Raw genomic sequence first — 115343 nt, forward strand, 5'->3', positions numbered from 1 at the left:
ACAAACCATCCAACGCTGTCAATACTCCCACTTTTACATGCGAGTAGGTCAGTCCACCCTGTACAAAGCCCATATACGGCGGACGGATCGGACCGTCAGCAGACAGCTCCATCGTTGCACCCTGCACAAAGCTTCCCGCTGCCATGATAACTGGGTCAGCATAGCCAGGCATTTCGCTCGGATACGGAGTGACATGGGCATCGACAGGAGACGCCTTCTGAATGCCTTGACAAAACGCGATGAGGCGCTCGGCCGTGCCGAACTCGATCGATTGGATCAAATCCGTGCGCGGTTGATGCCACAGAGGGTTAGTCTTAAAGCCGAGGCGCTCGAGCATGCCGGACGAGAACACCGCTCCCTTGATCGCTTCGCCGACGACGTGCGGCGCAAGGAAATAGCCTTGATACATCTCATGCAGCGAATAGAGAGTCGCTCCACCTTCCGCACCGATCCCCGGCGCTGCCATGCGGTAGGAAGCGAGACGTACGAGGTCAGCGCGGCCACAAATGTATCCACCGGTTTTCGCCAGGCCGCCGCCCGGATTTTTGATTAGGGAGCCAGCTATAATGTCGGCTCCTACTTGCAACGGTTCTTTGTCTTCCGTGAATTCGCCGTAGCAGTTATCGACGAACACGATCAGATTCGGGTTGATTTCTTTAATGAACGAAACCATTTCCTTGATCTTGGCAATCGTGAACGATGGACGATCCGCATAACCGCGGGAGCGCTGGATGCCGATTACTTTCGTTTTCGGGGAGATCGCTTTCGCGACACTATCAAAGTCGACATCACCGTTTGCCAAGAGCGGCACCGCTTGATAATCAATGCCGAACTCTTTCAAGGAGCCTTGGTTTTCTCCACGAACGCCAACCACTTCTTCAAGTGTATCGTACGGTTTTCCCGTCATATAGATCAGTTCATCGCCAGGGCGCAGCATGCCAAAAAGCGTGATTGCGATTGCATGTGTGCCGGACACGATTTGCGGGCGGACGAGCGCTGCCTCTCCGCCGAAAACATCCGCATAGATCGATTCCAGCGTCGAACGGCCTGTATCGTCATAGCCGTATCCGGTTGATGGTGCGAAATGAAATTCGTTAACGGCATGCTTTTGGTACGAGCGCAGAACCTTTAGCTGGTTGAAGTCGACCATTTGATTGATTTCCTGATGACGCTTGGCGATCATCGCCTCGACTTCCTCCACGATCGGCTTCAGTTGCGCCCCGTGCGTAAATAATTCATACATTGTAACTGACTCACCTTTCTCCTAATTCTGCGGTTGCCATCTGTTGTCCAGTTGGTTCGTTCACGAATGCAGCGATTTTGCCGTAGATCGGGTTATCCCGGTTCATGCGTACCTGGATGCGATATGCATCCCCTGCCTCGTCAAAAGATTGCTCCATATCGACGCCCGCCCGATGCAAGAGGGAGAGAATGTCTCCGCGATCCGCAGGCACGTTGAGCGTTAGCGACTGGTACGATGCAAGCACCTGATCTTCAATCTGTTTGCGCAGCTTCGCCAAATCGTTTTCGTCGTTCGCCGTGATTAATAGAGAGCGTTCCACTTTCGGCAAATAGTGATCCGGTCCGATCAGGTCGCGCTTATTGAATACGACAAGCTGCGGGATGTCTTCCGCATCCAGCTCACGCATTACTCTTTCGACCACTTCCATATGGATGGCGAGGTCGGGATGATGGCTATCCACTACATGCAAAATGAAGTCCGCTTCCTTCAAGCCTTCCAATGTCGAACGGAAGGCGGCCACCAGTGCCGTTGGCAAGTCTTGAATAAAACCAACGGTATCGGTCAATAACACTTCCAGACCGTTCGGCAGCTGAAGCTGACGGGTGGTCGGATCAAGCGTAGCGAATAGCTTGTCCTCCTCCAGCGTACCGGCGTTTGTCAGGCGGTTCAATAGCGTAGACTTGCCTGCATTGGTATAGCCGACCAACGCAATTTGGTACACCTGGTTTTTTTTGCGGCGCTCACGGTGCAGATGACGTGTGCGAACCACTTCATTAAGCCGGTCTTTCAGTTCGCCGATCCGTCTGCGGATGTGTCGTCGGTCCGACTCCAGCTTGGATTCGCCGGGACCTCGCGTACCGATACCGCCGCCGAGACGGGACAGGTTTTTCCCCTGTCCGGCCAGCCGTGGCAGCAAGTAATTGTACTGCGCCAGCTCCACCTGGATTTTCCCCTCTGATGACTGGGCGCGCAGCGCAAAAATATCGAGTATCAACTGTGTACGGTCGATTACTTTGCAATCGAAGACTTTTTCCAGATTTCGATTCTGGCTTGGTGAAAGCTCGTCGTTGAAAATAACCAAATCAACATCCAGCTCTTCGGCTCGCTGGGCGATTTCCACCATTTTGCCTGAGCCTAAATACCAAGCGGCATCAACTCGGTCACGATTTTGCGTTACGACGTCAACCACTTGTACGCCTGCGGTCTCCGCCAAGTCTGTCAACTCTTCGAGCGAGAGGCGCATCCGTTCTTTATCACGAGTATCGAGTAGACAACCGACAAGAATCGCTGTCTCCCTCGTTTTCAACAGGCTATGAGTCATTTATCCACTTCCCCTCTCACGTTATCATATCATACTTGGCAAATCTTACGTAAACGCCGGGTGCAATGCACCTGTCTCGTCAAAAAACGAGGTCCTCTGCCTTTATCGTCATCAATTGCTCGACCGTTGGCTCGTGTACCTTGACCGTCCGGACCGCATGCGTCCGGATCGCTTGCTCCAGCATGTTACGGACATAGCGGGCATTGCTGAAATTGAACAGGAACGGATCATTTTTGACCCTGATCAGCTGATGGCGTAGCTTGTCACGAGCGGCCTCGGACAATGTGTACTCTTTCTCGTTGATGATGAGATCGGAAATGCGCATGAGGTCGTCGACGTTATAATCATGAAAATGAATCTGGATCGGAAAACGGGATGGTAGGCCGGGATTGATTTGCAAAAACTCTTCCATTTCATCGGTATAGCCTGCCAAAATACAGATGAACTCTGTTTTCTGGTCTTCCATCGCCTTTGTCAAGCAATCGATGGCCTCCTTGCCAAAATCTTTTTCTCCACCACGTGCAAGTGAATACGCCTCATCGATGAACAGAATGCCACCCATTGCCTTTTTGATCAAGTCCCTTGTTTTCTGTGCGGTATGGCCGATGAACTCCCCAACCAGGTCTGCACGTTCCACCTCGATCAGATGCCCTTTACTCAATATGCCCATCTCTTTGCATATTTTGCCGACGATCCTTGCGACTGTCGTTTTACCCGTTCCAGGGTTGCCTTTAAACACCATATGGTACACTTGCTTTTCAATTCGAAGCTTATGCTTTTCCCGCTCCTGATTCATCCGCAGGAGCGCATAAATTTCGTACATCGTTCGTTTCGCTTCCTGTAAGCCGATCAGCCTCTCCAATTCATCGAACACGTTTGCGAGGCCTGCGTTTGCCGTAATGCGCACATTTTCCGCCATCGTCTGCGGTTCTTTTGCCTTTGGCGGCGGCTGATTAATGACGACTTGTATGCGGTGGGATGAAGATTCCGTCGTTTTTGCCGCGGGATTGCTGGGAGCATACTGTTGTGATTTCACCTGTTTCACCTGCCCTCTCCTGATGGCCCCGCACATCCATTATGAGCTGGAGCGAGATGGGGTTTATCTACCTAAGTATACGCATGCCCAAGGAAAAATTTCCCGAAACCATAAAGAAATGAACGCTTTGATGCCCCGCGATGAGAATAAAAAAAGCCGCCCGTCTGACGGACAGCTTTTCCAATCGTTACGCCTGGTTGTTCTCTTGCGACATCAAGGAAACCGGGCGCTGCGGCGTGAATGTGGAAATCGCATGCTTATATACAAGCTGTTGCTTACCTTCACTATCGATCACGATTGTAAAATTGTCAAACGCTTTAATATAGCCACGTAATTGGAATCCGTTTACCAGATAGATGGTCACTGCAATATTTTCTTTGCGCAATTGATTCAAAAACGTATCTTGAATGTTGATTGTCTGTTTCATGAAAACTACCTCCTACAAGGACTTGTAAATTATATATTCGGCGTACGGGAAAACTTTCCTGCCAGCGTCTGGCTAATTGTTGCGAATGCCGCTTCCCGGCTACCGGGCTCGGTCACGTCAAACCATTGAATCTCCGGCATTCTTCGGAACCAGGAAAGCTGACGTTTGGCAAAATGGCGGGTCCGCTGTTTAATGTCATTGATCGCTTTTTCCAGCGTGATTTCACCGTACAGATAGGGCACCAATTCTTTATAGCCCAGGCCCTGCATGGCGGCACTGTTTGGATCGAAGCCGCGATCCAGCAATTCTCGCACTTCCTCCACCAAGCCCGCCTCCATCATCAGGTCGACTCGGTGGTTAATCCGTTCATAAAGAAGAGCACGGTCCATCGTAAGCCCGATGATCATGACTTCATAACCGGACTGCTCCTCGCGATGCTGGTAATCAGCCATTCGGCTGCCTGTCACCTCATAAATCTCGATGGCCCGAATGACCCGCTTTACATCATTGGGATGCAGCCGTTCTGCGGTGATCGGGTCAATCGCTGCGAGCCTTTGGTGCAAGGCATCGACGCCTTCTAGCTCGGCGTAACGCTGCAGCCTTTCGCGCAGTTCCACATCCTGCGCAGTATCGGCGAATTCATACGCATGCGTTACTGATTGTATGTACAGGCCGGTTCCTCCGACGATAAAAGGAATATGCCCTCTTTGATTGATCTCGCTTATCAATCGACGTGCCATCGTCTGGAAGATGGCAACTGAATACTCTTCATCTGGTTCTACAATATCGATCAGGTGATGTGGCACCATAGCCAGCTCCTCCGGCGATGCTTTGGCCGTACCGACATTCATTCCACGGTATACCTGCATCGAATCGCCAGAGAGAATCTCTCCGTCAAACGCTCTAGCCAATTTCAAGCTTAGCTCCGTTTTTCCGACGGCTGTGGGTCCTACAATCACAACCAGTTTTTCCTTTTGTGCCATGTTCACTCCCCTCCGCCTATCTCTCTAAAGCTGTAAACGGCTTGGCGCTCACGCTTCCGATACGGGGTGAAACCGAATCGTTCATGAAGCTTTCCCTCGCTGCCTTCTTTCAGCACGACTCTGCGCCTCGCTACGCGCAAAGCTTCCTGCACAGCTTCCGCCGAAAGCGTTTCAGCATTCGCAAAAGCTCGCACTCCACCAATCCCCGCCGATGCATCCACCGTCGTCTCGAACATCGGATCAAAGTACACCACATCAAACGACTTGTCCTTCATGCTGCTCATGACGTCCAAATGATGTCCCGTGATGACTTCAACCCTGCGCATCGCACTCTCCAGCGCGTCGGAGCCGTTTCGCCAACGCTTCATTCCGTCTTCCACCAATTTGGCGATGATTGTCTGCGATTCAATTCCTGCCACACGTCCGTTTTCGCCGATGGCGTACGCAAACACAATAGAATCCGCCCCCAACCCGAGCGTCGCGTCCAGCACGTCATCTCCTGGTTGAATTTGGCAAACAGAGAGCATAGTATCAGTATCGCCGCGCTCCAAACGCTTTATACGAAAAGCCGAATTGTTCGGATGAAAAAAGAAAGCAGGTTGATCGGGGATTTCGAGTCGCGCTCCTTTGGCGGAGACCACTAGGACTGCATCGTCCTGGTGCTGCCTACGTAGCTGTTGGATTGATGCATCTCGTCGTGGGACGAGTTGCATGGCAAAGCTTTCAGCCAATTCAATTGCATGGGCCATCGTCGTTTCATTCGGCTCAAGCCCTGTTGTGATTATCACTGCTCCATCACTCGCTCACTCAAAAATCAAAAGGGCCACGCCTGTTTTCCTTGCATAGACAAACGAATGACCATCATTATTTTACACAATTTATACAGGCGAAGTAAAATTGACCACTCTGTTTGATTCTGCAACTTCATTAACGATTTGTAAATGAAAATTCACGAAAACTGTGCTACGATACACAATGTTCATTCGCAGACTGCATACGGAGGTGATGAAATGGAAGGTTCCCTATTACAAAAACAAAACGATCAGCAATTGTATCATTTGTCAAAACTGACCTGGCCAATTTTTTTGGAGCTGCTCTTGTTTACTTTAATGGGCAGTGCTGATACGTTCATGCTAAGCGGCGTGTCTGACCGTGCCGTGTCAGCAATCGGCGTCGCAAACCAATATATCTTTATCGCGGTCCTCGTTCTTGAAGTGATAGGAAACGGCGCTTCCATCGTCGTCGCTCAATACATCGGTTCCAAAAAGTGGCGGGAGGCCGCAAAAATATCGGCTGCCGCCTTGACCCTGAACTTAGCCATCGGTCTTTTGATCAGCGCTGCTTTTGTCTTGTTCGGCAGATCGTTGCTGCAAGCGGTCAATCTGCATGGCGACCTGTTCGACTACGCACAGCATTATTTGCTTGTCGTTGGCGGCGGTTTGTTTATGCAAGCGCTCATCAATACGTTGGCTAGCCTCATTCGCACATATGGCTTTACCAAAGAAAGCATGTATGTCTCATTCGGTATGAATCTCATCCACATCGTCGGGAATTATTTGCTGATTTTTGGCCATTTCGGTTTTCCCGAGCTGGGCGTCACAGGGGCTGCGATTTCAACCGTCATCAGCCGCGGCGTGGCAATGCTGGTGTTCTTGTGGATGCTGTACCGTGTAATGGAAGTCAAAATGGAAAAGCGCGATTACGTTTTCATTGCCAACGAACACGTCAGCAAAATTTTACGAATTGGCATTCCATCCGCATTTGAACAAATCACCTACAGCGCCTGCCAGTCCGTTTTCCTTTACTATGTAACGTTTTTGGGCGCCGAATCGCTGGCATCGCGCCAATATGCCATGAATATCTCTATGTTCATCTATATGTTCAGCCTAGCGATCGGAATGGGGACGTCGATCATTACGGGTCGCTTGGTGGGTGCGGGGCAACTGGAAGAAGCATACAAACGGGTTTGGAGCAGCCTGCGCTGGGGCCTGATACTCACGGTGATCGTCAATGTCATCGCAATCTTGTTCCGGGACCAACTCATCCGAATCTTCACTACCGATCCGGAGATCATCCGATTAGGTTCGCAAGTGATCTTACTGAGCATCCTCTTGGAAACAGGTCGCGTTTTCAACCTGATTCTGATCAGCTCACTGCGTGCGGCTGGCGATGCCAAGTTTCCGGTCTATATGGGATTGTTATCGATGGTCGGAATGAGCTTGCCACTCGGCTATGTGCTTGCTTTTCATTTTGAGCTTGGACTGCCCGGCATTTGGCTGGCAATCGCCTGTGATGAATGGACGCGCGGCATCATCATGTTTTTCCGTTGGCGCAGCAAGGCATGGGAGAAAAAAGGGCTGGTCTCACCCTCCAAGGAAACAGACGCCATCGCGGCATCGACCTAGTTTCAAATGGGACTTAACGTAAAAAGCTGTCGCTTCCTATAAAAGGCGGCAGCTTTTTTCATATTCATTTTTTCCCCTGGTTTCCGTAAGCATTGACGGTGATGTTCACATTGTAGTTGATTTTCGCTTTGCTGAACGTTTCATCCCAGTTCGCTTTTACCTTCTTCCACACTTTTGGATAGGCTATCCTCAGCTCCTCACCGAAACCACCGACATCTACCTTGTACTTTTTTTGGATGCTTTGGATCGTTTGATTAACCATCCGCCTGATTTCTTTCTCGGTGGATTGTTCCACTTTTTTCAGAAAACTGTTCTCAAACGCATCCCCGGGAAAAGACCAATCCTCCGACACAGCACCTATCGACTTGACTTGCACATCAAACGTGATGTCGTCGCCTTCCACGTGCGGGATAATCTTCCCTTTCATCGAACTAATCTCGTAGACAACCAACTGATTTTGGTCCCCCAAGCTTTTTACCACCCCGCGCGCACCCTTTCCTGTCAACCACGTCATCCCTTCGACTTCTTCCTCACCCAAAAATCCGATTGCTTTCCGCGTACTTCCTTTGATCACTGCTGCTCCTATCATCTTGACCCGCTCCTGCTCTGCATACACAGCAGGCAGCAAGAAGCTCGATCCTGAGGCCATTTTGCTCGCTACCTTCTGCAAGGTCATCTGTGGCAACAATCGTGTCGTCCGATTTCGATTATCCGCGATTTCCAACAAATATTCCGATGGGGTGTTTTCTTCTGCTTTGCCACTTAGGGCAAGACGCGCTTCACCACGACTCATAAAAATAACCGTGCTGTTTCGAATCTCGTTATCGCGCACAGCCTGATTCAGCATGAAATCCAATCGCACCTTTTCCGCAATCGCTTTGCTGATTACTAGTACCTTCATATGAGACGCGATGATGTTGCGGTTTTCCAGCGCAAACTCCCTTAGGATTTGATGGAAGCTGTCACCTGAAATCGATGTGTTGCGATACGACCTTTTCCCTCCGCCACTGGTGTCGCTGCTTTTGCTGCTGGACGGAAGGATGATTTGTCGTGTCATGGTGATAATGTTTTTCTTACGATAACGGCCGCCATGCTTATCTGCGTCTCGCTCGAATTGCGGCTCTTTCCCTTTATCAATCGCGATGCCAATAATGAACGAGTTTTTGTCGATATCCCGGCTATCCCAGCAGCCGGTGAGCAAGAGGAGTGAGGTGATCAACAAGACTGCGGTGCCTATGCCCTTTTTCATGCTGGTTTCCTCCTGATGGACGAAATCATGAAAAGAATAATTGGCAGAACCACTCCGAGGAACAAGAAAGCGTTCCCGATCCATTCGCCAAGCTTGCGCAATTCATCGAGATTGTGCGGAAGAAAGCTGGCGATAAAAATAAGCGGTGCAAGACCGTAGATGCAATGGGTTATTTTCCGACCAAAAAGCTGGCTTATCCCCAAGGATGCGTAAAAATGACAGAGCGATGCCGTCGAAAACACTTGCAGCACCCAAATAATGAGCACCAAAATGTCAAAACGCTCAAAGAGCGCTCCTGTGATTTCAAACGATTGAATCAGGGAATAGGTGGGCCATGTTTTTTCCGCCACCCCTTCTATAGATAAACCGCCAATCACCATGATCAGGGTGCAAGTATACACGATAGTGGGTACCACCACTCCCAAGGTGACAGCCTTCACCGCATTTTGTGGCTGTTTTATGAATGCTGCCACGATCATGATGCTTTCGAACCCGGAAAAAGGAAGGACCATCGACTGAATGCCTTTCAGAAAAGGCATGATCCCCTCTCCGAATACGGGTCGCAAATTGTTTAGATCAAAAACTTTGAAGCTCAGTCCTAACGCCCCGAACAAAAACAGCAGGCTAATCGGCAGCAGTGCTTGCAAAAGTCGCACCACCGGATTGATGCCACCCACCAGCAAATACAGTTGGGCGCAAAGAAAAATCAGTGAAATCGCCCATCTTGGCGTATTCTCCAAGAGCGCAAACTGGATCACCTCGGTCAGCGTCCTCATTTCATACGCACCCAGGGCACTGAAATAGACAATGAACATCATCGTAAACAATCCGGCTAGCACTTTCCCAACGATATCTTGACCGAATTGGAAAAACGTGCGTCCCGGAAAGCGTTGGGAAAGCTTGGCGGAGAAAATCGCCGGTATCAGCATGATGATCCCACCGAATATTGGCGTCATCCATGCATCGGCGGTGCCGATTTTTTCCGCGACGCTCCGTGGCAGGATCAAAAGCGTCGCACCGATGATGCTGCTACTTATCGCCACAACCGTTTGTGAGGTTGAAATGGATTCATTCGAATTGCTCATACAAACGCTCGTCCCTTTCCGCGCATCAGCGCTTTCCTCGACGAACCTTATCCTCTACGCGTAAAATCTCCGGACGAAATTTCATTTTGAAGAAAGGCAGCCGGATAACGGTATCCTTCCAGTCGCTGACGTCATAGGGAACGATCGGCGCCGTGTACGGTACCCCAAAGCTTTTTAGCTTCACCAAATGGATGGCGATAAACAAAAAGAACATGATGACCCCATATAAGCCGAAGACCGCGGCAAAAAACATGGCACCGAAGCGCAGCAGGCGCAAGGCAATACCTGCATCGTACTGGGGAATGGCGAATGAACAGATGGCCGTTAAGGAGACGACGATTACCATCACAGGACTCACGATCCCAGCCTGCACTGCCGCTTGTCCAATTACAAGCCCCCCTACCAAACCGACTGTCTGCCCCACCGGTTTTGGCAGTCGTAATCCAGCCTCCCGCAAAATTTCGATGGTGATTTCCATAATTAACGCTTCCAACAAGGAGGGAAATGGCACTCCCAACCTCGATGACGCCATCGCAATCGCGAGCTTGGTGGGGATCAGCCCTTGATGAAAAGAGACGAACGATATATAGATTGCGGGCACAAACAAAGCTGCAAACGCGGCAAAATAACGTAGAAAACGCATGAGCGAAGCGGGCAACCAACGCGTATAGTAATCTTCCGGCGATTGTAGCAGCATGTTCAAGGTAACAGGGACAAGCAGGACAAACGGCGTCCCGTCCACCATAATCGCCACTCGTCCTTCCAGCAAGGCCGCAACCACACGATCTGGGCGCTCTGTGTTTTGCACTTGGGGAAATGGCGAGAAATGGTCATCTTCAATCAACTGCTCGATATATCCGGACTCCAGGACGTCGTCTATTCTGATCCGTGAGAGACGCTGCTGCACCTCTTCCAGTAGGTTGATGTCCACAATTCCCTTCACATAGGCAACGACGACACTTTTCGTATTTCGTTCGCCAATCTGATAGCTGAGGAATGTGAAATTCGGATCGGTTATTTGCTGGCGCAAGAGCGTCATATTCGTCCGCAGCGACTCGACAAAACCGACGCGCGGGCCTCTGACTACCGACTCCGTATCTGGCTCATCGACGTTACGACCCTGGATTTCTTTCGTGCCGAACAGCATGCAGCACGCTTCCCCATCAATCAAGAGCGCGGTATAGCCGATGACAACTTGTTCAATCACGTTGTTCACGTCGACGACTTCCAGCACATCGATGATCGGGATGACATGATTGTGAAAGTACGTGCTAGTTGTGAAAGACGCGCTGTCCACCTTCTGACCCTCGATGGCATGGATATTCATCATCAGTGGCTGCAAGATGGTTTCCTCAATCAATTTCGTATCCGACATTCCGTCAACATAGACGATCAAAGCCTGTTGATCCGTATTTCCCAGATGAAACGGACGAAACACTACGTCTGAGCTGTCGCCAATCCGCTCCTCAATCAAACGACGATTTACTGCCAAATCCGCCGTTAGCGGTTTTATCTGCCGATCTCCTCGCGCGTATGTCTCCTTCTTTTGTTCGGCAGCCCGTGCGAAAAACTCGTTGACTTGCTTCGAACGCCACCAGCCCATTTGCCCTCTCCTTGGTCCTTGATTTGCAGAATCCTCTAACTCCTAACGCAACCCTTCTTTCGTTGTATTTTATCCTAGGAAAAACGATCCATTCATTCCTGCAAATCTAGACAAGAAAAAACACCGGACTAATCCGGTGCTTGCTGTTGCCTTAGCGGAGCGTATAGCCGCCATCAGGAAAGAGAATGTTGCCTGTCGTAAACCGGTTGGTCATCAAGAAAAGAACAGAATGGGCAATCTCTTCATCTGTGCCGACCCGCTGTAACAGCGACAAGTTTTTGTATTCTTCAAAGTGGGCAAGCCGTCTCCCATCCGTAATGCCCTCCCTGCCAATCGTACCAGGCGAAACGACATTGACGCGGACAGGCGCCAATTCAACAGCTAAGGCGCGGCCCAAACTTTCAATCGCGCCATTGCAAGCGGCATAAGCTGCCCCTGCATTGAGCGGTCGCATACCATAAGCCCCAGACATCAAGACGATAGACCCTGTTTTTGAAATATACGGGATTGCGTGCTTGGCTGCAAAATATTGGGGCCAAAACTTCCCTTTGAAGCTACTCTCGGCGGTTGCGGTGTCTGTCGTGATCGGGCCGAGCCGATAAGAAGCCCCAGGCGTGAATAAATGATCAAAAGGGCCAATCTTTGCAAAAAACGCTTCGATTGCTTCCTCCGTCGAATTGTCCAGCTGGACCGTTTGTAGCGTTTCACTGTTGATGATCGTTTTCGCGAATTCCAGCTTCTCCACCGAGCGGCCCGCAATCACGACAGCTGCTCCTTGCCTTGCCGCTTCCACAGCGGTAGCTAGTCCGATCCCTGCGCTTCCCCCGATAATAACGACTCTCTCTCCATGCAATCCCATCGATTTCCAGCCTCCTTTTTTCTCATTTTACCAATTCATTCCTTTCCCTACTATGTGATGGGAACCAAAACTTCCGCAACTGTTTTGGGCAACGGAACAATTCGTAAAAATCCGCCGAAAGAACCTTTCATCAGGGCTATTGCAAGCTTTTTGGGCGGAGTTAAAAAAGACACGCTCATTGCGTGCCCAAATCGCTTATTTCTCATCTTTACTCATTCAACGCTGCTTCGAGTGCCTTCAGATTCTTTTCCATGACCCCAATGTAGTCAAGTCCGTTTGCTTTGTCCTCGTCGGCTAATCCTTCGATTGGACTCAACACATTGGATTTCGCTCCGATTTCTTTCGCTACTGTCTCCGCAATTTTCGGGGAGATCAGCTCTTCAAAAAAGATGGTTTTGACCTTTTGTTCCTTTGCAAACTTCACGATCTCAACCAGCTTGGCCGGTGATGGCTCTACATCCGGCGACAAGCCGGAGATCGGGATTTGCGTCAAACCGTACTGTCTCGCCAAATAGCCAAAAGCCGCATGCTGGGTCATAAAATCTTTCCGCTTTGTTGTAGAAATCGTATCGCGATACGATTTGTCTAACGCTTGCAGCTTCTCAAGATATGCCGCCGCATTTTTCTTATACGTATCAGCATGAGCGGGGTCCGCCTTCATCAGCGTCTCTTCGATCGCCTTTACTTCTTGTTGGGCAAGCACCGGATCAAGCCAGACATGCGGATCAAGATTGCTTTCATGCGCATGATCATGCTCACCATCCGCATGTTCGCCCTCTTCTTCCTCGGGGATCCCCTCCATCAGATTCATTCCCTTGCTTGCCTCCACGACTTGCAGTGTTTTGCTGTTGACGCTTTTTATCGTATCTGAAACCCAGCCTTCCACAAGGCCGTTGTAGACAAATAGATCTGCATCCGCCAACTGTTGAATATCCTTCGCCGTTGGCTCCCAATCGTGCGGCTCCACCCCAGTTGGGATCAAGACCGAAACATCGGCGAGATCCCCCGCAACGTTTTTCGTAAAGTCGTACATCGGATAAAAAGTCGTAACGATTTTGAGCTTGTGATCACCCTTGTTTTCTGTTGCGACGGCAACACCCGCGGTCGCCTTCGTTTCGGTTTGTGCGGACGGCGAAGGGCCGTTGTCCGAAGCGCTTGGGACCGAGCATCCTGCAAAAAGAAGGCTGGTCATCCCAATTAAGCCGATAAATGTGCGAATTGATTTCATATTATTCCTCCTGTCAGCATCAATAACCTTACGAAAACAAATATGTAAAACGTAATAATTACGATTTATAACTGTTATTGTATGCCTATCGCCTCATTTCGTCAATACAAATAAGAATCATTATGATTTATTTGTCGAAATATCGGTATTTCAGATCATCGCGTGGATGCGAGTTTGGTCGAAAACGTATAGGTACAAGCCTTACTTACCCACAATTTCAGAAGATTAGCCGTCACAAAGACCTGTTATTATTCTCATACTTTGGATATATTTGTATTGTCGAACAAAATCAAAAAATATAACTAAAGTTAGATATTTTTTCCATTTTTTTGTGATAGGATATATAGTGTTCAAAAAACTTGGAGGTGCGTTTTACGTGGAATGGTATGTAAAAGTACTAAAGCAGTATGCCGTTTTTCAAGGGAGAGCTCGTCGAAAAGAGTATTGGATGTTCGTACTGATCAGCGCAATCATTTCCATTGTACTCTCAATCATTGAGAACCTGATCGGTCTGTCTCAAATCCTTTCGACAATCTACACCCTAATCGTCCTGCTGCCATCGCTTGGCGTTGGTGCTCGCAGATTGCACGATACCGGTCGCAGCGGCTGGTGGCTGCTCATCTCTTTTATCCCTGTCATCGGAACCATCATTTTGCTTGTCTTCTTGTGCCAAGATAGCCATCCTGACAACCAATACGGTTCCAATCCAAAAGGTCAAACCAATATTCTGATCTAACAAACCTCGAGCCTTCGTCTAATGTGAAGGCTCTTTGTTTTCAATCAAAAAAGCCCTCATAAGCCATGAGGGCTTTTGCGCAGTACCGTTAGAGGACATTCGTCACTCTTTCTTGTGTTGCAGCAACGCTTGCAGTAAGGTTTGTAGCTCGTTCACAGGCAAAGCAGCCGTCAACACAGTCGTGAAAGTACGGTAGGCATTGTCGATCTTTACCTGCCCAATGTCCGTTAGCGCAGTATAGACGCTTCGTCGGTCTTCTTCACAGGCATATCTGCGCAACGCACCGCAGCCTCTGTGTTCAAAACGGGCAACAAGCCGTGACATTGCACTTTGGCTTAAGCCGACCATCGACTCAAGCTGTTGTAGCTTCAGCTTTTTTTCAGGCGCTTGCGATAAAAATAACAGCATATAAAATTCTTTCAATGCCAAGCCGTGCTGTTCCTGCAAGGCTTGCTCCAATTGATTCGCCACGCTTATTTGGATGTTGGTAAAGGAAAACCAACTGTTTATCAGGTCATGATTCAAATCGATCCCCATCGTGCAAAGTTCCCTTCATGATAAGTAAAAGCGAAAGTACATCATGTCGAACAACGCTATTGGGTTGATTATACCATCTGCGCAGCCATTGCACGAGTTTTAGCAACGGCAGTGTGTTTTGGACGAGTCACTTTGTAACAAAGAAGAAAAACCCGTTTTCACGGGTCTTCCCTCATCCTTTATTTTTTCGGAAACCCGAACTGATACTGCTTAGGAATCGCCGTTTCTTTATTGAGTTCCGCGGCAGCACTCAGCGTCCAGTACGGGTTTTTGAGCATCGCACGACCGACTGCCACGAGGTCAGCGTCTTCGTTGCCAATCACGGCATTAGCAAGGCTTGGTTCATCCAATCTGCCTACCGCGATGACAGGCACATCGAGCTGCTGCTTGATTTCTCGCGCCAATGGAACTTGATACGCGACATGCGTACCTGGACGGCCTGCCGCCGCAATCGGCCCTTCTCCACCTGCGCTCACATGGAACATATCTACGCCTGCTGCTTTATAGACTTTGCTGAACACTACACTTTCTTCAATGCCGTAGCCACCTTCCACATACTCCCTTGCAGAAATACGCATAATCAGCGGCATCTCGACAGGCATTTCGCTTTTCGCCGCACGGATGACTTCCACGCCGAATTGGGTCAAATCTTTTCCGTATTCATCGCTCCGCTTATTCGTTAACGGAGAGTGGAATTGATGGATCAAGTAGCCATGGGCGCCATGAAGCTCGATCGTATCCACACCCGCTTGCACCGCGCGACGCACCGCTTTACGGAATTTTTCGACCATCTCTTGAACTTCTTCTGTCGTCAGCGCGCGGGGTGTCTTCGATTTTTCATCAAATGGCACAGCGGATGGTGCTACCGGAACAGCCGCATCTTCTGCTTTGCGCCCTGCATGGGCAATCTGGATGCCCACTTTCGCACCATGGCGATGGCAAGCTTCGACGATACGAGCCAAGGCCGGGATGTGCTCGTCTGACCACAGTCCCAAATCGTAGTCACTGATGCGACCGTCCGGTTCGACATCGGTCATCTCGATGATGATCAGCCCTGTACCTCCGATTGCTCGGCTAACATAGTGTGTATAATGCCAATCATTCGCGATCCCATCCTTCTCCGTTACGGAGTATTGGCACATTGGCGGCATCACGACGCGATTTTTCAAGTCCAATCCTTTGAGGCTATACGGGGTGAATAAATCCAACATGGAAATCTCTCCTTTTTCTCTCAAGCGGTATTCGTCCATACAAATGTATGCACATGCATTTATATAACCGAAAAAAATTACATGCATACGCATGCATTTATGATAACGGATTTGATTGATTTCGTCAATTCGTCCGAAATAGCAGCCTTACCCTCTGGTGTCTGCCACTGGAAAAAACCTTCCTCTGTCGTTATGAGGAAGGTTTTTGTTTCTTAATTCCTTATTATCCCAATTCATTGGTTCGCTCACCTTGCTTTTCGCTTGAAACGGTGCCGCTTCCCGCAAATTGGTCCAGCTTATGTTCTTTTTTTGTCAACGAATACCCGTGCATATTGCTTCCGTTATAGCCCATCTCTTGTTTTTCATTTTTCTCTTCGTTTCCAAGTGCCATGCTTCTTTCACCTCCGTGCTTATTATCACCCTAAAATCGGAAAAGACCTCTCTCTTCGCAAACCGCGCGTTATAGTTCATTCCTGTTCATTTTGATCCCCACTCTCCCTCAGATAGCGGTTCATCCACTGCAGTATCTCGACCATGCGCCGCCGCCGGTGGGCCGGCTTGCCCGAGCGGGACAGCTCGTGGTTCTCACCGTGGAAGACGCACATGCGGGCCTCGACTCCATGAAGGCGCAGCGCGGTGTACATCTGGTAGCCCTCCGGAATCCAGCAACGATAATCCTCGTCTGAGTGGATGAACAGCGTGGGGGTCTTCACCTTGTCCGCATATCTCAGCGGGGAGTGCTCCCACAGCTTTTCGGGATTCTTCCACGCATCCGCCTGCATCTGATCCGTGCCGAAGTAGTAGCCGATGTCGCTGATGTAGGTGAAGCTGAACCAATTGGAGATGGAGCGCTGGGAGCAAGCGCAGCGGAAGCGGTTGGTGTGGCCGATGATCCAGTTGGTCATGAAGCCGCCGTAGGAACCGCCGGTCACGCCGAGGCGCGCGCTGTCGATGGCGGGATAGACCCGCAGCATCTCGTCCAGGAACTGCATCAAATTTTTATAGTCGATTCCACCATATTTTCCCCGAATGTCTGCAAAGGCGTCTCCCCTGCCGTCGCTGCCCCGGGGATTGCAGTAGAGAACGACGTAGCCCTGCGCCGCCCATACCTGCATCTCGTGGAAATATTCATCGCCAAATGCAGTCTTGGGTCCGCCATGGATGTGCAGGATTGCAGGATATCGCTTCTCCGGGCTGTAATCCTGCGGTAGAAGGGCCCAGCCATCGAAGACGAAGCCCTCCTGGTCCGTGATGGTGTGATGTACCGGCGTTGCGTGCCATATGTTCTCATACGCCGCCTCATTGTAGCCGGAGAGACGCTCCAACACGCCTTCCTCTAGTGCATAAAGCTCCTGCAGGCGCTGTCCGGCCAAGGAAATGCAGCGGATCGTGTCGCCGCTGATGTCGAAGCAGTCCATGCTGCCGGCCTCGTCATACACCGCCTCGATTGTTCCACTGTCCAGATGCATGCGGTAAAGGCCACACACATATCCCAGCAGGGAGGTAAAATACAGGTGCTCACCCTGGGCTTTGAGGATTGTTCCACCGCCCAGACGGCAATCGCTGTTCACCGGCAAGCCGATGGTGGCGTCGTGCCCTGCCAGCAGGTGGATAAAGCCGCTTGGCCGGTCAACACGATAGAAGCCGCCGTTTTCCTTGAGCCCATAGTCTGCCCCCTCCGCACCGCTGAACAGAAGCTCGCCATCAGCGTATGTCACGCCCCTGATGTGGAATCGCCCAACGGAAAGCCGTGTGGTCGTCCCCAGTACGCGATCATACTCCCACAGTGTGGCCTTCTCAGAGTAGATGCCGTTCATTTCCCTGCCCGCGCCGGCGATGTACCGCCCGCAGGACGAAAGGGCATACAGCTCCACCTCCTGGTAGGCAGCGCTGACCATCGAAAGCGTATTCGCGGCCTCGTCGTACAGGTAAAGGGCTCGGCGCAGGCCGTTTGTAAATCCCCGGCCGTTGGACCAGAAGGGAACCTCGTCGATGATCTGGTAATCGCGGTCTTTGCGCAGCGCGGCGAGCCGCACCTCCTTTTCGTTGGGCTCCAGCCCATCCACTGCCGGGCGGTTCCTATCATATTCCCCCAGCACCAGCCAGTGGCCCTTTTCCACCGGGCGGATCTCCATGACGCTCATCCCCAGTTCGAAGGCGAATACCGCCTCACCGCCATGGATGCAAAGGCGATAGAAGCGGGTGAACACCTCGCCTCGTTCCTTACGGGCGCGGTCCTTTTCGCAGCGTTCGGCGGCAAAGAGTAGCGTATCCGCATCCTCCCAGGCAAAGAGCTTCTGCCTGCCGGTCTCAGCCAGCCGAAGCAGCTTGCCGTCGGCGCTGCACAGCCACAGCTCATGTCGGTAACCATTGTCATCCTTGGCCTGTGACACAATATGGGCTGACTGCCCTCCTGCAGGGGAAAACTTCAGCTGCGAGAGGAACCGGTACTGCATGATATCATCAATGCCTGGACTCTTCATAAGGGCGTCGCCTCCTTGTCTAATAAAAACACATCAATTTCATGTGTTTTTCTCTTTCAATTGCCCTCTTGTTCCATCGTAAAATTTCTTGGCGGCTCTTCCCCCAATAAATGACGAACAAAATAATCCCACCTGCGCCGCGTGACATAGGGATGCTGATCGAGGAAGTGGCTGCCGTTGGGATAGAGCAGCATATCAAAATCCTTGTTTTCACGGATCAGGGCTGCTGCCAGCTGAATGGTTGCCGAAGGATGCACATTGTCGTCCATATCGCCATGGATCAGCAGCAAGCGCCCCTCCAAATTTCCGGCAAAGTTGTGGTTTGCCTGATTGTGATACGCCACCTCCGAATAGGGACCTACCCAGCGGTCACCCCAATGCGTATGGTACTTTGCCTGATCGTGGTCGCCACAGAGGGATACCCCCACTTTAAAAAAATCGGGAAATTGTAGCATTGCACGCACTGTGGCGTAGCCGCCTCCCGAGCTGCCCCATATACCGACTCTGTCGATGTCGACCCACCGATATTGCTCCGCAAGCTGTCGCAGAGCGCACACATGATCCTCGATGCCGCAGCATTCCTCTGGCTTGCCATAGGCCATATCGTGTATCGCCTTTTTGCGAAGCGGGGTTGCCAGGCCATCGACAATCATGCCGATAAACCCAAGCTGGGCTAAGCTTTGCAGGCCTCCCATGGGGTCCATATCCATAACCTCGTGGAACTGAAACGCCTTTGGCGTATTGATGCGTTGGCTTCCGCCGTAAATATAGTCCACAACTGGATACTTTTTATTGGGATCAAAGCCGAAGGGCTTAACAATGATACCGTAGATGGGCGTGACCCCATCCCGGGCCAATACCCGGAACGGTTCGGGCTCTATGTACCCTTTTTCCACAAGGCGGCTGATATCCGCTTCGGCAACCTTTGTGATAGGCGTACCGTCTGGCCGACATACAAACGTTTCAGGCACAGCTTGAACGGTGGAATAGGTGTCGATAAAATAGCTCCCGTCAGGGCTGAACCGAGGAAGGTGTTCGGCGGTTTGCTCGCTGATTCTTGTCAATTGTCCACTATCGAGATTCACCGCATATAAAAGCTGATAATATGGATCGATACCGGACTCCCGGCCGGAGGCGGTAAAATACAGCGTCCTTGAATTCTTATTGTAGTGCCTCATTCGCCGGGCTGTATAAGGTCCCGGGGTCAGGTCGCGCTTGATCCTGCCGTCTGCGGCGTCAATGAGAAATAGGGAGGCGCATTCGTCTCTCTCAAGCAGCCAGATCAGCTCCTCACTTTCCGGCAGGTAAAGAAGCCCCGGATCGTTGAATGCCTCCTGTGAGGCAAATCCAAAGTATTCTGTAAATCCGAAGGTTTCATAAATCTGTTCAGCGGCTATGCGCGCGGTACAGGCTTCCATGTCAATCAGGACAGCCTGCGCTTTCTTAAAGTAGCGGTCATAGCGTACAAGGTACGCTGTCTTGCCATCTTCTGTCCATTTCAACTGGTCGTTTTTCGCATCGAACATCGCCTGCGAAAAAAGAGTCAGGGGCTGTCCATCCAGCAAAACAGGCCGGAAACGTTTGCTCTCCACATCTACCACATAAACATGCGCCGTCAAGATTTCCGCGTCCGCCGGCATGGAGTAGGGATAGCTGACTTCGACCGGAGCGGGGGTTTTGCTCAATGGCTCCGATTGTATCAAATGCATCCGACTGATCCCGCGGGTATCCGTTCGGTAGGTCAGAAAGCGTTTGGAATCCGGCGACCACTTCAACCCAAGGGGCAAAATCCTCGGCTCTTTGCTGATCAGCTTTTCGCTAATCATTTGGTACCTGCGTGCGTAGGGCTGCAAATCGCTGCCGTCAGTGGTCAGTTGTGTGGTTTTCCCCGCACAATTGTCCCTGCAAAAGATGTTGCCCTCGTCCGTGTAGACTGAATACCTAAAATCGGGAGAGGTTGCTTCATATTGATCATAGAGCGGATATTCCAGCTTTTTGACAATGCCGCCTTTCAGCTCATAGCAAAACTCACCCTTCTCCCCGTTTATGGAGAAGTACATGGTTTGCCCGTCAACCCGATGGATCGTCACGGGCAACTCCAATGGCTTCGCATTCTCATACCAGACACCGAGCGCCCCAGCGAATGCCACATGGTCGAAAAGCCTGTACAGAGCCATATCCTCATGCACGTAACGCATATATTCCGTCCCTATCCCATCGCAGGTCGGTACGTCTTTGGCAAACCAGAAATCCCGACTCCCCATGATCCAGTGCTCTGTTACGCGCTCGTTCAGAACGTGTTTTTTTCTGTTGGCAGAATAGATCCTTGCCGCTCGCTTATATGCTTCAAGCACTCCCCCACCTCCTGATCCAAAATTCTGCCAAAAGCTTCATATTATACGCCGCCGTGTAACACGCATGACACATAATGCTCCCCACCCATATCGCGCAGCGGGATGTCCTTTCCTGTACACTCAGCTTTCACATAAGGACACCTCGTGGCAAACCTGCAGCCGGGCTTCGGATTAATCGGGCTTGTCAGCTCTCCCTTAATAATCTCTGTCGGTGTTTCCCTGGCCTTTGCCGATGCGACGGGTATGGCGGAAATAAGCGCTTTTGTATAGGGATGTAGCGGATTTTCAAACAGCTCCCTGGAGGGGGCTCGCTCAATGCACTGACCGAGATACATAACAGCAATTTCTGTTGATATATGGCGCACAACGCTCAGGTTATGAGTGATGAACAGATAGGTCAAGCCCAGGCTCTCCTGCAAATCCATCAGGAGATTGAGCACCTGCGCCTGGATCGACACATCCAGCGCGCTCACCGGCTCGTCGCATACGATAAATTTGGGTTGCACCGCCAGGGCGCGGGCAATGCCGACGCGCTGGCGCCTTCCGCCGTCCAGCTCGTGGGGATAGCTATTTTCGAGCCGCCGGGACAGCCCAACGGTTTCCATAAGCTCCAGGACACGGTCCTCCCTTTGCTTCCTGTCCCCGATGATCCCGTTCACCAGCAGAGGCTCGGCAATGGTTTTCTTGATTGAATGGCGCGGGTTGATGGAGCTGTAGGGATCCTGAAAGATAATCTGCATCTCTTTGCGCAGCGCCTTGTATGTGCGGGCGTCACAGTTGGTGATATCTTGTCCTTCAAAAAGGATCTGGCCGCCTGTCGCGGGTGCAAGCCCGAGGATCGTACGGCCAAGTGTTGTCTTGCCGCAGCCCGATTCACCCACGATCCCCAAGGTGCTCCCCGCCTTTATCCGCAGGTCAACTGAGTCCACGGCATGAAGCTTGCCGCTTTCCACATTGAAATACTTTTGCAGCCCAATTGTCTCCAGCAAAATCGGATTAGCATTCCCCATGGTATCCCTCCTCCGATGCAAAAACGTGGCATTTTACAGCATGAGTTCCATTGACGTAGGCCACCGGTAAATCGGTTTTGCATATATCCATGCAACGTGGGCATCGCGGATGGAACTTGCAGCCAGCGGGCAGGTCTGTCGGGTCAGGCAGCATGCCCTCAATTGGCCTCAGCCGTCTTACATTTCCGTATATATCCGGGATACTGCCAAACAGCCCCTCTGTATAGGGATGATGGCGTTCTCCGACAAAAAAGTCTTCAAAGGTGCCATATTCCACAATCTCCCCGCTATAGATCACCGCGACCTTATCGCAGGTTTTCGCGACGATGCCGAGGTCGTGGGTGATCATCAACATGCTCATATCCAAGCGTTGCTTGAGCTCTTCCATCATAGCTAGCACTTGGGCCTGAATCGTGACGTCAAGCGCGGTGGTGGGCTCGTCGGCGATCAGCAGCTCGGGGGAGCAGGCAAGCGCCATTGCAATCACGACACGCTGCTTCATTCCACCACTGAACTGGTGGGGGTATTCTTTTTTCCTTTCAGGCGGAATACCAACCAGCCCTAGTATTTCATCGATGCGCTCCCCAAGCGCCTTGGAATCCAGCTTATCGCCATTGTGCAGGAAAAGGGCTTCCTCGATTTGCTGTCCGATTGGAATGAAGGGATTCAGCGCAGTCATAGGGTCCTGGAATATCATAGAAACCCTTCCCCCCCTGATCGCCTGCATCTCCGTTTCGCCCAGCTCCAGCACCGGAACGCCGTCGAAGGTGACGGAGCCGTTCAGTATCCTACCAGTGCGTTCCGGAAGCAGTCGCAATATGGACAATGCGATGGTGGTCTTGCCAGCGCCGGTCTCCCCAACAAGTCCCAACGTTTCCTTGCGGCCAAGGCTCAGGCTGATGCCGTTGACCGCTTGCACCGTACTTTTGCCGCTGGTATAGACGACCTTAAGATCCTTGATTTCCAACAGATTGTTACTCTCCAACGACCACACCCCCTTATTCCTTCAACCGGGGATCAAGCGCCTCGCTCAGGCCATCCCCTAACAGGTTGAAACTGACTGCTGTGAGTACAATGGCCAATCCCGGAAAAACGACGATATGTGGGTTGGTGCGCATATACTTGAGCGCGTTGCTCAGCATAGCACCCCATTCCGGGTCCGGCGGCTGTATTCCCATCCCGATGAAGCTCAGTCCGGCGGCGGCCATGATCAGCCCAGCCACGTTCATGGAGGCGTTTACAATAATCAGCCCGATGGCGTTGGGCAGAGCGTGCACAAAAATCGCGCGCGCATTTGAGACGCCTATGGCCCGCGCTGCTTCAATGTAGTCCTGACCCACAACGGCGAGCACGATGGAGCGCACAATCCTGGCAAAGCTGGGGATGGACGAAATCGTGATTGCGATGATCAGGTTGCGGAATCCTACTCCGAGCACGGCGACAAGGCTGAGCGACAGCAAAATGCCCGGAATACAGATGACGGCATCCAGAATAAAGGTGATGACCGCATCCACTTTTCCGCCGAAAAACGCAGACACTGCTCCCAGGATCGAGCCGAAAACCACTGAGAGAATAGTGCAGATAATACCGAAGGCTAAGCTGTATCTGGCGCCGTAGAGGACGCGCACCAGGATATCGCGCCCCATATCATCCGTCCCGAAGGGGTGCCCAATGCTTGGCCTGAGCAGCCGCTGGGCGGGATTGGTTTCGATTACGGTGCTGTAGCTGACGGCAAACTCCGTTATGATCGCGGCAACGATGATGACAGCGATTACAATGAGCCCAAACATCGCTGACTTGTTGCGCCTGAGCCGATGCCACATGTCTGCGGTGGGTGAAATCGGCTTTCCTACTGAGAGCTGTTTCATAGCAGTGATCATTCCTTTCCACTTTAAAAAATCTCGTCTCCCTGCCCACGCTAGGCCGGAAGACATTCATATCGCATCAACCCAAGCGATTTTTCAGTCTCGGATCCACCACGGCCTGAATGATATCCACGGCAAGCATGATCAGCTTATACAACACCGCCAGAAAAATGGTGACGGCCATAATGACCGGGGTATCCTTCATATGCACGGCTTTGATGATGATATTGCCAATGCCCGGAAGGCCGTAGATCATCTCGATAATCAGCGCTCCTCCAAGCAACCAGGCAAATGTCATCCCCAGTATGGTGATAATCGGCATCAGCGCGGGTTTGAGCGCATGGCGCATAATCACACGCAGCTTTCCTGCCCCCTTGGCCTTGGCTGTGCGGATATAGTCCTGCCGCATCGTCTCCAGCATGGATGTTCGGATCAGCCGGGCCAGAAAAGCCGCGTTTGGCAGCGCAAGGGTGATGACCGGCAGCACATAATGCAGGGGGGTGCCAGCTCCCATCGAGGGTAGGATGCCGAGCCCCAGTGAAAAAATCAGGATGAGCACAAGTGCCAGGAAAAAACCCGGCACGGAAGCCAGCAGCAGCGCTGTGACGGTCAGGCTGTAGTCGAGGGCGCTGTATTGCTTGACTGCCGATACAATTCCTAGGGGAATGCCGATGATGGACATTGCAACAACCGCAAGCAGCGCAAGGGTGAGCGTCGTCGGGAACTTCGCAAGTATTTCCTCAAAGACGGGCCGCCCGCTGCGGTAGGAATTTCCAAAATCAAGCTTTGACACGTCCAGTAAATATGTTCCGAAACGTTCCAGCATCGGCCTGTCCATCCCAAGATCGTGATTCAACGCCGCGACCGCTTTCGCATCGGCGTCCTTCCCCAGGATAACGCGTCCGGGATTTCCGGGAACAACGTTGAGAATGAAAAAGATGATGAAAATTACGACGATCAAGGTCGGTATAATGTGAAGAATTCTTCCCACTGTGTATCTCAGCATGACAGTTCTCCTCCTCTCCGCCCCGGTTTCATCTGAAACTCCACGTCAACGTCATCCGGAGCTTGAAGCTCAATCTTTTCTCCCAAAAGATATTTCTTAAAAAACGAAAGGTGGAGGTCGCAGAGGATGGCCCGTACCTGCTCCGGATCTTTTTCCCCAACATCCGGATAGACGTTTCCAGCAAGCTTCCCGATGATCCCCCGGTCGGTAAATCCGATATGTCCGACGTTATTGATGCTGATCCGATAGGCGTCGGCGGAGTTTCGCCAATACATATCCCGAAGGATCCGGCCTCCGTCAGTTCCGCTGAACGTCATAAAGGGTTTGCCGATATCCTTGCCAAAGCTACCGCCCAGCTGTGCGCCGTCTATATTGATGCCACAGGCAAACAAATCGAAAGCGGCGCAGCAGTTCGCCGCCGTGGCGCCCCCGAAGGAATGCCCCCCCAGCCCAATTCCTTTGGTGAAATCCACCCCGCGGTACAGGAAGCTGGTGGGATCGGCATTCAGGGTGTCGAGGTATTCCGCCGCCGTTAGTGTATGTCTCTCCCAAATATCTGCGCTGTTGTTGAGGTTGCCATTGTGAATGGCGTGAAATTGAGCCGCAAGTTCGGCAAGCTCGTTTTCAAAATCTGCCCCTTCCTGCACGCGGGCCACTTCATTCAGAAGCTTTTCCGCCATTTCGAGCATTTGGGGCTCAAATACGTAATCGATATACTTCTGTTCCTTGGGGATGTATGTACCGTCAGGCAGCATCACTGACGCTTCCCCGGTATGCCCGATGGACGCCACCACATACCCAAAGCTTGCCAGGTCGGTGCACAGCACCGTATTGCACATCTCATACGTCAGGTAACCGTGGTTGAATAGTAGCAGCGGAAACGGGCCATCCCCTGAAAGTGCCGCGTCCTTGACGCATCTGGTATCCACCCGATCGAGTCCCAGGGGCTCCAGTACCTGCGGGAACGCGTAAGCAGCCGGTGCTCCTGCGCCATCTACAGCCGGATAGTAAACGGTCAGCGAGATCGGCGTCGAAATATTCCCAACAGAGAAGGGATACGTTGTGTGCCTCAGACCTACCTGGTAATTCCCAGCAGGTCTGGGCAGCTCGATGCGCTTCACCGTTGCTCTCCCGATTTCAGCTTGATATCACCAAAGTACAGGCATAGGCTTCCGGCGCCTGCCTTACTGGTATAGTCAAAATCCGAGTTAATGATATAGGCAAAGGGTGTATCGAAAAGGTTACTAACATCAGCGCGCTCATAAAGGATTTCAAGTGCCTTCCCAATTAACTCTTTGCGTTTCCCCTCGTCCGTTTCGGTCTGCATCTGTTTGATTAAAGCATCATAATTCGCATTTTTATCCATATGGTCGCCGTAATTGGCCCCTGTGCTACTCATGGATATCAGCATGGATTCCAGCGTGCCGGAGAACGCACCGTACGGCACAATTGTCAACTCCAGTTCACCTTTCTCGAGCTTGTCGAACCAAGCGTTGCCGTCCAACTGTTCAATCTTTGCATTGATACCGATCTTCTTCAGGTCGCTTTGGACGGATTCGGCCAGAGCGGTCTCCTGCCAAATTGTTATAGTAATGGGACTCCCGTCATAGTGGGACTTGCTCAGGTAATCCTTTGCCAGCTTCTCGTCGTATAGCGGGCCATAGGATTTGTCCGCAAATTCTCCCATAAGGCGTTTAGCGAACAGGTTCACGGCGGGTTCACCGATATTCTCATTGGCGAGAGCGACGGCGTTTGCACGATTCACTGCGTGAAAAATCGCTTTGCGAAGATTGTGATCCTGTGCCAGCCTGTTGCTGAGAGGAAGGAGCGTGTTGGCGGACCATGAATTTTTCTCCAGAACCACCTTAGCCTTGTCGTCGTTGTCGAATACCGACAGCTGGCTGATAGGCGCGCCCATGAACATATCGGCCTCGCCGGTTTGGATCGCGATCACGGCAGTGGAAGGGTCGACAGGCGGTTTAACAATAATGTTCTCCACCTCGGCTTTACCGAGGTGATAACCGTCGAAGGCTTTAAGCGTGATCATCCCGTCATTATCCTTCGAGACAAACTGGTAAGGGCCACTGCCCACAGGTGCTTTCTCAAAGGCCGCAGGATCTTTTTCATAGACTGCCTTGGGAATGATAAAGATGTTTTCGATGCTGAACGTGAACAGGTTGACGTATGGCGCCGCTTTGTAAAGGGTAACGGTATGATCGTCATTTTTCTCATAGGAAGCGATGCGGGATTTGAAGCCGTAGGAATAAGTGCCCTTAAAAAACAAATCCAATGAGAATATGACGTCGTCAGCCGTCACTGGGGTACCGTCATGGAATTTCGCATTTTGGTCCAGGTAGAACACGGTTTTTTCTCCGGAATCGTCCCAGCGTTTCGCCAACATTGGGGCAATATTGCCGTCGGTATCCATCTTTACAAGTCCCTCATAGATCGCATGCATCACATTGGGCTCGCAAAGGCCGATATCCAATGGAACCAGCGAATCACTAGGAGCAAAAGCAATGTAGGTCAGGGTATCTCTGCTGACGCTTGGCTGGCCGCACGCGGCCAGGCCTGTCACAAGTGCAAGAAATAGCAGGATCGCCAGTAATCTTTTCATAAATATGCCCTCCATATCAGCTTATTTTAGAACGGCTTCCATCGAAGCAAGTTGGCAAGGCTAGTCTAAAATTCCAGGATGGCGTGCTTGTCATTCAGCGGAATCAGGCTTCATAATGCCGTATCTGAAAAAGGATTGATAGAAATTCCGCGCAATTTCGGAACAGAGCTCCACATCCTCCAGTGAATTGAGACCCGTCTCCCTAAAATAGAGTTGCAGGTTGTACATGGTAGTGCCGTACATGTAGGCGATCAAATCCGGGTCAATATCTTCACGCAGCATGCCCCCATACTTCAGCTTGAGCAGTTCCTTTAAAAAGACACTTTTTGTCGCATCCTTGTATTTGCCGAAATAGAGCTTCAGGAGCGTGCTTTCCGGTGCGTTGCGTATCGTATGAATCAGCCGACGGTCCGCCAGGGATCTTTCGCCTTTCTCTTCTTTCGGATTGCGGATGAAGTCTTCCGACAGTTCGTCATAGTCGCCGTACCAGTTCAGAAACGAGATAAACAGATCTTCTTTGTCTTTGAAATAACGATAGAATGTCGCCGAAGGCAATGAAAGCTTATCGGTGAGTATTTCCATCGAGATTTCATCGAACGAATACTCGCTGAACAGATCCTTTGCCAATAAAAAGATTGCTTCTTTTTTTTCATCCGAAAGTAGTTCGAAATTATTCTTAGGCATTTTTTCATAACTCCATTCTAAAATGATAATTTTGCTATCTATAGATTGTTGATTTATCACATTGTAGAATAATTTCGAAAATTAATCAACAAATATCAGATCAATTTATGACTTTATTCGGCATATGCAACAAGCTTCATATATCGGCAATCGCCTTTCTTGCAGTTGGGCCTGAGCTTTTTCATAAGAATCGAATAAAAAAAGCAACAACAGCGAATCGTTGTCCAATGGCCGGCAGACAGTGGTCTTTCGAAGAAACCACGATGCGAACCATATTCAACGATCGATTGTTGTTGCTTTTTGACGGAATTGACAGCCCCGCTTTCGACAGCGCCAGATGCAACTGCTTGTCCTTATTCCAGACTGACGGAAATGTCCAGCGGTTCAACACCCGCAAACACAATGTATCCGTCACAAGTAAGGGGCATATTTTGATGAAAAAGCTCATCATAATGGATGCTCAAATCATTGTTCAGCATCATGACACGCACGGAACAGGATTTGGCGATCTGGAGTTTTTTCCCCGCTATAACTTTGTAGACCAGATTCCTGCAAGGCTTGTCGGATACAATGCGTCCATTTTTCAGATATTCAAGGATATCCGAATCCACATACTCAAACCCGCCGCTGTAAATCAGCTCCCTTCCAGTCCTTTCCAATGCAAAGGGCGTGAAGATGTTGTGGGAGCCAGGGTATCCGGGAGCATCCAGAATGTGTCCTGTCTCATTGTCATTTTGGGTAATGACCGGCACGGTATAATCGGGGCTGCCATGAAACAGCAGAAGGCCGCTTCCCTCGAATTGCTCAATGATCAGTCCACCTGCAGGCAGGTAATCGCCGGGGTGCATGTTGCATGCCAGATATGTTTTCCCCGTTCTGTTCCCCCACTTCGCATGCAGCCCGGGGATCTCTTCCAAATTGACTTTCTGCCCAATCACCATCGTCTCCGAGGCCGTCTCGATCAATAGGTAGCACCTGCTCCCCTGCTCCCGAAAGCGCAGCACCCCGTCGTCACATACAAACCCATCCCCAAAGCACGCCGCTTTTTCTATATAGGGCATCCACCCGGAACAGCGCTTATACCGTTCGACCGTGATGAAATCCCCGCCCGTAGCCACCCGATAGATGGCGCTTGCCGTCATATAAACGCCTTGAAGCCTCTCCAGATGGACTTCGTGCGAAGGAACTGTTGCCGGCTTCAACGGCGGCATCCGACGCACCGTTCGATTTTGCCGCGTCTCAATATAGCGGGCGCATAATTCACAGAGAATGTCCAGGGGGTCCAGCTGTGTATCTGACGTGATGGAAATCGCCGCTGAGAATCCATATTCCTTGCTTACCAGAAGATAAGCGGCATATTGAACAGTCCCCCCTCTCTTGCCCAGCGCGCCGGGCCCAAAATCAAACTCCTTATGCGAAAAATTCACCGTGTCCCAGCCCAGTCCCTGATCCTCCGAAAGAAGCATACCCTGCGGCCTTACGATCTCCCGGATGCTTTCATCAGCCAGGATACCACAAGCATCCAGGAATAGGTGCCCCACTCTGGCGCAATCAAGAAGGTTGGTTACGATTCCCCCGGATCCTATCGCCGTGACATATTCCGCGGGGCAGTCCTTCATATGGATCGCTTGTTTCAATCCGTTTGCAGGGTTCCCGTCGCCTGTGGAGCCTGCTCCCGCCGGGGTGGTTATATATTCCCTTATAAAATCCATGTATTCTCTGCCCGAAACTGCCGCAACCGCCATCTCAGCCAAGCTGAACCCATCATTGCAATAAGTGGAAAAGGCTCCGGGGTCTGCCTTTAGAGAGGCTTTAGAAAAGTAGTCGTACCGCTCGTCATAGCAATTGGAAAAAAGCCACTGGGCGGTAATATCATTTCTGGCGTAAGACCCCGGCAGGCCCGACGAGTGATTCAGGCACATCCGTAGTGTGATGCTGCGATGCCGAAGATCCCGCATGGTGAAACGAGGTAGATATTCCACAACGGGAGTATCCAGAGCCAGCTTCCCCAGTTCCACAAGCTTCAGCACCGCCAAGGCGCAATACACCTTGGAAACAGAGGCGACCCCAAATCGATCATATATGGTGACAGGCGCATCGTCATTGGGGTTGCTTCCAACCACCGCGGCGGCAGCACTGTTTCCGCCTATAATCGCTACACTGGCGGCGGTTCCACTGCCAGACACTTTTTCCTGTAAATAGCGTTGCATGTGCAAAGAGAACTCTTTCTCCATACGAAATCCAATACCCATACACTCCCTCCTACACATCAGTATGTTGATATCTTACTATCTTCGCCGGACATTTCTGCTGCTTGCTTGTACAGCCGCTGTATGCGCCGCACCGATACGCCCCATTTTTCCGCCGTCTGCCGCATGGTCATGTAATCCATGGAACGCCTTCCCGCAATTTTTTTAAATATTTTAAATATATGTGGTTTTGCGTATGATATCAAGCTTATCCAGTACAGGGGAAAAGCGTGGGTATGGTACCTGCAAACCTTACGTTATCCATGGACTAATCTGAAAAAAATCTAATGTAAAAATCATGTGGAAGTCCCATCCTAATTTTCGGTATTATTTTTTTATGAGGTCCAGATGGCCCGTTTTGCGATCCGTACATAACGAAGCCATCTGGGCACAATCTCTTTCCGAAGGAGAAATCCATGCAGAATCAAATCCAAAGCGAGCGCCTGACTTTCACGAAACTGGCCGAACAAGATTGGGAACTGGTCCGCTCCATTTATACCAACCCGACACTTATGAAACACATCGGTGCCACGATGACTGAGGAAGCAATCCGCCTTAATTTTAAAAAAGAACTCGCACCATGGAGTCTTACATCCACCCATTGGCTAACCTGGATTATCCGCGAAACTGCTACCGAAAACGACGTTGGTTTAATCAGTATTTGTACTCGTAACCGAGAAAATCTCACTGCGGAAGTGGGCTTTATCTTTCAGGAAGCATACAAAGGCAAGGGTTATGCAACCGAAACAGTCAAACACATTATCGATTTTGCTGTAGATACATATGGATTCAGAAAATTTACTGCGGTTTGTTCGGAAGAGCATGTAGCGTCACGTAGGGTGTTGGAAAAGGTTGGGATGAAACTGGATGAAATCGTGCCGGATTCTACCGAAATCAATGGCAAAATGGTTACCGACTGTTTTTATTCGTTAGAACGATCATGAATTTTCTTGCCAAACTTCAAAAATAAAGCGTAAAACCGATGTAGATACCGGTTTTACGCTTTTTTATTACATGACGCGCTTAAACAGCTTTTCCAATTCGTATGACGAAAAATGAATGATGATCGGCCTGCCATGCGGGCAGGTGAATGGGCTGGTCGTGAGGCGCAATCGTTCCAACAGCGCTTCCATCTCCTGCTGGGTAAGATAGCGATTCGCTTTGATGGAAGCCTTGCATGACATCATGATCGCCGCTTTCTCCCTCATCCCACGCACGTCGAAACCGCCTTTTTCGCCTGTTTCCAGTACAACCTGCACCAACTCATCGATTACCTCAAGCTCGCTTCCTTCCGGGAACCAGTGCGGATGTGCGCGCACGATGAACGTCCGATTCCCAAACCATTCAATTTCCAACCCAAGCGAAATCAGCGTCTCAAGCCGAGTCTTCAGGCGCTCCGTCTCTTGTGACGTACACTCGATCGTATGCGGAAACAGCATCATTTGGCTGGCGACGCTCTCCGATTTCAGCTTTTCCATGAAATACTCGTAAAAGATTCGCTCTTGTGCCGCATGCTGGTCGATCAAGTACATCCCGTTTTCGTTTTGCGCCACGATATACGTCCCATGTACCTGACCGACGGGAAACATCGGCGGGACGGCTGGATGTGCTTCATCAACAACTGGCGAAGGCGTTGATTCAGACACCCCTGTCGGCATCGTTTCCACCAGTGGCTCATCGGCTAGAGACGATTCATTGAAACGCGACTCGCTTCGCTCGCCATCCATTTCACCAACGCTTGCATCCCTCTGGGAATGATTCGTCTGCAATGCTTCGACGTTCAGATTTCGTACTGGAACCCGTTCATCCTCAGGCGAAGGCGCAGACCCATCTGGCACTTGCTGCTCCGTAATACCCGATTCAAAAGATGTAGGCTGCACTCTTCGCGTCTCCTCCACCTGTTCAAACTGCGGCGTGTCGGTCTGCGAAGCTCCCTTCTCCATCGGCCAGGCTGAATCGACTGATGGGCTTTCAAACTGTTCTTGTTGTTGTTGCGGCTTGTCAACACGTGGCAGCCACTCGCGCACACGCGCTTCAAACTGCTGCGGTCGTTCATAGCGTATTTCTGATTGCAACCGGTTCTGCTCCTGCCTGCTCCCCAACAAATTGCTTTCCCGGCTGATCGGCAGTTCAAAAGCAGGCTGCACAACTTTCGGCCCCGCTGGTGCCGTCGTACGCTGTGTCGCCAGTGGCTGTGGAATCGTCAAGCCTTTGCGCAGCGCACCTTTCACAGACGCTTCCATAGCAGCGACCAGCTCGTCCTCCTTGCTGAAGCGAGCTTCCAGCTTAGCAGGATGCACATTCACATCGACCAGCGTCGGGTCCATCTCGATGGACAGACAGACGACCGGAAAGCGACCGATTGGCAGCAACGTATGATACCCGCGCATAATCGCGTTCGTAAGGGCAAAATTGCGGATATAGCGACCGTTGATAAGCGTAGTCAAATAACTCCGGTTGGCACGCGTCAGCTCGGTTTTGGAGATGAAGCCCGACCAGTGGAAATCCAGTGTCTCTCCTTCAATCGGCAGCATCAGCTTGGCAGCCTGCACGCCATAAATCGAAGCGATGACATGGAGTAGTTTGCCGTCTCCCGATGTTTGCAGGATCGTCTTGTCGTTGTGTGTATAGTGAAACGCGATGCCAGGATACGTGAGCGCCAATCGATTCACATAGTCAGAAATGTGGCCGACCTCGGTGGAGATTGACTTCATGTATTTCAGACGCGCAGGTGTATTGAAAAAAAGCTCGCGCACCTGAATATCAGTACCTTTGACGGTTGCGGCATCGCTCAGTTCCTTCACTTGCCCGGCTTCAATGAGCACGCGCGTCCCCACTTGTCCGCTCGCTTGCGAGCTCAACAGCTCAGTCCTGGAGACGGAGGCGATACTTGGCAGCGCCTCCCCCCGAAACCCAAGCGTGTGGATAGAAAACAAATCGCGCGTCGACTTGATTTTACTGGTGGCATGACGCTCGAAAGCCCGCTCGCAATCGTCGCGGTCCATCCCGACCCCATCGTCGACGATGCGAATCAGGTCCAGTCCGCCCTCTTTGATGTGAATCTCAATCCGCTTTGCTTCAGCGTCTACGGCGTTTTCAATCAGCTCTTTTACTACGGAGGCTGGGCGTTCCACCACTTCCCCGGCAGCAATCATGTTGGATAGATGCTCATCCAGCACACGAATCCGTCCCATGTCGCACCCCTTACTGTTTCATCCGTTTTTGCCAATCATACACCTGCATCAGCGCAGCCAATGGCGTCAACTGATTGGCGTCTACTTTACGCAGCTCCTGCAGCAGTTCCATCGCCAGCAGCTGATCTGCTGTCACCACAGGCTCCTCTTTTACTTGCAGCTGTGGTTCCAGTGCCGCCTGCATCGTTGCTGGCACCATTTGCTCCTTGCTTGGATGCTGTTCGGTAGCAATCGGCATAGATTGCGCTGCCAGTACTTGTTCCAATCCACGCTCAGCCACGCGCTGTGGCGCCATCCACAGTGAATCAAACGAGATTTGTTCCGTTGCAGGAGCTGTCGGCTTTTCATTCTCCAGCTCATGCAAAATTTGGCGTGCCCGCGCAATCACCTTATCCGGCAAAGCTGCCAGCTCGGCCACATGGATGCCATAGCTTTTGTCCGCTCGGCCTTGCTCAATCCGGTGCAGGAATAACAGCTTTCCTCCCCGCTCCTCGCAGCGTGCATTTACATTTACGACGCGCGAAAGCATCTCTTCCAAACGTGTCAGTTCGTGATAGTGCGTGGAAAAGAGCGTTTTCGCTCCGATTTCCTCATGAATATATTCAATAACGGCTTGCGCCAGCGCCATACCGTCGTACGTCGATGTACCACGACCGATCTCATCCAACAAAATCAGGCTGTTCGCGGTCGCTTTTTGCAGCGCGTTTTTCGTTTCTAGCATTTCGACCATGAACGTACTGTGGCCACCCACCAAATCGTCCGCAGCCCCGATACGGGTAAAAATCTGGTCGACCAGCGTCAGCTTAGCATACGACGCAGGAACAAAGCAGCCAACTTGGGCGATGACGAACATTAAGGCGATCTGCCGCATATACGTGCTTTTCCCCGCCATGTTCGGTCCGGTGATCAGCAAAATCTGCCGCCCTTGCTGATCGAGATGGGCGTCATTCGCCACGTACTTTTCCGAGTTGAGCACCGCTTCCACTACCGGATGACGACCGTCCGTAATGACGCACTCACCTGTAGTGACGATATGCGGTCGCGTAAATCCACGCTCATCGCTCACCGTCGCGAATGATTGCAACACATCAATGGTAGCGACGCGCTCTGCCAATGCTTGAATGCGCGTCACGTGTTTGGCTACTTCCGTGCGGATTTCAGTAAAAAGCTGGTACTCCAGCTCGATCATTTTTTCTTCCGCTTCCAAAATAAGCGCTTCTTTTTCTTTCAGCTCTGGCGTGATATAGCGCTCTGCATTGGTTAGCGTTTGCTTGCGTTCATAACGATCGAGCGGCACCGACGCTAGGTTGGCTCTCGACACTTCCAAATAGTAGCCGAATACTTTGTTGAAGCCGACTTTTAGCGAACGGATGCCGGTTGCTTCCCGCTCTGATTGCTCCAGCTGGGCGATCCAGTGCTTACCCTCGCGGCTGGCAATGTGCAGCTTGTCCAAATAATCGTCGTACCCGGTCTTCAGCATGCCGCCGTCCCGCACCGAGATCGGCGGGTCATCGACAAGCGCTCGCTCGAGCAAGTCTTTGATATCGACACACTCGTCCATCTCTTCGGCAATCGCGGATAAAATCGCAGAGCCGCTTGCGTGCAAAGCCGCTTTTACATTCGGAATTGCATCAAGTGAATGGCGTAGCTGAACAAGATCCCGGGCATTGGCGTTCCCATATGCCGTCCGGCCGATCAATCGCTCCAAATCGTACACTTGGTCCAAGAGAGTGCGCAGATCGGAGCGCAGCAGCATATCTGCTTTTAGTTGCTCCACCGCATTGAGTCGGTACTCGATCTCGCTGTGCGTGTAAAGCGGGCGCTCAAGCCAGCGTCGCAGCAGCCGTCCGCCCATCGCAGTCTCCGTCCGATCGAGCAGCCAGAGGAGCGAGCCATGCTTCGCTTTGTCTCGAATGGTTTCGGTCAGCTCCAGATTGCGCCGAGAAAACGGGTCAAGCTGCAAAAACTGGCGAGCTTCATACGCGCGCAATGCCCGCAAGTGGGCGAGGCTGCGCTTCTGCGTCGTGCCGATATAGGTAAGCAAGGCGCTCACCGCCAGTTGCTGCTCCGCCGCAAGCTCTAAAGCAGCCGGGCCATACTGACGCTCCGCCGCCCCGTTGTCCACCTGCTCCTGCGCAAGTAAATTAACCGGTGCGTTCACGGCCGGTAAAATCGACGGCACGACACCTGAGAGGACCAGTTCCTTCGGCCGGTATTGCAGCGCTTCATCCACCACTGCATCCAAGCTACCGCTAAGCGAGGTGACATGCATTTCACCTGTCGACAGGTCGCAAGCCGCGATCGATCCGCTCTGGCCGGTGGCCACAATCGCAGCTATGTAGTTGTTTTCCTTTTCGGAAAGCCATTTGCCTTCCATCATGGTACCGGGTGTAATGACCCGTGTCACTTCGCGGCGAACGACACCTTTGGCTTCCTTCGGGTCCTCAACCTGCTCGCATATCGCCACCTTGTAGCCTTTTTGCAGCAATTGTGCGATATACGCCTCTGCAGAGTGATGCGGCACGCCGCACATCGGGATGCGCTCTTCTCCGCCCCCTTCTCTTCCGGTCAAGGTAATTTCCAGTTCACGGGACGCTTTGATCGCATCTTCGAAAAACAATTCATAAAAGTCTCCTAGGCGAAAAAAGAGGAAAGCATCGGAATACTCTCGTTTGATCGCAAGGTACTGTTGGATCATCGGTGTATACTGAGCCATAGGTATATTCGTCTCCTACTTCTTTAAAATCTCGACATTCATTATATCACAGCTATCGCGTCCTCATCATCGGTAGTGGATGGGACTGTGAGCTTCCATGCTGGCCGGAAGTCTTCATCTGCAAACCATGCCGCTGCCGACATCGCCTCTGCAAAAAACGGATCCAACGATTGTCGGTACGTTTGATAGGTAGAAAGCAGCGACAATTCCCGCCACAGCCCCCGGACGATCGGACGGATGGTCGCTTTGTCCCCTTGATAATAAGCAGATTGCACCAATATTCGCCGTAACGGGTCTTGTCTAAGTTCCCGGTGATGGGTAGCGACGACTTTCGCCAAAGCGAGAATGCCTTTGGCGACACGCGGCGTGACAAGCCAACTAGGCAACGTACGATACTCAAAGCCCCCGTAGCTTTTTTCGCGCACATCGCCAAAAAAGCCGTAGCGCGGCCTTCTCCTTTGGCATCCCCCATCTTCTAGCAACATCAGTGGTAGGGCCAAATACGTATCCAGTTTGCGCACGAATGCTGCGTTTAGCGCGATTCCGCTGAAATGGATATGACCGCCGATTGGATAACCGTCAAACGGCATGCCGCCTGCGATCCATTCGAGCTCCGGCGCGATTTTTTTGGTAGCTGCAAGCCGCATCGTGCGGTACATCTCGACAAAAAGCTCATTGGGATCTGCGGATGGCTTTGGCCGTAACTCGACCAGCGGATGTAGGAGCGCGGACGGTTTTTCCCGAAAGCGAACAGCATCGTAGCCAATCGTGCCGCTGCGCCCGACATATCGGGAAGCAAAAGCCATCTGGCCCGATGGATCGCGCAGGGCGAATTCCGGATCGGCTCCAAGTACCACCTCACTTTGGCGAAGTAGCGCTTCCAGCTGCTGTTGCTCCCATTCCTCCTGAAGCTGGCGAAGAAAAGACGTGTACGGCTCGATTGACTCATCATCGACCCGTATCGTTATGACAGCTTGGCGAAATTCAGACATTGCTGCAATTTCTACGATGCCGACATCCAGTCCTACGGCATAAATGCTGCGGATGGCCATCGGTTCGATTTTTTTAATTTCCGTATTGTCTTGATGATCGGGAACCTCCTCAAAGCGCAATGGTTGCGGGAGCGCAGACATTGTATCGAGCCATACCGACTTTCCTTCCGCCAACCACACTTTGACCACGCGAAATTGGTGCACGAGCATGCGATAGCGCCGCATCGGTATTGATTCGCTCTGATCTTGCTCACGTAAAACCGGAATGCCGTTCATCCGCAAGAGTTGGCGTAAAGTGGGAAGATGCTGACACCGTGCAATAGCTTCCGGCCGATTCATCGGCAAAAGCGAGCCGGGGACCCGACCGAATGAAGGCGATGCTGCCATGTTATCCATTATCGTCCCCTCCATTTTTGTGGTGAAATAGCATATTCCCACGCCCAGAAAACCGTGTATGAGGAACGGCGAAAAGATTCCCGTTTTGAATAAAAAAAAAAGAGGAGAATCCCGTCTCCTCTTGTTAATCTAAGTCATCCAGCAGTCCTGCCGATTCAAAATCGTCGAATTCATCATCACTTGTCTCGTCATACTCGGTGCTCATACCAAAATCTTTCTCATCGCAGCTGTTGCAAACGACTACGCAAACTTTTGTCTCCCCGATGATTTCAACAGCAAAATCGCTCTCTACTTTCACTTGAACGGTTCCACCGCTGCCCAGCTCCGCTTTGACGCATTTTGGCTGCTCGACAGCACGAGCAACAACTTCCAGGTCGCCGCGTGTGTTGGTGTCATAGAATGATAATGGCACCGTCACGGAGAAGTTTACCGTTTGTTTGGTCACTTCCGTCTGCGTATTGTTTGCGTAAGAGTACCACAGGTTGCAGTCAAAGGAACCAATGACATCAACCGCATCACCCGATTTGGCTGCTTGAAAGGAAGTGTTGATGAGCCAGCACCCAAGAATGGTTGATGGTGTGTGATTCGGTGTGATCGTGTACGTTTGTTGGGAAAATTTATGTCCTTTGCCAACGACTGCTTTAGCAATTAATTCCCGGCATTGCAGGTCTTTATCTGTACCCGACATGTTGTTACCTCCTCCATACAATGTTTCTGTACATTTGTATGCAGGTCATCCGTCTAGGGTGCAAACGTCTAGGGAATCAATCCATTTTTTTCAGGTCGGTCGCCTATCGCCTAGTGGGAGCAGCAGCCGTCGCCATGATCTTTTGCAACCGATGGGCTGCCGGTTTCGCCTTTCAGCGGGTCACCGCCGGTATCAAGAATGATGCGCTCAGAGACAGCATTCGTGATGACATTAGTCACCATTTGCAGCAAATCGTTCACATCAACTTGTGACTGTTTGAATTCGGAAACAACTGGAATTTCGTCGAGCTGTTCATGCAGCTGATCCAATTCGGTTTCCAGCTTTTGTACCAGTTCCTTTTTGTTCATGGATTCAAACATGACCACTTGCTTCTGCTTTTGCTTCAGCTCCTGGATCAAATCCTGCACGCGCTCGTTCAGCTTGATCTGCGCTTCTGCTCTTTTATAGAAATCCACTTCCTTGGTCCGCGCCATCATCGTCGCCAGTTCACGCGCTTTATCCAAGATTTCTTTTTGCGTGTATTGTTTTGTGCTGTCCATTTGCCATCATACCTCGACTTTCGCTACGATCTCCCCATAGAGGGTGAATGTTTTCGCATCTGTGATTGTTACATCAACAAACGTGCCGATCAGAGATTTGTCGCCGTTGAAATGAACGAGCTTTCCGCCTCTTGTACGGCCGGATAGCACCTCGGGGTTGTTCTTGCTCTCCCCTTCCACCAACAGCTCTACTGTCTGGCCGAGCATCGCCAGATTTTTTACCAGGCTGCTCTTTTGCTGCACTTCCATCAATCGATGCAGCCTGCTTTTCTTTACTTCCTCTGGAACGGAATCTTCCATCACGGCAGCCGGTGTGCCTTCACGCGGGGAATACATGAACGTATAGGCTGAATCGAAGCCGACCTCACTCACCAGGGAAAGTGTATCCTCGAACTGCTCCTCGGTTTCCCCAGGGAAGCCGACGATGATATCTGTAGAAAGCGTAGCATTCGGGATGGCCGCTTTTATTTTACGTACCAGTTCTAAGTAGTGTTCGCGCGTATACTTGCGGGCCATCTTCTTCAGGACTTCCGTGCTTCCCGATTGGAATGGCAGGTGAATTTGCTCCACCAGATTGCCGCCTTTCGCCAACACTTCGATCAGATGATCATCAAAATCGCGCGGATGGCTTGTCGTAAAACGGATGCGCGGAATGTCGATCAGGCGGATTTCGTCCAGCAAGTGGCCGAACCCATATTGGATATCTTCGAAATCTTTGCCGTACGCATTGACGTTTTGACCGAGCAGCATGATTTCCTTAAAGCCTTGGCGTGCGAGATCGCGCACTTCTGCGATGACATCCTCTGGACGGCGACTCCGCTCTTTCCCGCGCGTGTACGGCACGATGCAGTACGTACAGAACTTGTCGCAACCGTACATAATATTGACCCATGCCTTAGTTTTGTCTTCGCGCACCTTCGGCATGTTCTCGATGATGTCGCCCTCTTTGGACCATACCTCGATGACCATCTCTTTTTGGAACATGGCATCGCGCAAAAGAACAGGCAGCCTGTGGATGTTGTGCGTACCGAAGATCAGGTCGACGTGCGCATGCTTGGACATGATCTTGTTCACGACGCTCTCTTCTTGCGACATGCAGCCGCAGACGCCGAGGATCACGTTCGGGTTGTTGCGCTTGAGCACTTTCATGTGGCCCAATTCGCCAAATACCTTATCTTCCGCATTTTCGCGGATCGCACAGGTATTGAACAGGATGACGTCCGCCTCCTGGTATTCCTCCGTCGATTCATAGCCCATCTGCTCAAGAATTCCGGCAATCGTTTCGGTATCGTGCTCATTCATTTGACATCCGTATGTACGGATCAAATAATGCTTGCCCTTCCCGATTTCACGCATTTCCTCTGGAATTCCGAAATCATAATGGACCTGAATGTCCTCTTTCCCCCGTTTTTTGGCATCCTTCAGACTAGGGGGCTGAAAGTATTTCGCATAGTCATCGGGTGTTTTCGCGGACTTGCCGGATTTTAAGTCCGGTGTCGCCTCATTTTTTACTGTCATGAATCTATTCACCTCTGTTGATTAGTAAGCGTCAAGTAAGGATGGAATACTGATTCCATCACAATATTATACCATAGCTTGGCATGAATAAAAAATCATTTACCGGGAATGGTTACCTGCCTCTTTTTTGGCAAGCACATTTTTTTGGAAATTTCTTTGAAACCTTTTTTACATTCCCCTCGTCAGAAAGGTGTGAACGTAATAAAATAGAAAAAATTAGGAGGCATTCAAATGAAAAAATGGATGGCTATGCTGCTGACAATGATCTTGTTTGTCACTGCGATTCCATTTGCACACGCAGCAACGACGAACTTCAAGGATGTTCCTCGAAGCCATTGGGCGTATGAAGCGATCACGAAAATGGCGGAAGAAGGTATCATTAGCGGTTACAATGACGGAAGCTTTCGACCGGATAACCGTATCAGCCGCGCTGAATTCGCCAAAATCATGATTGCAGCATCGGGGATCGACCTCGGTTCGGCTCGAAACGTATCCCAAACCTTTGAAGACGTCGATCGCGACAACTGGGCTTTCCTCTATGTCGAGCGGGCGAAAAATTACCTAACCGGCTACAAATCAGGCAAACGCTACTATTATAAGCCAAATGAAAACGCCGTGCGAGAGGACATCGCTGTCGCATTGGTGCGATTGATGGGCTATGATCAATCCAAAACATCCAACACGAGCGCAATCGACCGCTTCCGCGACAAATCGGACATCTCCAAAGAATTGCGTCCTTACATCGCCATCGCAGTCGATACGGATCTGATTAAAGGCTTTAACGACCAGACATTCCGTCCGCAGGCCGCAATCACGCGAGCGGAAGCAGCGACACTGCTGTATCGCGCAAAAGAAAAACTGGATGAAACCAAGATCGTCTTCCCTACCGAACCAACACAGCCAAAACCGGAAGAACCGAAAACCATTTCCATCAGCGATTCGTTTACTGACGAAAAATTGCAAAAATGGGATACGGACCATCAGAGCGGTTCCTGGGTCGTCGGCGGCCAAAAAGTGATGGCTTTCTCTGAAAATGAAAAACTGTACCACTACTTGCTCCCGCTAAACTGGAGCGAGGCCAAAACGAGCAGCTATGAGCTACAAGTCGATCTGACGCAAAACGGTCGCGGTTTGGGTGGTTTGTTCTTCAATGGCACCGATAAGCAAGCAACCGTGGTTTTTCTTGACAAAGATGCTCTCTATGTAAAACGCATGACAGACACTAACAAAAAAGACATGACCTCTATCGCAAAAGTACCTTTGAAACAGCAAAAATCGGCGAAGCTGAAAATCAAAGTAAGCGGAAACGATTACTCGCTTTACGTAAACGACTCTTTCGTATATTCCCAAGAGGGGCAAAACCTTTCCGGCACGAAGCTGGGTCTGTATCTCAATCGCGATGCAAATGCCGACTTCCCAGAAAAATTGACCAACTTTGACAACTTCTCCTTTAAAGCCACGCTGAAATAATGAGGCGGCTCGACATTCCCTCGCGGATCGTCGGGCCGTTTTCCTTTATCGTCTTTTACTACCGGACAAGCGTATTTACTCCCTCTTCAGCCCTATACCATCCAATTGTTTCAGCACAATGTCAAGGAGAGAAAATGTTTCTTCCATAGAAAAATCAAATAATCATGTGTATAATAAAGGGCGATTTGTTTTTTACCACTAAAGGAGTCGGATTATATGACGATTCTACCTGCCAATGGGCAGCAGAACAGCGGTGCCTTTTTATGGACAGATACTGGCACGTACGGCGGCAATCCCATTCGTCCGCTTGCCATTGATGAAGCAATTGCCACTTTGATGGGACAAGAAGGTGCTTTGCCCCTGATCCATCTGTGGGTGTGCGAACGAGCGCTCTTTTTAGGCAGGCGCGATGCCAAATTACCCCACCTCGATCGAGTCTTACACACTTTCGGCAAAGCTGGCTATCGGGCATTGCTTCGCTCCTCGGGCGGCGCATGTGTACCACTCGATTCAGGTGTACTTAATCTTGCCATTCATTTGCCTGGTACTTCCGTTGCGATCGATGATTTTTTCCAGCTGGCAGCAAGACTTCTCACCGCAGGCTTGATGCGATACGGAGAGATTGCCATCGGAGAGGTCGTCGGGTCGTATTGTGTCGGCGACTATGATTTTTCACTGAATGGCCGAAAAATTGGCGGGATGGCCCAACGTCGGACGCGCCATGGGTCCATTTTGCAGCTGTGCATCAACGCGGAACCGGATAACCGCGGACAGCTGATGGAACTATTCTACGAGCAGGCCGGACTGCAGGAAATGACCAGCAATAAGCCCATCCCCTATATGGATGGCACGACCGACACCAGCTTGTCAGCGGAAACAAAGCGGCTGGTCACCGTTTCCGAGCTGAAAGAGCAGCTCTACGCAGCGCTCTCTACCGAGTGGCAGCTAACACCTGCCCCGCTTGAGGTGACGGAAGCGGAAATCGAAAGTGCACGTAAGCATTTGCAAGACAAACTTGGCCTCTTTTCTTACACTGCGCAAGAAATGGCCGATGAGAACTGGATAAGGAGACAAACGTCATGGCAACCACACGCAGAGGATCGTTCAAGGATCTGAATGCGTTCTACGTATTCGGTGCCTTTACGGTTCTGGTAATCCATATCTTGGGCTTCTTCGTCCAAGCAAATAACGATTATCCGGGCAACTATGACCTGGAGGCTCTCTCTTTGATTTTATTGCGGTTCGGCCGGTCCCTCTTTATTTTCGGAACCGGTATGCTTCTGTTCTATTGGTATAAACACAAACCGATGGACTGGGGCACCTTCTGGCGAAAAAGATGGCATAACATCATCGTGCCGTATATCGGCTGGACCGGTATTTATACGTTTGTTAAACTGCAAACGTTTGCGCCGGATGTGTTTTTCCCGACTTTCTTCAACAGCTTGTTCACCGGCAGCTCGTTTTACCATCTGTACTACATCCCGCTGTTTTTGCAGATGAACCTGCTGTTCATGTTTACAAAAGGTTGGCTGGAGCGCCATTTGAAGCTACCGCTCTTGCTCATCGCATTCGTACTTCAGACGCTCGTGTACGTATTGTTTATCCACATGCCAGAAACCGGTTTGCTGCTCGACGTTAACGAAACCTCGCCCTTGTATATGCAAGCGTTGGCACATGGGTATCAATCTGCGCAAAATTACCCGTACATGTATGTCTTTTACTTTTTACTTGGCGCCTATGCTGGTCTTAACCCGGATCGCTGGCGGCAATTCGTCAAAAAGCATTGGGTTTGGGCCTGTGTCATCTGCGTCGGTGCAACGTTGTATCTGGCCCATGGCTTTTTGGTCAAAACCATTAGCTATGGGGAAGCACTGAACATTTTTTCACCGCTGTATCTGGTCTACACAAGCTCGTTTATCCTGCTGTTTTATCCGGTTTCCGCCTGGATTGGACAAACCCGGTTGTGCGGTGGGTGGTTCGCACAGCTGGCCAAACACAATTTGGCTATTTACATGGTTCACCCGCTGATCCTGTTCCTTTTGGAAAGTTATGTGATCTTCCGGCTGGATTGGTCTACGTTCGCGCTCATGCTCGCCATGTTCGTTGTGACCCTTCCACTCAGCATTCTGGTCTATACGCATAAACTGCCGGCCTGGTTGAAAAAACGATCCGCCGATCAAACGACAGAAAAGGAACAACCCGCTTACCAGACGTTTCATGCCGGATAACGCGGACTTCCTGTAAGCTCCTAATGTAACGTAAGCGGATTTTTCGCATACTATACAGTAAGGGACGTTACGTTCCACACCTCGATATTCGCCTAGCGATATGCTAGGTCTTTTTTTTTTTCCATTTCTGTTATAATAGAAATTGTTGTTTGCTTGGTTGGGGGTGGAACTTTTATTAGGCAGGTGATGGGTATGTTAAATCAAGAGACAGATCAACTTTTACAAAACCGCATCAATGAACTGGTAGTACCGGCCTCCAAAGTGGCCCATGTCCAATTGGGAAATTCCTTGGAGCATGCGCTTTTGGTTTTGATCAAGTCAAGGTACTCGGCAATTCCCGTGCTGGATCACGAATATAAAATCAAGGGTCAAATCAGTAAAACGATGATTTTGGAAAGCATCCTTGGTTTGGAACGGATCGAATACGAAAAACTCGAGGAACGCGTGGTTTCCGAAGTGATGGATGAAAAAATTCCTCGCATGAAAGAAGACGAAACGTTTTTGAAGGCACTTGAGCTCTCCATTAACCATCCGTATGTATGCATTGAAGATAGTGAGGGTGTGTTTCAAGGGATCCTCACACGCCGCGCGATTCTGGCAGCTGTTTACCAATATTTCCGCCAGTCGTAATTGTTGAACGAGTGAGAAAAGCCGTCTGGATTCCAGACGGCTTTTGAATTTCCAAAGGCACATGGTAGGCACTAATAAAAGGTGCGAGCATACGCCATAGGCGTGTGGTACGTGCGCTTAAACATCTCCAACTCACCCGCTTTGAAAAACGAATACCGTTGATCGCGAACGTTCACCTCGATTAAGTATGGATTGCCTTGATGGTCTACGCCCATGTCCATGCCTAGATCGGCCAGTGAACGGAAATTCCGCTCATATTGCTTGGCGATCGCAATCGCAGCCATGCGTATCCGCTCTTTGACATGTTCTGCCTGTTCTTTGGTAAACAAGGTGGCAAATACCTCGTCGATCGGCTCAGCCTGCCCGCCGCGCGATAGATTGCTCAATTTGTTTTGTGAATTTGCCACTTTGCATACCATGCCGGAAACGCCCCATTGCCGCGATTCGCCTTTTTGCACCGACACACGCAAATCAAACGTCTGCCCATTATACTTTGCGAGTGCAATCGCCTCCTGGATAATGAAGCGCCGCCCCTTCACCCAACGCTGGGTCTCCGCAATCAATTCTGGCTTAGTGAGCACCTTGCGAATTTTGGATGAAGTGAAGCGATACCGATCACCGTCACGCTCGATCCGCGCCACGCCGATCCCAACGGAGCCGACGACCGGTTTGACATAAAGCACCCGGTATTTGCCTAGCATGTCGATGAACGCTTGTCGGGTAAAGCTGACCGTATGCGGCAAATAGCGCTGCAGCTGCGCATTTTTCCATAGCATGCGATGAACCGCTTCCTTGTTGCGCACGACGATCCCGTTGAACAGCTTTCCATGCTTGCTGAGTCGTTTGATCCCGTTGCGTACTGTCGCTTGGCCGGACAAGACGCGGTTATGCATGACAGGTGGAATCGGCACGCGCTTTGGCGTGAGTCGGTTGTTCTGCCAAACATACCCACGAACCGTTCCTGTGGCGAAATTGACGAGACGCGGATGAAAGAAGATCGGCTCCATGCCAAGACGTCGCCCCGACTCGACATAATACATGAGGTTTTCGTAGTTGCTTTTCCCCTTGAGCGCACCCTCGATAATCGCCCAATCCAAAATGATCCCTATCGGCTTCACACTGATCCCCTCTTATGTCAGATGCTGTGCTTCTTTGCATTCTTTTTCAGGGTATGTGCACACCGTGTGGTAGGATTGCCTATTTTTACGCGCGGCGCTCAATTGCAAACAGAAACGGCGCCTGGTTCTGTTGATTCACATATTGGTAGCGCAGCACGAGTGCGACTGATTGATTGATTTGCTCGCAAAATGCTTCTACTGCCTCTTTTTCTACAACGCCTGAAGCATGCCCCCAATAAACGACGATCGTCATGATACCGCCGGGACGCAGTGCCATCAGCCCCGCTTCAAGCGCGCGAATCGTACTTTCCGCTTTGGTCGTTACCTCTTTGTCCCCACCCGGCAAATAGCCCAGATTAAACATAACCGCTCCTACCGGCTCTCCAATCGCCGCAATCTCCTCATGGCTCTGCAGCCGCAAATCTGCCCGCTGCAGCATGCCTTCATGTTCCAAGCGCGCTTTCGTTTTTTCCAGCGCCTGGGGCTGGATGTCATAGGCGATCACTTTGCCCGTCTCACCAACTACATGTGCCAAAAATAACGTATCATTGCCATTGCCCATCGTCGCATCCACTACAGTTTCACCCGCTTGCACGCGCTGTGTGATCAATCGTCTCGCTTCTTCCAATATATTAGGCAGCATTCGCATCTCCTCCACCTTCGCCATTCTTTCTTTACTATTCCCACTCTATTCGGTCAGCCTGAAAACTGCAAGTCCGGGCTGCCAGACATGTTTGTCCCGCCATTCTCATAGGATGTTGTAAAAGGGAACAGGAGGTACTCATGCAGAACTCGTGGAAGGAAGCGCGACAAATCGCTTTCACATATATCGGAACAGTTGTCGGAGCTGGATTCGCATCTGGAAAAGAACTCCTTACCTTTTTTGTTCAATATGGCACTCAAGGACTCATTGGCGTCTTGCTTGCTACCCTGCTCTTTGCGTGGGCCGGCACGCAGGTCATGCTGTTCGCCCACCGTACGAATGCGCGGTCTTTCCAAGATTTCAGCCTTTTTTTATTCGGCAGAACGTTCGGCACGCTCTTTAATATTTTACTGTTCATCGTCCTGTTGGGAACAACCTCAGTCATGCTAGCGGGAACAGGTGCACTTTTCATCGAATCGTTTGGCTTTCATTCACAGGCAGGGATTTGGCTCTCGATCCTGTTGGTTTTTATCGTCTCCTATCGGGGCCTCGATGCCATCCATGCGGTCAATTCGTTGTTTGTACCGCTTTTGATCGCATTTACATGCCTCGTTTTTTTCTACGTGCAGCCTTGGGCGGGACATGGAGGACCAGGCGTGATCGTAGAGGTCGTCAAGCCGTTTGCCTGGATCACCTCACCCCTTTACTATGTCGCCATGAATATCGCGTTGACGCAAGCGGTGCTCGTTCCCATTGGTCAGGAATGTAAAAGCGAAAAGCCGTTGCTGGTTGGTGGTATGATGGGAGGACTCGGGATCGGGCTGCTGTTGCTTCTCGGCTATTGGTCGCTGCATACTCATCAAACATCTGTCCACGATGCCGAAATGCCAATGATCGCCCTCTTGTCAGGACTTGGGCGCATTATCCCGTTGTTTTTCTCCTTGCTTGTCTACTGCGAAATCTTTTCGACATTATCCGCCAACGTATTCGGCCTTGCCCGCCAAATGATGCAGCAGATGGCAACCAATCGCCTTGGCAGCGTCTTATTTATACTCGGCATCAGCTATGTCGTGAGCTTCGTCGGTTTTGGATCGCTTCTCGGGTTCCTTTACCCGTTATTCGGGCAGCTTGTGTTAGTCTTCCTGGTCATGCTGGGCTTCCGACAATTGCAAGCCCGATTCAAAACTTGATCAACAAATCGATTTCAACAAACCAGCAAAGGAAAAAGCTTCCCTGCAAATGCAGAGAAGCTTTTTTGTACTGATAAGAATTTATAAAATTCTTATCCAGTATAAGTGCAACCGCGGCTCCGCCAAATGCTTGGCGAAGCCAGGTTTTCTAATGATGATTTATGCAAATTCAGCAACCAGTTTCGCAAAATCTTCTTTGCTGAGCGTGAGGTCTTGGTGCGCCAAGCCTTGCTCTTTGAAACCAGGAACTTGCTCGTCGTACGATTTTTTCTCGGTGTCTTGGTAAATCAAACCGGTCATCAAGCCATGATTTTGCATGGAGTAGGACATCGCTTTGATGCGGTCATGCGGATCATAGCCTTCGATTGTGTCAACAGGGACGATGTTCTCTTTGAACCAGTCGTATGTGTTGACTTTGTTATAGGTTACGCAAGGGCTGAATACGTTGATCAAGGAGAAGCCTTTGTGCTGCATTCCTTTTTCAATCAGTTCAGTCAGGCCTTTCAAATCGCTGGAGAAGGATTGCGCCACGAATGTCGCACCTACAGACAGCGCCAGTTCAACTGGAGATACTGAGGACTCGATCGAACCTTGTGGAGTCGATTTTGTCACGAAGCCTGCAGCGGAACGTGGGGACGTTTGTCCTTTGGTCAAGCCATAAATCGCGTTGTCCATTACGATGTACGTAACGTCCAGGTTACGACGGATTGCGTGTACAGTGTGACCCATACCGATCGCAAAACCGTCACCGTCGCCGCCGGAAGCGATGACAGTCAGTTCACGGTTTGCCATTTTCACACCTTGTGCGATTGGCAGTGCGCGACCGTGCACACCGTGGAAGCCGTAGCAGTTCACGTAACCGGAGATACGACCGGAGCAGCCGATACCAGAGATGATAGCTAATTGTTCAGGTTCAAGACCAACATTTGCCGCTGCACGTTGAATCGCAGCTTGGATGGAGAAGTCTCCACAGCCTGGGCACCAGTTGGGCTTTACATTATTGCGAAACTCTTTCATAGTCGCCATGTTTGACCAGCCCCTTAATTTCATTGTAGATATCGGAAGGTAAGAATGGGTTACCATCATATTTCAAAACGGATTTCACTTTTTCAGCAGAACCGACGTTCAGCTTGATCAAGTCAGCAATTTGACCAGTTGCGTTGTTTTCTACAACCACAACGTGTTTTGCTTTATCTACATAAGGTTTCAGTACATCGGTTGGGAACGGATGCACCAAACGGATTTGCGCATGGTTAACTTTCAGGCCCTCTTGCTCCAGGCGGCCTTTCGCTTCTTCAATGGTTCCACCGAGGGAGTTGATCCCTACAACCAGAACATCTGCATCTTCATGGTTGCCATCGAACAATACAGGGTTCGGGAAGGTTTCAGCCAGCTTGTTCAGCTTGCGCAGACGTTTATCCATTTGCGCTTTGCGGTTTTCTGCGCTCTCGGAAGGACGGCCGTTTTCAGCATGCTCTACCCCTGTTACGTGGTGCAAACCGAATTTTTGACCTGGAATTGGACGTGGAGACACGCCGTCTTCTGTCACTTCGTAGCGTTTGAATTGACCGTTCGCTTCGAGCTCTGGCAATTCTTGACCTGTCAGAAGTTTACCGCGACGGATTTGGATGCGGTTGTAATCGAATGGCTCAACTGTTTGTTTACCCAAGGACAGGGACAAGTCAGTTACCAAGATTACAGGCACTTGATATTCTTCAGCGATGTTAAAGGCTTCAATTGTATCGTAGAAGCACTCTTCAACTGTGCTTGGGCACATAACCACTTTTGGAATTTCACCGTGGGTACCCCAGATCATCGCGTTGATGTCGGACTGTTCTTGTTTTGTTGGCAAACCTGTGGATGGACCGCCACGCTGTGTATCAACGATAACAACAGGAGTTTCGGTCATCCCTGCGAGGCCGATCGCTTCCATCATCAACGAAAGACCAGGACCTGCAGATGCAGTCATTGTACGAACACCGCCGTAGTTACCACCGATAGCCATGGTGATCGCTGCGATTTCGTCCTCTGTCTGAATAACGGTTCCGCCAAATTTCGGCAATTTTTTGATCAAGTATTCCATGATCTCAGATGCAGGCGTGATTGGGTATGCGGGCATGAAACGGCAGCCTGCCGCTACAGCGCCCAAACCGATCGCATCGTTACCGATCATGAACAAACGCTTTTGACCGTCTGCTGCTTCCAATTGGAAGTCAGGCAGAATACCGCCGGTGATTTCGTTTACGAAATCGAAACCTTTGCGGATCGCGTCCATGTTTTTCTCAACAACTTTTTCACCCTTGCGGAGGAACATATCTTCTACGATGTTGCGGAAGCTTTCTACTGGCAAACCGAGGATTGCGCTGGAAGCACCGATCGACACCATGTTTTTCATCAAGGAAGTACCCAATTCTTCTGCGATTTGCGTCAGAGGTACTGTAATCATACGGACAGGCTTCAGGCCTTCCGGTAACGTTGGATTAAACTTAGCATCAGCGATGATGATACCGCCTTCACGAAGTTCATGTGCATTGAAATCAATAGTTTCTTGGTCAAAAGCAACCAAGATATCGAGATCGTCAGAAACCGCACGGCGCGGTTTTGTGCTCACACGAATTTTGTTGTTCGTATGGCCGCCCTTGATACGGGAAGAAAAGTGACGATAGCTGTACAGATGATAACCGAGTCTGCTCATCGCCATGGAGAAGATCTCGCCCGTACTCTCGATACCCTCCCCTTGTTGCCCGCCAACTTTCCAAGAAAGTTGATTAATCATTCTAATTCCACCCCTTCAGTGACTGTGAGAAAAGCATTCTGCTCAACGATTATGTGAGCAAAATGTGAACAAGCATTACCAATTGTAGACCTCGAACCGATAAATTGCAAGACTTTTTACTGAAATTACTTATAGAACGATTCGTTAGTTGTACTCGGTACATTAATGTTCCCAGTTACTATTTTAGCACGTTTCCGAAAACACGCAACCAGTTTTTATACATAATTTTTTCAACTTCCGCTTCCTGATAGCGCTTTAATAAGGCCTCGACTAAAAGTGGGTATGTACCTGCGTGTTCCAAGCCAGGGAATGTCGCGTCGATCCCGTCAAAATCTGCACCGATCGCGATATGATCAATTCCTCCCAGCCCACAAATATGCTCGACATGGCGCAAAATATCGTCGATGCTGGCAGCTTCATTGTCCTCTCGATAAAACGGCGGAAACAGTGCGAGTCCCATCACGCCGCCATTGGCAATCAAGGCCGAGATTTGTTCATCTGACAAATTGCGCGGACTTTCGAATAGTGCCCTTGCATTGGAATGAGACGCAATGATCGGCTGCTTAGTTATCGACAGCACATCCCAAAAACCTGGCTCTGCCAAATGGGACACGTCGATTACCATGCCCAACTGATTCATCTCTTCTATTACTTCTCGTCCAAAATGCGAAAGTCCGCCGGCCGATGGCTCCAAACAACCGTCGGCAATCGCATTCCGGTTATTCCAGGTGAGACCCATGCCTCTGACGCCTAACCGATGAAGAGTCCGTAGGTAGGTCATGCTTTCGCCAACCGGCTCTGCTCCTTCTACAAACAGAATAGCCCCTTTCCGGTTGTTTAATACGCAGTCTTCCAAATCCGCAGCGGTGAGCACAGGGGCTAGTCCAGCCGGGATAATTTTACGATAAAACAGCTCGATCATCTCGAGTGCCGTATGGAATCGACTCGCGGCCTCAATTTCACGCGGTGTCCAGATCGCAAACGTTTGGATCAGCACTTGTCCCGCCTCCATTGCAGGTAAGCTCACTTGAAGCCGCTCGTCCATTTCCGTAAACGAAAGATCCGGATGTCTCCATAATTTCAACAGTGCATCACAGTGTGCATCAAATACATGCATTTTTGCGTTCCCCCTCTTTGTGAATGAAAAAAGGCTCTCTCGTCTCTCATGGTACTGGAACATGACCATTTGCGGCTAGCAAAAAATGGTTTCGTTCGTTTTTTCCGCACATACGAAAAAACCTGTCTATTCCGAGAATAAACAGGTGAACCTCTCCTCTCTTATGAAAACACGCATTATCGGGGCTCAACGATAAGCTTAATTGCAGTACGCTCCTCCCCATCAATTACGATATCGGTAAAGGCAGGAATGCAGATGAGGTCAACTCCACTAGGTGCTACGAATCCTCGTGCGATCGCGACGGCTTTCACAGCTTGGTTTAGCGCCCCAGCACCAATGGCTTGGATTTCGGCTGCACCGCGTTCACGAAGTACGCCTGCTAGGGCACCGGCAACAGAGTTGGGGTTCGATTTTGCTGAAACTTTTAATACTTCCATCCCTTATAAACCTCCCGTCTGATAGGAATACTGTTGTTTATTAGAATCTTATTTCGGTTGTGCCCCAAAAATTCCTGCAAGAGAGAAGGAAAAATTCAAAAAATTCCGATTCGATCCTATTATTCCATTAAGGGGTGGGATGTGTCAATGCGAATACGCTCGATTTTTACGGTTTTACCTGTTCCTTTATCCAACTGATATAAGACAGCGTTCAACTGCGTTGGGCCGCCTGCCACTTCAAAGCGAACCGGCAGCTGCGTCAGAAACTTTTTCAATACCGCTTCGCGGTCCATGCCAAGGATTCCATCCGATGGCCCGCACATACCCGCATCCGTCAAATAGCCTGTGCCATTAGGCAAAATCCGTTCGTCACCTGTCTGCACATGCGTATGCGTGCCAACCACAGCGCTGACGCGTCCGTCCAAATACCAGCCCATCGCCTGCTTTTCGGAAGTCACCTCTGCATGGAAGTCGACGAAAATGTACGGTGTCCGCTTCCGTGCCTGCTCCACCAGCTTATCTGCGGTCAAAAACGGGCAATCGAGCGGAGGCAAAAATGTGCGGCCTTGCAAATTGATGACGGCGAGTTCCTGTGATCCGTTTTTTACATACATGATGCCATTCCCTGGTGTTCCTTCTGGAAAATTCGCCGGGCGAATCATCTTGGTCTCTTGATCGATAAAATCAAAAATCTCTTTATTGTCCCATGTATGATTGCCAAGCGTGATGCCATGCACGCCCACATCATACAGCTCTCTGGCGATCTTTTGGGTAATTCCGCGTCCGTTTGCACTGTTCTCTCCGTTCGCGATGATGAAGGTCGGATCAAACTTCCGCTTTAACCGTGGAAGGTATTCCTTGACCATATCTCTTCCGCTTGATCCACAAATATCACCCAAAAAAAGCAACTTTACTCGCATAGCGTCCACCTCTTCACTAACATTCTTCCAACATAGTATGTACGTAATAGAAAAATAAAGTGGCATTTCGCCACTTTATTTTGCGTACTCGACGGCTCTGGTTTCACGGATTACCGTTACTTTAATATGTCCCGGATAGTCGAGTTCATTTTCAATTCGTTTCGTAATGTCACGAGCCAATCGGATTGCATCTGCATCATCGATTTTTTCTGGCTGTACCATTACACGGATTTCCCGTCCCGCCTGAATCGCGTAGGATTTCTCGACTCCATCGAAGGATTCGGAGATCTCCTCCAGTTTTTCCAGACGTTTAATGTACGTCTCCAACGTTTCGCGTCGTGCCCCCGGACGTGCCGCCGACAAGGCGTCAGCTGCTCCGACGAGCATCGAAATAACGGATGTTGGTTCAGTATCACCATGGTGAGACGCGATACTGTTGATGACAACAGGGTGCTCACCGTATTTTTTCGCCAATTCTACACCGATTTCTACGTGAGAGCCTTCTACTTCGTGGTCGATCGCTTTCCCGATATCATGCAGCAAACCTGCACGCTTCGCCAGCTTGATGTCTTCTTTCATCTCGGCTGCCATCAGGCCTGCCAAGTGAGCCACTTCCATGGAATGCTTGAGCACGTTTTGTCCATAGCTTGTACGATAGCGCAAGCGCCCCAGAATCTTGATCAAATCCGGATGCAAACCATGAACATCAGTTTCAAATGTAGCCTGTTCCCCGTATTCGCGGATGCGTTCATCCACTTCTCTACGGGCTTTTTCTACCATTTCTTCAATGCGAGCAGGGTGGATACGCCCGTCTGCAACCAGTTTATCTAACGCCGTTTTGGCGATCTCGCGACGAATTGGATCGAATCCAGAGAGAATGACGGCTTCCGGAGTATCATCAATGATTAAATCAATTCCCGTTAAGGTTTCTAAAGCACGGATGTTTCTGCCTTCACGGCCGATAATCCGTCCCTTCATTTCGTCATTAGGCAAGGTTACCACAGAGACGGTCGTTTCAGCCACATGGTCTGCGGAGCAACGCTGAATCGCTGTCGAAATGATTTCGCGCGCTTTCTTGTCCGCATCTTCTTTGGCTTGCGTTTCGATCTCCTTGATCATCATCGCCATCTCATGGCGGACCGTATTTTCTACGTTCGTCAAGATAATCTGTTTCGCTTCCTCTTGCGTGAGGCCGGAAATGCGTTCCAATTCCGCAACCTGCTCTTTATATAATTGCTCTACTCGATTCTGCAGTTCGGCTGTCGCCTTCTCGCGTTCTACGAGTTCCGAATCTTTGCGCTCCAGCTGATCCAGCTTTTTGTCGAGCGTTTCTTCCTTTTGAAGAACGCGACGCTCTTGACGCTGGATTTCGTTGCGCCGTTCCCGAATTTCATTCTCCGCATCGCTGCGCAGTTTGTGGACCTCGTCCTTCGCTTCGAGAACTTTTTCTTTCTTGACGGCTTCTGCCTCGCGCTTTGCTTCTTCAACAATCTGGCGCGCGGCTTCCTCAGCGCTGGAAATCTTAGCTTCCGCAATCGACTTGCGGACAAAGTAACCGATTCCATAACCGACTGCCAACACGATAATGAGCAATAGGATCGCTACTAATGGGTTCACTGCCATAGTCTTTTCATTTCACCTCCTTGTTAAAAACATCTCCCCGCTTTCACAGCACTTGTTTTCGATTCACCTAAAAAACAAGACCGATGCCAATCGGTCCGCTGAACTCCGCACATGGGGTGTACGGTTCTTCAGTTTTTCCACTACGAATTAGCAAATGAAAGAGCGAATCAATATGAAACACCTTGTAAATACAAACCTATTTTATTATTTGTGAATAATGCTTGTCAAGAAGCATGGCACTGATCCTGCCATTTTTTGCCTCAAAACGACTCCTCTTCCGACTGTACGAGCCCAAACGCCTGTCGAATGATCTCATGCGTAAAGCCTTTACGTTGCAACATAGCGGACAGCTTCTGTCTTTCTTCATAGCTCGGCGGCTCCGTTCGGTTACGCAGCTTCTTGCCAAGCAGCCTCGCTGCCGCCTCAACCTGGTCCGTTTTTTTCACCTGCATTGAAGCCTCTTGAATATCGTCCTCTGCAATCCCTTTTTGCCGCAACTCCATCCGCAATTGCAACAGGCTGCGCGACTTATTCAGCATCCGCTCCCTTACCCACTGCTGGGCAAATGCCGCATCATCCAGATAGCCCTGCTCCTCGCACCTTTTGCAGATGTCTTGCGCCAAAGACGAAGGAAAGCCTTTTTCAGTTAGGTAGCTTTGCACCTGTGCGCTTGTTCGCGGACGGAAGCCCAAATAGCGTAGGGCATATAAATAGGCACGATTCCGTTCCTCTTCCTCCAAAATCTCGGCAAACAATGCCGGCTCCAGCTCTTTCCCTTTATGGAGCGAATACTTCACTAGAATATCTTCATGCACGTCAAACGCATGCTCGTCATTCACATAAATGTGATAGCGGTGCTTGACTTTCGCATGCTGTACGATGGAACTGATTTGCCCCGCCTTCAAGGTCACGCTATCTCCGCCTTTCCTTCTTCATACAGCTGCAGCCTGCCGTAGTAACGGCAGGCTGCAACGACTTCCACTTCTCGACTTTTTGATGATAAGCCGATTTCTCTATTCCAGTTCGAATTGCGGTTCTTCCTCTTGCTCAGGATCGATAACCGCTTCCGTAACAGGGATTGAATTGGGATTCAAGCTGTAATACTCACGCACTTTTTCTTCGATTTGAATCGCGATGTTCTGGTTTTCTTTCAAGAACAGCTTCGAGTTTTCACGGCCTTGGCCCAAGCGCTCTTCATTGAAGGAGTACCATGCGCCGCTCTTCTGCACCACATCGATTTCTGCACCGATGTCCAGAATGCTGCCCTCGCGAGAAATTCCCTCGCCATACATAATGTCTACTTCCGCTACTTTAAACGGCGGCGCCACTTTGTTTTTGACGACCTTGATCTTGGTTTTGGTACCCACTACGTCGTTCCCTGCCTTGATGCTCTCCGCTTTACGCACATCGAGACGCACGCTCGCGTAGAATTTGAGGGCACGTCCACCTGGAGTTGTCTCTGGGTTTCCGAACATGACCCCGACTTTTTCACGCAGCTGGTTGATGAAGATGGCAATTGTTTTCGACTTGTTGATCGCTCCGGACAATTTGCGCAATGCCTGAGACATCAGACGCGCTTGCAAACCGACGTGGGAATCACCCATTTCGCCTTCAATCTCTGCTTTCGGTACCAACGCGGCAACCGAGTCAACGACGATGATATCTACCGCACCGGAACGTACGAGAGCTTCTGCGATCTCTAATGCTTGCTCGCCCGTATCTGGTTGAGACAGCAATAGCTCTTCGATGTTTACTCCGAGCTTAGCCGCATAGACTGGGTCAAGCGCATGCTCGGCGTCGATGAAAGCAGCTTGTCCGCCCTGCTTTTGCACTTCGGCAATCGCATGCAAGGCAACCGTTGTTTTACCGGAAGATTCCGGTCCATACACTTCGATAATCCGCCCGCGTGGGAAGCCCCCTACGCCCAAGGCGATATCAAGCGCCAATGCGCCGCTCGAAACAGTGGATACTTGCATTGCTGCCATATCCCCCAGCTTCATGATCGAGCCTTTCCCGAACTGTTTTTCTATTTGACGCAATGCACTTTCTAAAGCCGCACGACGATCTGACAAATAGGACACTCCCCTTCAAGTTCATTACTTTCTTATCTTCATCATACATCGAGACAGAAGCCTTTGCCAAGTATTTTTTACGAACAAATATTCGCATGGGACAAAAAGGCCACCATGCCCGAAGGCACGGTGGCTTCTCGACCGTTCGCTTATTTTTTTCCGCGCGGCTTGGCAGGCTCCAAGTTGATCCGCTTGCCATTGATTCGCGTCTGGCGCAATGCTTCGTAGACGAATGGCGCGACTTCCTCCGGCACTTCCACAAACGTGAAGCTCTCAAAGATGTCGATCCGTCCGACAGCCTTGCCCGGGATGCCTACGCTCTCGGAGATCTCTTTCACAAGGTCCTGCGGCTTCAGGTTCGCGTTGCGACCTACGTTGAGGAAGAAACGAACCATCCCCTTGGCAGCGCCTGTTTCGCCAAAGTTGTACGACTCCTCTTCAGAAGCCCCGCCTGACTCGTTGTAGAATGCAAGATGAAGCGCAGCCGCCGCCACTTTGCTTGGCGGGAACTGGTCGGACAGGCTTTCCACCAGTTTTTCATACATATCTGCGATCTCGTTGGTTTCCAGGAGGGCAACGAGCTGCTCGCGAAGCTGCTCCTGCTTGCGCTCGGCGACTTCTTCCTGCGTTGGCACGCTACGGGAGATTACATCCGCTTTCGTTTGCTTCTGGATAATGGTCAACTGACGCATCTCACGCGGGGTCACGAGCGTCATGGCAATGCCTTTACGGCCAGCACGCCCGGTACGTCCGATACGGTGCACATAGCTTTCCGGATCTTGCGGAATATCGAAATTGATTACGTGCGACACGTTGCTCACATCGATCCCGCGCGCAGCCACGTCGGTCGCAATCAAGAGCTCGATGGTTCCTTCGCGGAACGAATGCATGACCTTGTCACGTTGTGCCTGTGACAAATCGCCGTGCAATCCGTCAGCCAAATAACCACGTGCCTGCAGCACCTCTGTCAGCTCGTCAACGCCGCGCTTCGTACGGCAAAAGATGATCCCGAGCTCGACATCCTCACTGTCAAGAATGCGGCAGAGGCTCTCCACCTTGTTGCGGTCAAATACTTTATAGTACACCTGTTCGATCAGCGGTGCAGTGACTTCTTCACGGCTCACAGCGACGGTCTCAGGATTTTTCATGTAGCGTGTAGCAAGACGCTTGATCTCATATGGCATGGTCGCTGAGAAAAGCAGCGTCTGACGCTCGTCGGTCATATGCGTAATGATCGTTTCAATATCTTCGATAAAGCCCATGTCCAGCATCTCGTCCGCTTCATCGAGAACGAGCATGGAAACACTGTCCAGCTTCAGCGTTTTGCGACGCAAATGGTCCAACACGCGGCCAGGCGTACCGATAACGACTTGCACGCCTTGCTTCAATGCACGGATTTGATGCGAAATTGATTGGCCCCCGTAGATGGGAAGCGTGCGGATCTTTTTATATTTGGCAATCCGGCGCAGCTCGCCTGCCACCTGAATCGCCAGCTCACGCGTAGGCGTCAGGATGATGGCCTGGATTTTATTTGCCGGCGTCATTTTTTCAATCAGTGGGATGCCGAATGCAGCTGTTTTTCCCGTTCCCGTCTGGGCCTGGCCGATTAAATCTCCGCCTTCCAAAATTTTCGGGATGCAAGCCGCCTGAATTGGCGATGGCTCTTCAAATCCCATATCAAAGATGGCTTGTTGTACTGTTTTATGTAAAGCGAAGTCTGAAAAAATGGTCATTACTCGTTCACCTTTCTTTTAAGCGTTGCAACGCATGAAACAGTGCCGTTTTCGCGGTGCGCCCAATGATGGCCTGACGGCGCCCCGATAACTGCAGCTGTTTGACAACAGTCGGGTATCCCTCACTGGCGACCCCAATGTAGACCAGCCCGACGGGTTTACCTTCCGCGGAATCCGGTCCTGCTACGCCGGTTACAGAGACACCATGTGTGGTATGTAGCTTAGCTCGTACATTTTCTGCCAAAAGCTTGGCCGTTTTTTCGCTGACCGCGCCTTCGGCATCAAGGACTTCTTGGGGAATGTCCAAAAGATCGTGTTTTGCCTGATTGCTGTAGCAAACGATACTCCCTGGAAACACAGCAGAGCTGCCAGCGATCGATGTGACCAGCGAAGCAAGTGTGCCGCCTGTGCAGCTTTCAGCGAAAGCGATGGTTTCTTGACGATCCTTCAATGATTCGACCAGCACTTGATGCAGTGATGTTTCCCCTGTCGCATACACATACTGGCCTAAACGGCTGCGAATCTCGGCTTCGACTGGAACAATCAACCGCTCGGCTTCCTCCACAGTCTGCGCTCGCGCTGTAATGCGCAGCGTCACTTCAAACTCTTTGGCATACGGCGCGATCGTCGGATTGGACTGACTCTCGATCAGATCGAGCAAGCGCTCTTCCAAGGCCGATTCTCCAATACCAAAGAAGCACAGGACACGGGAATGGAAAACCTGTTTGCCAGGCAAAAGATCCATCAAAAAGGGCATGACATAACGATCAACCATCGGGTACAATTCGCTCGGTGGTCCAGGCAACAGCACATAGGTTACACCATCTTTCGTATACCCCATGCCCGGCGCCATCCCATGATCGTTTGCAAATACGGTCGAACCGTCGATAACCAGTGCTTGCTTCCGGTTGTTTTCCGTCATCACGATGCCGCGCTGCTCAAAAAATGCGGTAATACGCTGCATAGCAAGCTCATCTGTCATCAGGGATCGCCCGAGATGTGCCGCTACGGTTTCTTTCGTCAAATCGTCTTGCGTGGGGCCTAAGCCACCAGAGAAAATAACAAGGTCAGAGCGAGATGCCGCCAGCTTGATCGTCTCATCCAACCTCTTTGCATTATCGCCAACAACGGAATGAAAATAAACGCTGACGCCGATTTCTGCCAGCTTGCGCGACAGAAACTGCGCATTCGTATTTGCAATTTGTCCAAGCAAAAGCTCCGTACCAACAGCAATAATCTCAGCCTTCATCTGACTCATCCCAATCTTTGCTTAACTAGGTGTACATCCGTCAACTGTAGCGGATCACCTTGCGATTTTTTGCGAAATAGTCATAGCCGGAGTAAATCGTGATAATCACCATTGCCCAACTTGCAATCGTCGTAAATGGAAAACCGATATACTCAAACGGGAAATTTTGAATCATCAGCGGCACGATCGCCACAATCTGCACCCACGTTTTCAGTTTTCCCAACGCGCTGGCCGCGATCACTTGGCCGTCGGCCGCTGCGACAAGGCGAAGCCCCGTCACAGCGAACTCACGGCTAATTATGACAATCGCAATCCACGCTTCTAACCGTTGCATTTGGACCAATGAAATGAGCGCTGCGGAAACCAACAGCTTATCAGCCAACGGATCTAGGAATTTTCCCAGGTTGGTTACGATCTTACGTTTTCGGGCAATATACCCGTCAAGACCATCCGTACTGGCTGCAATAATGAAGACAATTGTAGCGATGATTTCATTGTAGGTGATGCTCAAAGTGCCAATCGTAAACGTGCCGAAGTTGTGGCCTATCAGTAAAAAGAACATGACGACCGGCACGAGGAATATGCGAACGAGCGTGATGCGATTGGCAAGATTCACTTAGATAACCTCCCCGGCAAGATCGTATTCGTACGAATGCGTAATCCTCACTTTCACGATTTTCCCAAGTTCGCCTTTGTAACCGGAAACGAACACTTCCCCATCGATCTCCGGCGCATCATATTGACTGCGTCCTACAAAAACGTCATTTCGTCCATCGTAGCGTTCGATCAATACATCCAGTTCACGGCCGACGAATCGTCCGTTCCGTTCCGAAGCGATCTCGCGTTGCATTTCCATAATGATGTTGGATCGTTTTTCCATCGTTTCTTCATCGATTTGATCCGGCAGACGAGAGGCAGGCGTATCATCTTCTTTAGAATACGTAAAGACGCCCAACCGATCAAATCGAATATCCTTGACAAACGCTTGAAGATTGGCGAAATCTTCTTCTGTTTCGCCAGGGAAACCGACGATCAAAGAAGTACGCACTGCGACATCCGGAACTTGCGCGCGGATTTTCGCTACCAACTCACGAATATCGCGCTGACGGCCTGGACGGCGCATCCGTTTCAAAATCGCGTCTTCCGAGTGCTGCAGCGGCATATCGATATATTTGCAAACCTTCGGGTTGTTCGCAAATTCTTCAATCAACTCATCCGTGAAAAAGCCTGGGTATGCATAATGGAGACGGATCCATTCAAGTCCTTCCACTTCAGACAGCTTGCGCAGCAATTCTGGCAGCATCAGCTTGCCATCATAAATATCGGTACCATAATTTGTCGAATCTTGCGCAATCAAACTGACTTCCACAACACCCTGTGCAACGAGGTGGCGCGCTTCTTCAATGATCGATTCTATCGTGCGGCTGCGGAAAGCTCCGCGCATCATCGGAATGCTGCAGAACGTACAGGCGTTGTCACAGCCCTCGGCGATTTTGATATAAGCGGAAAACGTGCCTTCTTTGACTTTCCGTTTCACGACTTCCTCGTAGGTAAAGATCGGATTTCCGACGAGCGCGGTCCGTTTGCCAATCAACGAATCGTCAATCACATTCGTAATCGACATGAAATCGCCTGTTCCGACAATCCCGTCGACTTCTTTGATCTCGTTTAAGATGTCTTCTTTGTACCGTTGCGTCAAGCATCCTGCAACAACCAAAGATTTGAGCTTGCCGGTCTCTTTCAATTCGCCCATTTCGAGAATCTTGTTGACGGACTCTTCCTTCGCCGCATCAATGAACCCGCACGTATTGACAATGACAACCGTCGCTTCGTTGGGATCATCCACCAGCTCATAGCCCCGCTCGTCGATCAAGTGAGCCATCATATCTGAATCTACTAGATTTTTTTCACAACCAAGCGTTACAATCGCGACTTTTTCCCGCGATAATCCTGTCTCTGCCATTTGTTTTCCTCCAATTAGTCACACCTGCCCAGATTACACCTATACAGTATAATATATGGCTATTTGAGTGTCAAAAATAGAAAAAGGCAGGTATTTCCCGCCTTTTTCCTTACTGCGCTTGTTTAATTGTAACAGAAACATTGGACGGAAAGAAGGTGAGTTTGGACATATCGACCGGATTGTCGTTGATGGACAATTGTACGGCTGTCGGATTTCCCAGCACAATATAAGCTGTGCTTCCTGCCGCAATCACTTTCTCGTCCCCTTTTTTGATCGTTGTTTCATCCAGCTTTTTGCCGCCGCGCTTTTCACGCACTTGTGTCCAGCACGATTTATCCGTTCCTACCAATTTGATGGACAGCTTATCCGCTTTCTCTACGCTAAACACGTATTGCGAGCCTTGCTGCGATACGAATGAGAGAACTGGCTTCTCAACCGTCGTTCCATCAGTAGTGGCAGGCGGGAGTGTATCGGTCCCCGATGGTGGGGGCGTCGCCTGCCCTGCCGGATTGGTCGTCGTTGGCGGTATCGTCGCCGCAGGTGGCGGCGTAATGTTCATGTTCGGTGACGGCTGCTTCATATCCAGATTGTCATTCGCCGTATTCCCCGGCAAAGGACTGGTGTCCACCGGAGTTCGATTGACGAACGCCATATAAATGACACCGATCACCAGCGCCACGAACAAACCGAGTAACGTCTGCGTCACCCACCTGCTGGATTGTAACGGCTCTTTCGATGCCGCTCTTCTCCGGCGCAAACGCGCCATTTGCTCCTGAGGAGGCTGGGCAGGCAAATCGGTCTGAAAATGGGCGAGCAGATCATTCGGTTCAAGCCCAACCGCTTCGGCATAGCTTTTGATAAACGCACGCGCGTAAAAGTGGCCCGGTAAGAGATGGTAATGCCCACGTTCGATGGCTTCCAGATAGCGGCGCTGTATTTTGGTCACCCGTTGGACATCGTCGAGTGAAATGTTTTTCTCTTCACGAGCTCTTTGCAGCACTTGGCCAAGCTCCGACACAACTTATCCTCCTTACCTAAAATCAAAGTCGCTCATCCCACTGGTGTTGATCAACTCATACGTAATCTCCTCATCGGCATGGTGACGCAGCTCAATGATGTAATGAAAATCGGAGAGTTGATACTCGGATTCACGCACGAATATATCAGGATGTTCAACGACCTTTGTCGCCGGAAACGCCATCATCTCACGCAGCAGGCTGTGATGTCGCTCGGTTGAACGCATGGTCGAGACGATCCCATCAACTAAATATACATGATCACTGGACATTTCATCAATGGCAAGTGAATTTCGCACGGTCTGTCGCAGCAGTGTCGAGGATAAAAATGTCCAGCGTTTGTTCGCCGAAACGCTGGCCGCAATCATCGACTCGGTTTTGCCCACACGTGGCATCCCCCGAATCCCGACCAATTGATTTCCTTCCTTCTTGAAAATCTCAGCCATGAAATCGACGAGGATCCCCAGTTCGTCGCGCACAAAGCGGAACGTCTTCTTATCCTCGTTATCGCGTTCTATATAGCGTCCATGCCGCACTGCCAAACGATCCAGCAACGTAGGCGGTCTCAGCTTGGTTATGGTTATGTTGTCCACTTTTTGAAGAATATTACGTAGGATTTCGATTTTCTCATCGTCATCCGTCATCAGGAGTAAACCGCGTCGATTATTTTGAACACCGTTGATTGTGCCGATGTTAATTTTTAGCATCCCCAGTATGGAAGCCAAATCCCCCAACAGACCGGGACGGTTGATGTGAATTTCATACTCGAAATACCACTCTTTTTTCTCCCTAACCTCCATCGCGTTTCCTCCTGCACCTATTTTTACACAGTATACCATTTCGTGCCCATTCGACAAAGCAAAAATGAAAAATCCCCTGAAAGAAGGGGATTTTCACTGTTCACTGCTATTTGGCGCTGTTACTGTACGTTACCGCCTTGAACGAGCTTCACCATCATCGATGCCAAGTCTTTGCGTTGGGTATCATCCGCAACATCCCACAGCTGCTTGAGCAGACGCTCTTGATCGTTCTTAGGGTCGACCTGCTCAGCAAGGTATCCACCGATTTGATACGCTACGTTTTCAATCGTATCGCTTTCCATACCAGCAGTCTTGGCTTGTTGTACACGCTCACCCAAAAATGATTTCCAATCGTGAAAATTCTCAAGAACAGACATGTCTATTCCTCCTCCTAAAAGTTCGAACGGACATCGCTGGCCCGCATATTAGTACTTTTCCTTTTTTGGAGAAGGAATATGCATCATGTGTACCATCCGCCATTAGGAGCGACGACCTGGCCTGTGACATACCCCGCTTCGCTTGAAAGCAAATATGCTACGAGCGAGGCCACTTCATCGGTCCGTCCCAGCCGACCCATCGGGATATCCTGGGCGATCCACTCCACTTCCTCTGCGCTGAAGCGGTTCATCATGCCGCCCTGGATGGCGCCAGGTGCGACAGCATTGACGGTGATGTTATTCGGAGCGAGTTCCTTGGCAAGCGCCTTTGTAAATGCCAAGACTGCCCCTTTCGTCAGCGAGTACAGCACCTCACACGCTGCACCTGTCTGGCCCCAAATAGACGCGACATTGACGATACGCCCGTATCGGTGCTGGAGCATCGCCGAAATCAACTTTTGCGAAACAAAAAATGCGGAGCGGACATTGGCCGCAACCAATTCATCAAATGCGTCCGGTGTCACGTCCTGCACCAAACCAAAATGCTCGATCGAGGCATTGTTCACCAGAAGCAGTGGCTTGACTGGCAACTGCTGGAACAATCCATCGATCTGGAGCGGGTCGCGCAAATCGGCCTGAACGGCGAGCGCCGGCACGCCGCGCTCGGCACAAAGGGCCAAAATCGGTTCAAGCTTGTGTCCGGACTGATGGTAATGTAGATAAAGCGGGACTCCCCGTTGCGCGAGCGCCATGCTGATAGCGCCGCCCAGCTCCCCGGAAGCCCCTGTAATTAATGCCCACGGTGTTTCTGTCATACATAACCTCTCTCTTATTTTCCAGCGGCAGAACGAACGATGGAAAGCGCCATTTGCTCCGGTTTAAAATGCTCGCGGATGCGCTCCTCCACTTCTTTGCGAGTGATTTGTTCAAGCACCGGCACAACCTCAAACAGGTTAGTGCCATTAAACTGGTAGTTGGTAAATTGGTTGGCGATAAACTCAACCGAATTGCAGGAACGCAAAAATTGCCCGATTTTTTTCCGTTTCGCCCGTTCAAAATCTTGTTCGGACACCCCAGCTTGCTGTGCGCGAGCAAGTTCGGCCGTAATCTGCGATACGAATCGATCTGGGTCAGGCGTATCCCCGCCGATGATGGTGTAGCCGTACATTTTATCATTGGAGTAGTCGAAGTCGAACGACTCCGTGATGATGCCGTCGTCATACATTTGCTGATACAGCTTCGTGCTGCTGCCCAGCAATAAATCGAGCGCCAGCTTGGTCGCAAACTCCCGGCGCAGCAGCTGTTCGCCGGTTAGCCCGTTTTCTGTGTCCTTGAAACCAAGGAAGCATTTTGGCAACCCGACCGGTAGGGCAAACTCCGTCCGTTCTTTGGCGATCTCCGCTGGTTCTTCCGGAAAAATTCGCTGAATATCCGGAGCGGGTGGGAACGTTTTCGCTGCCTGGTTCTCTTTGATGAGCTGCATCATTTGCTCTACATCAAACGAACCGACCATGAAGAAGACCATATTCGCTGGATGGTAAAATGTCTCGTAGCATTGGTACAGCACTTCTTTATCAATCGCCGAAATCGATTCCACCGTCCCGGCGATCTCGATGTTGATCGGATGTTTTTGATACATGCCTTTCAACAAATTCGTGTAGACTTTCCAATCGGGATTGTCATCGTACATGCGAATCTCCTGCCCGATAATCCCTTTCTCCTTTTCTACGCTGGCATCTGAGAAATACGGCTCCTGAACATAATCAAGCAGCAGTCGGGTGTTCGCCTCGAGATGGTCCGTGCAAGAAAACAGGTATGCTGTACGGTTGAAGCTGGTAAAGGCATTATAGGACGCACCGTTTTCACTAAATTCCTTGAATACATCTCGATCTTTCTTGTCGAACATTTTATGCTCCAAAAAGTGCGCGACACCATCCGGCACTTGCAACTCACGTCCATCCTTCAAACGGAAATGTGAATCGATCGAACCGTAGCGCGTTGTAAAAACCGCATATGTTTTGGAAAATCCGTGCTTTGGCAGCAAAAAGACAGACAAGCCATTCGGAAGCGTTTCATGGTAAAGCGTTTCCTTCAGTTGTTCAAAAGTGGTTGTCTGCATGATTACGCTTCCCCCTTCTGATCACGTAGCAAGTAAATGGTATCCATCTGGATTTTGCCAGCTGCCGCTTTGACTTGATCAACGGTGATCTGATTTATTTCATCAAGCAACTCGCTAAGCCGCCTTGTGCGACCGCTAAAGATGCCGTTATAAGTAAAGTCGACCATCATGCGTGGGCTGTCGAGCAGTTCGCGGAATTGGTTGATTAACGTCGCTTTAGTCTGGGACATCTCCTGCTCGCTGATTTGCCCAGCCTGAACAAGCTTCAACTGCTCGTTGATGATGAGCAACGCTTTTTGATAGTTGCCCACCTCGATGCCGGACATGATCATCAGGATCCCTTTGTGGCTTTCCAAACGGGACACTGCGTAGTACGCAAGCGATTCCTTCTCACGAACATTGACAAACAGCTTGGAATGGGGAAAACCGCCCAATACGCCATTTGCGATCAGCAAGGCAGGATAATCGTCATCTGGATAGCTGATCTTCGTGCGGCAGCCGATATTCAGTTTCCCTTGGTTCACCTCGAGCCGCTCGATGACTTCCCGGGTATTGGTCACATGCTTTGGCGTACTTTTAACTGTGAACGCTTTTACTTGGCGCCCATTCATTTTTATGTATGTTTGGATATAAGATTTGACCTGTTCGGCCTGTACATCACCAACCACAAAAATATCGATCGGATAATGGGCAAGCAGGTCTTGATAGTGAGAGTGCAGCACACCCCCGTCAATTTCAGCCAGATCAGCAATACGTCCGTACACGAGAAGCCCGAACGGTTCGCCCGCGCACATTTCTTCCGTTACTCGCTGATTCGCATATCGCATTTTGTCATCGACGAGACTTTCAATCCGCTTTCGCAGCGATTCTTTTTCGGTTCTGACGTATTTTTCTGCAAATTTCCCATTCTCCAGGTAAGGCTGTGTCACGACCTCCCCGACAAGCTGGATGGCTTGCTCAAGCAAAGGAGTTTGCTCGGAAAGGAACTTTTCATTTGGGATCTCCATATACACTTGAACAATCTGGCGCTCTCCCTTTTTCGTCACATCCACGTCAAAAATCGCGCCATAAAGGAAGTCCAGATGTTCCCGCAGCAGCCTGGTTTCAGGAAAACGTGCCGTTGCACGCTTCATTACCATCGACAGCAACGCGGTTTTGGTTACGGTTTCTTCCGCGAGCGGCTGTTGGATCATCAAGACGATGGTTGTTGTTTTGAACTTGTCAGTCGAAAGGATGTGCAGGTTCATTTCATTGACGTGAGACGTTTCAAACAGAATCTCTTTGGTCGACGCTGTCATCTCTCATGCTCCTCTCGTTTGGTTCATGACGTTTGATTGCTTCTATTGTAACCAAAGATTGGGTATTTCAGCAAAAAAAATAAAAGAGCCTGTCCGGCTCTTTTACCATGCTTCACAAATCGGTTGTATCCCAGTCATCCTGTATGTTCTCAGCGACATCATCAAACCGACCGCACTCGGGGTTAAGGCATAGCGTCCCCCGCAGCGACCGATCTTCAAACGGCTGACCCGCACTTCCGCCACAATAAGGACAAGACCACATCAACGAACGTTCCTCCCTTACGTCGGATTCATCCGTTAGCTTGCCCAATTAGGAGGCCGGAATGCTATCGCTCTGCTTTTCCCAGTATTGTAAGTACATGTATGGATCAAATGATTTGTCGGTATCGTTGTAATACAGGCCGAAATGAAGATGGGGATCGAATTGGCCTTCGGTCCCAGTCGGTCCGTACCCGGTATCGCCTACGAAACCAAGCAGCTGCCCCGCTTTCACATAGCCGCCAAGCTCAAGTCCTGGCGCATAGGCTTCCATGTGCGCATAATACAAGCGGTAATTTCCGGACTCATCCGTAATGTTCACACGCCAGCCGCCGTACTCATTCCAGCCCAATCGGTTGATGTAACCGTCGCAAACGGAATAGACCGGATTGCCCTTCTGCGTCATAATATCGACGCCTTCGTGGTTTCGCGCATTTTCCTCATAGTGGCCGTCGACCCAGTCCCTGCCGTCGCCATAAGTATCGCCATACGGTTCATAGCTGTTTGTTGCCAAAGGAAAAACATAGTCCTCTGCTAGCAAAGGTGTTTCCTTAAGAAGCGCACGTACCGGATGAGTTGAGTCTTTGGCATCTTTCGGCAGTGTTAACAGTTGGCCTGGATTCAAATTTGTGTCATCAACCCCGTTGATCTTCTTGATGACATCCCCATCCGTCCCATGCACTTTTGCGATTCCACCGAGCGTATCGCCAGGCTGCACCACGTACATCCGAGAAGGCGCGACGGTAGCTGGAACAGCTTGTCTCCCTGATTTTTTCGTATTCACAATCGCGACCTCGGCCCGTTTGTCCCAATCTACCTGATATCCGAGACTTTGGCTGATAAATCGCAACGGGATCAATGTGCGCCCTTTGCTGATCATCGGAGTTGCATCCAAAATCACACGTTTCTCGTTAACATATCCGATGGCTTTCCCAATATACAAAAGAATCTTGTTTGTTCCTTGCGTCACCGTCACGGTTTTAGTTGTATCTTCATAAGAAACCGCTGCCCCCGTATTCTCCGCGATGGCACGAATCGGCACCAGCATACGCCCGTTTTGAATCGTCGGTTTGACATCGCTCACTACACCTTTTCCATCAATCAAAAGCGATATCGTTGGCAATGCGGTGGTACCAGCGGCATGGGCCGGGGCCATCCCTGTAAAGAACGAGCTTGTCCCTAAAAGTACCCCCAACGCGAGCCCTGTTAACTTGTGGCTCCGCCTGTTGACATGTACACTCATTTTTTTCACTCCCCATGCATTCAATACACAGGGTATTATCACATAATTCGAGTGGGGAGCGTAGGCACAAAATGTACCAATCATCTATGTAGGAATCGCAATCATTGCCAAATTCAGCGCCACCTATCCGAAATTAAAAAGCAGCACCGCTCGATTCGATGCGGTGCTGCTTGCTCTGATTTATTAGCGAGATCCAGTCTCGTATGGCTTACCCGACGCTGCCGGCGCATTGGCGCGGCCTACCACCCCAGCCAAAACGAGGATGGTCAAAATGTACGGGAGCATAAAAATGAACTCAATCGGAACGATTTTGTTAAGCTCAAATACCTGCACGAGCGATTTAACAGCTTGCGCTACACCGAAGAACAGTGCTGCCCACATCGCGCCCGTCGGATTCCATTTCCCGAAAATCATCGCTGCGATCGCGATGAAACCCTGACCGGAAACGGTATTGTGCGAGAAGTTACTAGTTGTTGTAAGCGCGATTGTCGCGCCACCCATCGCTGCCAAAGCACCGCTGATCATGACCGCAACGTAACGCATACGCGCCACATTTACACCGAGCGTGTCAGCTGCGCGTGGATGTTCACCCACAGCACGCAAACGCAAGCCAAACGGAGTACGGAACAGGACATACCAGGTAACAGCAACAAGGATGAACGCCAAGTAGCTTGTTGGGTACGCTTCAAAAATCGCATGACCCACATATGGAATGTCACCGAGAAACGGAATTTTCCATTTGGTAAAAACAGTAGACAATGTAGTTGTTTGACCAGCACCATTGAAAATGATTTTAGTCAAATACACGGTTAAACCCGTTGCCAAAAAGTTGATTGCAACACCGCTTACTGTTTGGTCAGCTTTAAATGTGATACACGCTACCGCATGCAGCAGTGCAAAAACCGCGCCGGCGAATATGGCAGCAGTGAAACCGACCCATGGCGATGTGGTGAAGAAGGTGACGACAGCACCGGTAAAGGCACCCATCGTCATCATCCCTTCAATCCCGATGTTAACTACGCCGGATCGCTCGGAGTAAATGCCGCCAAGCGCTGCAAAGATGAGAGCGGTAGAGAATACAATGGTATCGTGAATGAGGTTGCTGCCGATCGAAAGCCATTCCATCAGCTACGTCCCTCCTTTTTCTTAGCAAGTATCGGTTTCAAGAAGAAGCGAACAATGCCATGTGCAGCGACAAAGAAAATGACAGATGCGATTACGATTCGAATCAGTTCGATTGGCACGCCGGCACCAAACTTCATTCCGTTGGCCCCAAACGTCAGAATCCCGAACAAAATCGCGCCAAGAATGACCCCAAACGGTGTATTTCCTCCGATCAACGCTACCGCGATCCCGTCAAACCCATAGCCAGGCATCGCTGGAGCAATCGCCTGATAGTGGAAAACACCCAACACTTCACAAGCACCGCCCAAACCGGCAAACAAACCACCGATAAACATCGCCTTGATGACATTGCGATTCACGTTCATCCCTGCATACTCGGACGCATGCGGGTTCAAGCCAACCGCACGCAATTCAAAGCCTGCTTTCGTTTTCCAGAGCACGATGAAAAAGAAAACGGCAGCTGCAAGGGCAATGACGGTCCCCCAGTGAAGACGCGCATTGTCAAAAACCTCGGATAACCAACCGAATGTAATGATTGCAGTATCCTTCACATCTTTGGAACGCTGTTGACCCTCCGGCACGAGAAAAGCGGAGAGAATATAATTGGAGAAATAAAGAGCAACCCAGTTCATCATAATGGACGTTATAACTTCATGAACGCCGCGAGCAGCTTTCAACCATCCGGTCAAAGCGCCCCACAGTCCTCCTACGACACCACCGACAATCAGTGCGAGAGGTGCATGAATGTATACCGGCAGATCAAAGGTGACGCCAACATATGTGGCAGCAATCGACCCCATGATGAATTGGCCTTCCGCACCGATATTAAACAGCCCGGTGCGGAACGCGAATGCAACGGATAAACCGGTGAAAATGAGCGGGGTAATCTGACGAATTGTTTCCCCGAAATTGTAGACATCACCAAAAACTTTCTTCAGCAACGACTGGTACGCCAGAATCGGATCGAATCCACCTGCCAGCATCGCTACCGCACCGACCAGCAAACCAAGGATGATAGCTGCTACAGGGACAAGAAACGAGTCTTTTGTAAAAACTGCTATCACTTTATTCATCGCTTCCTCCTCCTGAGATGCGTTTTCCGCCGGACATCATCAGGCCAAGCTCCTGCTCCGTCGTCTCACGTGGGTTGACGATACCAACAATTTGCCCTTCATAAATAACCGCAATTCTGTCGGATACGTTCATAATTTCATCCAATTCCAATGAAACAAGCAGTACTCCCTTGCCTTTGTCACGCTGTTCAATCAAACGCTTGTGAATAAATTCAATCGCACCGACGTCGAGACCGCGTGTCGGCTGCGCTGCAATCAACAGGTCCGGGTCTTTGTCTACTTCACGGGCAATGATCGCCTTCTGCTGGTTACCGCCGGACAAGGCTCGCGCCAACGTATGGATGCTCGGCGTGCGTACGTCGAACTCCTCAATCAGTTTGGCAGCGTGCTTATTGATCGCGTCATAATTTAAGAAGCCGTTTTTGTTGAATGTCGGGTGGAAATAGGTTTCGAGCACCATGTTTTCGCTCATCGTAAAATCGAGCACCAATCCACGTTTGTGTCTGTCCTCCGGAATATGGGACAGGCCCGATTCAGAAATGGACCGCGGCTTGTTGTTGGTGATGTCGTTGCCTTTCAGCAGCACTTTACCTGACTCGACTTTTTTCAAGCCAGTCAACGCTTCGATCAGCTCGCTTTGTCCGTTTCCATCTACACCGGCAATCCCCAAAATTTCGCCCGCTCTCACCTCAAATGAGATGTTTCGCAGCGCGTCGATGCCACGGCTGTCTTTTGCCGTTACTTTATCGACGGTCAAGATCACATCTTTCGGAACGCTTGGCGTTTTATCCACCTTGAAGTTGACTTCACGGCCGACCATTTTTGCTGCCAAATCGTCCGGGTTGGTCTCCGAAACTTTAACAGAATCGATCACTTTGCCTCGGCGAATAATCGTAACTGCGTCACATACCGCCATGATCTCTTTTAATTTGTGCGTGATGAGGATGATCGTTTTACCTTCCTTCACCAGGTTGCGCATGATTTCAATCAGCTCTTGAATCTCTTGTGGGGTCAATACGGCAGTTGGTTCATCGAAAATGAGAATTTCTGCGCCCCGATAGAGCGTTTTCAGAATCTCAACGCGCTGCTGCATCCCAACGGAAATATCGCTGATTTTCGCATTCGGGTCCACCTTCAACCCATACTGCTGCGAAAGCTGCTCTACATCTTGCGCCGCTTTGCGCGAATCTATCTTAAACCCTTTTTTAGGTTCTTTTCCCAAGATAATGTTTTCGGTGACCGTAAAAGGCTCCACCAGCATGAAGTGCTGATGCACCATCCCGATACCCAGCTCATTCGCTACATTCGGGTTTGAAATTGTTACAGGTTTTTCATTGATTAAAATCTGACCTTCATCTGGCTGATAAAGACCAAACAAAATGTTCATCAATGTTGATTTGCCTGCCCCGTTTTCACCGAGCAGCGCATGGATTTCGCCTTTTTTTACATCGAGAGTAATATTGTCATTCGCTATGATTCCGGGAAAGCGTTTGGTAATTCCGCGCATTTCTACAACTGACTGCGTTTGCATCTTCACATTCACCCCGTTTTTATGGGTTATCATTTTTGGCTTAGGAAGGAAAGACAAGGCTAGTTCAAACGACTAGCCTTGTCTTTTGTAAAACGACACACATCAATTACTCAGGTTTGTCTGGTACAGTGATTTCGCCATTGACGATTTTTGTTTTGAACTCTTCTACTTTTTTCAGAACGTCTTCTGGAACGTTTTTCTTCGATGTTTCTGGCAAGCCTACGCCGTCTTCTTTCAGACCGAGCAGAGTTGTTTTACCGCCTTCGAATTTACCTTCAGTCAGGTCTTTAGACACGCGATAAACTGCTTCGTCCACGCGTTTCACCATGGAAGTCAGGGTTACATCATCACCGAAAGTCAAGGATTGGTCTTTGTCCACACCGATAACCCAAACGTTTTCGCCTTTTGCTTTACGGTCTTTCGCTTCATTAAACACACCGTCGCCAGTAGAACCAGCTGCGTGGAAAACGATGTCCGCGCCTTGGCCGTAAATTTGGGAAGCTGCGGATTTACCCATATCCGGTTTGTCGAAAGCACCAGTGTAGATAGTGATTACTTTCGCATCCGGTTTTACTGCTTTTACACCCGCTTTAAAGCCAGCTTCAAAGCGTTTGATAACTGGGATGTCCACGCCGCCAACGAAACCAACTTTGTTGGATTTTGTCATAGAAGCTGCTACAACCCCAACCAGGAAGGAACCTTCTTGCTCTTTGAACAGAACGGATTCAACGTTTGGCGCTTGTACTTCAGCGTCGATGATCGCCAGTTTCGCGTCTTTGTTTTCATCTGCTACTTTTTTGATGGAGTCTGCCATCATGAAGCCGATACCCCAAGTCAGATCCCATTTGTCTTTTACAAACTGGGTCAGGTTTGGCACGTAGTCAGCGTCACCAGTGGATTGCAAGTATTTCACTTGCTCATCAGTAAGCTTCAGGTCAGTCTTCAGCTTGGAAAGACCTTCCCATGCGCTTTGGTTAAAGGAGTTGTCGTTTACGCCGCCAACGTCTGTAACCATACCGATTTTTGTTGTGATGCTGGAACCGCCAGCAGCTGGTGCTTGTCCATTGCCGGAAGGAGCAGCTTCATTTGTCTTTCCGCCACAGCCAGCCAGCAGCAAGGAAAGGCTGAGTGTTGCAACGGAGAGAACGGAAACGATTTTTTTCATCCTCTAATACCCCCATTGAATTGTTGTTCATGAAATTGCAAGCGAGTCTAACAAGTATTCTCGCCAATTTCCGCAAATACCTATGAACGCTTGAAATTTTACCCTATCTAAGAAGATTTGTGCAAGCAATAATTTTTTATCCATAGCATAGGACAATGTTTTTGCGCACGACAATAAGAAGACGATGTTCGCGCGTCTGCTTGCATCTGGCATGCTGTTAGCATTTGCTTAAAAAAGTACAGTATGCCTGTTTTAGATGTGATTCAAAAACTCGGATGTTCCGTAATATTAGGACAACAATTCCAGCAGTTTTTGCTTGAAACGATTTGCGTCGATTTCCTGGCAAATAGTCACATTCGCAGGTTTTTGATGAACATGGAATCGATCAATGATCAATTGTCCGTATGTTTGCTCGCTTTTCGTTTCCATGTACCCGTATGTCTCAAATTCAGCACGAACCATGTCGGGCCAAATCGCTACAGCCATCGCCGTTGGATCAGGCAAGTCAAAACCGCGTCTTCCATATTGGGACAAATTGTGCTCCTGCAGTACTTTGGTACAGGAAAGTGTAAAATCAGAGAGCGGAGTTTGCAAAGCGGCAATCCGCTCGATATCTCCCTCGTCAATGAACGTTTTATCCATGCTGACATCCCAGCCGACAAAAGTCAGCGGCATACCCGATTGGAGCACAATCTCCACCGCTTCAGCATCAACATAAAAATTGAATTCAGCGACAGGCGTAACGTTGCCCGGACCCAATCCTTGTCCGCCCATAACGATAACGCGCTTGACATACTCGGCGATACGCGGCTCTTTTAAATAGGCGAGAGCGAGATTGGTCATCGGTCCCAGTGTAACCACTTCAAGTTCATGCGGATTTGCCATGATGTGATGAATGATTGCGTCAATGGCATGCATGTCTTCCGCTTTTCCCGCGGGAGCTGGAAGATGCATATTGCCCATCCCATCGCTTCCATGAACGTACTCTGACGTAAATAACGGCCTCATGATCGGCTTGTGCATGCCACGATAAACCGGCGGTGCATAGGTGTTGATGGCCTCGATTGTGTTAAGCGCGTTTTTCACTGCTTGGTCCACGGTCAGATTCCCACAAACAACCGTGATCGCTTCCACTTGAATGGTCGGCTCGCGCAATGCCATGATCAACGCAATCGCGTCATCCGATGCCGTATCTGTATCAATCAGAAACTTTCTCATCGAGACACATCCCCTTTGTCATAACCTCTTCCAACGTCGGCATTCCGGCCTGCGCCCCCAGCTTTGTGACGGACAATGCCGCTACTCGGCTGGCAAAATTCGCCGCATCAGCTAGTTTCGCTCCCGTTGCGATGGAATATGCAAGCCCTGCGTTAAAAGCATCACCCGCACCAGTCGTGTCCACCACTTCTACGGAGTAGCACGGACAGGTCGTCAAAGGTGTGTCATTTCCAGCGAAAGCGACCCCATTTGCCCCAAGCGTTGTGATGACATGTTTTGCCCCTTGGGCAAACATTTGTGCGATGCTCTGTTCCAAATCTTTTTGACCTTGGCTCTCATTGCCAGCCAAGACGTCCAGCTCGCTTTTGTTTGGTGTGATGTAATCGATTTGTGCAAGCAGGCCCTCCGGCAGCACCTGCGCAGGTGCCGGGTTCAAAATGACCGTTTTCCCATAGCGCTTGGCGATTCGGGCTGCCTGCACCACTGTCGGTAGCGGTATCTCCATTTGTAGGAGGACCAAATCCGCAGCAGCAATAAGCGATTCGTGGCGATCCACGTCGCTTGGCAGCACTCGGTGATTCGCACCTGGCACTACGGTAATGCGATTGTCTTTTTGACAAAGTTGAATGATCGCGATTCCCGTCGCGACACCGTCTTCCTGTTTGATTCCATCCAAAGCAATGCCTTCTCTTTGCAGGGCATCGAGCAAATCTTTTCCAAAAGAGTCCGTTCCCACAGCGCCGATCATCTGTACGTCAGCACCGAGGCGCGCCAAAGCGACTGCCTGATTTGCCCCTTTTCCTCCTGGAATGAAATGCGCCTGCTGGCCAAGCACGGTCTCTCCCACCATAGGGATGACATCGGTCTCAACCACAATATCCATATTCAAGCTACCTACGACCACTATCTTTGGATTCGACAACATCTCCGCTCCTTTCCGTCGATGCTCTCTGTATCAGTGAAACATCTAGTTCATATACTTGTTTGTTTTCTAGCGTCCCCTGAATCTCCGCAAACAACAGCTTGGCAGCCGTAGCTCCCATTTCATAAATAGGCTGGGCAACTGTCGTGAGCTCCGGTTCTGTTATTTCCGTCAGTGCGATTCCATCAAATCCGCAGATCGACACCTGTCTGGGGACTTCAATGCCCAGTTGTCGCAATGCCTTCAATGCACCGATCGCCATCAGATCATTTCCGGCAAAAATTCCGTCCAAATCCGGATGGCGCCTCAACAGTTCAAGTGTCGCCTGTCGTCCACCCTCCAAGGTAAAATGTCCAGGCTCCGTCAAATCTGGCGAAGACCATTCGTATGTACGAATACGATCCTCATAGCCGCGCAAACGTTCCATGGCCGTGATGAATGGAGCTGCTCCCGAAATATGGGCAATTTTTTGACAGCCAATCGATAGCAAATGATCGACTGCCAGCTTGGCTCCGAGATAATTATTGCAGCGGACAACGTTGCAATAGCCGTAGTCAAGCGCGCGGTCAAGTACAACCATCGGTAGCTTTTGATTTTTTAAACGTATGATGTCTTCGGTAGAAAGGGTATTGGAGGCAAAAATGATCCCTTCAATGTACTTCTGGGCTAGCAGTTCCACATACGAGATTTCTCGAGCAAACTGATCATCAGAATTGCATAAAATAACCGTATATTGGTGGGAACGAGCGACATCCTCGATCGCCCTGGCCAATTCTGGAAAGAAAGGGTTCGTGATGTCAGGCAGGATCAAGGCAATCGTCCCCGACCGTTTGTTCGCAAGGGTGCGTGCCACAAGATTTGGCTGATATTCCAGCTGATCAATTGCTGCCAGCACGCGCAGCTCCGTCTCCTGATTCACATAGCCATTCTTATTCAGTACGCGTGATACCGTAGCGACTGATACCCCGGCTAGTCTCGCCACATCTTTAATGGTTGCCATCTGCTATGCCCCACCCGTATCTGTAATCGGTTACACCCTGATTAAAAAAATAGAAACAAGCATTGTGTAACCGTTTCCACATTTCCGATTATATACGTGCTTTTGATAGAAATCAATGAAATTTTTTGCAGCGAAAAATGAGTTGTGGCGCACATTTTTGCACTGATAAAAAGGAAACAGCAGCTGATTGTGTTGATCCGCTGCTGTTCGTTTCCATTATGAAATATTCGTCTCGATATTTGCTGGCCGTGGGATTCGCACCTCACGCGGCTTACTTCCTTCATACGGGCCGACAATTCCTTTAGCTTCCATGATGTCGATTAATCGCGCTGCCCGGGTATAGCCGATGCGCAGCCGTCTCTGGAGCAAAGAAGCCGATGCTGTCTGTCCTTCCGCAACAATTTGCACTGCTTGGTCAAACAAGTCATCATCGACAACCGTTTTGTTTTCTTCTTCGGTTTCTTCAGGTATCATTTCTGACTGGTACGTGGCTTCCTGCTGCTCTTTGACAAAGCGGACAACCTCTTCCACCTCTTTGTCGGAAACGAAAGCCCCTTGCACCCGGGTCGGTTTCGAAGCGCCCATTGGCAAGTACAGCATGTCGCCTCGACCTAGCAATTTTTCTGCACCGCCCATGTCCAAAATGGTGCGGGAATCGGCCATGGATGATACGCCGAACGCGATACGGGATGGAATGTTTGCCTTGATGACACCGGTGATGACATCAACCGATGGACGCTGGGTCGCGATGATCAAGTGGATGCCTGCAGCCCGAGCCATCTGTGCCAACCGGCAAATCGCATCTTCGACTTCCCCAGGCGCTACCATCATCAAGTCCGCTAATTCATCTACGATTACAACAATATAAGGGAGCGCGGCTGCGTTTCCTTCCTGCTCGCGGATCATCTGATTATACATCTCGATGTTACGGCTTCCGTTTTTGGCGAACAGGTTGTAGCGTCTTTCCATTTCGCTTACGACTTTTTTCAACGCAACGGATGCTCTGCGAGGGTCCGTTACGACCGGTGCGAGCAGATGAGGAATTCCGTTGTACACGTTCAATTCGACCATTTTCGGGTCGATCATCATCAGCTTCACTTCATCAGGGGTTGCCTTGAACAAGATACTCATGATCAAGCCATTGATGCATACCGATTTTCCGCTTCCGGTCGCGCCCGCTACCAGCAAGTGGGGCATCTTCGCCAAGTCCGCGACAATTGGTTCTCCTGAGATGTCGCGCCCAAGGGCGGTCGTCAATTTTGCCGGCGAGTCTTTGTACTTCCCTTCCTCCAACACCTCCCGCAGTGAAACTACTGCTACTTCCGCATTAGGAACCTCGATCCCGATCGCTGATTTCCCTGGAATGGGTGCCTCGATACGAATGTCTTTCGCCGCAAGCGCAAGTGCCAGGTCGTCGGTAAGGCTGACGATTCTGCTTACCTTCACACCCGTTGCAGGCTGTACTTCATATCGTGTAACCGCTGGTCCACGGTGTACCGCAGATACGGATGCCTGCACACCAAAGCTTTTCAGGGTCTGCACCAGCTTGTCCGCATTGGACTGCAGATCCGTTTCTTTGCCCGATACATGTGACTTCAGGCGCTGCAACATGGAGAGATTCGGCATGATGTACGGTTTAACTTCGATTTGTTCCTTAATTTCAATATCTGCAAATAACGCATCGTCCGTATCAAGCGTGGTATCTTCCGCTGATTTGGCTTTTTTCTCTACTTGCGGTGGCCTTAGGTCTTGTCCTTCCGCTCGTGCCTCTTCGATGAGACGATCGGCAAAATCGTGGATTACGAGCTGGGCCGCTTGGTTTTCTTCAACTGGCTCCTCTTCATCTACATGCGCATCGTCATTAGGCTGGAAGGTGTCTTGGATCGCAATCGGTTTTTTCTGGCTTTCTTCTTTTTTGGCTGCAGCACGTTCCGCCGACTGTTGCTTTCGTTTTTCCGACTCTTCCTGCAGCAGCTGGACAGAATCCTTCACCGACTCTTTGATTTTGCGATAGCTTTCAGAACACTTGGTTCGGATGAAGATCAGAATATCCACATAGGAGAGCTTGAGCAAAAACATGACCCCGATCAGGAACAGCAGCACGATGATCAGGCCGGTGCCGACCGAGCCAACCAATGTGTTGCTGATGGTGAAGAACACCGCTCCTGTCATGCCTCCTCCAACGCCGGTCGTCGATACTTTTTGGCTTTGGTCCATCAGCAAACGGTCCCATGTTGCCCGAATCATATTCTGATCGGCATATTTGCCGTCAGCGGTTACCATTTTATAGAGTAACAAATGGTCCCACATCAAAATGCCAAGTAAAATCAGCAGCGTCCCAAACAGCTGAGGCGTTATCCGTGGCATTTTACGGGTGAACATCATATGTATGGCGACGGCAATCATGATGATCGGCAAAACGAAATCCCAGGAGCCTGCAAAAAATCGAAAGAGGAACGCAAGCACGTGTTTGCCCAACCAGCCGCTTTCCAGCAAGCCGATCAAAGAAACAGCGATGATTATCAATCCGATAAGCTCTACCTTGACAACCGAGGACCATGCCGGTTTAGGCGGGTGTTTCTCTTTTCTCACTGGCACGCCTCCTTTTCATTCTTCTGAAATCTGCGCAGCAAAACCCTTGCTGCAGCAAGCCTAATTTCAAGTATAGCACAGGAAAATAAAAGAAATACAGGACATCATGGCGACAAATCGGGTCGAAAAATGATGGGACAATCGATCGATCCTCACACGCTGTTCCCCCATGACCAGTGCCAAAGGACTGGAATTCTCCCTAGTTTTGCTCGAAATGATCAGCTAGCATACAAGAAAACGGGTGCTTTATTGCAACACTACGATGGAAGTTTCGCCCATAGAATGTATGTTCTTATATTTTAACGAATGAAAGACAGTAAATGCAAATAAAAAAATTTGTTGTTTGGCTTTGTTTTTTGTAACTATTTGTAACCCCATCAATCGCCATATACAAAAAATACACCCGTCAGAACGAACGGGTGTTTATTGCTAGAAACATTTGCTGTTCATTCGTTTTGCCGCAGCTCCTTTTTTATCCACCCAAGTCCGGCCGAAAATAAATTTTTTGGCCTGGTGCAAAGCGCGGATTCAAATAATCTTGCGGATTGGGGCTGATGAGGCGAATGATTTTCCCTTCAAACGTTCCGGTTGATTCAACCATCATCGTAACATCGCCAAACGTAAGCTCTTGCACTTTCTGCTCATCCACAGCTTCCTGGTTTTCAAAAATATATTCCAGCGGCATCGTCGTATACATGATCATTGCAGAATCTTCTCCTCTTTGCGCTTCGCAATCAGTTCGTTCAGCTTTGCCAACGCTCTGCCCAAGCCCCCCACTTCATCAATCAGCCCGTACTTGACCGCATCCGCGCCGATTACATTCGTCCCGATATCGCGACTCAACTCTCCAGTGCGCAGCATCAAGTCTTTGAACTGCTCTTCCGTGATATTGGAATGCCTCGAAACGAATTGGACAACACGATCCTGCATTTTATCCAGATATTCAAACGTTTGTGGAACGCCGATCACCAATCCCGTCAAGCGAATCGGATGAATCGTCATCGTTGCCGTTTCCGTGATCATCGAGTAATCGCCCGATACCGCGATCGGCACCCCGATACTGTGTCCACCGCCCAATACGAGCGTCACAACCGGCTTCGAAAGGGAGGAAATGATTTCGGCCAATGCCAGCCCAGCTTCCACGTCACCGCCTACCGTATTCAAAATGACGAGCACGCCTTCAATCTTGGAATTTTGCTCGGCAGCTACCAATTGCGGGATCAGATGCTCATATTTCGTCGTTTTGTTTTGAGGAGGTAGCTGGATGTGCCCCTCCACTTGACCAATGATGGTCAGGCAGTAAATATTGCTTTCCAGCTGTGGCACATTTGTTTGCCCAAGCTGTGTAATGGAATCAAGAATACGTTTCTTGGAATCGTCAGTGCCAGCTCCTTCATCGGTTGTTGCAGGCTGTTGCGGCTGCTCCTGACCTTGACGATTCATTGGATGCGAGGTGTTTAGGTGCGGCGGGAACTCATTGTTCGGCATGTAGGTACCTCCTTTGCTGTCCTACATAGTATGGATTGCCTGCCAGAAATAATGCACCTCCACATTTGGGCACCCTATCAATGCAGCTTGTTTTTTCACTCCTGATGCTCCCGGCAACAACTGCATGCATATCCCCTGATTCAAAGAAACACATTAGTAATAAACGAATTGAGGTGAACAGTCATGAACGGCATGCAATTGGTCGAGTTCCTTAGAACCACCGAAGACAAGATCATGCATATCCACCGGGCAATCGACCATATCAGTAGCAATGATGAACTGAAAGAATCGGTGGCTGTTTTAACAGAAGTGATAAAGGATTATCAGATCCAAACCGAAAAAGTGAAGGGGAAACTGCAGAGCATCGAGGTTGGTGACCAGCACCAACAACAACAGCAGCAGTACCGGTAAGAAATGAAAAAGCCGAACTTCTCGCAAACATGAGGTTCGGCTTTTCTCATTGCTTCGTTTCCATCTTACGGACCTGAATTGCGCATTTGGATAAGATGGCTTACGGCTTTTTGCGCGGCCGGTGTCAGTGTGTCCTGTTTGCGCGTATGCAGCGTCACGGGATTTTTCAGGCAAAGATGCGATACCGTCACCTGAGCCACATCATGACGTTGAATCGACTCGCTTGCCTCCATCGCAGATACGAGTGCCGCGCCGTATCCTGCCATGACCGCGCGAATCGTTTCGTGCAGTCCATTGCACAGAATCGCGGCAAGCGGCATGCTGACTCTCTGGGCATTGCACAGTGCCAGCAGCTGCTCGCGCGTCGAACTGCCTTCCTCCCGCAACACAAACGGCTCTTTCAGCAGCTCCTCCAGCGTCACCTCTCTTTGTGCAAACTTATGATCCTTCGGGACGATGAACACAAACTCATCCTCATACAGCTCCTCACGATTTGTGTCGGACAACATTTCTCCACCGCCGATCACCGCGACATCAGCCTTGTATTGCAGTAGATGTTCAATCGCGGTCTTGGCATTGCAAGTGATCAAGCTAACCTCAATCCTTCGATTTTGCTTCTGGAAGGACGCAAGCCACCCGGGAAGTAAAAAATTCGCCGGCATATAAGTCGCAGCGATCGTAATTTTGCCCAGTTTCCCCTGTTTGTACGTGTTTACCATTTGCCCCATTTCCGCTTCCAGTGAAAACAGCCGCTCCGCCTGTGCTGCAAGCATTTCCCCTGCTTCCGTCAGCACGATTCCTCTGCCTTTTGGAGCTAGCAGCTGAAGTTCCAATTCCGTTTCTAGATTCCGGATTTGTCCTGTGACTGCCGGCTGGCTGATCCGAAGATCCTCTGCCGCCCGCGTGACACTGCCCTTTTTTGCGACATGATAAAAAAGGCGAAGCGCATATAAATTCATCGGTATACTCCTTCGCATTGACCATTCATCAGTTTTTCTGATCATTCCCTAAAGAAACGGTATTCGATTTATGTTCCGGTCTCCCTTATTCTAAGCTTGCATCTGTCAGAATACAACGAAAACGCGATAACGGGAGGTTCGATCGAACATGAAGTTCGTCTGTATCGATTGTCAAAAAGAAATGCCCGCCTCTACCAATACATTTACTTGCAAATGTGGAGGACTGCTTGAAGTGGTTCATGATTTTAGCCGCATTGATTCCGAACAACTGAAGCACGTTTTTACTCAAAGGCTATCCTTGCGAACAACACCGTTCGCAAGCGGGGTCTGGCGGTACAAAGAACTGATTTTCCCTGAACTGGAGGATCGTTTCATCACGACCAAATATGAAGGCAACACCGGCCTGTACACACCAGTAAAACTCCAAGAATATACGGGCATTCAACAGCTTTATGTGAAAGCACAGAGTGAAAACCCAAGTGGTTCCTTCAAAGATAACGGAATGACAGTTGCGGTGTCGCACGGACGTTCCCTCGGATTTTCCCGATTCGCGTGCAGTTCGACCGGAAACACCTCATCGTCGCTAGCGATGTATGCAGCGCTTGCAGGCGGCGAGTCTTACGTGTACGTTCCGCAAAACCGCATCTCGCAAAACAAAGTATTACAGACGTTGGCCTACGGTGCTAACGTGATCCGGTTTGACGGCACATACGATGACGGGATTCGCTTTTTGCGCGATCACGCAGAAGAACTCGGTCTATATGTGTGCAATTCTGTTAACCCGATGCGAATTGAAGGGCAAAAAAGCATTATTTATGAAATCGCTCAAACGCTGGAATGGAAGCTGCCCGATTGGATCGTAGTACCAGGCGGAGCTTTAAGCAATGCGACCGCCTTGGGAAAAGGGCTTCACGATCTCTACACGCTCGGTTTCATCGATAAGCTCCCCCGGGTTGCGATCGTGCAAGCCGTTGGCGCGAGCCCTTTTCACCGAATGGTCGTGCAAAAGCTTGATGCATTAGAGCCCGAACTGTCGCCGCAAACGGTTGCCTCCGCGCTCAACATCGGGAATCCGCCCAGCTGGAAAAAAGCACTGCGCATGATTGAAGCCACAAATGGGGTGACAATCGCGGTCTCTGACGTGGAAATTTTGGATGCAAAAGCGATGGTTGATCAATCCGGAATCGGCTGTGAACCGGCTTCTGCCGCCACGATCGCCGGGCTGCGTGCACTAATCGAATCAAACGTCATCGATAAAGAGGAGTCTGCCCTCTGCATTCTGACCGGAAACATGCTGAAAGATACGGACACCCTCTACCAGTACCACCTCGGAGAAACACCTGGCCGTTTTCAGCGAACGATCCAAAATAGCACACTAAATCCTTCATCGACTTAAATTTTATTTCTCTTTATTATCCTTTTCCCAACACGCGAAAAAGCCTATTCCGACAGGTTTTTCACTTTGGGTGAAACTTTTCCTAACACAATTCGTATACTATAAAAAAACTTTTACGTATTGCCTATACGCTTTGTCCGGGTGTACACTAGGAACCACAACAGGAAGGGAGGTGACTCGTCATGGAAGATCTTTTGCTATACGTAAGTTTTGACGAGGTCATCTCGTGGTTTGTCTTCCTTTGTGGTGCGGTTGCTCCTTTCATCGTGATCGGTCGGGTGCAAATTTCTGCGTCCCGTAATACGCTTGAGCTGAAACAGGCGTTTGAAAAGAACATCAACCCGGTTCTGGTTGAGCGCTATCCGTCACTTGCACCTTTGTATCATGCTTTAACGATTCGCTCCGATCTAGATGGTGATCCATACCCTTTAGCATTGTTTTTCCATCCCTAACTTTAACTAACAAGGAGGAAAACACAATGTTTAAAATTATCGGAGAGGTATTGCTTTTCGCATTCGCACTACCAATGATCGGTTACCAAACTTTCATGGGATTCGAAGCCTTGATTGACGTAGCCGCACAAGTTTCCGAATACGCACGAATCAAATAAATCTTTAGAAGCATCTGGATTGCACCACGTCCGGATGCTTCTTTTCATACATAATATAAAAAACCGGACCTGATTCGGTCCGGCTTCTATTACAGTCACACTTCCATAATGATCGGCAAAATCATTGGGCGACGACGCGTTTGTTCATAAAGGTAGCGTCCCAATGTATCCTTCACATTATTTTTCAATGATGACCATTCATTTACGTTTTCTTCCATACATTTCACAAGTGTTTGGGTGACAATACGATTCGCTTCATCCAACAGTTCTTCCGATTCGCGGACATACACGAAGCCGCGCGAAATGATGTCAGGGCCTGACAGGATCGTACCGTTTTGTTTGCTAAGCGTAACGACAACGACCAGAATTCCGTCCTGAGACAGTAATTTTCGATCGCGCAATACGATATTTCCAACATCCCCAACGCCGAGTCCATCGATCAGCACATTGCCGGAATGCACTTTCGGACCATAGCGGGCCTTGCCACCTGCGAATTCAACCGTATCCCCGTTATCCAACAGGAAAATGTTTTCTTCTGGCACTCCCACCTGTTCCGCTAGGACCCCATGCATTCTGAGCATGCGATACTCGCCGTGAACCGGGATGAAATATTTTGGTCTCATCAGGTTGAGCATTAAACGCAGCTCTTCCTGACTTCCGTGCCCAGACACGTGTACTGGTCCGCTCGGTCCATGACCGCCATAAATCACATCTGCGCCGATGCGGTACAGCTGATCGATGGTGCGAGAAATGTACTTTTCATTGCCTGGAATCGGTGTTGCTGCAATTATCACGGTATCCCCTGGAAGGATATCCACTTTCCGATGGGCGGATCGGGCCATGCGTGTGAGGGCCGACATCGGCTCTCCTTGACTTCCAGTTGATAAAATGACGACTCGATCAGCAGCGAGCTTGTTAATTTCATCCGTATCCACAATAACGCCTTCCGGTACGTGAAGATAGCCCAAGTCTTTGCTGATGTTAATTACATTTACCATGCTCCGGCCCACTACAGCTACTTTTCGGTTGAAAAGCATCGCTGCATCGAACACTTGCTGAATCCGATGCACATTTGATGCGAACGTGGAGACGATAATCCGTCCCGGTGCACGGTTAAATACATCCTTGATGGCCTCTCCTACCGAACGCTCTGATCCGGTAAAGCCCGGACGCTCGGCATTAGTGGAATCGGATAACAGGCAAAGCACGCCGCGTTCTCCGATCAAAGCCATTTTTGCCAAATCTGCTGCTTGTCCATTGACTGGTGTCTGGTCAAATTTGAAGTCACCGGTATGAACGACATAACCTTCTGGTGTTTCTACGCATACGCCCACGGTATCAGGAATACTATGGTTTGTACGGAAGAACGTCGCTTTCATGGAACCAAGCGTAATTTCCGACTCACTGTTAATCAGGATTCGCTTGGTATCCCCTAGTATACCCGCTTCTTTCAATTTTGCATCAATGAGACCTAAGGTGAGTTTGGTTGCGTATACGGGTACATTCAGGTGTTTCAAGACATAGCTCAGACCGCCAATGTGGTCCTCGTGTCCGTGTGTAATGATAATCCCGCGCACTCGATCCCGATGTTCAAGCAAATAGGTGATATCGGGAATCACCATGTCAATCCCCAGCATTTCCTCTTCTGGGAATTTCAAACCCGCATCGATCACGACAATATCATCGTCGCTCTCGATAACGTACATATTTTTCCCAATTTCGCCCACTCCGCCCAGTGCGAAAATGAGAACTCGATTAGTAACCTTTGCCAAAAAAGAAACCTCCTATAATTCGTTGCGTTACTGCATTACAAAAGACCGCCCCAAATCACTTACCCTCATTATATCCGAAAACAAAACGATAACACAAGCAAAAAACGGATTGACACAAACAGCGGTAAGGAGTTTAAAAATTAGCTAAATTATCCTTTTTGGCAGAGCCATTTTGTTCTTCCCTGCACAAAAAAAGAGCCGCCCGATGACAGCTCTTTTCCACTACTTGCTTATTTGAAGAGAGAGAATACGAAATCACGCTCTTGTTCGTTCAACTCGACGAGAGGCAACCGCACGCCACCGACAGGAACCCCGATTTTTTCTAAGGCGACCTTTGTAGGTGTCGGACTTGGATAAGCAAACAGGCCCTCCATCACCGGCAACAGCTTGCGATGAAGCGATGCCGCACGCTGGTTGTCTTTTTCAAAATACGCATGAATCATGTCTGCCAGCTCCGAACCGACAACATGGCTCGCCACGCTGACCAGTCCGACTCCTCCCACTGCCAAGATCGGCAGTGTCAAGCCATCATCACCGCTGTATACTTCAAAGCCTTCCGGCGCATGTTCAATAATCGTTGCAATTTGCGACAGGTTTCCAGACGCTTCTTTGATGCAAACGACATTCGGCAGCTCTGCGAGCCGCAGCGTCGTTTGAGCCGTCATATTGACCGCAGTGCGTCCCGGAACGTTGTAGAGCATCACAGGGAGATTGGTAGCTTCAGCCACTGCCTTGAAGTGCTGATACAGCCCTTCTTGGGATGTGCGGCTGTAATAAGGGGCCACCAGCATGATCGCATCTACGCCGGTTTCTTCCGCCGCTTTGGTACATTCGATGCTCGATGCGGTATCATTGCTGCCCGTACCTGCAATAACCGGGCAACGTCCGTTCACATAAGAAACAACGTGCCGGAACAATTCCAGTTTTTCTGTTTTTGTCAACGTAGGTGATTCACCTGTTGTTCCGCTAACAACCAAACCGTCTGAACCATTTGCCAACAAATGATCAATCAACTGCTCTGTTCGTTTGTAATCGATCTCCAGTTGGTCGTTAAAGGGGGTTACCATGGCGGTAAGGAGTCGCCCAAACTGTGCCAATTTCATTCATTCCTTTCATGGTAGCGTAACACCCGGGAACCGAGAGATCAGCGTGACAGATGCAGTTTAAACTGCTGATGTAAAGCCCTTACTGCTTTTGCCATATCCGCTTCGGGCACAAGCACCCATATGGTTGTATGCGAATCGGCTGATTGGAGTATTTGAATATCCTCTTTCGTTAAAGCTTCTACGATTTGTGCCATGACACCTGGGACACCGGCAATGCCGGCTCCGATGACGGAGACCTTGGCACAATGAGGCATGACGACAGGTTCATAATCCATCGCAGTCAAAATAGCGGTCGCTTTATCGGCCATCTGGTCATGGACAGTATACGCGACTCCGCGCGGGTTTACATTGATAAAATCGACGCTGATTCCGTGATTCGCCATTGCTTTAAAGACCTGTAGCTGAGTGTCGTATTGTCCATCCTTCGCAAACACCTTGATTTGCGTGATGTTGGCCACATGCGCAATCCCGACCACCAGACGATCCCTCACATGGTGATGAGGGTCATTTAGCTCGTTAATGCTCGTGACCAACGTTCCGGGGTCATCGGAAAACGTAGACCTGACGCGAATCGGTACGTTTGTTTGCATGGCAATTTCAACAGCACGCGGGTGGATCACCTTCGCGCCGAGATGTGCCATGTTGCAAATTTCCGTATATGTGACGGTGTCGAGCGGCTTGGCGTCAGCCACAATCCGTGGGTCAGCCGTCATGATGCCTTCCACGTCAGTGAAGATATCCACCATTTCTGCTTCAAGGGCAACACCGAGCGCGGTGGCTGTCGTATCACTGCCGCCGCGCCCCAATGTTGTGATTTCCCAATCCTCAGTTCGCCCCTGAAAACCGGGGACGACCACAACCTTACCACCTTCCAGTTCCCGTTTGATTCGGGAACCGTCGATGGACAAAATCTGTGCGTTGGAATATTCATCCGTCGTCACAATGTTCGCCTGTCCGCCCGTTAAAATGATGGACTCGATGCCTCGCTGATTTAGCATGCTTACAAGCACACTTGCAGAAATAATCTCTCCTGTGTGCAAAAGCATATCCGTTTCACGCTTGGGCAGAGAATTGCCGTTGCTGCGAACGAGCTCAAGGAGCGTATCTGTCGCATACGGCTCTCCTTTTCTCCCCATAGCGGAAACCACTACGACCAGCGAATACCCTTCTGTCAACGCTCTCTCGATGTGCCGGATTGCCCGGTTGCGGCAATCCGCCGTCGTAAGCGAGGAACCTCCGAACTTTTGGACGAGAATTCTCATTGAGCCTCTCTCCTATTGCTGTGCTTTAATTAATTCCTCTGCAATTTGTACGGTATTCCATGCCGCACCCTTCAGCAGGTTGTCAGATACGATCCACATGTGCAAACCGCGAGGATGGTGCAGGTCACGGCGTACACGACCGACGAACACATCCAGTTTACCAGTGGCTTCAGTTGCCAATGGATAAACTTGTTCTTCTGGCGAATCCTGCAGGACAACACCAGGTGCATCGCTGATCAGCTGTTTCACTTCAGCAAGATCGTAGTCCTGTTTCAGCTCAACATAAACGGATTCGCTGTGACCATAAATGACAGGAATGCGCACGCATGTTGCAGAAACATTCACTGTGTCATCGCCGAGAATTTTTTTGGTTTCGTTGATCATTTTCATTTCTTCATATGTGAATCCGTTGTCTGTGAACACGTCAATTTGCGGGATCGCGTTGTAAGCGATTTGATGATGCACTGGCAATTTGCTCACAGGCAACACGTTTGCTTTCGCTTCTTTGCCATCCAAGATGTCCCGTGATTGCTCTTGCAGCTCGTTGATTGCAGACTGCCCAGCACCGGAAACGGCTTGGTATGTGGAAACGATGATACGGTCAATTCCAAAGCGATCGTAGAGAGGCTTCAGAGCTGCGACCATTTGGATCGTGGAGCAGTTCGGATTTGCGATGATTCCTTTGTGTTGGTGTGCCGCATCCATGTTTACTTCCGGCACGACAAGCGGTATCTCTGGGTCCATGCGGAAAGCACTCGTGTTGTCGATGACGACAGCGCCATGGCGTACGGCGTGCGGAGCCAGATCTTTACTGATCGAACCGCCAGCAGAGAAGAGCGCATAGTCTACTCCTGCAAAGCTATCCGGTGTCGCTTCCTCAATCACAACATCTTGCCCTTTAAACTTGACCGTCTTGCCGGCTGAACGGCCGGAAGCCAGCAGCTTCAGTTGATTGATCGGGAAATCACGCTGTTCTAACAAAGAAATCATTTGTTGACCTACTGCACCTGTTGCTCCAACAACAGCAACATTCACCTTTTTCTGGTTCTGCATCTCTAAAGCTCCTCCTATCGCGTATAAGCAATAATTAGTAGTTAAACCTCTCTATAAGTAAGGGTTGTAACTGTTTGCCATCAAGCGCGGCTTCGCACGTCTCTTTTAGCAATTCCATCCGTGCCACCAACGAGTTGGGTTTCTTGTCTGGCGCATCTTGGCCAAATGGAACAAAATAAATATTCTTGGCTGCCAAAAGTTTCGCGATATTCGCTGCATTCAAGCCCAATCCGTCATTCGTGGAGATCGCTAGCACCAACGGACTCAAATTCCGCATCGTCGCCTTGGCTGCCATTAACACAGCGCTATCTGTAATGGCATTGGCCAATCGGCTGGTGGTGCTGCCCGTGCACGGTGCGATCACCATCACATCGAGCAGTTTGGACGGTCCGAGCGGTTCCGCGGCGGGAATGGTGGAGATCAGCTCTTCGCCAGTCAAATCCCGCAACTTTTGCTGCCATGATGCCGATGTCCCGAACCGGGTGTCAGTCGTCATCAGTGTATTGGAAACAATCGGAATAACACGTGCTCCTGCATCTTTGAGCCGCTGAATTTGCGGCATCGTTTCTTCAAACGTGCAATGCGAGCCGGATAATCCGAAACCAATCGTTTTACCCTGCAGGTCGCTCATACGGATTCCTCCTTTTGGATGCTGGTTTGTTCGGCTATCAGGCGGGACAATGTGTTGGCTATAATCTGTCCTGCGGTTCGCGGCGCAACAATTCCAGGCAAAGAAGGTGCGAGGAGCGCTTTCATTCCTCTTTTTTCCGCAAAGCGAAAATCAGTTCCTCCAGGTTTTGAGGCTAAATCAATGATCAAGGAGGTTTGGGTCATCTGAGCGATTACATCTGCTGTCACGATCAACTGCGGGATCGTGTTAAAGAGGATATCGACATTCCCGACCTGCTGCTTCAGCTCATCCAGATGAAAGGGCTGAATGCCCATTTCATATATACGTGCTATGTGCTCCGGACGTTTGACACCTACCCTGACACGCGCGCCTAACGCATCCAGCGTTCTGGCCATCGACATACCGACCCGACCAAATCCCAACACAATAACCTGCGAGCCGTGAATGGTGAAATCCGTATTCTGGATCGCCATCATCAGCGCTCCTTCCACAGTCGGAATGGAGTTGTAGATGGCTACATCATCGCGACTTAACAGTTCGACCAGCTTAATTTCCTGGTCGGCTAACAGCTGTCTGAGATATGGTTTGGCCATGCCTGTATAGACGACACAATCCTTCTTCAATGAAGCGGCATGTGTATTGAGAAACTGGAGCTGTTTCGAGCAGAAGATGCTCTCCACAAATCCTTTGTCGTCTGTCCCGACAATGGGTAAAATCAGTGCGTCAACGTCTTTTAACACATCGCATGTTAATGGTTTTTTGGTTGCTCCCGTGAAGATACTCTCCAGATTATCGAAGCCGATCAATGTAACGATTGCATCCAGCTGAATGCATTTTTTGATGACTTCAATCTGGCGGGCATCCCCACCGATGAAAGCAACATGTATCCCCGTTAGCATGCTGTGTTCCCCTTTCCACACATTTTACTGCAAAAAAACCTCACAACGCAAAGGTTTTTCCCGTTCGTAAAGAAAATCACATTAAAAAGTTGTGGTCTACCCCCATCCTATTCGCTTTGGGTACGTTCGGTGACAATCGCCTTATTCACGTTCTGCAATTACATTTTGGCTCGGATGAAGGGCGACAATGATCATTTCCGGCCCGATTTTATATATGGATTTCCAGGGAATCACGAGATCGGTTTTCTTTTTGGAAAATCGCCAAAAGGAGGAGGACAAGGGAAGCAAGATGGAGTGGATTTCACCCGTAGCCGGATTGATTTCCAAGTCGGAGTGAGCGATGTTCCCCATTTTCTCACCGTTATTCATTTCGATGATTTCTTTTCGGCACAACTCGCTTAACCGCATATGATTCGTCCCCCTTTTGAGTTTGCTACACTATACGAAAAAAAACCCGGTCTATGCCGGGTTTTTCCGATTGTTCGCCGATTCACTATGGAACCAAAATCGTACTATTGATATTAGTAGGCAGCGCATCCAGTGGGCTAACCATGGCGATACCGAGCGGCGAGCGGAACAAGTCGCGGGCAACCTGCAAAATCGAGTCATGGTTGACTTTGTCGATCCGTGCGATGATCTCGTCCAAGCTCAGATGGCGTCCAAGGAGAAGTTCATTTTTCCCCAGGCGGCTCATCCGGCTATTCGTCGATTCGAGGCTCAGCATGAGGCTCCCTTTCAGCTGCTCCTTGCCTTTGTTCAACTCTTGTGCTGTGATTCCTTTTTCGCTGATGTCGTGCAGCACATTCGTCACGATATCGAACACTTTGCCCACATGCTCAGGCGCCGTGCCAGTATACACGGTGAATGTACCGGCTTCTTGGTAAGCGGAATGGTAAGAATAGACGGAATAAGCCAAGCCTCGCTCTTCCCTGATTTCCTGGAACAGGCGGGAGCTCATGCTGCCTCCTAATACATTGTTCAGCAAGATCAACGAATAGATTTCTTCATGCCCCACTTGGTACCCTGGGAGCGAGAGGCAAAAATGCGCTTGCTCAGTCGCTTTGTGATGGGTGATCGTTCTGCCTACAAACTGTGGAACCGTCAGTTCGTGTACAGAGCCCTGACGAGTAAAGGTGGAGAACCTCTGCTTAATCTCCTCGATCAGACGATCGTCAAAGTTTCCAGCGACGGTGATCACGGTTTGTTCTGGTATGTAATGCTTCTCCACATAATCAAGCAGATCGTCTCTTCGCAAGCTGCGCAGCACGTCTTCAGTGCCAAGAATGGAATATCCGAGCGGATGATCGCCATAGCAGGCGCGCGCGATCAGATCATGCACCAGATCATCTGGCGTGTCCTCGTACATGCTGATCTCTTCAATGACGACGTTCTTCTCTTTTTCCAGCTCTTCGGCATCGAACACCGAATTAAAATACATGTCGGAAAGAATATCCAGCGCGATCGGAGCGTGTGTATCTAGAATGCGTGCATAGTAGCACGTGTACTCTTTCGAGGTAAACGCATTCACATTGCCGCCAATTTCGTCGAATGCCTCGGCGATTTGCTTGGCTGTGCGCGTCTTGGTCCCTTTGAAGTACATATGCTCCAAAAAGTGAGAAATCCCATTGTTCGCTTCACGCTCGAATTTGGAACCTGTGCCAACCCAGATACCCAAAGCAACGGAACGGACAGAAGAAATTTTTTCAGTGACGATGCGTACGCCATTTTCGCATGTATATCGTTGTATCACATAGAATCCTCCTCTATGATATGGGCCAATGGCCTCGCATATCCGATTATGCCAATTTCAGTTATGTATAGATAGAACATGTCTAACTATAGCAAACTTCAATGGGCTTCTCAACACTCCGTGGTTCTTACGGCGTATCGATCCGTTTGCTTGAAATGACCTCTGACACGGTGGTAGGTGTCAGCCCTCTTTGCTTCGCCATTTTGATCAAAGCAGGAAGGCTTTGCGCGGTTGCGGCTGTCGGGTGCATCAAAACCATGACTCCCTTCCCCATTTTTGCGTCGATGCGGCGAATCACAACATCCGGCGAAGGCTTCATCCAGTCGATCGTATCCGCACTCCACATGATCGTCTTCATCTGAAAATCATTCTTGGCGATCTTGACCACTTGCGAGGAGAAAGAGCCAGAGGGTGGAGCAAAAAGGTTTGGTTTGATCCCCAACGTTTTTTCAATAATTTGCTGCGTCTTCCCGATTTCCTGGCGAATTTGATAATCGCTCATGTACTTCATATCGGGATGCGAATAGGCATGATTGCCAATCTCATGCCCGTAGGAAGCGATTTTCTTTGCAAGCTCCGGATTGCGGCGTACCCATGAGCCATCGAGAAAAAAGGTTGTTTTGATTTGGTTGGCTTCCAACGTTTTTAGGATGGAATCCAAGTATTCGTTGCCCCACGCGACATTGATCATAAAGGAAATCGCCGGCTTTTCTGGATTGCCGCGATAAATGGGGAACACCCCCACCTCTTCTAGGGATACATCCGGCTCCACTTCCTTAAAGATCAATTGATCCTGGGTTGTTTTGCCCGTCATCTTCATTTGTATGATCGATGCTTCCATATCGATTGAGCGGCCGTTATAGCCAGGAACTGCGGCCTTCCACGATTCGTCATAGGAAGCGTTTATGGGCTTTATTTCCATCGTCGACCGCCAACCTTCAATCATGTTGCGTAATTCCTCTTCACGGGTTACTACCCGATCCACTTTAGTTGCCTGATGCTTGACCGTTTGCACGTAATGTTCCACTGGAGCCGAACTGAGCAGTTGCACCAGGACCAGTGCCCAAAAGCCTGTCACGAGCAACATGGCATACGGTTTTTTCTTCATCCCGAAGCTCCCCTCATCCCAAACAGTACCTGTCAGTTTGTCTACTACTTCACCATATGAGAGAGGGAAAACAGATAGAAGTAAAAAGAAAAAGCTTGTGTACGCGAAGAGGTTCTTCATGTGACCAAGCTTTTTTGCTTTTCATTTATTCAGCTTTTGGTTCCGCTGCTGCCGCTGCGGCTGCTTGCTCTTTCAGCACGGCTTTGCGGGAAAGGTTGACGCGGCCTTGTTCATCGATTTCGGTGACTTTGACCATGATCTTGTCGCCTACAGCTACAACATCTTCAGTCTTAGCTACGCGCTCTTCTGCAAGCTGGGAAATATGGCACAGACCTTCTTTGCCTGCGAACAGTTCGATGAAGGCACCGTATTTTTCCACGCGTTTCACCGTACCGAGATAGGTTTGTCCAACCGCCACTTCACGCACCAGATCTTCGATGATCTGTTTCGCGCGCAGGTTGGCTTCAGCGCTAACCGATGCGATGAAGATGCGGCCATCTTGCTCGATATCAATTTTGACGCCTGTTTCTTCGATGATTTTGTTGATGATGCGGCCTTGTGGTCCGATGACATCGCGGATTTTATCCGGGTTGATGCTCATTGTCATGATCTTCGGCGCGTATGGAGACAGCTCTTTACGCGGCTCGGAAATGACGTCAAGCATTTTGCCCAAGATGTGCATACGGCCTTTTTTCGCTTGTGTCAGCGCCTGCTCAAGGATCTCGCGGTTAATTCCTTCGATCTTGATGTCCATTTGCAGCGCGGTGACGCCGTTTGCTGTACCCGCCACTTTGAAGTCCATATCGCCAAGATGGTCTTCCATCCCTTGGATATCGCTCAAAATGGAGAATTTCTCGCCTTTGTCATCCATGATCAAGCCCATGGCAATACCTGCTACCGGAGCTTTGATCGGCACACCTGCTTGCATAAGTGCAAGCACGCTTGCGCAAATGGATGCCTGAGACGTCGAACCGTTCGACTCGACTACCTCAGATACGAGGCGGATCGTATATGGGAATTCGATTTCAGATGGAATGATCGGCTCAATCGCGCGCTCACCCAACGCACCATGACCGATTTCGCGTCGTCCAGGCGGGCGGAGCGGTCTCGCTTCCCCTACGCTGTACGGCGGGAAATTGTAATGGTGCATGAAGCGCTTGGATTCTTCGAGGCCCAAGCCATCGAGGATTTGCACATCACCGAGTGCCCCAAGCGTGCACACGCTGAGCGCTTGCGTTTGTCCGCGCGTGAACAGGCCGGAACCGTGTGTACGGGACAAAATGCCAACCTCGCAGGAGATCGGACGAATCTCTTCCAAAGCTCGTCCATCCGGACGAATTTTTTCATGGGTGATCAAGCGGCGCACTTCTTCTTTCAAGATGTCGTGCAAAATCTCCGAAATCACGCCTTTTTGCTCTGGATAGATCTCAGCAAAGTGCTCTTGTGTCTCGGCATTGACCGTATCAATCGCATCGTAGCGAGCTTGCTTCTCTTCGATACGGATGACTTCTTTCAATTTCGCTTCAGCAAAATCACGAACGGCAGCATTGATCTCAGGATCGACCGCATGCAGGACCACGTTCATTTTTTGCTTACCGATTTCGCTTTGGATCTTGTTTTGGAACTCAACTAGCTTTTGGATCACGCTGTGACCATACATGATCGCCTCGAGCATGACTTCCTCTGGAACTTCGTTTGCGCCAGCTTCAACCATGTTGATGGCATCGTATGTTCCCGCAACGGTCAAATGCACGTCGCTCGCTTCTGCTTCCGCAACCGTTGGGTTAATGATCAGCTTGCCATCGATGCGGCCTACTATCACACCCGCGATCGGTCCGTTAAACGGAATTTCGGAAACGCTTAGCGCTGCGGAAGTACCGATCATCGCCGCGATTTCCGGAGAGCAGTCTTGATCCACCGACAATACGGTGTTGACGACTTGAACGTCATTGCGGAACCCTTCTGGGAACAGCGGGCGGATTGGACGGTCGATCAAGCGGCTCGCCAAAATTGCTTTTTCGCTTGGACGTCCTTCCCGTTTGATGAAACCGCCTGGGATTTTTCCTACTGCATACAAACGCTCTTCATAATTGACCGTCAACGGAAAGAAATCGAGCGGCTTTGGTTCTTTCGATACTGTGACAGCGGACAAGATTGCTGTATCGCCGTAACGAACGAGAACAGAACCTTGCGCTTGCTTCGCGATCTTGCCAAACTCCAGTTTCAGCGTTCGGCCTGCCAGCTCAAATTCATATGTACGTACCTGTTCTTCCATGTACTTAGCAGCCCTCCTTACAAACAATGTGTAACATAATTTTTTTCTACTTTTATGTATTATTTCCTGCTAAGGGAAAACGTAAAATTCCTCAGCAAAAAAAGAAACGCACGTAAAAGAAAAAGCGGGAAATTCCCGCTTTTTCAATCAACCTCTGATTAACGACGCAGACCGAGTTTGTCAACAAGCGTACGGTAACGCGCTACGTCAGAATCTTTCAGGTAGCCCAACAGGTTACGGCGTTGTCCTACCATTTTCAAAAGACCACGACGGCTGTGGTGATCTTTCTTGTGTGTGCGAAGATGTGCGTTCAAATTGTTGATGTTTTCGGTCAAGATTGCAATTTGAACTTCTGGCGAACCAGTGTCATTTTCATGAGTACGATACTCTTGAATCAGTTGAGTTTTGCGTTCAGCTGTCAATGCCATCGAGACTCACCTCCTATTAGTATCCCCATCAGCCGAGTCTGCCGCCGGTGAGAGTCGGTCAGCCAAGCTGTGGTTAAATTTATACAACACTCGAATTATAGCACATAGAATTGTGAAAAGCAAAGTCCCATGGATAAAATTTAATAGCGTTGCGTGGCCAGCTTTTCCTTTGCCTCGGCAACGTCCTTTTTGATTTGGGCAATCAGCGGATCAACACCGGCGAATTTTTGCTCATCGCGCAGCATAAACAACAGCTCCACCTCGACGCGCTCCCCATAGATGGTGTCATGGAAATCGAACATGTGGACCTCGAGCGACTTTTCTTTCTTCTCTAGCTCAAATGTCGGTTTGATACCAATGTTCATGACGCCGTAATATGTTTTGCCTCCGACATGTATCCGTACGCCATATACGCCATTTTTGCCGATAAGATACGGCTTATCTACCGCGACGTTGGCTGTAGGAAAACCAATCGTGCGACCACGCTTGTCACCGTGTACAACAACGCCCTTCACCTTATAAGGACGGCCGAGCAGATGGCGCGCTTGCTCCACATCACCATTGTGAAGATATTCACGTATGATGGTGCTGCTAACCTTCTCGCCCAGGCGATTGACCGGACCCACGATGTCCATTCCGTAGCGCCCAGCGCTCATCTCCTGCAACGTTTGCGCAGTGCCTGTTCCACGATAGCCAAACGTGTAATCGAAGCCAACTACGACATGCCGGCATTGCAAAGGGAGAAGGCATTCGTTGATAAATTCCTCCGGATAGATCGATGAAAACGGAATGTCAAACTTCATCACATAAACAATGTCGACACCCAGCTTCTCGAACTGCTCCAATTTTTCATCGAGCGGCGTCAAATACCGCGTATAACCTGAGCGTCCCAGCACTTCGCGCGGATGCGGATCAAATGTCATGACTGCACTTTTCAGTTCCTTTTGATGAGCGACATCCATCGCCTTCTGGATCACACGGCTATGTCCAAGATGGACGCCGTCAAAATAACCGATCGCAAGCGCGCACGGCTCAAATTCGATCGTTTGCGGCAGCGGATACGCAAGCTCTATGGTTCTCATCCTTACACCTCACCCTGAAAAACTTTTTCTGGTTTGGCAACCAATCCACGCGAATTGGCGGCGATGCGATGCAAGCCCAGAAGTTGACCCTCCGACAGCAGTCTGATCAGGCTGCCTTCCGACTCTTTGCAGCCCGGCAGCGCGGTTTCCAGTCCGTTCAAGACCGCTTTTTTACGCGCAGGCGCAACCTCATAGCTCGGCAAAAAGCTGAGCGCGTCGGCGACCGGTATGATCAAATCCGCACTTGTTCCCGCCTCAACAGCAGCTTCCAACTGCTCGATGGTCACGGCCTGTTCCAAACGAAACGGTCCGCTTTCCACCCGAATAAGGCGTGCCATGTGGGCAGGATATCCCAATGCGGCGCCCATGTCAACACATAGTGTGCGTATGTATGTCCCTTTCGAGCAGCGGCAAAGAAACGAAACGTCATAGCCATCATCCGCATGCTGAAAACCGTGAAACACAAAATCATAAATTTTCACTTTTCGCGCCTGCCGCTCGATCACAATTCCTTCGCGGGCGAGATCATACAGGCGCTTGCCGTTCACCTTTACGGCTGAATACATCGGCGGCACCTGTTCGATTTCTCCCAAAAAACGTGCGAATACTTCTTCAAGCTGCTCGCGAGTGATGCTTCCCTCGGCAATCTTCTGCTCCTCAATGACCTCGCCGCTCGCATCTTCGGTCGTCGTCGTACTGCCGATTCGCATCGTCACTTCATATGCCTTTGGCAGCTCCTGCAAATATTCGACGATGCGCGTCCCCTGCCCCAAGCAGATGGGCAGAACGCCAGTTACGTCGGGGTCAAGCGTGCCCGTGTGCCCCGATTTCTTTTGCCCGAGCAGCCGGCGAACTCGCATGACGCAATCGTGCGACGTCATTCCCGCATCTTTGTTTATGACGATGACTCCGTTGACATTACTCATCCGAATCGACTCCAAGCGCTTCACGTAATTTTCCGTACACCACACGCTCGGCCTCGTCAATCGAAACTGTCAGCGTGCAGCCTGCAGCGCGCGCATGACCGCCGCCTCCTAGCTGTTTAGCGATTTCAGCAACATCCACGCGGCTTCGCGAGCGTAGACTCACTTTCACATGACCTGCCTCCGTTTCAAAAAAGGACACGCCCACTTCCACACCCTCGATATTGCGGCAATGGTTCACGAATCCGCCCGCATCCTCGCTGGAGGCACCTGTCGTTTGCAAATCCTCGCGCGTCACTTTCAGCGAAGCGACCTGCTTCCTATGCGTGATGGCAAGCGACTGCAACGAACGGCGCAACAGGAGCATATGTTCAAGCGTCGTCTCCTCCAAGCATCGCTCTGCAAGCTCTCCTGGCTTCAAGCCGTATTGAAGCAGCTCCGAAGCGATCTTGAGCACATTCGGAGAGGTGTTAGAGTAGCGGAAGCCTCCTGTGTCCGTCAAAAGTCCAGTGTAGAAGCAAACGGCTAATTCCGGATTGAGTGTAAAATCATTCGCGACCGCAAGCTCATACATGATTTCAGCAGCAGCTGCAGCATCGGTACGAATGACGTTCACATTCCCGAACTCATCGTTCGTCGGATGATGGTCGATATTGAGGATGCGTGCATCATCGTTAAACAAATAACGAACATTCCCCATTCGCTTGGAATCTGCAGCGTCGATCGCGATTACGTGGGAAAACCGCTCCGCCACTTCATCTTTTTGCAAATTCCGGATATGCGAAAAACGAGGGAGATACCCGAATTTAGCTGGCGTCTCCCCTTCATTGACAATCACATATGTTTTTCCCAGCTGCTCAAGCAACAAGGCGCAGGCAAGAACCGAACTGGTCGTATCGCCATCAGGATTGACATGGGATATAACCAGAAAACGTTCGGATTCATGCATGAACGCCCCAGCAGCCTTCAGAGCGAGCTGATAGTCATTCTTGCTCATGCTTGGCATCTCCTTCAGGTGTGGAGATTTCGCGCAGGATGGTTTCAATCTTGTTGCCGTAATCGATGGATTCATCCAGTTTGAAGACAAGGTCCGGCACATGGCGCAGCTTGATGCGACGACCGATTTCCGTGCGCAGGAACCCTTTTGCTTTTTGCAGACCGGCCAGGCTATCGCTGCGCTGTTCAGCAGAACCGAACACGCTGATGTACACCTTTGCCTGCTGCAGATCAGAAGTCACCTCTACCCCTGTAACCGTTACGAATCCGATCCGCGGGTCTTTCATGCCCCGTTGCAGTAGCAGACTCAATTCTTTTTTAATTTCTTCACCCACGCGATTGGTGCGTGTTTTGTTCATCCCCATGCGGCATTCACCTCTTGTTATCCGCCTCAGTCGCAGTAATCTGTATCAACGGCAATCAACTCCACGCCGGGAGCGATTTCCACCAACCGCACGACGGCATTGAGCTCTTTTTGCAAAAACGCCATTTCATTGTCAACGGCAGCGACCACTATTTCGGTACGCTGCCACTGCTCCAGATAGGCGGTTTCCGCCGCCGACACATTAAATTTGTTGCGCAGTTGTGAAATGAGGCTTTTCACAACCGCACGTTTGTCTTTCAAACTTTGGCTGTGTGCGATATGCAGCTCCAAACGCACAGTCCCAACCATTATTGTTTGACTTCTACCATTACGAAGGCTTCCACAATGTCGCCCTCTTTAATATCGTTAAACTTATCCAATGTAAACCCGCATTCGTAACCGGCTGCGACTTCTTTGGCATCGTCTTTGAAACGTTTGAGCGTATCCAGCTTGCCTTCGTAAATGACGACGCCTTCGCGGATCAGACGAGCGCCTGCATCACGGCTCAGCTTGCCTTCCAAGACGTACGAACCAGCGATGTTACCGACTTTGGAAATCTTGAATACTTGGCGAATCTCCGCTTGACCGATGATGGACTCTTTGTAAACCGGATCCAACATTCCTTTCAAGGCGGATTCGATTTCTTCGATGACGTTGTAAATGACGCGGTGCAGACGGATGTCGATTTGCTCTTGCTCCGCCATGTTGCGTGCATTCGGTTCAGGACGCACGTTGAAACCGATCACGATCGCGTTGGAGGCATTTGCCAGCGTGATATCCGATTCCGTGATCGCGCCTGCACCTGTATGAATGATCTTGATGCGGGTACCGTTCACATCGATTTTCTCCAACGATCCGCGAAGTGCTTCGACGGAACCTTGTACGTCCCCTTTGATGATCAGGTTCAATTCCTTGATATCGCCTTCCTGGATATGTTGGAACAAATCGTCCAGCGATACGCGGGTATTGGCACGGCGCTCGGATTCGCGCAGCTTGGATGCACGCACTTCCCCGATTGCACGGGCTTTTTTCTCATCTTCAAAGACCATGAACTGATCGCCTGCTTGCGGCACATCATTCAGACCGGTAATCTCGATCGGTGTAGATGGTCCTGCTTCTTTAATTCTTCTGCCTTTATCGTTGACCATTGCACGCACGCGGCCAAATGCAGCGCCGACAACGATTGGGTCACCGATTTTCAGCGTACCGTGTTGAACCAAAACGCGAGCAACAGGTCCTTTCCCTTTATCCAGCTCGGCCTCGATAACCGTACCGCGGGCACGTTTGTTCGGGTTCGCTTTCAGTTCTTGTACTTCCGCGACAAGCAGGATGTACTCGAGCAGTTCTTCGATCCCTTTGCGCTGTTTTGCAGAAAGTGGGCAGAAAATCGTTTCGCCGCCCCACTCTTCCGCTACCAGACCGTACTCGGTCAGCTCTTGCTTGATGCGGTCGAGGTTGGCGTTTTCTTTGTCGATCTTGTTCACCGCTACGATAATCGGCACATTCGCAGCTTTGGCATGGCTGATCGCTTCCACGGTTTGTGGCATAACGCCGTCATCCGCTGCAACAACCAGAATGGTGATGTCGGTGATTTGCGCACCGCGCGCACGCATCGTGGTAAACGCCGCGTGACCAGGCGTATCCAAGAACGTGATTTTCTTCCCTTTGATTTCTACTTGGTACGCTCCGATATGCTGCGTGATCCCGCCTGCCTCGCCAGCTACTACGTTGGTAGAGCGAATGGCGTCAAGCAAAGTGGTTTTCCCGTGGTCAACGTGACCCATGATGGTGACAACCGGCGGACGCTCTTGCAAGTCTTGTGGCTGATCCACTTCTTCAATCGTTTCGAAGTTGGTCTCGTCGATGACGATCTTCTCTTCTACTTCAACGTTGTATTCGCTGCAGATCAATTCGATTGTATCTTTATCCAAATCTTGGTTGATCGTCGCCATGATGCCCAGACTAAACAGCTTTTTGATGATTTCAGCCGGCTCTTTGCGCAGCTTTTTCGCCAGTTCCCCTACTGTCAAAGATTCGGTAAACACGATCTTTGATGGCGGTTCCAGTTGTGGACGTTGCTGTGGCGGCGGAGTGGAATGGCCTCTTCTGTTGTTTTGGTTACGGTTGTTTTGGCCTTTGTTAAAGGTTGGCGATTTTTTGTTGTCTTCGAAGCTTTTCTTTACGCCAGGATTTTTCTTGATTTTTTCCCGCTTTTCCAATCCAACCTTTGCGGGAATTTTCACTTTGTCCTCAAAATCTTCAGCCGGTGCTGCTGCTGTGTTGTTGTCGATTTCTTCAACAGCCGTAGTCGGCTGAATGTTCGCCTTGGCTTGGTTCGTCGGCTTTGCGGTGTGGTTTTTATTGTCGTTTGATTTTCTCAATTGGTTTTTCCCCTGTGTTTTTTGTTGATTTGAGCGCTGTTCAAAAGCGCCTGATGCATTGGATCGATCTGGTCGTTCACCGGCTTGCGGTCGCCCGCCTCCCCCCGGTCGTCGATCCTGCTGGGCGTTCCCTTGCTGTCTGCCAGAATGACTGCCTTGTCCGCCCTGCTGTGGCCTAGAGCCCTGACCACCTTGATTTTGTTGCGGCTTACTATTGTGTCCACTTTGCTGTTGAGAACGATTGCTTTGACCGCTTTGTTGCGGCTGAGGCTGAGACTGGGAAACCTGCGGTGGTCTCGGCTTGACAGCGGCACTCGGTTCACTGGCGGTTTTTTCACTGCCGGTCCGAGCTGTTGCTCTTAATTTAGCCATATGCTGCTCTATCTTATCCACCATTTCCTGATCCATGATGCTCATGTGGTTCGATACATCTATGTTTAGCCTTTTAAGCAAATTCAAGATTTCCTTACTGCTCATATTATGTTTTTTGGCGTATTCGTACACGCGTGTTTTCATAACTTCACCCCTTACGAAATAGGTGTGAGAAGGCGCTGGATGCTCTGTGCAAAGTGGACGTCTGTAACCGCAAGCGTAACGCGCGCTTCTTTTCCAATCGCATGACCCAACTCTTGCCGGTTTAATGGCTGGTAGCAAGGAATGGAATAATACTGGCATTTGTCCGTTATCTTCTTGACGGTGTTAGCAGAAGCATCTGTGGATAACAAAACCAGTCGTGCCTGTTTGCTTTGAATCGCACGCACTACCAGTTCCTCACCTGTTGTCACCTTACGGGCACGCATGGCAAGCCCTAAAATCTGTGTCAATTTCGGGTTCACTTCCCGATCAACTCCAGCCATTGGTTGCGAAACGCATCATATTGCTCTTGTGAAATCGTCATGTTCAAAGCGCGCTCCAACGTTTTTTTCCATTTGCCTGAGGCGAAAGTATCCGGTGTCATGCACGTTTCGCGGCGGCATACGTAAGTCCCGCGTCCGGCTGCTTTCCCGTTCAGATCGATCCGGATTTCTTCCTCTGGAGTGCGAACAACGCGAACCAGCTCTTTTTTCGGATACATTTCCTGACAGACGATGCACTTGCGAAGCGGAATTTTCTTCTGCTTCATCATTCATCCACATCCACCAGTTCTTGATTCTCGGCACTGCGTGGGTAGTCGATTCCTTCCTGCTCGGCTTGGCTCTCGCTCTTGATGTCGATTTTCCAACCGGTCAGCTTGGCCGCGAGACGTGCATTTTGGCCGCGCTTACCGATCGCGAGCGACAGCTGATAGTCCGGAACGATGACACGAGTGACCTTCTCAGCAACATTTACGTCTACATAGAGCACCTTGGATGGGCTCAGTGCGTTTTTCACATATTCGGCCGGGTCCTCAGACCAGCGCACGATATCGATCTTTTCGCCTTTCAGCTCATTAACGATCGTTTGTACGCGCATGCCCTTCGGTCCGACACAAGCACCCACAGGATCTACTTCCGGATTAACGGAGTGAACCGCAATTTTGGAACGATCGCCTGCTTCGCGGGCAACAGACTTGATTTCGACAACTCCGTCGTAAATTTCCGGCACTTCCAGTTCAAACAGTCGTTTCAACAGTCCAGGATGTGTGCGGGATACCACGATTTGCGGTCCTTTGTTTGTCTTTTCAACCTTGATAATATATGCCTTGATTCGATCTTGCGGCTTAAATTCATCGGTCGGCATTTTTTCGGTAAGCGGCATGATCGCCTCCACCTTGCCGAGATCGATGTAATAAAAACGGCTATCTTGACGCTGCACAACACCAGTGACGATGTCGTCCTCACGCTCGATAAATTCGCTGTAAATCAAACCGCGCTCGGCCTCACGAATGCGCTGGGTGACCACCTGTTTGGCTGTTTGCGCCGCGATGCGACCGAAGTCGCGAGGAGTCACTTCAATCTCCACGATGTCTTCCAAGCGGTAGTTGGGGTCGATCTCATGCGCCGCTTCCTGCGAAATCTCCAAGCGTACGTCAAGGACTTCCTCCACTACCGTTTTGCGGGCATATACGCGCACTTGACCGGTAAAGCGGTTCACATCCACCCGCACGTTTTGCGCTGAATTAAAATTACGTTTGTATCCAGAGATCAGGGCAGCTTCAATCGCTTCAATCAGAATGTCCTTGGCGATTCCCTTTTCTCTTTCAATGTCTTCTAATGCTTGGATAAACTCCGAGTTCATTTTTTCTTTGCCCCCTCCTTTCGGAATTGCAACATCATGTATTTGTCGTGTGCTTCCTTAAAAAACGATTGCCAGCCGCGCGGACTCAATTTGTGCGAGCGAAATGCGATGTGTCTTCTTCGCTTCCGCAACCGTTAACACACCTTCTTCAAAGGATGTCAATTCCCCTTCAAAAACAGTGTGGCCGTCGATTTCTTCTTTGGTGACAATATGTACGTGTTTGCCGACCGCCTTGCGATAGTCATTCTCCTTGCGCAGCGGACGCTCTGCACCGGGTGAAGAGACTTCCAGGAAGTACGCCGTCGGAATCGGATCGACCTCGTCGAGACGCTCGCTCAACCGTTCGCTCACAGCGCCGCAGTCATCGATATCGATGGTGCCCGACTCGTTGTCGATGAAGACGCGGAGAAACCAGTTGCTCCCCTCTTTCTTGTACTCGACTTCAACGACTTCCAAATTCATTTCTTCCATGATGGGTGCAAGCAGATCTTCAACGATTTGCGTTACCTTACTCACTTCAGGTACCTCCTTTGCTTCATGCTCATTTACCCAGAAAGAAAGAGTGGGTTTCCCCACTCTCAACAGTAACGAGTATCAACAGTATTCCCAAAGAAATTATAGCATAACGTTCCTAGCATGACAACCGTGAACGGCTAAAACAGGGAGAGCTGGTTAGATTCCGGCAGTCCTTGCAAGGCCCCTTGCTCCTCCAAATACTCCAAAATCGTCTTGGAAATCCGCGAACGGGAAAGCAAGTCCTCTTTCGACAAAAACTCTCCATTTTCGCGCGCTTTTACGATACTGATTGCCGCATTCGTACCTAGACCAGGCAACGCATTGAACGGCGCGAGCAAGGAATCGTCCTCAATCAAAAACCGCGTTGCGTCCGAACGGTACAAGTCGACATTCTTGAATTTGAACCCGCGCTCAACCATTTCCAGCGCCATTTCCAGCACAGTCAGGAGCGCCTTCTCTTTCGGCTGTGCATCATGCCCTTTGCCCTCGATCTCCTCGATCTTTGCGCGGATGGCTGCAGAGCCTTTGACCATCAACGGAATGTCAAAGTCGTCGGCACGGACCGAGAAATAGGTCGCATAAAACTCTAGCGGTCTATGCACCTTGAAGTAGGCGATGCGCACGGCCATCATGACGTAGGCGGTCGCATGCGCCTTCGGGAACATGTATTTGATCTTCTGGCAAGAGTCGATGTACCACGCCGGGACGTTATTGGCTCTCATCTCTTCCTGGTCTTCCTCGTTAACGCCCTTCCCTTTCCGCACGGACTCCATGATTTTGAACGCGCGTGACGGATCGAGCCCTTTGTAAATCAAGTACACCATGATATCGTCGCGACAACCGATTACATCTGACAGCTTGCACGTACCGGAGCGGATCAAATCCTGCGCATTGTTCAGCCATACGTCCGTACCATGAGACAGACCGGAGATCTGCACCAGCTCGGCGAAGGTGGTCGGCTTCGTGTCCTCAAGCATCTGGCGAACGAATTTGGTTCCGAACTCGGGAATACCGAGCGTCCCCATATTTGTGCGAATTTGATCTGGGGTTACGTCGAGCGCTTCAGTTTTGCTGAAGATCGACATTGTTTTAGGATCATCCAGCGGGATGGTTTTCGGGTCCATTCCGGTCAAGTCCTGAAGCATGCGGATAACCGTGGGATCGTCGTGCCCAAGAATATCGAGCTTGAGCAAGTTGTCATGAATCGAGTGGAAGTCGAAATGCGTGGTCCGCCATTCGGATTCATTATCATCCGCTGGAAACTGGATTGGGCAAAAATCTTCAATCTCCATGTAATCCGGTACAACAATGATTCCGCCCGGGTGCTGACCCGTCGTTCGTTTCACACCCGTGCAGCCATTGACCAAACGGGCGATTTCCGCATTGCGCATGACTTTGCCACGCTCATCCGCAAACTTGCGTACATAACCGAAGGCGGTCTTTTCCGCTACGGTACCGATCGTTCCAGCGCGGTATACGTTATCGACGCCGAACAATTCTTGTGTATACTTATGCGCTCGTGGCTGATACTCCCCGGAAAAGTTCAAGTCGATATCGGGAACTTTGTCCCCTTTAAAGCCAAGGAACGTTTCAAACGGAATATCTTGTCCATCTTTGGCGAACATGTGGCCGCATTTCGGACATTCCTTATCCGGCAGGTCAAAACCGGAACCGATCGACCCGTCCAAGATGAATTCGCTGTGCTGACAGTTCGGGCACAAATAGTGTGGCGGCAGTGGGTTAACCTCGGTAATATCGGACATCGTCGCGACAAACGAAGAACCAACCGACCCCCGTGAACCGACCAGATAGCCATCGCGCAGCGATTTGGTCACCAAACGCTGTGAAATCAAATAAATAACGCCGAAGCCGTGCTTGATGATCGAGTTCAGTTCTTTCTCTAGCCGGGCCTCGACGAGTTCCGGCAGCGGATCGCCATACATTTTGCGAGCCTTGACATAGCACATATCACGAAGCTCTTCGTCCGCACCCTCGATGTTTGGCGTGTAAAGGCGATCCGGAATCGGACTGACATCCTCGATCATGTCCGCCACTTTGTTCGTATTCGTGATGACGATTTCCCGTGCGCGGTCACCTAAATAAGAGAATGCAGCGAGCATTTCGTCCGTCGTCATCAAATAGAGCGGCGGTTGATCGTTAGCATCCTGATTGTTTTGGGAGAGCAAAAACACTTCCCGGTACACATGATCCTGCGGATTGAGAAAATGGACGTCACCCGTGGCGACGACCGGGATCCCCAGCTCGTCTGCGATTTCTAAAAGCAGCTGGTGATAGCCTTTCACGACGTCTAGCGACGGTATGTTCTCATCGCGCAGCAGCGGCTTGTAATGCTCGATCGGCTGCAGCTCGATGTAGTCATAGAAGCGAGCAACCTCTTTCAGTTCTTCCTTGGTTTTTCCTCGCAAAATCGCTTGGAATAGCTCACCATCTTTGCAGGCTGTTCCGATGAGTAAGCCCTCTTTCAGCTTCGTCAGTTGGCTGCGCATAATCCGCGGCCAGCGGAAAAACGTCTCGACATGCGAGCGGCTGACCAGCTTGTACAAGTTTTTCAGGCCAGTCTTGTTCTGCACAAGGATTGTCGCATGGAACGGGCGAGAGCTTTTGTAATCGGCTTGCTTGTTGCTCTCTTCATTCAGCTGCGCAAGGCTTGCGATTTGCGCTTCGCGAATGTCCTTGAGCATATATTGTAAAATGTGCGCGAGTGCGACGGTATCGTCCAAGGCACGGTGGGCATTGACCAAATCGACGTTGAATCGCTTGGCCAAGCTTCCCAGACGGTAGCTGCGCATATCTTTGTACATCATTCGCGCCAATGGCAGCGTGTCGAGAAACGGATTGTTCCAGGTTTCCATGCCGATCCGTTTGGCGCAAGCATTGATGAAGCCGCGGTCAAACTCCGCGTTATGCGCGACCAGAATCGCATTGCCGGCAAACTCCTTGAATTTAGGCAGAACGACTTCGAGCGTATCTTTGCCGCGAAGCATCTCGTTGGTAATCCCAGTAATCTCAGTCGTCTTCGGCCCGATCGTCAGTTGTGGGTCAACCAGATCTGTCCACTGATCGATGATCTCGAGCCCTTTCATCTTGACGGCGGCAATCTCAATGATCGTATGCTCCGCGGCATTCAAACCGGTCGTCTCCACGTCAAACACAACGTATTCGGTATGCTCGTTTATCTGGATATCGTTCGTTTTCGGATCAAGGTTGTAGACGACATCGATGCCGTCCTCCACGACATACGCCTCCAAGCCTAAGATGCACTTGATCCCGCTTTTTTTCGCGGTCCCATAAGCTTCCGGGAACGCCTGTACAACACCGTGGTCGGTGACCGCAATCGCTTTGTGGCCCCATTTTGCCGCTGTGCTAATGAGTGACTTCAAGGAAGCGACGCCGTCGAGCGAGCTCATCGGCGTATGGCAGTGCAGCTCCACACGCTTCTCTTCCGCCCAGTCTTTTCGGCCCTGTGCTTCAATTTGGTTCAAATCGTTCGCCGTCATCACGAGCTCGCGGGCAAATTGGTCATGCTGCACGCTACCGCGTACCTTCAGCCACATGCCGTCGCTGATCGCCTCGAGAACCTTGGCATCTTCTTTATCGCGGGAAAAAATCTTGACTGTCAGCGAGTCGGTATAATCCGTCAGATGGAATGTCAGCAGATGACGTCCACTTTTTAGCTCGCGCAGCTCTTTATTGAACACGGTCCCTTGGATGATAATGCGGCGCTCTTCCTCCTGAATCTCGTGGATCGGAATCGCGTCGTCCTTGATCTCATAGCCGACCATGATCGTCGTGACCGCTTCCTGCTCTTGCTGGGACTCTTTCTCGGCTTGAACTGCGCTGACCACGACTTCTACAAGCGCCCGCTCTTCTTCCGCACGTTGCTCGAGGAATGCCTTCATCGCCTCATTGTTTTCTTCCACTTGGAATTGAAAACGCGGCTTGATGTCTGCCACCTTCGCGAAAAGCTCGGCCAGCTCAGTATCCACTTTTTTCCGTTTTGCCATTTCCATCGACATTTCAGTCGGCAGCGTAACCGTGATTAAGCTGCCGTCCACCGTTTTTTGTGCATTGCGAACCGTTTGCGCAATCGAGTTCACTTTCGGCTCCAAGAGTGCCAAAAGGTAGTGCCAATAATCCGCAACCATTTCGTCAACGCCCGGGGCCAGTTCATATCTAAGATATAAGTCCACTTGTGCCAAATGAGCAAATGAGTGCTTCAACTGGCTATAAAAATGATGATAGACATCCTTAGGCAATAGTCTCGGAAGGGTACACGAAAAAATCCATTCTTTCGTCTGTTTGCGAATCTCCAGTTTATCGATCCGACCTGATTGAAAATAAGGCTGCACCCAATCAGTCGGCAGCTGCAGCTGTTGCACCAGCACGGAAAAGCGCTGTTGCTGTTCTGCTATGCGATCCATTCCCCTTGTCACCTCATCTTACGAGAAATTCCGTTTGACGCAAAAAAGAAAAGAGGCACCCTGAATCAGGAATCAGAGTAGCCTCCTACAAATTCGACAAAAACGGTCATTTTCCTCCCGGTTTCGCCGGAGCAGTTTCTTACAGTACAGCCAATTTTTCTTTTACATAGCTGATCAATTCATCGACATGAACATCAACAGCTTCGCCGGATCGGCGCACACGCACCTCAACCGTACCTTCGTTTACTTTATCGGAAATCGTGATGCGGATTGGGAGACCGATCAAATCTGCATCTTTAAATTTCACGCCTGCGCGCTCCAGACGATCATCGTAGAGCACTTCGATGCCAGCAGCAGTCAGTTTTGCGGTCAGCTCTTCTGCCGCCAAACGCTGCTCATCGACTTTGGAATTGATTGGAATTACATGAACATGGTATGGCGCGATCGATACCGGCCAGATGATGCCGTTCTCATCGTTGTTTTGCTCGATAACCGCTGCGAGTGTACGGGATACCCCGATACCGTAGCAGCCCATGATCATCGGTTTGGAGCGGCCGTTTTCGTCTAAGAAGGTCGCGCCCATCGGCTCTGAGTATTTCGTCCCCAGCTTGAAGACGTGTCCGACTTCAACACCGCGCGCAAACGCGATTTTGCCGCCGCCTCGAGGGCAATCGTCGCCCTCCGTGATGTTGCGCAGATCGGTATAGGTTTTGACTTGGAAATCACGACCTGGCTGCACATGTTTGATATGATAGTCTGCCTCATTGGCACCGACCAATCCATCTACGATATCTTGAACATAGTTATCGGCAATGATGTCAATCTTTTCACCATCGACACCCAATGGACCGACAAAGCCGATTGGCGCGCCAACTGCTGCACGCACTTCTGCCTCGCTGGCGAAATCGACATTCGTCGCATCGTATAGGTTTTTCAGTTTTACGTCGTTCAGCTCATGGTCACCGCGCACCAAAACCAGGACGATCCGGTCATCGACTTTGCAAACAAGGCTCTTGATGATCGAGCTTGCTTCCACGCCAAGCGATTCAGTCAGCTGTTCGATTGTTTTTACGCCAGGCGTATGGATTTTTTCAGGTGCAGATACGCTTGCATCTTGTTTTGGCGCGGCGTTGTACACCACTTCCGCTTTTTCCAGATTGGCAGCATAATTGCCTTCTGTCGCATATGCGATCGTGTCTTCGCCAATCTCGCACAGCGCCATGAATTCATAGGTACCGGTTCCACCGATCGATCCCGCATCCGCTTCAACAGCCCGGAAATTCAGGCCGACACGCGTAAAAATATTCGTATAGGCATTGAACATGTCCTGAAAGCTTTTGTCCAATCCTTCTTGCGTCGTATCAAACGAGTACGCATCCTTCATGATAAACTCGCGGCAGCGAATCAAACCGAAGCGAGGACGAACTTCGTCGCGGAATTTGGTTTGGATTTGGTATAGATTGATCGGCAGCTTTTTGTAGGAATTGATTTCATCGCGAACCAATGTCGTCACGACTTCCTCATGCGTCGGTCCCAAGGCAAACGGACGGTTGTGACGGTCATTCAGGCGAACCAGCTCAGGGCCGTACGCTTCCCAGCGGCCGCTCTTTTCCCACAGCTCGGCTGGTTGCATGGCTGGCATCACCATTTCCTGCGCTCCTGCCTTGTTCATTTCATCACGGACAATTGCTTGGATCTTTTGCAAAACGCGCAAGCCAAGCGGTAGATAGGAATAAATCCCCGACGCCAGCTGGCGCGCCAGACCAGCGCGAACCAAAAGCTTGTGGCTGGCGATTTCTGCATCGGATGGTACTTCACGCAATGTAGGAATAAACATCTGACTCTGCTTCAACACGGACAAGTTCCTCCTTCAATCTCCACGACAAACATTCCATTACGGGTCGGGTACGTTCGCACAAATGTCGATCGTCCCCATTCCCCTTTTTATACCATGCTGTGAATTTCTTTCATCAGTTCTTCAAACAATTCGGTTTCCTTCACTTTCCGCACGATTTCACCATTGCGGAAAATCAAGCCTTCCCCATTGCCGCCTGCAACGCCCACGTCCGCTTCACGCGCTTCGCCAGGACCGTTTACCGCACAACCCATAACGGCGATCTTCAGCGGCTTCTTGATCGTGGTAACGGCTTCCTCCACCTTTGTTGCCAGACCGATCAAATCGATGGCACAACGGCCGCATGATGGACACGCGATAACGACTGGATCGTTGTTGACGATATCCAAGCTGCGCAAAATTTGCTTCGCAACCTTGATCTCCTCGACCGGATCGGCAGTCAGCGAGACACGGATCGTGTCACCTATACCCATCGAGAGCACGGTGCCGATTCCAACGGATGACTTGATGCTGCCGGAGAACATCGTACCTGCCTCGGTTACCCCTACGTGAAGTGGGTAGTTACGCTTTTGCGCCATGAGGGAATACGTTTGGATCATCGTTGGCACATCGGACGATTTAAGCGAGATAATGATATTGTCGAAATTAAGCTCTTCCAAAATCTCGACGTGGCTCATCGCGCTCTCCACGATTGCTTCCGGACTTGGATAACCGTATTTATCGAGCAAACGTTTCTCTACAGAACCGGAATTGACACCGATGCGGATCGGCACATTGCGCTCGCGGCACGCTTCGACGACCGCTTTGGTTTTCTCTTTCGAGCCGATATTACCCGGATTGATCCGAATTTTATCGATTCCGCTCTCCACCGCGGTGAGCGCTAACTTGTAATCGAAATGAATGTCGGCAACCAGCGGCAATGGCGAGCGCTCCTTAATCTGCTTGATCGCACGCGCAGCATCTTCATTGATGACTGCCAATCGAACGATTTGGCAACCTACATCTGCCAAACTTTGAATTTGGGCCAATGTTGCTTCCACATCACGCGTATCGGTGGTGGTCATCGACTGAATGACGACGCTTTTTTGTCCGCCAATTTGTACGCCACCCACAAATACCGGTTTCGTCTCCTCACGCTTGAACATTACGAGGCACTCTCCTTTTGTGTAAAACAATTCATGCGACCGCCCGTGCTAGCTTTTCGCCCGTACAGGCATGTGGCCGCGCTTTGTTTTTTCTCTCATTCTGTCTATACTGATCTGCCTGTTCACAAACATTTGATGTTCGCGGTTCTATTTCTCCCAATATTGGGCGTGACTTTATGAAAAGAAAATGCGGTGCAAGTCGTTCCACGTTACAACGAGGATCAACAGCATCAGGAAGGCAAAACCAAGGAAATGAACCATCCCTTCCTTATGCGGATCAATCGGTTTGCCACGCAAAGCTTCCACAATGAGGAACACGAGTCGTCCACCATCCAAAGCTGGCAACGGCAATAGATTAAACAAACCGAGGTTGATGCTCAGGATCGCTGCCCATTTCAGCAGGATCGACATTCCTTGCTGCGCGAATTCGCCCGTCATTTTGAAAATGCCCACAGGCCCGCTCAAATCTTTGAGTCCGACAGCCCCGGTGAACAGGGAGGCCAACCCTTTCACAATCATCGCCGTGAAATCATAGGTGGTCACCGCGCCAAAACGCAGCGCCTCTCCCGGAGAATAGACGACTGGGTTGTACACCATGATCTTGCCTACCTGATCTTTGTTTTCCACTTTGACAGGCACTTTCAGTTGTTGCCCGTTACGATCAATGACAAACGTAAGTGTCTTGCCTGGGGATTTGCTGACAACATCTACAATCTCCATCCAGGATGCGACCGGTTTCGCATCAATCGTCACGACCCGATCCCCTTCATGCAAGCCGGCAATCGCCGCTGGTCCACCTGGATTCACAGGACCGATTTTGGGCGCATTCGTTGGCACTCCGTAAATCAGGCCGATTGCGACCAAAAGAACAAATGCCAGAATGAAGTTGGCTGCCGGTCCGGCAAAAATCGCCCAGAAACGCTGCGGCACCGTCTTTCCACCAAACTGACGGTCATGCGGTGCAATCTGTACTTCTTGTCCCGCACTTACGAGCAACGCTTGCGGATGAACAGCAAACGATCTTGTTTCCCCTGCGACCTCGAGCGTCGCCTGAAGCTTGCGTTCAAGCTCCCAATCTAAGAGCGACCCTTTCAATACGTTTGCAGGGAGCGCATCCAAGTTGTCCAGGAAAAACCGTTTGATTTTACCCGTATGGTCCAATTCTACGCCAACATTCATGTGGGTTTTGAGCACGTCCATCTCTGGATCTTCGCCAGCCATGCGGACCATCCCGCCGATTGGCAACAATCTCAGTGTATACTCCGTCTCCCCACGTTTAAAGCGGAAAATTTTCGGTCCCATTCCCAGCGCAAACTCGCGGCATAAAATGCCCGCCCGCTTAGCCAACAGAAAGTGACCCAATTCATGCACGAACACCAGCATCCCGAAGACGACGATGATCGCAATTACGGACTCTAGCGAATCAAAGTTAGGTAAAGGCAACGGTTAACCTCCTTTTTTACCAATCAGACGCCCGCATTTCCTGCTGCAAATTGTCTCGCCCACGCGTCGGCTGCCATGATTGTTTCCAAATCAGGATTGAGTACGGGTGTATGTGCTACACACGCTTGTTCGACAATTTTTTCGATGGCCAGGAATGTGATTTCGCCCCGCAAAAAACGTGCGACCGCAATCTCGTTCGCCGCATTGAGAACTGCTGGAAGCGTTCCACTTGCCTTGCCACAGTCAAACGCAAGCCTTAACAATGGGTACCGTTCATAATCCATTTCGGCAAAATGTAATGTGGACAATTTCGCCAAATCTAGGCGCTCTGTCGCCAAATTCGTCCGGCGCGGATAGGTGAGCGCGTATTGGATCGGCACCTTCATGTCAGGTGTGCCAAGCTGTGCCATCACCGCCCTATCTTTATATTCTACCATAGAGTGTATGATGCTTTCATAATGCAGGAGGCAATCAATTTGCTCATACGGCATATCGAAAAGCCAATGCGCCTCGATTACCTCAAATCCTTTATTCATCATCGTTGCGGAATCGATGGTGATTTTAGCACCCATGCTCCAGTTCGGATGGTTGAGCGCATCCTGTACTGTCACATTTTTCAGCTCTTCTCTTTTTTTATGACGGAAGGAACCGCCTGATGCCGTGATAATGATCCGTTCGACATCTCCGCGGTGTTCACCTTGCAAGCATTGGAAAATGGCAGCATGCTCGCTATCAACCGGCAAAATCGTCACCTTGTTCTCACGAGCGGCCTCCATCACAATATGCCCTGCCGTAACGAGTGTTTCTTTATTTGCCAGGCCGATCGTTTTGCCCGCGCGGATCGCTGCCAAGGTTGGCGCTACCCCTACGCTTCCTACAACAGCCGTCATGACAAACTCAGCGTCGGCATGAGCCGCTACGTCAAGCAAACCTTGCTCGCCCCAGACAATTTCCGGCTTTTTGCCATGCAGCCTGCCTTGCAGCTCAACTGCAGCTTTTTCCGATCCAACCGAGACGAGCTCAGGTGTAAACAGCTGGACCTGCTCCACGAGCAAATCAACATTGTTGCCGGCTGCCATCGCCGTGATGCAAAACTCATCGGGATGCTCCGCCACTACCGCCAACGTGCTCGTTCCGATCGAGCCCGTCGAGCCAAGCAGTGCTATTTTTCTCATGATATTCACCCTCTACCCATGCACATAACGACTGATTTCTTTAGCTTAGCAAATGAAGAAAATGCAAAATCGGGAAAACCACAATCCAGCTGTCGACCCGATCCATCACGCCACCATGCCCCGGGAAAATATGCCCCGAGTCTTTTACGTCGTAATGCCGCTTGATCGCCGATTCCACCAGATCGCCAAACTGTCCCGCGATCCCTGTGACAAACCCAATCAAGATCGCTTTTGAAAGCGGGAGCACAGCAAACCATAGATCGATCCCCACGATCACAACAAACCCCAAAATCAGGCCGCCCAGCGCACCCTCCACCGTTTTATTCGGACTAATGGATGGCCATAGCTTGGTTTTGCCGATAGCCCGTCCCACGAAATATGCGCCGGAGTCTGTTGCCCAGATCCCCAGCAAAACCAGCATGGTCAAATAAAAACCATCTGGCGAAAAGTTGCGGGTCGCCGCTATGTACGTAAACCCGAATCCTATGTATAACG

General features: G+C 50.2%; 103 protein-coding genes (2 of these 103 running past the window's edge). 12 read left to right on the plus strand and 91 right to left on the minus strand.

What is annotated here, in order from left to right; all coding sequences use genetic code 11:
- From EDM56_RS03085 to EDM56_RS03110, 6 genes are all read right to left on the minus strand, one after another.
- A protein-coding gene (locus tag EDM56_RS03085) for a methionine gamma-lyase family protein (protein ID WP_122916415.1) crosses the window boundary here: on the minus strand, window positions 1–1243 show its 5' portion. The gene continues 29 nt to the left of window position 1, outside the view; 1243 of the gene's 1272 nt are visible here — the first part of the coding sequence; its start codon is at window positions 1241–1243; its stop codon lies off the left edge, out of view.
- Window positions 1244–1253: 10 nt separating this feature from the next.
- Window positions 1254–2564: a GTPase HflX gene (gene hflX / locus EDM56_RS03090; RefSeq protein ID WP_122916416.1), complete on the minus strand. Its 1311-nt coding sequence runs from the start codon at window positions 2562–2564 to the stop codon at window positions 1254–1256.
- A gap of 79 nt (window positions 2565–2643) precedes the next feature.
- The gene (locus tag EDM56_RS03095) at window positions 2644–3600 is read right to left on the minus strand and encodes an AAA family ATPase (protein WP_246009259.1); all 957 of its coding nucleotides are present in this window, start codon (window positions 3598–3600) and stop codon (window positions 2644–2646) included.
- Between the two features lie 187 nt (window positions 3601–3787).
- On the minus strand, window positions 3788–4027 hold the full coding sequence (gene hfq / locus EDM56_RS03100) for an RNA chaperone Hfq (RefSeq protein WP_122916418.1): 240 nt from the start codon (window positions 4025–4027) through the stop codon (window positions 3788–3790).
- 29 nt (window positions 4028–4056) lie between these two features.
- Window positions 4057–5010, minus strand: coding sequence for a tRNA (adenosine(37)-N6)-dimethylallyltransferase MiaA (gene miaA, locus EDM56_RS03105; protein WP_425456273.1), 954 nt, complete (start codon window positions 5008–5010; stop codon window positions 4057–4059).
- Between the two features lie 2 nt (window positions 5011–5012).
- Entirely contained in the window at window positions 5013–5798 is a 786-nt protein-coding gene (locus tag EDM56_RS03110; RefSeq protein WP_122916420.1) for a class I SAM-dependent methyltransferase, read from the minus strand.
- A gap of 222 nt (window positions 5799–6020) precedes the next feature.
- Here EDM56_RS03110 and EDM56_RS03115 point away from each other — a divergent pair, with 222 nt between their 5' ends.
- Entirely contained in the window at window positions 6021–7415 is a 1395-nt protein-coding gene (locus EDM56_RS03115) for an MATE family efflux transporter (protein ID WP_122916421.1), read from the plus strand.
- 64 nt (window positions 7416–7479) lie between these two features.
- On the opposite strand, the gene EDM56_RS03120 is transcribed toward EDM56_RS03115, so the two are convergent.
- The 5 genes from EDM56_RS03120 to EDM56_RS03140 form a co-directional block, all read right to left on the minus strand.
- Window positions 7480–8664: a Ger(x)C family spore germination protein gene (locus tag EDM56_RS03120; protein WP_246009238.1), complete on the minus strand. Its 1185-nt coding sequence runs from the start codon at window positions 8662–8664 to the stop codon at window positions 7480–7482.
- Window positions 8661–9749, minus strand: coding sequence for a GerAB/ArcD/ProY family transporter (locus tag EDM56_RS03125; RefSeq protein ID WP_122916422.1), 1089 nt, complete (start codon window positions 9747–9749; stop codon window positions 8661–8663). The genes EDM56_RS03120 and EDM56_RS03125 overlap by 4 nt, the downstream gene beginning before the upstream one ends.
- A gap of 25 nt (window positions 9750–9774) precedes the next feature.
- Window positions 9775–11352 (minus strand): spore germination protein, encoded by a 1578-nt coding sequence (locus EDM56_RS03130; RefSeq protein WP_122916423.1) that lies wholly within the window; start codon window positions 11350–11352, stop codon window positions 9775–9777.
- Window positions 11353–11503: 151 nt separating this feature from the next.
- Window positions 11504–12211: an SDR family oxidoreductase gene (locus tag EDM56_RS03135; RefSeq protein ID WP_122916424.1), complete on the minus strand. Its 708-nt coding sequence runs from the start codon at window positions 12209–12211 to the stop codon at window positions 11504–11506.
- A 208-nt stretch (window positions 12212–12419) separates the two neighbouring features.
- Window positions 12420–13439 (minus strand): metal ABC transporter substrate-binding protein, encoded by a 1020-nt coding sequence (locus EDM56_RS03140; RefSeq protein ID WP_122916425.1) that lies wholly within the window; start codon window positions 13437–13439, stop codon window positions 12420–12422.
- A gap of 376 nt (window positions 13440–13815) precedes the next feature.
- On the opposite strand from EDM56_RS03140, the gene EDM56_RS03145 reads away from it, so the two are divergent.
- Window positions 13816–14175 carry a DUF805 domain-containing protein gene (locus tag EDM56_RS03145; protein WP_122916426.1) on the plus strand — a complete coding sequence of 120 codons (360 nt, stop codon included), beginning with the start codon at window positions 13816–13818 and terminating at the stop codon, window positions 14173–14175.
- 102 nt (window positions 14176–14277) lie between these two features.
- Here EDM56_RS03145 and EDM56_RS03150 read toward each other — a convergent pair whose 3' ends face one another.
- The 14 genes from EDM56_RS03150 to EDM56_RS32030 all read right to left on the minus strand — a co-directional run bounded on the left by EDM56_RS03150 (window position 14278) and on the right by EDM56_RS32030 (window position 30334).
- Complete coding sequence (locus EDM56_RS03150) at window positions 14278–14712, minus strand: MarR family winged helix-turn-helix transcriptional regulator (RefSeq protein ID WP_122916427.1); 435 nt, start codon at window positions 14710–14712, stop codon at window positions 14278–14280.
- Between the two features lie 179 nt (window positions 14713–14891).
- Entirely contained in the window at window positions 14892–15923 is a 1032-nt protein-coding gene (locus EDM56_RS03155; RefSeq protein ID WP_122916428.1) for an NADH:flavin oxidoreductase/NADH oxidase, read from the minus strand.
- Between the two features lie 223 nt (window positions 15924–16146).
- Window positions 16147–16314, minus strand: coding sequence for a hypothetical protein (locus tag EDM56_RS31350; protein WP_183192275.1), 168 nt, complete (start codon window positions 16312–16314; stop codon window positions 16147–16149).
- Window positions 16315–16390: 76 nt separating this feature from the next.
- Window positions 16391–18406 (minus strand): alpha/beta hydrolase family protein, encoded by a 2016-nt coding sequence (locus tag EDM56_RS03160; protein ID WP_122916429.1) that lies wholly within the window; start codon window positions 18404–18406, stop codon window positions 16391–16393.
- 56 nt (window positions 18407–18462) lie between these two features.
- Window positions 18463–20760 carry a S9 family peptidase gene (locus EDM56_RS03165; protein WP_122916430.1) on the minus strand — a complete coding sequence of 766 codons (2298 nt, stop codon included), beginning with the start codon at window positions 20758–20760 and terminating at the stop codon, window positions 18463–18465.
- Window positions 20761–20801: 41 nt separating this feature from the next.
- A complete protein-coding gene (locus EDM56_RS03170; RefSeq protein WP_122916431.1) occupies window positions 20802–21770 on the minus strand; it encodes an ABC transporter ATP-binding protein in 969 nt (322 codons plus the stop codon).
- Window positions 21757–22755 (minus strand): ABC transporter ATP-binding protein, encoded by a 999-nt coding sequence (locus EDM56_RS03175; RefSeq protein ID WP_122916432.1) that lies wholly within the window; start codon window positions 22753–22755, stop codon window positions 21757–21759. Before EDM56_RS03175 ends, EDM56_RS03170 begins: the two co-directional genes overlap by 14 nt.
- 13 nt (window positions 22756–22768) lie before the next feature.
- Window positions 22769–23704, minus strand: a complete 936-nt coding sequence (locus tag EDM56_RS03180; protein WP_221175959.1) for an ABC transporter permease — start codon at window positions 23702–23704, stop codon at window positions 22769–22771.
- 10 nt (window positions 23705–23714) lie between these two features.
- A complete protein-coding gene (locus EDM56_RS03185; protein WP_122916434.1) occupies window positions 23715–24641 on the minus strand; it encodes an ABC transporter permease in 927 nt (308 codons plus the stop codon).
- Window positions 24635–25762: an alpha/beta hydrolase family protein gene (locus EDM56_RS03190; RefSeq protein WP_183192276.1), complete on the minus strand. Its 1128-nt coding sequence runs from the start codon at window positions 25760–25762 to the stop codon at window positions 24635–24637. Before EDM56_RS03190 ends, EDM56_RS03185 begins: the two co-directional genes overlap by 7 nt.
- Entirely contained in the window at window positions 25759–27258 is a 1500-nt protein-coding gene (locus tag EDM56_RS03195) for an ABC transporter substrate-binding protein (RefSeq protein ID WP_183192277.1), read from the minus strand. Before EDM56_RS03195 ends, EDM56_RS03190 begins: the two co-directional genes overlap by 4 nt.
- A 90-nt stretch (window positions 27259–27348) precedes the next feature.
- The gene (locus tag EDM56_RS03200) at window positions 27349–27942 is read right to left on the minus strand and encodes a TetR/AcrR family transcriptional regulator (RefSeq protein ID WP_122916437.1); all 594 of its coding nucleotides are present in this window, start codon (window positions 27940–27942) and stop codon (window positions 27349–27351) included.
- 353 nt (window positions 27943–28295) lie between these two features.
- Window positions 28296–30194 (minus strand): serine hydrolase domain-containing protein, encoded by a 1899-nt coding sequence (locus EDM56_RS03205; RefSeq protein WP_183192278.1) that lies wholly within the window; start codon window positions 30192–30194, stop codon window positions 28296–28298.
- A 17-nt stretch (window positions 30195–30211) separates the two neighbouring features.
- Window positions 30212–30334 (minus strand): hypothetical protein, encoded by a 123-nt coding sequence (locus EDM56_RS32030; RefSeq protein WP_281274936.1) that lies wholly within the window; start codon window positions 30332–30334, stop codon window positions 30212–30214.
- Window positions 30335–30607: 273 nt separating this feature from the next.
- On the opposite strand from EDM56_RS32030, the gene EDM56_RS03215 reads away from it, so the two are divergent.
- Window positions 30608–31135, plus strand: coding sequence for a GNAT family N-acetyltransferase (locus tag EDM56_RS03215; RefSeq protein WP_122916439.1), 528 nt, complete (start codon window positions 30608–30610; stop codon window positions 31133–31135).
- A gap of 66 nt (window positions 31136–31201) precedes the next feature.
- Here the strand turns inward: EDM56_RS03215 and mutL are convergent, their stop codons facing one another.
- The 6 genes from mutL to miaB form a co-directional block, all read right to left on the minus strand.
- Window positions 31202–33385 carry a DNA mismatch repair endonuclease MutL gene (mutL, locus tag EDM56_RS03220; RefSeq protein ID WP_122916440.1) on the minus strand — a complete coding sequence of 728 codons (2184 nt, stop codon included), beginning with the start codon at window positions 33383–33385 and terminating at the stop codon, window positions 31202–31204.
- Window positions 33386–33395: 10 nt separating this feature from the next.
- The gene (gene mutS, locus EDM56_RS03225) at window positions 33396–36101 is read right to left on the minus strand and encodes a DNA mismatch repair protein MutS (protein ID WP_122916441.1); all 2706 of its coding nucleotides are present in this window, start codon (window positions 36099–36101) and stop codon (window positions 33396–33398) included.
- Between the two features lie 41 nt (window positions 36102–36142).
- Window positions 36143–37489 carry a putative amidoligase domain-containing protein gene (locus EDM56_RS03230; protein WP_183192279.1) on the minus strand — a complete coding sequence of 449 codons (1347 nt, stop codon included), beginning with the start codon at window positions 37487–37489 and terminating at the stop codon, window positions 36143–36145.
- Window positions 37490–37613: 124 nt separating this feature from the next.
- Window positions 37614–38177 (minus strand): outer spore coat protein CotE, encoded by a 564-nt coding sequence (gene cotE, locus EDM56_RS03235; protein WP_122916443.1) that lies wholly within the window; start codon window positions 38175–38177, stop codon window positions 37614–37616.
- A gap of 110 nt (window positions 38178–38287) precedes the next feature.
- On the minus strand, window positions 38288–38737 hold the full coding sequence (locus EDM56_RS03240) for a YlbF/YmcA family competence regulator (protein WP_122916444.1): 450 nt from the start codon (window positions 38735–38737) through the stop codon (window positions 38288–38290).
- 6 nt (window positions 38738–38743) lie between these two features.
- A complete protein-coding gene (miaB, locus tag EDM56_RS03245; protein WP_122916445.1) occupies window positions 38744–40255 on the minus strand; it encodes a tRNA (N6-isopentenyl adenosine(37)-C2)-methylthiotransferase MiaB in 1512 nt (503 codons plus the stop codon).
- Window positions 40256–40486: 231 nt separating this feature from the next.
- On the opposite strand from miaB, the gene EDM56_RS03250 reads away from it, so the two are divergent.
- From EDM56_RS03250 to cbpB, 4 genes are all read left to right on the plus strand, one after another.
- Window positions 40487–41725 (plus strand): S-layer homology domain-containing protein, encoded by a 1239-nt coding sequence (locus EDM56_RS03250; protein WP_122916446.1) that lies wholly within the window; start codon window positions 40487–40489, stop codon window positions 41723–41725.
- 216 nt (window positions 41726–41941) lie between these two features.
- Window positions 41942–42841, plus strand: a complete 900-nt coding sequence (locus tag EDM56_RS03255) for a lipoate--protein ligase family protein (protein WP_122916447.1) — start codon at window positions 41942–41944, stop codon at window positions 42839–42841.
- Window positions 42805–43953, plus strand: coding sequence for an acyltransferase (locus tag EDM56_RS03260; protein WP_122916448.1), 1149 nt, complete (start codon window positions 42805–42807; stop codon window positions 43951–43953). The genes EDM56_RS03255 and EDM56_RS03260 overlap by 37 nt, the downstream gene beginning before the upstream one ends.
- A 192-nt stretch (window positions 43954–44145) precedes the next feature.
- Window positions 44146–44583, plus strand: coding sequence for a cyclic-di-AMP-binding protein CbpB (gene cbpB / locus EDM56_RS03265; protein ID WP_122916449.1), 438 nt, complete (start codon window positions 44146–44148; stop codon window positions 44581–44583).
- A gap of 71 nt (window positions 44584–44654) precedes the next feature.
- Here the strand turns inward: cbpB and EDM56_RS03270 are convergent, their stop codons facing one another.
- Window positions 44655–45701, minus strand: coding sequence for a YheC/YheD family endospore coat-associated protein (locus EDM56_RS03270; RefSeq protein ID WP_122916450.1), 1047 nt, complete (start codon window positions 45699–45701; stop codon window positions 44655–44657).
- An 85-nt stretch (window positions 45702–45786) separates the two neighbouring features.
- Window positions 45787–46344, minus strand: coding sequence for a tRNA 5-(aminomethyl)-2-thiouridylate-methyltransferase MnmM (gene mnmM, locus EDM56_RS03275; RefSeq protein WP_122916451.1), 558 nt, complete (start codon window positions 46342–46344; stop codon window positions 45787–45789).
- Window positions 46345–46484: 140 nt separating this feature from the next.
- On the opposite strand from mnmM, the gene EDM56_RS03280 reads away from it, so the two are divergent.
- On the plus strand, window positions 46485–47534 hold the full coding sequence (locus EDM56_RS03280) for a YkvI family membrane protein (RefSeq protein WP_122916452.1): 1050 nt from the start codon (window positions 46485–46487) through the stop codon (window positions 47532–47534).
- A gap of 159 nt (window positions 47535–47693) precedes the next feature.
- Here the strand turns inward: EDM56_RS03280 and EDM56_RS03285 are convergent, their stop codons facing one another.
- The 30 genes from EDM56_RS03285 to EDM56_RS03425 all read right to left on the minus strand — a co-directional run bounded on the left by EDM56_RS03285 (window position 47694) and on the right by EDM56_RS03425 (window position 80649).
- The gene (locus EDM56_RS03285) at window positions 47694–48560 is read right to left on the minus strand and encodes a 2-oxoacid:ferredoxin oxidoreductase subunit beta (protein WP_122916453.1); all 867 of its coding nucleotides are present in this window, start codon (window positions 48558–48560) and stop codon (window positions 47694–47696) included.
- Window positions 48532–50310: a 2-oxoacid:acceptor oxidoreductase subunit alpha gene (locus EDM56_RS03290; RefSeq protein ID WP_122916454.1), complete on the minus strand. Its 1779-nt coding sequence runs from the start codon at window positions 50308–50310 to the stop codon at window positions 48532–48534. The genes EDM56_RS03285 and EDM56_RS03290 overlap by 29 nt, the downstream gene beginning before the upstream one ends.
- Before the next feature lie 178 nt (window positions 50311–50488).
- Window positions 50489–51427 (minus strand): dipeptidase, encoded by a 939-nt coding sequence (locus tag EDM56_RS03295; RefSeq protein WP_122916455.1) that lies wholly within the window; start codon window positions 51425–51427, stop codon window positions 50489–50491.
- 176 nt (window positions 51428–51603) lie between these two features.
- On the minus strand, window positions 51604–51864 hold the full coding sequence (spoVS, locus tag EDM56_RS03300; protein WP_003385776.1) for a stage V sporulation protein SpoVS: 261 nt from the start codon (window positions 51862–51864) through the stop codon (window positions 51604–51606).
- A 119-nt stretch (window positions 51865–51983) separates the two neighbouring features.
- Window positions 51984–52784: a TIGR00282 family metallophosphoesterase gene (locus tag EDM56_RS03305; RefSeq protein ID WP_122916456.1), complete on the minus strand. Its 801-nt coding sequence runs from the start codon at window positions 52782–52784 to the stop codon at window positions 51984–51986.
- A gap of 75 nt (window positions 52785–52859) precedes the next feature.
- A complete protein-coding gene (gene rny, locus EDM56_RS03310; RefSeq protein WP_425456275.1) occupies window positions 52860–54407 on the minus strand; it encodes a ribonuclease Y in 1548 nt (515 codons plus the stop codon).
- A gap of 260 nt (window positions 54408–54667) precedes the next feature.
- Window positions 54668–55318: a RecX family transcriptional regulator gene (locus EDM56_RS03315; RefSeq protein WP_246009239.1), complete on the minus strand. Its 651-nt coding sequence runs from the start codon at window positions 55316–55318 to the stop codon at window positions 54668–54670.
- Window positions 55319–55420: 102 nt separating this feature from the next.
- Entirely contained in the window at window positions 55421–56479 is a 1059-nt protein-coding gene (recA, locus tag EDM56_RS03320; protein ID WP_122916457.1) for a recombinase RecA, read from the minus strand.
- A 149-nt stretch (window positions 56480–56628) separates the two neighbouring features.
- Window positions 56629–58212 (minus strand): DEAD/DEAH box helicase, encoded by a 1584-nt coding sequence (locus tag EDM56_RS03325; RefSeq protein ID WP_122916458.1) that lies wholly within the window; start codon window positions 58210–58212, stop codon window positions 56629–56631.
- 7 nt (window positions 58213–58219) lie between these two features.
- On the minus strand, window positions 58220–59461 hold the full coding sequence (locus EDM56_RS03330; protein WP_122916459.1) for a competence/damage-inducible protein A: 1242 nt from the start codon (window positions 59459–59461) through the stop codon (window positions 58220–58222).
- Between the two features lie 40 nt (window positions 59462–59501).
- On the minus strand, window positions 59502–60077 hold the full coding sequence (gene pgsA / locus EDM56_RS03335) for a CDP-diacylglycerol--glycerol-3-phosphate 3-phosphatidyltransferase (RefSeq protein WP_122916460.1): 576 nt from the start codon (window positions 60075–60077) through the stop codon (window positions 59502–59504).
- Entirely contained in the window at window positions 60078–61424 is a 1347-nt protein-coding gene (gene rimO, locus EDM56_RS03340) for a 30S ribosomal protein S12 methylthiotransferase RimO (RefSeq protein ID WP_122916461.1), read from the minus strand. It lies immediately after the preceding gene.
- Between the two features lie 109 nt (window positions 61425–61533).
- The gene (locus tag EDM56_RS03345) at window positions 61534–62442 is read right to left on the minus strand and encodes a helix-turn-helix domain-containing protein (protein ID WP_122916462.1); all 909 of its coding nucleotides are present in this window, start codon (window positions 62440–62442) and stop codon (window positions 61534–61536) included.
- A gap of 12 nt (window positions 62443–62454) precedes the next feature.
- A complete protein-coding gene (locus tag EDM56_RS03350) occupies window positions 62455–63240 on the minus strand; it encodes a DUF3388 domain-containing protein (protein WP_122916463.1) in 786 nt (261 codons plus the stop codon).
- A 119-nt stretch (window positions 63241–63359) separates the two neighbouring features.
- Window positions 63360–63617 (minus strand): DUF3243 domain-containing protein, encoded by a 258-nt coding sequence (locus EDM56_RS03355; RefSeq protein ID WP_122916464.1) that lies wholly within the window; start codon window positions 63615–63617, stop codon window positions 63360–63362.
- Between the two features lie 83 nt (window positions 63618–63700).
- Entirely contained in the window at window positions 63701–64432 is a 732-nt protein-coding gene (gene ymfI, locus EDM56_RS03360) for an elongation factor P 5-aminopentanone reductase (protein WP_122916465.1), read from the minus strand.
- 14 nt (window positions 64433–64446) lie between these two features.
- On the minus strand, window positions 64447–65736 hold the full coding sequence (gene yfmH, locus EDM56_RS03365; protein ID WP_122916466.1) for an EF-P 5-aminopentanol modification-associated protein YfmH: 1290 nt from the start codon (window positions 65734–65736) through the stop codon (window positions 64447–64449).
- 2 nt (window positions 65737–65738) lie between these two features.
- Window positions 65739–67034: an EF-P 5-aminopentanol modification-associated protein YfmF gene (gene yfmF, locus EDM56_RS03370; protein ID WP_122916467.1), complete on the minus strand. Its 1296-nt coding sequence runs from the start codon at window positions 67032–67034 to the stop codon at window positions 65739–65741.
- Between the two features lie 112 nt (window positions 67035–67146).
- Window positions 67147–67299 (minus strand): hypothetical protein, encoded by a 153-nt coding sequence (locus EDM56_RS31355; RefSeq protein ID WP_183192296.1) that lies wholly within the window; start codon window positions 67297–67299, stop codon window positions 67147–67149.
- 45 nt (window positions 67300–67344) lie between these two features.
- The gene (locus EDM56_RS03375) at window positions 67345–68535 is read right to left on the minus strand and encodes a stalk domain-containing protein (RefSeq protein ID WP_122916468.1); all 1191 of its coding nucleotides are present in this window, start codon (window positions 68533–68535) and stop codon (window positions 67345–67347) included.
- A gap of 183 nt (window positions 68536–68718) precedes the next feature.
- Window positions 68719–69660: an ABC transporter permease gene (locus tag EDM56_RS03380; RefSeq protein WP_122916469.1), complete on the minus strand. Its 942-nt coding sequence runs from the start codon at window positions 69658–69660 to the stop codon at window positions 68719–68721.
- On the minus strand, window positions 69660–70733 hold the full coding sequence (locus tag EDM56_RS03385) for an ABC transporter permease (protein WP_122916470.1): 1074 nt from the start codon (window positions 70731–70733) through the stop codon (window positions 69660–69662). Before EDM56_RS03385 ends, EDM56_RS03380 begins: the two co-directional genes overlap by 1 nt.
- On the minus strand, window positions 70726–72264 hold the full coding sequence (locus EDM56_RS03390) for an ABC transporter ATP-binding protein (protein WP_122916471.1): 1539 nt from the start codon (window positions 72262–72264) through the stop codon (window positions 70726–70728). The genes EDM56_RS03385 and EDM56_RS03390 overlap by 8 nt, the downstream gene beginning before the upstream one ends.
- A gap of 106 nt (window positions 72265–72370) precedes the next feature.
- Window positions 72371–73429: a BMP family lipoprotein gene (locus EDM56_RS03395; protein WP_122916472.1), complete on the minus strand. Its 1059-nt coding sequence runs from the start codon at window positions 73427–73429 to the stop codon at window positions 72371–72373.
- 288 nt (window positions 73430–73717) lie between these two features.
- The gene (locus EDM56_RS03400; RefSeq protein ID WP_122916473.1) at window positions 73718–74647 is read right to left on the minus strand and encodes a nucleoside hydrolase; all 930 of its coding nucleotides are present in this window, start codon (window positions 74645–74647) and stop codon (window positions 73718–73720) included.
- Window positions 74628–75530: a ribokinase gene (gene rbsK / locus EDM56_RS03405; RefSeq protein WP_246009241.1), complete on the minus strand. Its 903-nt coding sequence runs from the start codon at window positions 75528–75530 to the stop codon at window positions 74628–74630. Before rbsK ends, EDM56_RS03400 begins: the two co-directional genes overlap by 20 nt.
- 7 nt (window positions 75531–75537) lie before the next feature.
- Window positions 75538–76569: a LacI family DNA-binding transcriptional regulator gene (locus tag EDM56_RS03410; protein ID WP_122916475.1), complete on the minus strand. Its 1032-nt coding sequence runs from the start codon at window positions 76567–76569 to the stop codon at window positions 75538–75540.
- A gap of 216 nt (window positions 76570–76785) precedes the next feature.
- Window positions 76786–79167 (minus strand): DNA translocase FtsK, encoded by a 2382-nt coding sequence (locus EDM56_RS03415; RefSeq protein ID WP_122916476.1) that lies wholly within the window; start codon window positions 79165–79167, stop codon window positions 76786–76788.
- A 466-nt stretch (window positions 79168–79633) separates the two neighbouring features.
- Window positions 79634–79864 (minus strand): YlzJ-like family protein, encoded by a 231-nt coding sequence (locus tag EDM56_RS03420; RefSeq protein WP_122916477.1) that lies wholly within the window; start codon window positions 79862–79864, stop codon window positions 79634–79636.
- On the minus strand, window positions 79861–80649 hold the full coding sequence (locus EDM56_RS03425) for a ClpP family protease (RefSeq protein WP_122916478.1): 789 nt from the start codon (window positions 80647–80649) through the stop codon (window positions 79861–79863). The genes EDM56_RS03420 and EDM56_RS03425 overlap by 4 nt, the downstream gene beginning before the upstream one ends.
- A gap of 183 nt (window positions 80650–80832) precedes the next feature.
- Here EDM56_RS03425 and EDM56_RS03430 point away from each other — a divergent pair, with 183 nt between their 5' ends.
- Window positions 80833–81060, plus strand: a complete 228-nt coding sequence (locus EDM56_RS03430; RefSeq protein WP_122916479.1) for a hypothetical protein — start codon at window positions 80833–80835, stop codon at window positions 81058–81060.
- A 65-nt stretch (window positions 81061–81125) separates the two neighbouring features.
- Here EDM56_RS03430 and EDM56_RS03435 read toward each other — a convergent pair whose 3' ends face one another.
- A complete protein-coding gene (locus EDM56_RS03435; protein ID WP_122916480.1) occupies window positions 81126–82019 on the minus strand; it encodes a LysR family transcriptional regulator in 894 nt (297 codons plus the stop codon).
- 148 nt (window positions 82020–82167) lie between these two features.
- Between EDM56_RS03435 and thrC the strand changes: the two genes are divergently transcribed.
- The 3 genes from thrC (at window position 82168) to EDM56_RS32035 (ending at window position 84025) form a co-directional block, all read left to right on the plus strand.
- The gene (thrC, locus tag EDM56_RS03440) at window positions 82168–83415 is read left to right on the plus strand and encodes a threonine synthase (protein ID WP_122916481.1); all 1248 of its coding nucleotides are present in this window, start codon (window positions 82168–82170) and stop codon (window positions 83413–83415) included.
- Between the two features lie 182 nt (window positions 83416–83597).
- Complete coding sequence (locus tag EDM56_RS03445) at window positions 83598–83867, plus strand: hypothetical protein (RefSeq protein WP_122916482.1); 270 nt, start codon at window positions 83598–83600, stop codon at window positions 83865–83867.
- Between the two features lie 26 nt (window positions 83868–83893).
- Window positions 83894–84025 carry a hypothetical protein gene (locus tag EDM56_RS32035; protein ID WP_281274937.1) on the plus strand — a complete coding sequence of 44 codons (132 nt, stop codon included), beginning with the start codon at window positions 83894–83896 and terminating at the stop codon, window positions 84023–84025.
- A gap of 95 nt (window positions 84026–84120) precedes the next feature.
- Here the strand turns inward: EDM56_RS32035 and EDM56_RS03450 are convergent, their stop codons facing one another.
- From EDM56_RS03450 to EDM56_RS03580, 27 genes are all read right to left on the minus strand, one after another.
- On the minus strand, window positions 84121–85797 hold the full coding sequence (locus tag EDM56_RS03450) for a ribonuclease J (RefSeq protein ID WP_122916483.1): 1677 nt from the start codon (window positions 85795–85797) through the stop codon (window positions 84121–84123).
- A 230-nt stretch (window positions 85798–86027) separates the two neighbouring features.
- Window positions 86028–86894, minus strand: coding sequence for a 4-hydroxy-tetrahydrodipicolinate synthase (gene dapA / locus EDM56_RS03455; protein WP_122916716.1), 867 nt, complete (start codon window positions 86892–86894; stop codon window positions 86028–86030).
- A gap of 47 nt (window positions 86895–86941) precedes the next feature.
- Window positions 86942–88165 (minus strand): aspartate kinase, encoded by a 1224-nt coding sequence (gene dapG, locus EDM56_RS03460; protein ID WP_122916484.1) that lies wholly within the window; start codon window positions 88163–88165, stop codon window positions 86942–86944.
- Window positions 88166–88177: 12 nt separating this feature from the next.
- Window positions 88178–89218, minus strand: coding sequence for an aspartate-semialdehyde dehydrogenase (locus EDM56_RS03465; RefSeq protein ID WP_122916485.1), 1041 nt, complete (start codon window positions 89216–89218; stop codon window positions 88178–88180).
- Window positions 89219–89252: 34 nt separating this feature from the next.
- Window positions 89253–89849 carry a dipicolinate synthase subunit B gene (locus EDM56_RS03470; RefSeq protein ID WP_122916486.1) on the minus strand — a complete coding sequence of 199 codons (597 nt, stop codon included), beginning with the start codon at window positions 89847–89849 and terminating at the stop codon, window positions 89253–89255.
- Window positions 89846–90748: a dipicolinate synthase subunit DpsA gene (dpsA, locus tag EDM56_RS03475; RefSeq protein WP_122916487.1), complete on the minus strand. Its 903-nt coding sequence runs from the start codon at window positions 90746–90748 to the stop codon at window positions 89846–89848. The genes EDM56_RS03470 and dpsA overlap by 4 nt, the downstream gene beginning before the upstream one ends.
- A gap of 141 nt (window positions 90749–90889) precedes the next feature.
- Window positions 90890–91156, minus strand: a complete 267-nt coding sequence (locus tag EDM56_RS03480; protein WP_122916488.1) for a YlmC/YmxH family sporulation protein — start codon at window positions 91154–91156, stop codon at window positions 90890–90892.
- A gap of 85 nt (window positions 91157–91241) precedes the next feature.
- A complete protein-coding gene (locus EDM56_RS03485; protein WP_122916489.1) occupies window positions 91242–92498 on the minus strand; it encodes a M16 family metallopeptidase in 1257 nt (418 codons plus the stop codon).
- A gap of 127 nt (window positions 92499–92625) precedes the next feature.
- A complete protein-coding gene (locus EDM56_RS03490) occupies window positions 92626–93606 on the minus strand; it encodes a polysaccharide deacetylase family protein (RefSeq protein WP_122916490.1) in 981 nt (326 codons plus the stop codon).
- Window positions 93607–93751: 145 nt separating this feature from the next.
- The gene (locus EDM56_RS03495) at window positions 93752–95881 is read right to left on the minus strand and encodes a polyribonucleotide nucleotidyltransferase (protein ID WP_122916491.1); all 2130 of its coding nucleotides are present in this window, start codon (window positions 95879–95881) and stop codon (window positions 93752–93754) included.
- Between the two features lie 158 nt (window positions 95882–96039).
- Window positions 96040–96309, minus strand: coding sequence for a 30S ribosomal protein S15 (gene rpsO, locus EDM56_RS03500; protein WP_122916492.1), 270 nt, complete (start codon window positions 96307–96309; stop codon window positions 96040–96042).
- Window positions 96310–96449: 140 nt separating this feature from the next.
- The gene (locus EDM56_RS03505; protein WP_122916493.1) at window positions 96450–97391 is read right to left on the minus strand and encodes a bifunctional riboflavin kinase/FAD synthetase; all 942 of its coding nucleotides are present in this window, start codon (window positions 97389–97391) and stop codon (window positions 96450–96452) included.
- A 2-nt stretch (window positions 97392–97393) separates the two neighbouring features.
- The gene (gene truB, locus EDM56_RS03510; protein ID WP_122916494.1) at window positions 97394–98317 is read right to left on the minus strand and encodes a tRNA pseudouridine(55) synthase TruB; all 924 of its coding nucleotides are present in this window, start codon (window positions 98315–98317) and stop codon (window positions 97394–97396) included.
- Window positions 98310–99311 (minus strand): DHH family phosphoesterase, encoded by a 1002-nt coding sequence (locus EDM56_RS03515; protein WP_246009242.1) that lies wholly within the window; start codon window positions 99309–99311, stop codon window positions 98310–98312. Before EDM56_RS03515 ends, truB begins: the two co-directional genes overlap by 8 nt.
- Complete coding sequence (gene rbfA, locus EDM56_RS03520) at window positions 99298–99669, minus strand: 30S ribosome-binding factor RbfA (RefSeq protein WP_122916717.1); 372 nt, start codon at window positions 99667–99669, stop codon at window positions 99298–99300. The genes EDM56_RS03515 and rbfA overlap by 14 nt, the downstream gene beginning before the upstream one ends.
- 32 nt (window positions 99670–99701) lie before the next feature.
- Window positions 99702–99983 (minus strand): DUF503 domain-containing protein, encoded by a 282-nt coding sequence (locus EDM56_RS03525; RefSeq protein WP_122916496.1) that lies wholly within the window; start codon window positions 99981–99983, stop codon window positions 99702–99704.
- Complete coding sequence (gene infB, locus EDM56_RS03530; protein WP_122916497.1) at window positions 99983–102571, minus strand: translation initiation factor IF-2; 2589 nt, start codon at window positions 102569–102571, stop codon at window positions 99983–99985. The genes EDM56_RS03525 and infB overlap by 1 nt, the downstream gene beginning before the upstream one ends.
- Window positions 102572–102582: 11 nt before the next feature.
- The gene (locus EDM56_RS03535; protein ID WP_122916498.1) at window positions 102583–102891 is read right to left on the minus strand and encodes a YlxQ family RNA-binding protein; all 309 of its coding nucleotides are present in this window, start codon (window positions 102889–102891) and stop codon (window positions 102583–102585) included.
- Window positions 102888–103178, minus strand: coding sequence for an RNase P modulator RnpM (gene rnpM, locus EDM56_RS03540; RefSeq protein WP_122916718.1), 291 nt, complete (start codon window positions 103176–103178; stop codon window positions 102888–102890). The genes EDM56_RS03535 and rnpM overlap by 4 nt, the downstream gene beginning before the upstream one ends.
- Window positions 103178–104272, minus strand: coding sequence for a transcription termination factor NusA (gene nusA / locus EDM56_RS03545; protein WP_122916499.1), 1095 nt, complete (start codon window positions 104270–104272; stop codon window positions 103178–103180). The genes rnpM and nusA overlap by 1 nt, the downstream gene beginning before the upstream one ends.
- 57 nt (window positions 104273–104329) lie before the next feature.
- Window positions 104330–104788: a ribosome maturation factor RimP gene (gene rimP, locus EDM56_RS03550; RefSeq protein WP_122916500.1), complete on the minus strand. Its 459-nt coding sequence runs from the start codon at window positions 104786–104788 to the stop codon at window positions 104330–104332.
- A 137-nt stretch (window positions 104789–104925) separates the two neighbouring features.
- Complete coding sequence (locus EDM56_RS03555) at window positions 104926–109230, minus strand: PolC-type DNA polymerase III (RefSeq protein WP_122916501.1); 4305 nt, start codon at window positions 109228–109230, stop codon at window positions 104926–104928.
- A 139-nt stretch (window positions 109231–109369) separates the two neighbouring features.
- Window positions 109370–111082, minus strand: a complete 1713-nt coding sequence (locus tag EDM56_RS03560) for a proline--tRNA ligase (protein ID WP_148040358.1) — start codon at window positions 111080–111082, stop codon at window positions 109370–109372.
- Between the two features lie 92 nt (window positions 111083–111174).
- Window positions 111175–112230, minus strand: a complete 1056-nt coding sequence (ispG, locus tag EDM56_RS03565; RefSeq protein WP_122916503.1) for a flavodoxin-dependent (E)-4-hydroxy-3-methylbut-2-enyl-diphosphate synthase — start codon at window positions 112228–112230, stop codon at window positions 111175–111177.
- 174 nt (window positions 112231–112404) lie between these two features.
- Complete coding sequence (rseP, locus tag EDM56_RS03570; RefSeq protein ID WP_122916504.1) at window positions 112405–113673, minus strand: RIP metalloprotease RseP; 1269 nt, start codon at window positions 113671–113673, stop codon at window positions 112405–112407.
- A 23-nt stretch (window positions 113674–113696) separates the two neighbouring features.
- Window positions 113697–114848: a 1-deoxy-D-xylulose-5-phosphate reductoisomerase gene (locus tag EDM56_RS03575; protein ID WP_122916505.1), complete on the minus strand. Its 1152-nt coding sequence runs from the start codon at window positions 114846–114848 to the stop codon at window positions 113697–113699.
- A gap of 40 nt (window positions 114849–114888) precedes the next feature.
- On the minus strand, window positions 114889–115343 hold the 3' portion of the coding sequence (locus tag EDM56_RS03580) for a phosphatidate cytidylyltransferase (protein ID WP_122916506.1). 346 nt of this gene lie beyond the right edge of the window; only the last 455 of its 801 coding nucleotides appear in the window; its start codon lies beyond the right edge, outside the window; the stop codon is at window positions 114889–114891.

Source organism: Brevibacillus fluminis, from assembly GCF_003710825.1.
Classification (GTDB): Bacteria; Bacillota; Bacilli; order Brevibacillales; family Brevibacillaceae; genus Brevibacillus_D; species Brevibacillus_D fluminis.

Coding starts and splice junctions, on each gene's coding strand:
- EDM56_RS03240 (WP_122916444.1), bottom strand. CDS start 38,737: ATGGACAGCACAAAACAATACACGCAAAAAGAAATCTTGGATAAAGCG.
- mnmM (WP_122916451.1), bottom strand. CDS start 46,344: ATGCTGCCTAATATATTGGAAGAAGCGAGACGATTGATCACACAGCGC.
- EDM56_RS03330 (WP_122916459.1), bottom strand. CDS start 59,461: ATGAAGGCTGAGATTATTGCTGTTGGTACGGAGCTTTTGCTTGGACAA.
- EDM56_RS03215 (WP_122916439.1), top strand. CDS start 30,608: ATGCAGAATCAAATCCAAAGCGAGCGCCTGACTTTCACGAAACTGGCC.
- EDM56_RS03120 (WP_246009238.1), bottom strand. CDS start 8,664: ATGAAAAAGGGCATAGGCACCGCAGTCTTGTTGATCACCTCACTCCTC.
- infB (WP_122916497.1), bottom strand. CDS start 102,571: ATGAAAACACGCGTGTACGAATACGCCAAAAAACATAATATGAGCAGT.
- cbpB (WP_122916449.1), top strand. CDS start 44,146: ATGTTAAATCAAGAGACAGATCAACTTTTACAAAACCGCATCAATGAA.
- EDM56_RS03115 (WP_122916421.1), top strand. CDS start 6,021: ATGGAAGGTTCCCTATTACAAAAACAAAACGATCAGCAATTGTATCAT.
- EDM56_RS03515 (WP_246009242.1), bottom strand. CDS start 99,311: ATGAGCAAGAATGACTATCAGCTCGCTCTGAAGGCTGCTGGGGCGTTC.
- EDM56_RS03465 (WP_122916485.1), bottom strand. CDS start 89,218: ATGCAGAACCAGAAAAAGGTGAATGTTGCTGTTGTTGGAGCAACAGGT.
- EDM56_RS31350 (WP_183192275.1), bottom strand. CDS start 16,314: ATGGCACTTGGAAACGAAGAGAAAAATGAAAAACAAGAGATGGGCTAT.
- EDM56_RS03375 (WP_122916468.1), bottom strand. CDS start 68,535: ATGAGTGTACATGTCAACAGGCGGAGCCACAAGTTAACAGGGCTCGCG.
- ispG (WP_122916503.1), bottom strand. CDS start 112,230: ATGTTCAAGCGTGAGGAGACGAAACCGGTATTTGTGGGTGGCGTACAA.
- miaB (WP_122916445.1), bottom strand. CDS start 40,255: ATGACAGTAAAAAATGAGGCGACACCGGACTTAAAATCCGGCAAGTCC.
- hflX (WP_122916416.1), bottom strand. CDS start 2,564: ATGACTCATAGCCTGTTGAAAACGAGGGAGACAGCGATTCTTGTCGGT.
- EDM56_RS03155 (WP_122916428.1), bottom strand. CDS start 15,923: ATGTTGGATTTATTCACCCCGTATAGCCTCAAAGGATTGGACTTGAAA.
- rpsO (WP_122916492.1), bottom strand. CDS start 96,309: ATGGCATTGACAGCTGAACGCAAAACTCAACTGATTCAAGAGTATCGT.
- EDM56_RS03490 (WP_122916490.1), bottom strand. CDS start 93,606: ATGAAGAAAAAACCGTATGCCATGTTGCTCGTGACAGGCTTTTGGGCA.
- rnpM (WP_122916718.1), bottom strand. CDS start 103,178: ATGAAGCAGAAGAAAATTCCGCTTCGCAAGTGCATCGTCTGTCAGGAA.
- EDM56_RS03305 (WP_122916456.1), bottom strand. CDS start 52,784: ATGCGAGTAAAGTTGCTTTTTTTGGGTGATATTTGTGGATCAAGCGGA.
- dpsA (WP_122916487.1), bottom strand. CDS start 90,748: ATGCTAACGGGGATACATGTTGCTTTCATCGGTGGGGATGCCCGCCAG.
- EDM56_RS03195 (WP_183192277.1), bottom strand. CDS start 27,258: ATGAAAAGATTACTGGCGATCCTGCTATTTCTTGCACTTGTGACAGGC.
- EDM56_RS03390 (WP_122916471.1), bottom strand. CDS start 72,264: ATGCAAACGCAGTCAGTTGTAGAAATGCGCGGAATTACCAAACGCTTT.
- EDM56_RS03170 (WP_122916431.1), bottom strand. CDS start 21,770: ATGGGGAATGCTAATCCGATTTTGCTGGAGACAATTGGGCTGCAAAAG.
- EDM56_RS03130 (WP_122916423.1), bottom strand. CDS start 11,352: ATGGGCTGGTGGCGTTCGAAGCAAGTCAACGAGTTTTTCGCACGGGCT.
- EDM56_RS03395 (WP_122916472.1), bottom strand. CDS start 73,429: ATGAAAAAAATCGTTTCCGTTCTCTCCGTTGCAACACTCAGCCTTTCC.
- cotE (WP_122916443.1), bottom strand. CDS start 38,177: ATGTCGGGTACAGATAAAGACCTGCAATGCCGGGAATTAATTGCTAAA.
- miaA (WP_425456273.1), bottom strand. CDS start 5,010: ATGGCACAAAAGGAAAAACTGGTTGTGATTGTAGGACCCACAGCCGTC.
- EDM56_RS03400 (WP_122916473.1), bottom strand. CDS start 74,647: ATGAGAAAGTTTCTGATTGATACAGATACGGCATCGGATGACGCGATT.
- ymfI (WP_122916465.1), bottom strand. CDS start 64,432: ATGACAGAAACACCGTGGGCATTAATTACAGGGGCTTCCGGGGAGCTG.
- EDM56_RS32035 (WP_281274937.1), top strand. CDS start 83,894: ATGTTTAAAATTATCGGAGAGGTATTGCTTTTCGCATTCGCACTACCA.
- nusA (WP_122916499.1), bottom strand. CDS start 104,272: ATGAACTCGGAGTTTATCCAAGCATTAGAAGACATTGAAAGAGAAAAG.
- EDM56_RS03255 (WP_122916447.1), top strand. CDS start 41,942: ATGACGATTCTACCTGCCAATGGGCAGCAGAACAGCGGTGCCTTTTTA.
- EDM56_RS03555 (WP_122916501.1), bottom strand. CDS start 109,230: ATGGATCGCATAGCAGAACAGCAACAGCGCTTTTCCGTGCTGGTGCAA.
- yfmH (WP_122916466.1), bottom strand. CDS start 65,736: ATGCAGACAACCACTTTTGAACAACTGAAGGAAACGCTTTACCATGAA.
- EDM56_RS03150 (WP_122916427.1), bottom strand. CDS start 14,712: ATGGGGATCGATTTGAATCATGACCTGATAAACAGTTGGTTTTCCTTT.
- EDM56_RS03575 (WP_122916505.1), bottom strand. CDS start 114,848: ATGAGAAAAATAGCACTGCTTGGCTCGACGGGCTCGATCGGAACGAGC.
- yfmF (WP_122916467.1), bottom strand. CDS start 67,034: ATGACAGCGTCGACCAAAGAGATTCTGTTTGAAACGTCTCACGTCAAT.
- EDM56_RS03295 (WP_122916455.1), bottom strand. CDS start 51,427: ATGCATGTATTTGATGCACACTGTGATGCACTGTTGAAATTATGGAGA.
- EDM56_RS03525 (WP_122916496.1), bottom strand. CDS start 99,983: ATGGTTGGGACTGTGCGTTTGGAGCTGCATATCGCACACAGCCAAAGT.
- EDM56_RS03425 (WP_122916478.1), bottom strand. CDS start 80,649: ATGCCGAACAATGAGTTCCCGCCGCACCTAAACACCTCGCATCCAATG.
- EDM56_RS03185 (WP_122916434.1), bottom strand. CDS start 24,641: ATGCTGAGATACACAGTGGGAAGAATTCTTCACATTATACCGACCTTG.
- EDM56_RS03435 (WP_122916480.1), bottom strand. CDS start 82,019: ATGAATTTATATGCGCTTCGCCTTTTTTATCATGTCGCAAAAAAGGGC.
- EDM56_RS03380 (WP_122916469.1), bottom strand. CDS start 69,660: ATGGAATGGCTTTCGATCGGCAGCAACCTCATTCACGATACCATTGTA.
- dapG (WP_122916484.1), bottom strand. CDS start 88,165: ATGAGAATTCTCGTCCAAAAGTTCGGAGGTTCCTCGCTTACGACGGCG.
- EDM56_RS03385 (WP_122916470.1), bottom strand. CDS start 70,733: ATGAATAAAGTGATAGCAGTTTTTACAAAAGACTCGTTTCTTGTCCCT.
- EDM56_RS03135 (WP_122916424.1), bottom strand. CDS start 12,211: ATGGGATTGCATGGAGAGAGAGTCGTTATTATCGGGGGAAGCGCAGGG.
- rbfA (WP_122916717.1), bottom strand. CDS start 99,669: ATGAACAAAACACGCACCAATCGCGTGGGTGAAGAAATTAAAAAAGAA.
- rny (WP_425456275.1), bottom strand. CDS start 54,407: ATGGCAGTGAACCCATTAGTAGCGATCCTATTGCTCATTATCGTGTTG.
- EDM56_RS03430 (WP_122916479.1), top strand. CDS start 80,833: ATGAACGGCATGCAATTGGTCGAGTTCCTTAGAACCACCGAAGACAAG.
- EDM56_RS03325 (WP_122916458.1), bottom strand. CDS start 58,212: ATGACCATTTTTTCAGACTTCGCTTTACATAAAACAGTACAACAAGCC.
- EDM56_RS03260 (WP_122916448.1), top strand. CDS start 42,805: ATGGCAACCACACGCAGAGGATCGTTCAAGGATCTGAATGCGTTCTAC.
- EDM56_RS03200 (WP_122916437.1), bottom strand. CDS start 27,942: ATGCCTAAGAATAATTTCGAACTACTTTCGGATGAAAAAAAAGAAGCA.
- EDM56_RS03420 (WP_122916477.1), bottom strand. CDS start 79,864: ATGATCATGTATACGACGATGCCGCTGGAATATATTTTTGAAAACCAG.
- EDM56_RS03290 (WP_122916454.1), bottom strand. CDS start 50,310: ATGATTAATCAACTTTCTTGGAAAGTTGGCGGGCAACAAGGGGAGGGT.
- EDM56_RS03180 (WP_221175959.1), bottom strand. CDS start 23,704: ATGTCTTCCGGCCTAGCGTGGGCAGGGAGACGAGATTTTTTAAAGTGG.
- thrC (WP_122916481.1), top strand. CDS start 82,168: ATGAAGTTCGTCTGTATCGATTGTCAAAAAGAAATGCCCGCCTCTACC.
- EDM56_RS03250 (WP_122916446.1), top strand. CDS start 40,487: ATGAAAAAATGGATGGCTATGCTGCTGACAATGATCTTGTTTGTCACT.
- truB (WP_122916494.1), bottom strand. CDS start 98,317: ATGAGTAATGTCAACGGAGTCATCGTCATAAACAAAGATGCGGGAATG.
- rbsK (WP_246009241.1), bottom strand. CDS start 75,530: ATGGATATTGTGGTTGAGACCGATGTCATCCCTATGGTGGGAGAGACC.
- EDM56_RS03160 (WP_122916429.1), bottom strand. CDS start 18,406: ATGAAGAGTCCAGGCATTGATGATATCATGCAGTACCGGTTCCTCTCG.
- EDM56_RS03470 (WP_122916486.1), bottom strand. CDS start 89,849: ATGAGCGACCTGCAGGGTAAAACGATTGGTTTCGGATTATCCGGCTCG.
- hfq (WP_122916418.1), bottom strand. CDS start 4,027: ATGAAACAGACAATCAACATTCAAGATACGTTTTTGAATCAATTGCGC.
- spoVS (WP_003385776.1), bottom strand. CDS start 51,864: ATGGAAGTATTAAAAGTTTCAGCAAAATCGAACCCCAACTCTGTTGCC.
- EDM56_RS03480 (WP_122916488.1), bottom strand. CDS start 91,156: ATGCGGTTAAGCGAGTTGTGCCGAAAAGAAATCATCGAAATGAATAAC.
- EDM56_RS03140 (WP_122916425.1), bottom strand. CDS start 13,439: ATGAAATCAATTCGCACATTTATCGGCTTAATTGGGATGACCAGCCTT.
- EDM56_RS03355 (WP_122916464.1), bottom strand. CDS start 63,617: ATGTCTGTTCTTGAGAATTTTCACGATTGGAAATCATTTTTGGGTGAG.
- EDM56_RS32030 (WP_281274936.1), bottom strand. CDS start 30,334: ATGGATTACATGACCATGCGGCAGACGGCGGAAAAATGGGGCGTATCG.
- EDM56_RS03205 (WP_183192278.1), bottom strand. CDS start 30,194: ATGGGTATTGGATTTCGTATGGAGAAAGAGTTCTCTTTGCACATGCAA.
- mutL (WP_122916440.1), bottom strand. CDS start 33,385: ATGGGACGGATTCGTGTGCTGGATGAGCATCTATCCAACATGATTGCT.
- EDM56_RS03505 (WP_122916493.1), bottom strand. CDS start 97,391: ATGAGAACCATAGAGCTTGCGTATCCGCTGCCGCAAACGATCGAATTT.
- EDM56_RS03230 (WP_183192279.1), bottom strand. CDS start 37,489: ATGGATAACATGGCAGCATCGCCTTCATTCGGTCGGGTCCCCGGCTCG.
- EDM56_RS03350 (WP_122916463.1), bottom strand. CDS start 63,240: ATGGAGGTTAGGGAGAAAAAAGAGTGGTATTTCGAGTATGAAATTCAC.
- EDM56_RS03285 (WP_122916453.1), bottom strand. CDS start 48,560: ATGGCGACTATGAAAGAGTTTCGCAATAATGTAAAGCCCAACTGGTGC.
- EDM56_RS03410 (WP_122916475.1), bottom strand. CDS start 76,569: ATGGCAACCATTAAAGATGTGGCGAGACTAGCCGGGGTATCAGTCGCT.
- EDM56_RS03280 (WP_122916452.1), top strand. CDS start 46,485: ATGCAGAACTCGTGGAAGGAAGCGCGACAAATCGCTTTCACATATATC.
- EDM56_RS03495 (WP_122916491.1), bottom strand. CDS start 95,881: ATGGAAGAACAGGTACGTACATATGAATTTGAGCTGGCAGGCCGAACG.
- EDM56_RS03445 (WP_122916482.1), top strand. CDS start 83,598: ATGGAAGATCTTTTGCTATACGTAAGTTTTGACGAGGTCATCTCGTGG.
- rimO (WP_122916461.1), bottom strand. CDS start 61,424: ATGGCAGAGACAGGATTATCGCGGGAAAAAGTCGCGATTGTAACGCTT.
- mutS (WP_122916441.1), bottom strand. CDS start 36,101: ATGGCTCAGTATACACCGATGATCCAACAGTACCTTGCGATCAAACGA.
- EDM56_RS03125 (WP_122916422.1), bottom strand. CDS start 9,749: ATGAGCAATTCGAATGAATCCATTTCAACCTCACAAACGGTTGTGGCG.